Below are 115,343 nucleotides of genomic sequence, written 5' to 3'. Positions count from 1 at the left end.
CAATGTCGACCCATCTGTAGTGATCAATGTTTGACCAGCGTAATTCTTTAGATTAGGAAAATCCTTTACATTCAATGTATATTTTCCATCTGTATCCAATTTGATCGTAGATTCACCATCATAATTTTCAACAATTTGCGGATTGACACCTTCAGCATTGAAGTCTGCTGTATCCATGTGAGAGATAAAACCGACAGTCCGCGTTTCTTTGTCAAGATTGCTTGGCAAAGTCGCAATCACATAACCGTTTTTTTCATTATAAGTAATATCCTGCATGCCGATTTTTTCTAATTCTTTCATCAGCTCATGAGCAAAAGCTACCTGTGTTTGAGTTGTGGGTGTTGTGGTGCTTGTCGCATCAGAACGAGTTTCTGTCTTAACATAATCTAAAAAACGCGGTAATAAATTTTCGTACATCTTACTCTCTCCTTTAATGCTATTTATTTAAATGAAAAAGGATTTGTGGACGTCTCAGACACAAGGAAATCAACATTCCAGTCCTCTTCATTTTTCCATTGGTTAAATAGAGCCACCATTCTTTCTTTACAGAGGGACTCAATATAATGTCCAGGATCAATCACTAACATTCCCGTCTCCTGCATGTCGTGAGCAGTATGGTAATAAACATCTCCAGTAATATAAACGTCTGCTTTCGCAGCTAAGGCATCACTATAAAATTTTTCTCCGCTCCCGCCGCATATAGCAACTCGTTTAATTGTTTTCTTTAAAATATGTGGGTAAATTACCCGTAAGCCTTCTAAATCAAAAGTTTTTTTCACTTTTACAATAAAATCTTCGGTCGGCATCGCTTCTTTTAATTCCCCAACACGACCGATTCCATAATTTTCAGCAAGATTATCAAGCTGATAAATATCATAAGCAGGTTCCTCATATGGATGATATCTCAGCATTGCTGAAACAACTTCTGCTTGCTTTGTCTCGGGAAAAATCACTTCAATTTTACTTTCCTGCACTTGTTCCGGCACGTTTGCTGACCCGATCGTTGGATCTGCCTCACTATTAGGTGTGAATCTGCCTGTACCATTTACTGTAAAGGATGTGGCTTGATAGTTTCCTTGCTCACCGGCACCCGCATCCGCTAATACTTGACGCATCTTTTTTGCATCTGTTTGCGGGACGTACACAGCCAGTTTCTTCATCCTGACAGTGTGAGTGTGAATCAGATAGTCTGTATTAAAAACAGCTAGCAGTTCACAAAACCAGTCATTCAATCCATTATGAATGATATCCATATTGGTGTGAGCCGCATAAACAGCGATATCGTGCTTAATCAAGTCCGCGTACATATTGTTTTGAACATCATCAGTGGTTAATCGTGAAATTGGACGAAAAATCGGTGGATGTTTAACAATTAACAGATCAATTTTTTTAGCAATCGCTTCTTCGACAACAGAGGGACGAACATCCAAACTCATCATGATTCGTGAAACTTCTTTGTTTAAAGTACCGATATGCAAACCGACAGGGTCGCCGTCTTCGGCTAACCATTCGGGGCAATATTGCTTAAAACGTTGGATAAATTCATTTCCTTGCATCTGCAAGTACCTCCTTAATCCATTCAATCTCTTGGGCGACTTCTTGAATTTTTTTTGCGACATCCTGATCACTTTGGTGTAAGCTTGCTAAAATTTTTTCACTCTTATCTAATTTATGCTGCCATTTTCCCACAAAAACAGCATTCTTTTTCTTTACTAATATTGGACCAAAAAAAAGTTCTTTTGCTGAATATTCAGGTTTCTCTGAAAGTTTTTCTGCCACGATTATTTCATAAATCTTATTGTTTTCTTCAATGATCGCTTCATCAATGATCGTGTAGCTTTCGTTAATCAGCCATTTTCGTAACTGGCGTTCTCCTACATTTGGTTGTAAAATCAGTCGTTCTTTCCCTGATAAACGATTTTTTTCTTTACCTCGTTGTAAAATATCACGAATCAATACACCGCCCATACCACAAATAGTAATAGCAGAAATGTCATCATCTAACTCTACAGCATCAAGTCCATTTGCTAATCGAACATCGAGTGTTTGTTCTAAACCATTCTTGGCAACTTGCTTTTTTGCAGACTCGTAAGGTCCAATAACAACTTCACCGGCAATCCCATATGAGATTTTCTTCTGCAACATTAAAACCACTGGCAAGTATGCATGGTCCGATCCGATGTCTGCTAGACGAGCCGCCTGTGGCACAAATTCTGCAGCTTTCTGTAAACGAAGGGATAAATCTTTGGCATTCATTTTTTCACATCCTAAAATTGATTATAACACTCCTTAAAAAAAGCGCCCTTAAAAAAGAGCTAAATGATAGCGCTTTTTAATAGGACGTTTCTCTTTTTCTAAGAAAATTTTCTTTTTTTATCCATTTCGGCGATTTTCTCCAACCACCCAAATTTCTTTACTTAAGTATCGAATACGTTCCATGATTCTTTTGGCCTTCAACGGTTCTTCATCTCCCCTTTGTGTAACAGACAAATGTTGTTCCAATTGATCCATATTAAAGTTAGAGGAAAAAAAGGTCGGTAATTGTTCTTGCATTCGATGTTGCAAGATCACCCCTAGCACTTCATCTCTGATCCAAGCACTCATGGAATCAGCACCAATATCATCAATCATCAAGATTGGTGCTCGTTTTACCCCATCTAATTTAGGCCCCACTTTATCATTCGATATTGCTTGCTTCATTTCACCAGCAAAGGTCGGAAAATGTAAAAGTGTCGTTTCAAACCCTTTGACGGCTAATTCATGGGCAACGGCTCCTAACAGATACGTTTTCCCGACACCAAAATCACCAACTAGAAACAAGGCTTTATGAAACATTTTGGAACTAGCTTCGTATTGATTAATAAAGTCCAACGAAGCCTCTAATGCTTCACTTCGGCCAGAAGTAACTTCAAATGTTCGGATAGAGGCTTTTCGAATATCTTTTGGCATATCTAAAGAATTCACGCGATTTCGAATCTCTTCCTCACGTTTTAAACGCAGCAACTCATCGGTTGGAACATAGGTCACATCAATAAAATGAAAGTTTAGACTCAATTGCGGCTCATAACCTGGCGCGATCATAGTAGGATCAGAAGATAAGTATTTTTTCTTTTCTTGTACAAATTCATATAATTTCGCAAAAGATTTCTCGATGTCTTCTTGTGCTAACTTCTCTTTGTGCTCTTCAATGAATTGACGCACATCTGGATCAGCTAAAACTTCCTCCATCATTTGACGATAACGGCCATCGACTCCCCGGCTTTTAATGATGCGATTCAATTCTTTTCCTACATCTTCCATCAATCGTCACCTTCTTTACTTAAATATTCTGCTAACTTACGGTTCAATTCTGCTTCTTTCTCTGGTGATAATTTTGACTCCTTCGGCGGTTGTTTGATATGCTCCGGCAGAGACTCTTTTCGACCCGAGCCACGTTTTTGATACGTTGAACGATTTGTTTGTGGTTTTCGAACTAATTTTTGATTATTCTCTCTTACATGAGTTATCGCTGCCTCTGGAGTAGTAATTTTTTTCTGCGCCCAATCATTAGCAATCGCATTTAAATAGTTCGCATTGATAACCGCTTGGTTTTGAATCACCAATATATAATTGATAATGATATTGATTACACTTTTAGGGAGTAAGTTACGTCCAATCAGTTCTTCCAAAAGTCTGACCTCTGTATTCGTCTCAAATCCGCCTTTTTCACGCTTAATTGCACGTAAGAAAGTAACAGGTGCAATTTTTTTGCTTTGTGCAATAATTTCTAATTCTTGCGGAGAAAAACTGCCAGTTACCATTAAACCGTCTGTAATTATTTCTTTAGACGAAGAGGAAACGTTTGGTCTTTTTTCTTTGTTGATCAACTGACGTAAATAATTAAAATTCAAACCGGCTTTTTCACCAGCAGCCGCTTTGGCTATAAATTCAGCTAAATCTAGTTCATTCACTCCATACAGTGTTTGGAATGTTTGGATTTTTTCTCGCTCATCAACACTCAAAATCAAATTGAATCGTTTCAACTGTTGACTAAATAAGGTCCAATCAAAATCCGTATGAATAGAGAAATCTTCTTGCGTCTGTTCCAAAATCTCTGATTGACTACTAAAAGATTTCTCATCCAGTCGATAGACCTCACGAAAACGTTTCGTAATGTTTTTGGCTTTTTTTCTATTAAACAGCTTAGGTTTAAAACGTTCAACTAAGCGCTCAAAACGACGTCGCCCAATTTTTTCCATCAATAAATAAGCCATCAAAGGATCTTGAAAAAATTTTTCTGGATTAAGTGGCAAACGCAATTGATAGATCAAGCTCATACCAAGCTCATCATCTATTTTTTCATAGGTTTCTAATAAACCGATACCTTCAAGATGTTCCCGTGCTTTCACTAAATTCATCAAACCAGTATCTACTGCCGCCAACAAATCCGTATGCATCAAGCTAGGGCTTGTGCCTTCAATTGTGACATCACTCGTCAAAGTCAGATACAAACTTAACGCTGTACTTCCGATGATCGGTTGATATAAATATAGTAAAGCATCTTGTTTACTTTGGTCAAATTGTGGCTCACCATAGACCATATAAAAGGTGCTGGGTTTTAGTTCTTCTGCCACTAAAAATGCCCCCTACTCTTCATCCGTTGACTTGGCTTTGTCAACGATCTCCTGTAATTCTTTCAAGAACACGGACATATCTTTGAACTGCCGATAAACACTCGCAAAACGAATATAGGCGATTTCATCAACTTCCATCAAGTCTTCCATGACAAATTCTCCCACTTGACTTGTCGGAACTTCATTTTCTCCCATACTGCGTACACGATTTTCTACGTGATCCACGATTTGTTCCATTTGCTCCATTGCCACTGGACGCTTTTCAGCAGAACGAATAAGCCCGCGTAAAATTTTATCACGGTTAAATTCTTCACGATCTCCGTTGCGTTTTACAACTAATAAAGGGGCTGCTTCGATGCGTTCAAAAGTTGTAAAACGGAACCCGCAGCTTTCGCATTCTCTTCGACGGCGAATCGCTCGCCCGTCATCGGTTTGTCGGCTATCAATTACTCGAGAATTATTATGATTACATCTTGGACAACGCATAATTTCACCTACACTTTCTTAATATTGAATAAGATCACTGACTAAACATGAAATCTATTTTGTTATATAGAATAGTTTTTTAAAAACAAAAATTTGTCGAAAGAAAAATTTTTTTTTTTATATAACAAGAGTTTACCATAACCAGCTCGCTAAAAAAAGCGTCGTAATACTACGACGCTGAAATCTTTAAGAAACAAATTTTTTATCCTGTAACCAATTAAGAACTTGTTGACGCGTTGTTTCTTGTGAACGGCAATTATCAATAACGATATCCGCCCGCATTTTCTTTTCTTCTAAAGAGAGCTGGCTATTGATACGTTCCAAAGCACCATCTTTTGACAAAGCATTTCTTGCCATCAAACGCTTTAATTGAATTTCTGGTGTAACATAAACCACTGCTACTTTATCCATCATCGCTTCATAATTTCCCTCGTATAACAATGGAACATCTACAATGACTAAGTCGCTCTTTTTTTTAGCGACTTCAACTTGTCGTTCAATCTCACTTCGAATAAATGGTTCTAGTGTTTCATTTAACAATGCTCTCTTTTGTTCATTCTGAAAAATAATATCGCCCAGTTTTTTTCGGTTTAATTGACCGTCTTTTTCAATAATCGCTGAACCAAATACCTTTTCCAAAACCTTCAATCCTTCAGTTCCAGGTTCCACTACTTTTCGCGCAACGATATCCCCATCTACAACAGCAAAGCCTTCCGCTTTGAAAAAATCCACAACTGTTGACTTTCCACTAGCAATACCACCTGTGATACCTAACACAAAACTCATCCCTACACCTTCTTTAGTTTCTGACAATGAGGACAAAGATGTGTCCCTCTTTGAGCAACTTTGATCTTAATAATCGGTGTTCCACATCTTGAACAAGGTGTACCTGTCTGTCCATATACATGCAGTTCCTGTTGAAAATGACCGGCTTCCCCTAATGCGTTCAAGTAGGTTCGAATTGTCGTACCACCAGCTTCTTTAGCTTTGGTTATTACTTCGATGATTGCCTTTCGCAAATTTTGAACAGTCTTAGCATTCAAAGTACTGGCTGGCTGTTCTGGATGAATTTGGGCTAACCACAAAACTTCATCAACATAGATGTTTCCTAATCCGGCCACAACTTTTTGATTTAATAGTAGTGGTTTAATCATCGTCGTCGATTTTTTCAACTGTTGTTTGAAATCCGCTAGATCAAAATCTTCATCAGTTGGTTCTGGACCTAATTGCATCAGACCTTTATAATCCTTCGCAGTTCCCTTTTTCAATAAGGCCATGCGGCCAAATTTTCGTACATCATGATAAACCAGTTCTGAGCCATCCGTAAAAATAAACCGTACATGACTATGTTTATCTAAAACAGTAGGTTGATCAAAATACTCATATTTCCCTTCCATCCGTAGATGCGAGACCATTTCGTAATGAGTAAATTGGAAAATCAAATACTTTCCACGTCGTTCAACGGCTTCAATGGATTCGCCAATTAATTGCTGCTGAAAAATTTCAATTTCAGGAAATTCGATAATTCGTGGCCAATAAACATCTATTTTAGCAATAGTTTTCCCGTTAACTAAAGATACTAATCCTTTTCTGACTGTCTCAACTTCGGGCAATTCTGGCATAACTTCCCACCTCTAAATCTTCTTATTAATATAACTATAAGCTTAATATCCTTTTTAGTAAAAGGACAATACTAACTTTCTAAGACAAGAGACCGTTCCAAAGTTTCTGGTTCAGTCTCTCAAGTATATATTTAGTACAATAGTCATACAAAATAAAGTAATTCAACTTTTGATCTCATTTATTTTGCTTCATACCAAGTTTTACCCCAGCTGCTATCTGTTAATAATGGTACATCTAGTTGCACTGTATTCTCCATTACTTCCTTGACCAATTTATCTAATTGTTCTAATTCATTTTGAGGTGCTTCAAACACAAGCTCATCGTGTACTTGCAATAGCATAGTAGCTTGAAGTTTTTCTTCTTCCAAGCGTTTTGCCATTTCAATCATTGCTAATTTCAAAATATCTGCCGCGCTTCCTTGGATTGGTGTGTTGATGGCAGTCCGTTCAGCAAATGAACGCAGATTAAAATTACGGGCATTGATATCCGGTAAATAACGACGGCGATTATATAAAGTAGCGGCATACCCCTTGTCCTTTGCTTCCCGAACACTTTCCTCCATATAACGTTTCACATCTGGATAATTTTCAAAATAAGTATCAATATATTCTTGTGCTGCTTTACGAGTGATTCCTAAGTTTTGTGATAACCCATAATCAGAAATACCATACACGATCCCAAAGTTGACAGCCTTGGCATTTCGTCGCATGTTCGGTGTTACTTCATCTTCAGAAACATTGAAGACTCGCATCGCAGTACTGGTATGAATATCCATGCCATCACGAAACGCTTGTTTCAAGTGCTCATCACCAGAAATATGTGCTAGTACACGCAACTCAATTTGAGAATAATCGGAAGAATAAATCAACCAATTTTCATCTCTCGGAACAAAAGCTTCACGAATTTTCCGCCCTTCTTCTAAACGAATCGGAATATTTTGCAGGTTTGGATCAACTGAACTCAATCGTCCCGTTTGAGTTAGTGTCTGAATATAGCGGGTATGAATCTTATTGTCGCCTTGAATGACTTTCAATAACCCTTCTACATAAGTTGATTGAATTTTAGCGATTTGACGATAGTTTAAAATATGTTCGACGATTGGTGCTTGCTCCTGTAATTGTTCTAAAACGTCCACCGCAGTTGAATACCCAGTCTTCGTTTTTTTGATTACTGGCAGATGCATTTTTTCAAACAAGATCACACCTAGTTGTTTAGGCGAATTAATGTTGAATTCTTCACCAGCTTCCTGATAGATCTTTTGTTCAATATCCTGCAGTCGTTTTGAAAATTCTCCCCGCATCGCTTGTAGTCGCGTTGCATCAACTGTAATTCCTGAAATTTCCATTTCTGCTAGTATTCTAGAAAGCGGCAGCTCCATTTGATAGAATAGTTTGTCTTGTTTCTTTTCTTCCAGTTCCTTTTCTAGTTTACTGTTCAAGAAATGGATAGCTTTGACTTTACGAGCCAAATGCCCAAAGAATACTTCATCATCATCAGGAAGTCCCTTTTTAGCACCTTTACCATAAATTTGTTCATCTGTTTGAATTTCTGTGTAGCCATAATACTGTGCTACTCCTGCGATATCATTGCTATTGTCGTTAGTATCTAACAAATAGGCCGCCAATAGAACATCAAAATTAATGCCCTCTGTTTTTGTACTATAACGATTCAATGCAACATATGTTCGTTTGGCATCGTACACTTTTTTTCCATTCGCCATCTCTAGCCAGTTCTTAAAAGGAATACTTTCAAACAGAGCCAGTTCATTAGTTACGTAGATGTTATCGTTGGTTCCCCAAGCTACACCAACAATGTCTGACAGATGATAGTTATCTTCCATCATCTCAACATATAAAGCAGAATCCGCGCAGAACATCTCTTCTGTAAATTCATTCACTACTTTAAATTTGATTTCTTCTAACTCAACTTCTTCTTCTTCAACATTCAATTTGCTTAAGAAACCTTTAAAGTCCATTTCTTTAAAGAAAGGAATCAACTTGTCCAAATCTTTTCCGCTATACTCCAACTCATCAATCGAAATATCAACAGGCGTATCCAGTTTAATCGTAGCTAATTCTTTTGAAAGGAATGCTTGATCTTTATCATTGATCAAATTCTCCTTCATTTTGCTTTTCTTCAATTCATCAATATTTTCGTAAACACCCTCAACGCTGCCAAATTGTTTCAATAATTTGATTGCTGTTTTCTCCCCAACTTTCGTCACACCAGGATAATTATCCGATGTATCGCCAGCCAAGCCTTTCATATCAATGATTTGGTTTGGGGTCAATCCATCATATTTTTCTGCCACATGTTCGGGCGTGTAAGATTCTATTTCACTGACACCTTTTACTGTAATATCCACCTTAATCTTATCTGTTGCTAATTGCGTTAGGTCGCGATCACCTGATAATACAACTACTTCGAACCCATCATCAGCAGCACGGTGGGCTAAGGTTCCAATGATATCGTCGGCCTCGTAATTGTCCAATTCATAGTGTTTTACACCTAAACCTGCCAGAAGTTCACGCAAGTATGGCATCTGCTCGCGAAATTCACCGGGTGTTTTTGAGCGTCCGCCTTTATACTCCGAATACATTGCTGTTCGGAAAGTCGTGTTTCCGGCATCAAAGGCCACTAAAACATGAGTCGGTTTTTCTCGATCCATCACGTTTTCAAACATATTGTTAAAAGCATAGATCGCATTAGTATGCAATCCGTTCTTATTTTTGAAACGCTCCAAAGAATTATGCAGGGCAAAAAAAGCACGGAAGGCTACACTGTTTCCGTCTACTAATAATAATTTATTCTTACTCATAACTTCGACTCCTAATTCCTATTAAGGTTTTTATTTTTTACATAATGCAAATTTGATTTGTAATACTTTTTTTTAATGTTGTTGCCCTATCAAATAATTTTTAATCGAGCTAGTACAAAACTCTTACTAATTAACGATGTGCTTCACGTTTCATTTTAACAAAGTGTGCAATGAATTGAAAAGAATGGCGCTGATTTTTCTAACATTTTCATCTTTATAATCTATCCAAAAAAAAATAGAGACGAATCCTCGTCTCTATTTGCTACTTCCAAAAATTCGTAAAAATGAGATGAATAAGTTGATGAAGTCTAAGTAAAGCTGCAGAGCCATAAAAACAGCCACACCATTTCCTACCTCACCATTCGTTCCAAGATATATCTTACGAATCATCTGGTTATCGTAAGCCGTAATACCCGACATAATTACTACCATTAAAATCGAAATGAAGAAGTCCACTGCACTACTGTGTAAAACAAATACATTCAACAACATTGCAATAATAATCCCTAGCAAACAACTTAAAGCAGCACGTCCGATTCCTGATAAGTCACGTTTCGTAAATGAACCTACAAGAGACATTACCAAAAATGTCGCTGAAGCCGTCACAAAAGCTTGAGTTACTGTTCCCAAGTCATACATTGCTAAGGTAACTGCCAATGTTAAGCCGTTTAATGCGGAATATACGATAAAACCACTGATTGCCAACGTTGGATTCTTTTGGGCTTTTATACCGAGAAAAATGACAAGCGCAATTTCAGCGATCCAGATACCCCAAAAACCTAATGGAAAGTTATTGATAAAATTTGCAACTTGGTAAGCCCATGGACCTAAAGCCATGTAAGAGATTACAGCGCTAATCCCGATTCCTAGAGCAAGGAAGGCGTAGATCTTACCGTAAAAGCGATTCAAGCCATAAACACGTGTTTCTTGATTATTCATTTAGATCATCTCCTATTTGTGCTTGTGGCGGTTTCACCATTACCACAGCATCCAAGATGCGTTTCTCTTCATTATCTGCAGATTCCACCGCTTCAACAGAGATTGTTACGACATCTTTCATTTTATCTACTTTGATTACTTCAAACTCAAAGGTCAATGTTTCATAGTGAAAAACCGGATCAATAAAATTGATCGAGAAATTCACAACATGAGAACCCGGTCCTGGTAAATGTTTTGAAATCGCACTTGTGATGATCCCCATTAACATAATCGAAGGTACAAGCGGTTGTTCATACTCAGTTTCTTTCGCGTAGTCGTGTTGGATGTACAAAGGATTTGCATCGTTTGTCAATCCTAAGTATAAAAGAATCTGATTATCCTCGATCGATTCCGTTAACGATAACGAGTCACCTTCCTCAATTTCATCAATCGTTTTGCCTATTTTCCGAGCCTTCATATTATACAAATTCATTCCCTCCGTAATATGTTTCTACTCATTATTTTATCAGAAAGCAACTAAAACACAAGTTTGTACATACTTTAGTATAAAGTTTTCTAAAGTAGAAATTTAGTCATCCCATTTTTCGGAATGCTCCTTCTTTGAACCGTTTTTTAAAGGAAGGACCCTGACAAAAGATTGTCTGAACCCTTCCTTTTTAAAATTATAATACGTTTCGTGTTGTGTTGCTTAAGAGATTTTCATAAGCGCGTTCAAATTTTTGAACATCACCGGCTCCCATAAAAATCACTACTGCATTTTCATGATCTAATAGGGGCGACATGTTTTCTTCCTTAATCACTTGTCCACCTTTTTGAATTTTATCTCCTAAGTCTTCAATTTTTACATCGCCAGCTGTTTCACGGGCAGAAGAAAAAATATCGCATAAATATACTTTATCAGCACGATCTAAAGCTTCAGCAAACTCATCCATCAGTGCGATCGTCCGCGTAAAAGTGTGTGGCTGAAAGACTGCAATCAATTCTTTTTCAGGATACTTTTGACGTGCAGCATCGATAGTTGCTTTGATTTCAGCTGGATGATGTGCATAGTCATCAACGATAATCATGTCGGCAACTTTCTTTTCAGTAAAGCGGCGTTTTACTCCAGAAAAAGTCAACATTTCCTCTTTGACCTTATCCATATCTAATCCTTCAAAGTAAGCCACTGCTATTACGGATAAAGCATTTAAAATATTGTGTTTTCCAAATGACGGAACTGCAAATCGTCCGATAAATTTTTCATTGTGATACACATCGAAAGCCGAACCGTTCGTCGTACGAACAATATTGCGCGCCTGAATATCATCATTTTCTGATAATCCGTAGTAATAAATTGGTACATCGGCTTTTAGTTTGCGTAAATAATCATCGTCACCATAAGCAAAGATTCCCTTCTTAACTTGTGAAGCCAACGTTTGAAACGCTTCAAATACATCATCAATGCTTTTGAAGTAATCAGGATGATCAAAGTCAATATTTGTCATAATTGAATAATCTGGTGCATAAGCCAAGAAGTGACGTTGATACTCACATGCTTCAAATGCAAAAAACTGTGCGTTCGGTACACCATGACCAGTTCCATCGCCAATCAAATAGCTCGTAGGCGCTAACCCATTTAATACATGCGCTAATAACCCTGTCGTACTTGTTTTACCATGAGAACCAGTTACTGCAATGCTTGTATATGGTTGGATAAATTTACCAATGAAATCATGGTAGCGAATAATTTCCAAACCCATTTCCTTTGCCTGAGCAATTTCTTCATGCGTATCTGGAAAGGCATTTCCTTGAATGATCGTCATTCCTGATTTAATGTTTTCTTTGCTGAATGGCAGAATGCTAATGCCCGCCTTTTCTAAATCACGTTGTGTGAAAAAATATTTTTCAACGTCAGAACCTTGTACATCGTAGCCTTTTTCATGTAAGACCAAAGCTAATGAACTCATGCCTGATCCTTTAATTCCAACAAAATGATAAAGTGTGTCTTTATTATTCATTTAATCCTCTTCCTTATATGTACAAAATTGTTTGCGGTTCACATTATCATATAAAACTGTAAAAATAGCAATCTTTTATTCTCTTTAAACTATTAGCTCTTTTTTACGATTCAATCGTCTTCAAAAATTTTAGCTTCCCTTGGCACCTTCCACATACATAACGAACCGTATCGATCTTTCGACGGCGCTTGACTTCCTGACGACAATTCTGGCATTGATAAACCTGAGAAGTAACTGTCACCAATGGCGGAGCATAACGAGACCCGCCTGTTTTTTTCAATAACTGTTTAAATTCCAGATCTTTATGCTGATATCCTCGACCTGCCAAATGCAAATGGTAATGACAAAGTTCGTGCTTAATAACTTTGATCAATTCTTCTTGACCGTATTTTTCAAAAACCAACTGATTAAAGTCTAAATCGTGACTTTTCAGATGATAACGCCCACCTGTCGTTTTCAATCGATGATTGAAACTCGCTTTATGACAAAATGGTAGTCGAAAGGATTCTTGCGAAATCCTTTCGACTAGTGCCTGTAATTCTTGATTAGTCATTTTGGTCACTTTGGACCATTGTCAAACTGATCCGACCTTTTTTAACATCAACACCCTCGACCCAAGCTGTTACTACATCACCAACAGATACGACGTCTGTCGGATGTTTAACATACTTATTACTTAATTTAGAAATATGAACTAAACCATCCTGTTTTACGCCGATGTCGACAAAAGCACCAAAATCAATCACATTACGGACAGTACCTTGTAATTCCATTCCAGGTTTCAAATCTTCCATTGACAATACATCTTGTCTTAGTAAAGGAGCAGGCATTTCATCACGCATATCGCGACCTGGCTGCAACAACGCTTGTAGAATATCCTTAATCGTTTCTTTGCCGATTCCAAGTTCTTGCTGTAATTGATTCAATTGCAAAGCTTTAATTTTCTCAGTAGCTTCCTGGGAACCTAGTGATTTCAAATCAACATCAGCGAGTGCCAAAATTTCTTTTGCACTCGCATAACTTTCTGGATGAATTGCAGTTGTATCTAAAATATTTTTCGCGTCAGGAATTCTTAAAAATCCAATTGCTTGTTCATAAGCTTTTGGTCCTAAGCGTGGAACTTTTTTTAATTGCGGACGTGAAGTAAATGCGCCGTTTTCTTCACGATAATTGACAATATTATGCGCAGTCGTTTTATTCAGCCCAGACGCATATTGTAATAATTGCGGACTAGCAGTGTTTACATTAACTCCAACTTGGTTAACCGCGGTTTCCACAACAAAGTCCAACCGTTCAGATAAACGCTTTTGTGATACATCGTGTTGATATTGACCCACACCGACAGCCTTTGGATCGATTTTTACTAATTCTGATAGCGGATCTTGCAATCGACGAGCAATGCTGACAGCACTACGTTCTTCGACTTGCAGTTCAGGAAATTCCGCTCGCGCAATATCGCTGGCCGAATAAACAGAAGCTCCTGCTTCATTAACAATTACATAAAAAACATCTTGTTGAATTTGTTTTAACTGTTCTACAACAAATAATTCAGATTCACGACTAGCCGTGCCATTTCCAATTGCTATCATTTCAACACCGTGTTTTTTTATCAATGTTTGTAAAGCTGAACCTGCAGCTTGTCGTTTGGCTTGTGGTGCTGGCTTGTGCGGATAAATAACTTCAATGGCTAAAACTTTTCCAGTTTCATCAACAACTGCCAATTTACATCCCGTCCGATAAGCCGGATCGAAACCTAATACGACTTTTCCCTTTAATGGCGGCTGCAACAGCAAATTACGCAAGTTTTCACCAAAAATATTGATGGCCTGTTCATCCGCATCTTCTGTTAATTCATTTCTAATTTCTCGTTCAATCGCCGGTCCTATAAAACGTTTATAACTATCCTTATACGCTTCACGTATAAATTCGACTGTAATTGCTCGATTATTGGACACTAATTGACGTTCTAGATAATCAAAGATTCGTTCCTCTTCTACTACGATCGAGACCTTTAGGATTTCTTCCTTTTCACCTCGATTAGATGCTAACACTCGATGTGAAACCATCTTATTGATTGGTTCGGCAAAATCGTAATACATCTCATAAACGCCTTTTTCATCTTTGTCAACAGCCTTAACTTTGCTTTGATAAACGCCTTTATTTTTAGTAAATGTACGGATCCATGTCCGAAAATCAGGATTATCACTGATTTGCTCAGCAACAATCTCATGCGCTCCTTGCAAAGCCTCCTCTGCATTCTCAACAGTTTCATTAAGGAATTCTCCAGCTTTAGCGTAAACATCGCCAGACTGCGGAAAACTCATCAAGTATTCAGCTAGAGGTTCTAATCCATTTTCTTTGGCAATCGTCGCTTTTGTGCGACGCTTTTGCTTATATGGACGATATAAATCTTCGACTTTTTGTACTTTGACTGCTTGCTGGATTTTTTTTGCCAATTCTTCAGTCAATTTTCCTTGTTCATCAATTAAGCGTAAAACTTCTTGTTTGCGCTTTTCTAAGTTTTCTAAATAATTATATCGTTCTTCGATTTCACGGATCTGTACTTCATCTAAAGTTCCGGTCATCTCTTTACGATAACGAGCAATAAACGGAACTGTATTTCCTTCTGTCAATAAATTTAAAACAACTTTGATCTGTTGCGGGCGATAATCCGTTAATTCTTTATTCAGTAGTTGAATGATTTCTTGGTTTAAACCTTCTGCCATTTTAATTCCTCATTTCATCCAAAATCTTATCTATTTTATCATACTTCCCACAAGATTGCTTATTTGGTTATACAAAAAAACCTCACGGTCAACTGATAGTGAAGGTTTTATCGGTCCATTGTTTTCCGTTGACGTAAAAAATTCGGCAATTCTGACAAAATCAATCCAATCAATGTCAACAAAATTCCAAAAGAAGTTTTTATAGTTAATGTCTCATTTAATACCAAGACTGACGCCAATGTTGTCAGCATAGGTATCGTATAAATATAAACAGTCGCACGAACTGCTCCAAGATTTTTCACTGAGAAATTCCATGTTACGAAGCACAAGGCTGATGCTCCAATTCCTAAGAAAAGTAAATTAGCAACATTTTCTACTTGTGCAAAGCGCGAGAAGTCAAATGAATCTAAAGTAAAAAATAAGACTGGTAACATAAACAACAAGCCATAGAAAAACACTCTTTGTGTCGTGGCGATTGTGCTATTTTCAAAACTACTGATTTTTTTTATAAGCAAAGAATAAGATGCCCAGCAAACAGTCGCAATCAATGCCAAGCCATCACCAATTGGATTGACATCTAATGTGCCAGAAAAACTAATTAAGGAGATTCCAATCATTGAACAAATGAAGCCTAAAACAAATACTCGCGGGATACTTCCCTGTTTTAAAATGAAACAACTAATTAACGCAGTCATAAATGGGCTGACGGAACCTATAACTCCGACATTCATCGCCAAAGTATATGTCAAAGCAACATTTTCTAAATAATAATACAGGAAAACACCAAATAATCCAGCGGCTATGTAATAGATTTCTTCTCGCCATCCTCTAAATGGTAATATTTTCCTAGAAACAACTGTTAATACGATAAACCCAAGTAAAAAACGGACAAATAAAATCTCAATCGGCAAGAAATTTTCCAGCAATATTTTAGTAGAGATAAACGTTAACGCCCAAATGACGACTGTTACACTTGCGGATAGATGCCCTTTCATAATATTTGACATAGCGTCCCCCTTGTTACTGTATTACTCACTAAATATCATAAGTGGGATTCAAAATGAATCCCACTATTTTCAAATCAAAAGTCAGGGCGCCATGGCCCTTTCTCATTTAGTATCTCGTAGTCACGAACAATACCCTCGTTATCAAAAACAACACCATGTAAAGTTCCACCAAAAACGGCGCCTCCATCAATTCCAATTTTTTCATCAGACTGCCAAATAGATGTCGTTTGCATGTCCCCGTACAGCATAGGGGTTATAGTATGTCCAAAAACAATTATCTTGCCAGTGTTATTTTTCCCTTCATGAAACGGTTCTCGGATCCATAAAAAATCTTGGACAGATGTCTCTTGCCATTCTTTCGTCAAATCCACACCAGCGTGAACAAAAAGATAATCACCCCATTCACAATAAAACGGGCGCTCCTCTAAAAATTTCAACAGCTTTTTATATCGGCTTCGGATCATCATTGTAATTTCAGTCGGGGAATATTCCTCAGTTGCCCCTTTATGCAACAAACTTTCAATCGTTTCTTTGCCGCCATTATATAGATAGCTAGGAAACCAATCTTCAGGATTTTCCATAAATTCTAGAAAATATTGTTCGTGATTGCCACGTAAATAGACAGCTTGATATTTTTCAACCAGTTCCATGCCCAATAACCAACATTCTTTACTTTTAGAACCACGATCATTTAAATCACCCATTAAAATCAACCGTTGTCTATCTGACTGAAATTCTTTCAAAACTTCTTGAAACATTTCATATTCACCGTGAACATCGCCAATCGCAAAAACTTGATCCATCCTGTTCTGCTCCTTTCACCTAAGGATCGCTATTTACCTGAAACTACAAAGTAATTTCCATCCGCATCGACAAAATTGAAAACATACTCTTCGCCAATTTGTGCCAAATCACCTAACTGGACATTAACCTTTTGCAAATTTTTATACAATTCCACAACATCATCACTACCAAAAATTAAAGCAGGTGATGGCTCCGTTGCCTCGTCATCATTTTTTTCAATAAATTCACGATCATAAATTACCAAGTGCGTTGTGCTATTTTTACTCATAGCCACTTCTGCAACTTGTGAACCATCCAATTCTTCAAAACTAATTTCCACAAAACCTAACGTTTGCCAAAAAGAACTGGCTTTTTTTACATCATTAGCATATAAAATTACTTTCAGTTGTTCATTAAACAATTCTTTCACTCCAAAAATAGAAATTTTCTAAATCTACACATATCCACTATAGCAAAGAGCTGCACATGACGCTAACCTAAATCAAAGGTTGTTTTCCTCACCATATACATTCAACAAAAATATTTGTACATTTTGTCCGCTATGAATAAGAGACTAATTCATAAAAAAATCTTTAGCAGAAGTAGAACTAGCAAAAAAAGTGTACCAAAAAAGGCTTGGTCGCGCTAGCCAAGCCTTACAAAAAATTAAGAATTCACTTCGATTGAAGCATTTTCGTCTTGTAGCACATCACGATCCAACTCATGGATTCGTTCACTGGTTACGACACCAGCTACCATACTGCCGCTAACATTAACTGCCGTACGAGCCATATCGATCATTGGCTCAACAGAAATAACCAAACCAACAATGGCTACTGGCAAATTCATTGCCCCAAGGACGATCAATGAAGCGAATGTCGCTCCACCACCGACACCAGCTACACCAAATGAACTGATTGTTACAATTGCAATCAACATCACGATAAACTTCAAATCAAAAACATTCACACCAACAGTTGGAGCAACAATTGTTGCCAACATGGCTGGGTAAACACCAGCACAGCCATTTTGACCAATCGAAATACCAAAACTTCCAGCAAAATTCGCCGTTGCTTCGTCAACCCCTAATGCTTTCGTTTGTGTTTCAATGTTCATCGGCAAAGTTCCTGCACTCGAACGAGACGTAAACGCAAAGCTCAACGCTGGGAAAGCTTTCTTGAAGAAATTAATCGGATTCACTTTGACGCCTAGAAGAATCAACGAATGTACTAAAAGTACCACAATCAGTGCGCTATAAGATGCCAAAATGAATTTACCTAAGTTGACAATTGCTTCAAAATCACTTGTTGCTAATACGTTTGTCATTAAAGCAAAAACACCGTATGGCGTTAGACGTAAAACCAGTGTTACGATACGCATAATAATTTTATAGAGACTATCGATCAAATTCGCAAAAAATTCTGCCTCTTTTGGTGCTTTGCGACGCACTCCTAAAAAAGCAATACCTACAAAAGCCGCAAAAATCACCACGCCAATCGTACTCGTTGGGCGTGTTCCCGCAAAGTCTGCAAAAACGTTAGTCGGAATAAATGATAGAATTTGTTGCGGAATTGAGAAATTCTGAACCATTGATTGGCGATCTGCCAATTCCTTAATTCGAGCAGTTTCCGCCGCACCTTTAGTGAATGTTGCGCCATCTAGGCCGAAGACCATAACAGCCAAAATTCCGATCAGAGCAGCAATCGCTGTAGTAGCTAATAAGGTAACTAGAACATTCGCACTAATTTTACCAAGCTTTTTGCTTGATTTCATTTTGGTAAAAGCACCAACGATCGAAATAAAGACCAAAGGCATAACGAGCATTTGTAATAAAGAAATATAACCATTACCAACGATCCCGATCCATTCCATCGCTTGAGAAATAATCTTGCTACCATTACCTAAAAATAGTTGTAAAATTCCGCCAAAAATAATACCTGCACCTAATCCCGCAAAAACGCGATTAGAAAATTTTACATGTCTTTTTTGCATTTGGTAGAAAGCCACAAGCAATGCAACAAACACTAAGATCACTAATACAGTGAGCAGAGTTGTCATTGTAATCCCCCTTAAAATAACTTTCTAAATGACAAGTCTGTCAAAGGAAGTAAAGGTTCCCGGTATTCGCTCTTCAACGATATACCCTAAAATATAGCTGCGCGATTCCTAAATTTTAGTGACCAGTAAATTATAACCTAGATAAAATATTCTGTCTTACAATTTGCACTGTTACATGGAAATTTTCATAGTTATAATCATGAAAAAGCCTCCACCTGAAAAGATATCTCGCTCAACAAGTGAGATACCTTTCAAAATGGAGGTGTTTTTAGATAGTATTGGAAGAAAAGTTAATTTTAACCCCTGGCTTATCTAAAGCAATCTCAGTGATTTCATAAACCATTCGTTCAATTAATCTCAAAATTGGACGAATCATTTCATTCGCCTCAGCCTCTGTCAAATCATTTTGTTGCCTGACTTGTCGGTCGATCACATGGATGACTTGTGACAATACCCCACCAATAATAAACTCTTCAAAAGGGAGTACGAACTCAATCCGTACACCCATAATACTATTTTCAGCTGGATATCCTGGATCCACTGCTTCCAGTGGACTGAAATTAATCAGCAATTTCTGTTTTACGACTTGGTCTTTCGGAGGAAGTCCGTAATTAAATGATTCTACGACTTCCTGATCGCGTTGTAATTCCATTTCGCACCTCCTTGTTGATAATAATCATTTTTTTAAATATTAGTTTAAATTATGCTAATTTACCAACTAGCACCCTTAACATAATTATAGCCTCCTGATCAGAAAATTTGTACCATTTCTTTTAAATTATTTATAAAATAAGTAGCCTTAATATTTTGTTTAAAGTAATCCAAGTCAAAGAAAACAGTTTGGATGTCGGCATTGTTCCCTGCCTCAATATCTAACTTTCGATCTCCAATGATTACAGTTTTTCTGGGATCTAAATGATAATTATCAATTAGATGATTAATTGCTGTTGGATCGGGCTTTCGTGGATAATTTGAATCACTGCCAATAATATCAACGATTAACGGGTCTAAATCATCTCTTCTCAATAATTTCCACGTCGAATCTACCGTACGATGAGTTAAAATGAAGTGCTTTCCACCCTTTTCTTTTAGTTTTTTTAAAGTTTCTTTAGTTTCTTTAAAAGGATATGAATCTTTATTTTTAACTGCCTCGTAGATATGATATTTTTGATCAAAATCTGGCACAGGTAATTGCCAATCGATAATCATTTTACTTATAGATTCTTCTTTTATTTTTCTGTAGACTACTTTTTCATCTTTTTCTATCTCAAACTCTTTGAAAGTTTTCATTAATGCCTTTAGCATAACTGGATAAGTATCATACAATGTACCATCAAAATCCCAAATATAATTCATACATACCTTCCTAAATTTACATAATAATTTTATAAAATTACTTTTTTAATAATTTCTAATTGTGAGTTAAACGTATACACCATTGGCGTTGCATTGGGAATGTCGATTTGATCAACTCGATCGATTGGAACAGCCTCAAGAAATTGCACTAAAGCACGTAGACTATTTCCATGTCCACAAACCAATACTGTTTTTTTGTCTTTTAATTTTGGCGCAAGGTGGTCCTTCCATAACGGCATGACACGTTGCAAAGTCATATGCAGACTTTCACCTTTAGGAATCAAACGAGAGTCAAGCTGATTATAGCGGCGATCGAAATGATTGTTTTTTGTTAGCGGCGGTACTTCATTAAACCCTCTTCGCCATCTTTTTACTTGGTCAGTACCAAAATGCTCTGCAATAATTGTCTTATTTTTTCCAACTAACGCCCCATAATGTCGTTCATTTAGACGCCAATTTTTATATTCTGGGACAAAACTTGCATCTGCTTCCTGCAAAATTATTTTGGCTGTTTTGATAGAGCGTTTAAGTACGGATTCATATGCAACATCCACTAATAAGCCAGCAGTCTTTATTTTTTTACCCGCATCTTTAGCCTGCTCCAGTCCCTTTTCTGTTAAATCTACATCCAACCATCCAGTCCAATAATTATAAAAATTAGCTTCACTTTCCCCATGGCGTACCAAAATCAGTTTCATGTTCTCACCTTCTCGTTGTAAGAATATCAGAAAAAGCCTAGTTTTAAAAACTAGACCTTTTTCACGAATTGCGTATGACAATTTTTACAAGTCACTTTGATTTTTCCGCGTCCTTTTGGAGCACGCAATTTTTGCTTGCATTCCGGACACTTAAAATAGCGATAAGTACCATTTTTACCTTTGAAGAAATCCTTCATTTGAGCAATCCATTGAATAAATTTTTGGTTTTCATTGCTTCTGGGATAGATTTTCTTCGAGCAAAACCGATAGATCACTAACGCAAAAGCCATTACTGCTACAATATTACCGATATAAAATGGAATCCAACGGTCAAATATCATCATTGCTGCCCAAACCACTAACAATACCTTATTGATCTGATCCACTCTGCCATAACGTCCGCGCATTAAGTACGCGTATTTTTGATAAAATTTCGTTAATCGCTGCATCCAAATACTTCCCAATGAAATTGCCCCTTTCTACGACTCTACTTGTTGAAAATCTTTGGTCCTTTACGCATATTTTTGCGATCATTTTTTGGCGTCTCCATTTTTTTTGAACGTCCACCGCCTTGTTTCTTTTTGATCAATTCTAACATTTTTTCCTTTTGATTCATTTTTTACACCGCCTTTATCAGTAATGTCACGGATTCGACATGATAAGTTTGCGGAAATAGATCGACTGGTTGAACTTTCATAGCATGATAGCCCAGATCTTCATATATCCTGAGATCTCTGGCTAAAGTAGCTGGATTGCAAGAAATGTAAATAATTTTTTTAGGATTCATAGCGGCTGACGCTTCGATAAACTTTTCATCTAGTCCTTTTCTTGGCGGATCAACAAAAATCACTGAGGGCTCAATTCCTTCACGCGCCCAACGAGGCATGATTTTCTCAGCTTTGCCAATTTCATAGTTCGCATTTTTAATACCATTAACCAGCGCATTTGCTTTAGCATCCTCAATTGCTTGTGGTATTACTTCTACTCCATAAACATGTTTTACTTTTTCAGCAAATGATAAACCAATTGTTCCAATTCCACAATAAGCATCTATAACAATGTCCTCTGAATTCAATTCAGCAAAATCAATTGCTGTTTGATACAATAATTCAGTTTGTTCCGTATTGACTTGATAAAATGACTGTGATGAAATTTGATAGGTTTTTCCTAACAACGTATCATTGATCGTTGTTTTGCCATACAATGTTTTTTCCTCTCGACCCATAATTACATTGGTCTTTTCCGGATTAATATTTTGGATTATAGAAACAACCTCTGGCAGTTCTGCTTTAATCAGTTCCGCGATTTCATTTCCTTTAAAGAAACGTTCTGTTCTCGTAACTAGAATCACCATCATTTCGTGGCTGTAGTGTCCGCGACGAATGACAATGTGACGAATGAATCCAGTGTTTTCTCGTTCATTGTAGACCTTGACCTTAAATCGCCGTAAAATATCTCTTACCGCAATAATTGCTTGATCAATTTCAGGATCTTGAATCAAATAATTCTCGATCGGTAATAAAATATGAGAATTTTTACGATAAAAACCAGTCATCAATTGATCATCAACTTTTTGGACAGGAATTTGCGCTTTATTACGATATTCAAACGGCGTTTTCATTCCCAAAGTTTTAGCCACTGGCAAATCGGGCAACTTCGCAATTGTTTTTAGAACTTTTTCAACTTGTTGTTGTTTGAATCTTAATTGATACTCATACGTCATATGGCTTAAAGGGGCAATCCCACTTCTTAAAAGATCTAAATCTTTGACTTCTTGTCGTTCAGGATTTTCGTTTAACCGTTCAATAACTTTTCCATATCCGAATTTTTTTCCGACTTTGACTGCTTTTATTGTCATTTTTTCTTCAGGCAGAGCGTTCTCTATAAATAGCGGATAACCATCAACATGAGCTACTCCTAACCCTTCATGTGATAAATCATCGATCGTGACGCTGTATGTTTGATTTTTTTCTACTGTGGTCATTTCATTCTCCTTCAAGGCTGATTTATCTATTCTAATGAATTCTAATTGAAAAAGCAAGGTAACACTAGAGTTATACCCTTAAAACTTCCATAAGAATGAATAACAATCAAGCCATTTACAGTCAGACAAGTCTTTGATTCACAAAAAACGCTTCTGTCATTCTCGACAGAAACGTCTAGTTTTTTAATCTTCAGAATCTTCATCCTGTATTTTCTCATATTCTTTAACAAACTCAATTCCAGCTTCACTCTTTTGATCATCTGGTCCTAAAATTGCATCATCATTGATTTCATCGGTATTTGCATAAAACTCAATATGCTGATGCAGATTCTCAAAACGCATCGGAGCATCGCCACCATATTCTCCATCTAAATTGATCATCATTTTTTTATCTGTATCAATTAAACTGGCATCTAAAAAACTTGTTTTAACATACAAAACTTTCGAATCATTAACATGTTTTCCGCCGTTTAAAACTAATGTAATCAATCGAACGATTTCAAAAAGATTGGCCGTTTTCACGACAATTAACGAGAACTTTCCATCATCCAATTTAGCATCTGGAGCAATAGTCTCGAAACCGCCAATGGAATTTGTTAAGCCTAAGAAAAACATTGAAGCATTGCCTTCGTACTCTCCGTCTTCATATACCAAACGCATTTTCGTAGGTTTGATTCTAGGTAACATCTCAGCACCTTTGGCCAAATAAGCCAAATAACCAAAAATACTTTTTAACTCAGAGGGAACCTCATAAGTCAACTCGGTTAATGATCCACCAGCGGCAATATTGATGAAATACGTATCTGCTGCTTTACCGATGTCCATTTTAACCGTTTGTTGTTTTTGAATAACTTCAGCAGCTGCTTTAACGCTATTACGTGGTACTTTCAAAGCACGCGCGTAATCATTTGTGGTACCTGCTGGAATAATCGCCATTTTCGGACGCTTTTTTAATCCGGCTATTCCATTGACAACTTCATTAATGGTTCCATCACCTCCTGCCGCAACAACTAGTTCAAAACCAGCTTTTGCGGCACGAGTTGCTTCATTTTTAGCAGAATCAGGTTCAGGAGTGGTAGCAAAGGCACTTGCTTCATAACCTGCTTTTTCTATGGCATCAAGGATATCTGCCAAATTATTGCGCATGATCTCTTTTCCAGATACTGGATTATAAATCAGTCGTGCTTTTCTCATGATCGAGCTCCCTCTAACGTTTCGCTAATTCCTCTTGAAGTAATTTATTTACGACACCAGGATTTGCTTTTCCTTTGGTTGCCTTCATAATTTGTCCAACTAAGAAACCAACTGCTCGATCTTTCCCATTCTTAAAGTCTTCAACAGACTGCTCATTATTATCAAGAACTTCGTTGATCATCGGTAATAATTGCGCTGGATCAGACAATTGAACGAGACCTTTTGCTTCAACGACCTCTTTTGCCTCTCCACCATTCTGAATCAATTCACGGAAGACTTTTTTTGCGATCTTAGAACTGATGGTACCATCAGCAATTAGTGTGATCATACCAGCCAAATTATTCGGAGTTAATTTTGTATCTGCTAATTCTAGTTTTTCACTATTCAAATATGCCGATACCTCACCCATCAACCAGTTAGATGCTTGTTTCGCATCTGCGCCTTCTTTCAAAGTTTCTTCAAAGAAATCAGACATTTCACGACTTAAAGTCAAGACCATTGAATCATATTCCGGCAAGCCTAAGTCATTCACATAACGTTCACGACGAGCCGCCGGCATTTCAGGCAATGATTCACGAACTTTTTCAATCCATACATCATCGATTTCAAAGCGAGGAATATCCGGTTCTGGGAAATAACGATAATCACTGGAGCCTTCCTTAACACGCATTAGAATTGTTTTGTTTGTTCCTTCGTCATAACGACGTGTTTCTTGCTGAATTGTTCCGCCAGAAAGCAGCACTTTTGTTTGGCGTTGAACTTCAAAGACAAGACCCTTTTTAACAAAACTGATAGAGTTCAAGTTTTTCAACTCTGTTTTAGTCCCAAATTCTTCTTGTCCATAAGGGCGTAGAGAAATGTTGGCATCACAACGCATCGACCCTTCCTCCATCTTCACATCACTTACACCTGTGAATTGGACAATCGAACGCAATGCTTCTAAATAAGCATTGGCTTCTTCCGGTGAACGCATATCTGCTTCAGACACGATCTCAATCAATGGCGTACCTTGACGGTTTAAATCGACATATGAATAGCCGCCGATACCATGCATGTTTTTACCCGCATCTTCTTCTAGATGAACTCGTTCGATTCGGATTTTTTTCTTCTTGCCATTTACATCAATTTCGATCCAGCCATCATGACCAATTGGTTCATCAAATTGCGAAATTTGATAAGCTTTTGGATTATCTGGATAGAAATAATTTTTGCGATCAAAATGCATATTTTTTGAGATTTCACAGTTTAAAGCAAGAGCTGCTTTCATCCCGAACTCAATCGCTGTTTTGTTCATAACCGGTAATACGCCAGGATAACCCCAGTCGATAATATTTGTATTGGTATTTGCTTCTGCACCAAAGTGAGCGGGCGCAGGCGAAAAGATTTTAGAGTTTGTTTTTAATTCCACATGGACTTCAAGCCCGATGACAGTCTCTAAATTCATTATTTGTCCCCCCCTAAAATCACTGGTTTTTGCTTATGAAAATCAGTTGCCTGTTCAAAAGCATATGCTGCTTTATACATAGTTGATTCATCGAAATGTTTTCCAATAAGTTGCAAGCCGACTGGCAATCCCTCTGAAAAACCAGCTGGTACTGACATACCTGGTAAACCGGCCAAATTGACTGGAATCGTTAAGATATCATTTAGATACATTGTGATTGGGTCATCAATATTCTCACCAATACCGAATGCAACAGTTGGTGATGTCGGCCCAATAATTAAATCGTAATCGGCAAAAACTTTATCAAAATCTTGTTTGATCAGGGTACGTACTTGTCCAGCTTTTTTGAAGTACGCATCATAGTATCCTGCGGAAAGTGAGAATGTTCCCAACATGATACGGCGTTTTACTTCATCGCCAAAACCTTCTGTACGTGTATTTACGTATACATCTTCCAAGTTTTGCACATCTTCCGAACGGAACCCATAGCGAATTCCATCAAAACGTTGTAAGTTTGAACTTGCCTCAGAAGAAGCGATAATGTAGTACACCTCAACCCCATATTTTGAATGCGGTAAGCTGACTTCTTCAACTGTAGCCCCCAACGCTTTAAATGTATCAACCGCTTTAATGATAGCCGCTTTCACGCCTGGCTGAATACCTTCTGCCATAAATTCTTTCGGTAAGGCGATTTTCATCCCTTTAATATCGCCAGTCAACCCAGCAGCAAAGTCAGGTACAGATACGCCTGCAGAAGTTCCATCTTTAGGGTCGTAGCCACTAATCGCATTCAATGTTAAAGCATTATCTTTAACCGTACGAGTAAATGGTCCAATTTGGTCCAAAGATGAAGCAAAAGCAATTAAACCAAAACGAGACACACGTCCATAGGTTGGTTTCAATCCCACAACACCATTGAACGCGGCGGGTTGACGAATGCTCCCCCCCGTGTCGCTCCCTAAAGAAACGGATACTTCACCTGCCGCCACTGCTGCTGCAGAACCACCTGAAGAGCCGCCAGGAACTTTTGTTTGATCCCATGCATTTTTTGTTTTCTTAAAATATGAAGTTTCGCTTGAACTTCCCATTGCAAACTCATCCATGTTTAGTTTTCCAACCGGAATCAAATCTGAACTATAGACTTTTTCCATAACTGTTGCATCATAAATTGGATCAAAATTTGACAAAATTTTAGACGCTGCAGTTGTCAAAATACCTTTTGTTACAATATTATCTTTAATCCCAATTGGAATACCTGCCAACACATTCTCTTCTGTGATTCCTTTTGCATCGATAGCTTTTGCAATTTCCATCGCTTTTTCTTCATTTAAAGTAATGAAAGCATCAATATCTTTTTCTGTTTCTTTGATACGATCAAAAGTCTCGACAGTTAAATCAGTCGCTGTAATCTCCTTCGATACTAACAGACTGTGTAATTGTTCAATTGATTTATCATATAATTTTTCCATTATGCACCAGCCTCTCCGTTGTCAATGATTGCCGGAACTTTAATAAATCCGTCTTCGTGTTCCGGAACATTTTTCATTAACTCATCACGTGACCAGCCTTCAACAGCATTATCCTCACGCATTACGTTGATTGTCTCTAATACATTAGAAGTAAATGGCACACCTTCTGTATCAACTTCCCCAAGTTGTTCGACCATGTCTATTATTTTTCCTAATTGATCCGTAAAACCGGTCAATTCATCATCTGAAAAAGAAAGCTTCGCAAGTTTTGCGACATGTTTCACTTGTTCTTCATTAATTGCCATAATATCCCTCTTTCTTTTGTCAATTTTCAATCATTTTATCATATCTCTGTTAGAATTCACGTTTTTTTCTTGAAATTTTTCGAAAAATTGTTCAATTCAACAAATTGGAAAATAAAAGAATTCCGCTAGACTTGACGCTTTTTTATAATACTCGTTCGTTAATGGAATCGTCAACAACCTTCTAAACAAAATTGTTTAGTCTGTATGACTTTCTTCGATTGCTTGGATCATCTGCTTTTCATCCCAGACTTCAACGCCTAAATTCTGTGCTTTGGTTAGCTTACTTCCTGCCTCTTCACCAGCAACTACAATATCAGTTTTTTTAGAGACACTGCCTGTAACTTTCCCACCAAGATTTTGAATCTTTTCCTTCGCTTCTTCACGAGTGTAGTCAATAAGCTTACCTGTCAACACAACCGTTTTATCTTTAAATGGCGACTCGACTTCCGCTAGTTGACTTGCACGGATACCTTTGTATTCTAAGTTCACACCACGATCAGCAAGTTCCCGCATCAGTTCATGAACTTCTTCATTTTCGAAATAGGTTACAACACTGTCAGCGATTGTTTCACCAATCGTATTCAAGCTGATAATTTCTTCTTTGGTACCTTTACTCATTGCTTCCAGACTGCCAAAGTGTTCGGCTAAGATTCCCGCGGCTTTGGCACCGACATGTCGAATCCCCAGACCAAATATCAAACGTTCTACCGAATTTTCACGGCTAGCATCGATGGCCTGCAAAATATTTTCTGCCGATTTATCTTTGATTTTATCTAAAGTCAGAAGCTGATCTTTATCTAAGGCATACAAATCAGCCACATCCGATACCAATTCTTTATCAAACATTTGCGCCAGTACACGAGGACCTAATCCTTCGATATTCATGGCATTTCGAGAAACAAAATGACTTAGCCCCTCTTTGATTTGTGCAGGACATTTTGGATTGATACAACGCAACGCTACTTCCTCATCTAAATGAACTAATTCGCTGCCGCAAATAGGACAGTTTGTAGGGACTGGATAAGGTTGACTATTTGTTGGCCGTTTTTCCAAAATAACTTGAGCCACTTCTGGAATAATATCTCCAGCTTTGTATACTAAAATCGTATCCTTCAAACGGATATCTTTTTTTTCAATGTAATCACTATTATGAAGACTTGCACGACCAACTGTCGTTCCAGCTAAACGGACTGGTTCCATAATTGCAGTTGGTGTCAATACACCAGTGCGACCAATTGTCCAGTCAATATCTAATAACGTCGTCTGCGCTTCTTCAGGCGGAAACTTATAGGCGGTTGCCCACCGTGGAGCTTTCACCGTGAAACCCAATTCGTCCTGTAAATCAAATTCATTTACCTTAATCACGATACCATCGATTTCGTAAGACAATTGATCTCTTGTTTCGTGGAAGCTTTCAATATATTCCCAAACTTCTTCAATCGTTTCACAGACACGATGCTCAGGATTTGTCCGAAAACCAAGGCGCGACATTTCGTTCAATGCATGGTCTTGTGTCGTGGAATCTAAAGGACCAAAATCTGCTAATGTATATAAAAAAGTGCTCAAATTTCGTTGTGCCGCAATCCGAGTATCTAATTGACGCAAACTTCCGGCCGCAGCGTTCCTCGGATTGGCGAAAACTTCTTTGCCATCTTCTTCCCGCTGACGATTCAATTTAACGAATGATGCTTTAGGCATATAGCATTCGCCGCGAACTTCGATCGATAAAGGCTCTTTCAACCGCAAAGGGATTGACTTGACCGTTTTTAAATTTTCCGTGATGTTTTCGCCGACAGTTCCATCTCCACGAGTAGCACCTTGAACAAAAACGCCCTCTTCATATTTCAATGAGATTGATAGTCCGTCGATTTTTAGTTCTACACAGTATGAGACTGGGTGTCCGACAGTTTTTTTTACCCGTTCATCAAAAGCGATTAATTCTTCTTTGCTAAAAACATCATTCAAACTATATAAAGGAATTTCATGAGTTACTTTTTCAAATCCTTCTAAAACTTTCCCCCCCACTCGTTGAGTAGGCGATTCGGGTGTGATCAGATCTGGGTACTCAGTCTCGATCTCAACTAATTCTTGATATTTTTTATCGTAAACAAAATCTTCCACCGAAGGCTGATCTTGTACGTAGTATTCGTACGCATATTGATTCAGTTCATCGCGGAGCTCTGCTGAACGCTTTTCTGCCGTCTGAAAAGTCATTGGATCCAAGAAGATTCCTCCTAAAATTGTTTATATTTTTTGAATTGGCGCAAAAGCTGCCAATAACCGTTTGACTCCTTGTTGTGGAAAGGCAATATCTAACTCAACATCTTTCGCATTGCCGCTGACTTTTACCACTGTTCCCGTGCCCCATTTTTTATGTTGGACTTTATCACCAGGGTTCCAATTCTCATTTTCTCCACCAGATGCAGTCTTATTCATCACTGGCTCTCGAGTCGCATGCTGATATTTCGGTTTCATCGCAGTTGGGTTAGACGCAAAGGAATTATTGAACGCCACTTTGGGTTGCGGCTGCATTCCTACTGAATTCAATAAGCTGTCATCAATCTCTGCTACAAAGCGGGAAGGCTGATTATATTGAGTCTTTCCATACAACGTCCGAGAAAAGGCGTTCGTCAAATACAAAGTTTCTTCCGCGCGAGTAATTCCGACATAGGCTAAGCGACGTTCTTCTTCCAATTCAGCTTCTTCCATCAATGAACGAGAAAGCGGGAAGATTTTTTCTTCCATACCAATTAGGAAAACAATTGGAAATTCTAATCCCTTAGCCGCGTGAAGAGTCATCAAGGTAACTTGCGCACTCTCTTCTTGATAATCATCTAAATCTGATACCAAGGCTAAATCATTCAAAAATATCGCCAATTTTTCTTCTGGCGCATCTGCTTCGTCCTGAGCTTCATTCCGTTTATCAAATTCTTGTGTAACAGTACGGAATTCTTCCAAATTTTCTAAACGTGATTCAGCTTCCAAAGTACGCTGATTTTTCAACTCATCCAAATAGCCAGTACGCTCTAATACTTGGTCTACTAGATCTGTTACCGGAAGATAAACTGCCATTTCTTGAAATTGCGCAATCATCGTACCGAACTCACCAATCATTCGACCAGCTTTACCAGAGATATTAGCCAAGTCAACATTCTGTGAAGCCTCTACCATTGACCAATCATGCAGCGTTGCAAAATTTCTTAATTTTTCGACTGAGGCTGCTCCAATCCCGCGTTTTGGTGTATTGATAACACGCTCAAAGCTGACACCATCACGTGGATTATTGATGATATTCAAGTAAGCAATAATATCTTTGATTTCCTTACGGTCGTAGAATTTATGACCGCCAACCATCGTATAAGGAACATTCGACTTTACTAACGTATCTTCAATCACACGAGATTGCGCATTCGTTCGATAAAGAACAGCGAAATCGTTATAGCTACGATTATTTGTTTGAATCTCATCTTTGATCTTACCGACGATGAATTGTGCTTCATCACGTTCGCTATCTGCTCGATAATAAGTGATCTGCTCTCCAGCTTGATTATCGGTCCATAGATTTTTGTCTCGACGATTACTGTTATTTTGGATAACTTGATTCGCAGCATCCAAAATACTTTTAGTCGAACGATAATTTTGCTCTAATAGGATGACTGTAGCATCAGTATAGTCTTTTTCAAAATCTAAAATATTCTGCATATCTGCGCCGCGCCAGCCATAAATACTTTGATCGGCATCACCAACTACACATAAGTTTTGGAAACGCGCAGCCAACATGTTTACTAAGGTATATTGAGCATGGTTTGTATCTTGATATTCATCGACGTGTAAATAATGAAATTTATTTTGATAATAAGTAAGAACCTCTTCATTTTCTTCAAATAAGCGAATTGTATTCATGATTAAATCATCAAAATCCATACTTTGATTATTTCTCAAAGCTTTTTGATAAGCATCGTAACAGCGTGCCACGATTTCCTCAAAAAAAGAACCTTGTCGTTCAGCATAAGTTTCCGGCGTCAACAATTCATTTTTTGCATTACTAATGGTTCCTAAAATCGAACGAGGATCATACTTTTTCGGATCAATGTTCAATTCCTTTAAGATACGTTTCATCAATGTTAACTGATCAGAACCATCCAAAATTGTAAAATTCCGGTCATATCCAATCGCGTCAACATCTCGTCGTAAAATCCGCACACACATCGAGTGAAAAGTCGAAACCCAAACACTCTCACCGCCCTGACCTAGAATACTATTAACACGCTCCTTCATTTCTCGAGCCGCTTTATTCGTGAAAGTTATTGCTAAAATATTCCATGGATTTACATTTTTTTCTTCTATTAAATAAGCAATACGGTGTGTCAAGACTCGTGTCTTTCCACTTCCAGCTCCCGCCATAATTAATAACGGTCCTTCAGTATGAAGTACCGCTTCTTTTTGTTTAGGGTTAAGTCCTGCTAACAACTCCTGTTTGTTTGGCATGCAAAACGTCCTTTCTATATTCAATCTTTTTCATTATAGCATCTCAGAAAGTTTAGCGACACTAGCAACATTTTAAAAAAGCGAATTCATTGATTCATCCTTGTATTTTTGAAAAATTCGCGCTAAATTTAATATTGGTATGGAGGAGAAACATGAAGAACGAACATGAAATCAAACGTTTAGACAGCACAAAAGTGATTTTTATTTTTAAAGGAATTCTGATTGGAACAATTGCTGGTTTCATCGTCAGCCTATTTCGTCTGCTAATCGAAAAAATGATGACCTACATAGCAACTCTCTATGTATGGTTTCAAAGCAATCCTTTGTGGTTAATTCCTTGGTCCCTAGTAATGCTGACCTTGTCAGTTATTGTCGGAGGCTTAATGAAATCAGAACCAAATATCAAGGGGAGCGGAATCCCTCAAGTTGAAGGCACTTTACAAGGCGACATCAAACTAAACTGGTTTTCAATTCTTTGGAAAAAATTTATCGGCGGGGTATTGTCAGTTGGATCAGGACTATTTCTTGGTCGAGAAGGCCCGTCCATTCAATTAGGTGCAATGGTAGGTCAAGGTTTCAGCGAATGTACCCGTGCTTCTACCTCTGAAAAGAAAATTTTTATTTCTAGTGGTGCGGCTGCAGGATTGGGAGCTGCTTTCAATGCGCCGATTGCTGGTCTTTTATTTGTCATTGAAGAAGTGCATCATCACTTTTCTCCTTTGATTTGGTTGACTTCATTGACCGCGGCACTAACGGCCAATTTGGTTTCACTAAACTTTTTTGGTTTAAAACCCGTTTTATTTATTGCGAAGGTTCCTTCCTTACCCTTAAAATATTATGGCTTATTAATTCTATTAGGAATCATTTTGGGGTTTTTAGGATATATCTACCAACTTGTCCTTTTATCCTTGCCGCGAATCTATAAAAAAACTCATTTACCAGACTACCTTTATGGAATCGTCCCATTCTTATTGATTATTCCTATCGCCTTCTTTTTTCCGCATTATTTAGGAGGAGGAAATCAAATCGTTTTATTGATTGGTAAAAATGTTTTTCCTTTGACCGTATTATTTTTATTGTTCTTTCTGCGTTTTATTTTTTCAATGATTTCGTATGGTGCAAATCTTCCTGGAGGAATTTTTTTACCCATATTAACATTAGGTGCCTTGATTGGTGGGATTTATGGAACTATATTACATCAATGGTTGGGATTAGATGCTATGTTAATTCGTGATTTTGTAATCTTTGCGATGGCTGGATATTTCACTGCCATTGGTAAAGCGCCCTTAACTGCTATTATTCTAGTCACAGAAATGGTTGGCAACATTACACATCTAATGCCATTGGCTGTTTGCTCACTAACGGCTTATGTCATCAATGACTTGTTAGGAGGTAACCCAATATATGAATCGTTGCTTGAACGCTTACTTAAAGGTCATTTGCCCAGTATTACGGGAAGCAAGACGATTATTGAGATCCCTGTCACAGCCGAAAGTACATTGGATGGTACGATGGTACGAGACTTTAACTGGCCTAAAGAAATGCTGTTGATTTCAATTAGACGTGGATCTACAGAAATACTAACACATGGCGACACAGTCATGAAGATCGGTGACTTATTAATGATTTTAACGGATGAAGGATATACACAAAAAATAAAACGACAAATACACGAGCGACCAAATGCAGCAATCGCTAAAATACAAGATAAAGCAATACGAGGCTGAGCTAAGCTCAACCTCGTATTTTTCTTGCTAGTTTTTCATTTACGTAGACAGAAACTTGCCCATCATTAACTGGAAATATCCCTTGTCCGTTTTCATCCAAGATGATCTTTGCTTCGTTGTTCCTTGTTAAATCTACAAATGTTTCTCCCACGTGAATCGCGCTGATAGTCATCTCTTTTTCTCCACCCTCAGCATTGGTCATAATAATTGCTGCGCCAGACTCAGCGGCATCAAACTCACCTGTCAAGGTCCAGCCAATCACATCCGGATCATCCAAATAATCTGCCTGATTACCGAAGTCCAACACTTCTCGCAATTTGATCAAGGCATTCAAACTTTCTCCCACAGCCTCAGCATTTTCAGTCCCATAAAGATCTCCCCAGAAAACGACGGGGGTTCCTTCGTTTCTTAACAAGATTAGACTGTAAGCGTGTAATTTGAACCAACCTTCTATCCAAGACTCTAAACTTTGTCCCTGCTGTGTATCATGATTATCAACAAATGTTACAGCCCAGTCTGGCCGCGTTTGAATTAATGTACCATCAAAGATCTGACGCATATCAAATTCACCCATTGTAGACGCCGCCTGAAATAAGTTGAAATGTAAGGGAACATCGAAGAGTGAAATCAAATTGCCAGACGAATCCAAATACGCTTGCAATTTTTCTAACTCATCAGACCAGTATTCACCGACAACAAAGAGTTCTTCGCCTTTTTCCTCTCGACGATGTAATATCCAATCGACAAATAAATCGAAACGAATATGCTTGACGGCATCCAATCGATAGCCGTCAACATCAGTCAATTCTTGGTACCATTTCCCCCATCTGTCCAGTTGTTCGATTGTTTCTGAATTCTCCATATCTAAGTTACAGCCCATCAAATAGTCAAAATTGCCATTTTCATCGTCAACTTTTGGTTCCCAGCCTTTGTCCGCAAAATTAAATATTGCATGGTCTTTTTCACGAGCATCGTAATCAACACCAGAGAAATTTTTCCAAGTCCATTGATAATCATTGTAAACCCCTTGTCGACCAGGAAAAGTAAATTTTGTCCATGCCTCTATCTCTTCTTCCCCGGAACTTGGCTTAGTTCGATCATCAAACTGATAAGAAACTGCCGAAACTATCTCAGTCTCATCTGCGCCCATAAAATGATCGAAGACAATATCTGCATAAATTTTTAGCCCAGCTTTTTTCAATGCAGTAATACTGCTTAAATAGTCTTCTTTAGTTCCATACTTTGTAGAAACACTGCCCTTTTGATCGAATTCACCAAGATCATAAAGATCATAAGTCCCATAACCTACATCATTCATGCCTTCTGATCCTTTATAAGCTGGCGGCATCCAGACAGCATTCACGCCAAAATGGCGTAATTCTTCTGCTTTCTCAGCCAATGTTTGCCAATGTTTGCCGACAGCAGGAAGATACCATTCAAATCCTTGTAAAATTGTTTGTTTGCCCATAGCCTTCACCTCTACTTCCATCATACAAAAAATGATTGCTCCTTCATAATAAGACGAATCATCTCCGACTAAATAAACGTTTTTGACTGTTAATGAACGTTTATGGTTGATTTATAAAAATAAATGTGGTAACATTTCAAATGAAGGAGGATTGAAAATGCTTACAGAAGAACGACACAAAAAAATCATCAATTGGCTAGAACGTGATGGACTGGTAAAATCACAGGATTTAGTTCACTGGTTAGATGCATCTGAATCAACCGTCCGTCGTGATTTACAAGAATTAGAAGACTTAGACTTATTGGAACGAGTTCATGGTGGTGCTAAACGTCCACAACATTTAGAGCAAGAACCTGGTATGACTGAAAAATCATCCAAAAACGTTCAGCAAAAGAAATTAGTGGCTAAATATGCCGTTGATTGCATAGCTGAAGGTGATGTAATTTATTTAGATGCCGGCACAACAACTTCTGAGATGATTTCCTTTCTGAAGGATCATACAGTTACAGTAGTAACGAACTCTGTTGGACTCGCTGCTCGTTTAGTCGAATTACAAATTGCTACAATTGTACTGGGTGGGCGTATAAAACTAGCTACTGATGCAGTTGTTGGTTCACAAGCCTTGGAACAATTAAAGCAATATCGCTTTAATAAAGCATTCATGGGTATGAATGGTGTACACACAGACAGCGGCTACTCTACTCCTGACCCAGAGGAGGCCATTCTAAAAAGAGCGGCGATCCAACAAGCAGAAGAAGCTTTCGTACTTGTTGATCACAGTAAATTTAACCAAACTAGTTTTGTCAGTGTCGCTCCATTGTCAGCAGCTTCGATCCTCACAGATACCTGTCCTTTGGTTATTCATGATCAAATCACAGAACAAACTACTCTAAAGGAGGTTTCTGTATGATTTATACAGTGACACTAAACCCATCGATCGACTATATCGTTCATGTTGATCAATTAATGATTGGCGATGTCAATCGAATGAAAAGTGATTTAAAATTACCCGGAGGCAAAGGAATAAATGTCTCGCGTATTTTAAAGCGCATCAATAATGATTCAACTGCTCTAGGATTTCTTGGCGGTTTTACTGGTGGCTTTATCAAAGAATGGATAGAACGAGAAACCATTAAGAGCAACTTTACAGTTATTGCGGATGACACAAGAATCAACATTAAATTGAAAGCAAACGAAGAAACTGAAATCAATGGTCAAGGACCCACTGTTTCAGTTGATGAAATGAATGATCTAAAAAAAATTTTAGGCAATTTGACTTCTAATGACATCGTTATCTTGTCTGGCAGTAAACCTGCCAGTGTACCAACTGGTTTTTATCAAGAGTTAATTGAGATCATCGAACGTCAAGGAGCATCGTTCGTTATTGATACCACCGGTGCTGATTTGATGAACGCTTTAGAGAAGAACCCATTATTGGTTAAACCGAATAATCATGAGTTAGCAGATTTATATCAAACATCTTTCAATTCAGTTGAAGATATCTATCCATTTGGTCAACGTTTGCTAGATGAAGGCGCGCAACATGCGTTAGTTTCGATGGCCGGTGATGGCGCTTTGCTTTTTACTAGAAATGGTATTTATCGTTCGAATGTCTTACAACACCCAGTTAAAAATTCTGTCGGTGCTGGCGATTCAATGATCGCTGGTTTTGTCGGTAATTTTACTAAAACTCACGATCCTGTCGAAGCGTTTAAGTGGGGGGTTGCTTGCGGAAGTGCTACTACTTTTTCAGATGATTTAGCAACAGCAGCTTTTATTCAAGAACTATTACCAGAAGTACAGATTACAAAGGTTAAGTAACTTTTATCTTTACTTCTGTTGAAGATATGTATGAATTTAGAATTTGGAGGAATTATAATGGATATTAAGGATTTATTGATCAAAGATGCTATGATCATGGATTTGCAGGCTACCAATAAAAAGGCAGCAATCGATGAGATGGTTCAAAAAATGTATGACGCCGGTCGAATTTCAGATATCAATGTTTATAAACAAGGTATCTTAAAACGCGAAGCTCAAACTTCAACTGGTTTAGGTGATGGTATCGCGATGCCGCATGCTAAGAATAGTGCTGTTAAAGAGGCTACTGTTCTATTTGCCAAAAGTAAAAATGGAGTTGATTATGAGTCATTAGATGGACAGCCAACTTACCTGTTCTTTATGATTGCTGCTCCTGAAGGTGCCAATGATACTCACCTTCAAGCTCTAGCTGCATTATCAAGACTTTTGATTAATCCTGATTTTGTAGAAAAATTGAAAACAGCAGAAACACCTAGCGAAGTACAAGCAACCTTTGATGAAGCGGAAAGAGCTAAAGAAGCGGAAGAAAAAGCAGAAGCTCAGATTGAATCGAAGGAAAAGATCAAAGACACTAATCGTCGATATATCGTAGCCGTAACGGCTTGCCCTACTGGTATCGCCCACACATATATGGCTGAAGATGCTTTGAAGAAAAAGGCCAAAGAAATGGGCGTAGATATAAAAGTTGAAACCAATGGTTCTGAAGGAATTAAGCATCGCCTAACAGATGATGAAATCGCTCGTGCAGATGGCGTTATCATAGCTGCTGATAAAAAAGTTGAGATGAATCGCTTCAATGGAAAAGAATTAGTTAATCGCCCTGTAAGCGATGGCATTCGCAAACCAGAAGAATTGATCAACTTGGCATTAAGCGGCAAAGCCCCTGTTTATCATGGAAATGGTGAAGATGCTTCGGCTGATGAAGAAAAAAGTGATAATGGCACTTTAGGTCAACGTATCTATAAAGATTTAATGAATGGTGTTTCCCATATGTTGCCATTTGTTATCGGTGGCGGTATCATGATCGCATTGTCATTCATGATTGACCAATTCATGGGGGTTCCTCAATCAGAGCTTGCTAATCTGGGGAATTATAATCAAGCTGCCAGCTGGTTCAACCAAATTGGCGGAGCCGCATTCGGTTTCATGCTTCCAGTACTCGCTGGTTTTATTGCATCAAGTATTGCTGATCGTCCTGGTTTGATTGCCGGATTTGCTGCTGGTGCTTTAGCAAATACAGGTGGTGCTGGTTTCTTAGGTGCATTAATTGGTGGATTTCTTGCTGGATATGTCATAATCTTCTTGAAGAAACTGTTCAAAAACCTACCTAAATCACTTGAAGGAATTAAAGCGATTCTTTTTTATCCCTTCTTTGGTTTAATGATCACCGGCTTCTTGATGCTATTAGTTAACGTCCCGATGAAGGCTATCAATGATGGTTTAAACGGCTTTCTAACTGGTCTTAGTGGATCAAATGCTATTTTATTGGGCGCTTTGCTTGGCGGAATGATGGCCATTGACTTAGGTGGACCTATCAATAAAGCCGCTTATGTATTCGGTACTGCAACCCTTGCTTCAAGCGTTGCTCAAGGTGGTTCTATCGTGATGGCTGCTGTTATGGCAGGCGGAATGGTTCCTCCATTAGCAATTTTCGTTGCGACTCGTTTATTCAAAAATAAATTTGAAAAGAGTCAAGTTGATGCTGGTTTGACTAACATAGTCATGGGACTTTCCTTCGTTACAGAAGGTGCAATCCCGTTTGCTGCTGCTGACCCAATCCGTGTTATTCCAAGTTTCGTTGTTGGTTCGGCATTAGCTGGTGGATTAGTCGGTGCTGTCGGCATCAAGCTGCTTGCTCCTCACGGCGGTATCTTCGTAGTTCTACTTTTGAGTCATCCGCTACTATATCTTTTGTTTATCGCCATTGGCGCAATCGTTTCGGGTGTAATCTACGGTTTAGTAAAAAAACCTGCCACTAAATAAAGTAACCCATCCACCCGTGAAAACGGGTGGCTTTTTAACACCTCTAGAAGAGGTCCCCGCTCACACACTCCATAAATGGAGCTTTCTAAAAGATCGCCAACCGCTCGTCGCTCGCTACTTTATTTCTTTTTCTTACTCTTGAACGGATCAACGTATTCTCGTTTACTTATACTATCTCGAATACGATCATCTGATTCCTGTTCTCGTATATATTTTGCGATTGTTTTCTGATTCAAACCCACTGTACTTACGTAATACCCTTTTGACCAGAAACTTTTATTCCCATATTTATAGACTAAGTTTCCATGCTGTTCATGGATCAGTGTCGCGCTTCTCTCTTTTAAAAATCCCATGAAGTAGGAAATGCTTATTTTGGGTGGAATTCTTACTAACATATGAATATGATCTGGCATTGCATGAGCTTCGATGATTTCTACTTCTTTCATTTCACAGAGCTTGCGCAAAATCCTTCCGATATCCTTTCTCAATTCTCCATAGATTACTTTCCTTCTATATTTTGGAGTGAACACGATGTGGTACTTACAATTCCATCTTGTATGTGATAAACTTTTGTCGTCATTTGATGACATGAAAAAACTCCTTTCGATAAAATGAGCGGTTGGTAGCCACTTATTAGTATATCGAAAGGAGTTTTTAACGCTAAAGCTTTTTCGTCCACGCGTAGAAACGCGCGGTTTTTTTGTTTCACTCGCTACCGCGAGCGAAACTGACTGAAGTCGTTAACAAAAAACACTCTCGAATTGAGAGTGTTTCAGACTGTAGACAAAGTCCACTTTATGGATGCTGTCTACAGTCTTTTCTTTTATAATAGATTTATGAAACCGAATACAAGGAGTGGTATTTATGATGTCTAAAAAAAATACGAACGGCAGAAATCAATTCGCGATGCTCACGATTGATGACCTGGTCCCTCAAGACCACCTCGTTCGAAAGATTGACGCCTCGCTTGATTTTGAATTTATTTATCCAATCGTCGAAGCCACTTACTCCGATTTAGGTAGGCCAAGTATTGATCCGGTGATTCTGATCAAATTAGTGTTTATCCAATATTTATTCGGCATCCGTTCCATGCGACAAACCATCAAGGAAGTCGACACCAATGTCGCTTATCGCTGGTTTTTAGGTTATTCTTTCGAAGAGAAAATCCCCCATTTTTCAACCTTTGGAAAAAATTACGTACGCCGGTTTAGAGAAACGACACTGTTTGAGGATATTTTTGCTTATATTTTGGAACAAGCAATTAAAGCCGGTTTTGTAACAGAAGATAATTTGTATCTTGATTCGACTCACATCAAAGCCAATGCCAATAAACATAGGTTTACGAAAGAAATGACGCATGATGAAGCGAAAGCCTATCAGGATGAACTAGAAGATGAAATCAATCGCCAACGAATCGAAGCCGGAAAACGCCCTTTTACTTTGGACTTAGAAAAGGAAGTGAAGCTGAAAGAAAGAAAAATAAGTAAGGCTGACCCGGAAAGCGGCTACTACGTCAAAGGCGAACGAGAAAAACAATTTGCTTATTCTGCCCATACCTCATGCGACGACAACGGATTTGTTCTCAGCACAATCGTGACTCCAGGAAATATTCATGACAGTCAAGTCGCGTTTCAACTCGTCAAACAATCGAAGAGACTTTTTCCAGAAATCAAACGAGTGGTTGCGGATGCCGGCTATAAGACACCAAAGTTTGTTCACTTTTTGACTCATTTGAACCTTCGGCCTTGTTTGCCTTATTCAAGGTCCAAAGGGAAAAAGGACCTGTTATTAAAAAATAAGTTTCTCTACGACGAGTATTTTGATTGTTATATTTGTCCGCAGGATCAAATGCTCAATTTTTCAACGGTTACTCGAGAAGGCTACCGAGAATACAAATCTAATCCAAAAGAATGTGTCCACTGTCCTTTACTAAAACAATGTACCAAAAGTAAGAATCATCAACGAGTCATCACAAGACATGTTTGGGGAGCTTTGATGGATGAGATAGAGCATCTTCGTCTGACAGACTTGAATAAAGCCATTTACAGAAAACGAAAAGAAACGATTGAACGAATATTTGCGGATGCAAAAGAAAAGCATGGAATGCGTTGGACCAAGTATCGAGGCTTGGAAAAAGTTGCGACGCATACGATGCTAGTGTTTGCTGCAATGAATTTAAAGAAATTGGCCACTTGGTTATGGAAAGGCAAAGAGCCTTTATTTTTTTGTTCTGAATTTCGTAAGAAATCAGATAAAAAGACGGCCTAAACTCAAATCAAGAGTTTGGGACGTCTTTTGTCTACAGTCTGAACACTCTCGAATTGAGAGTGTTTTTTTATTACATCCAGCGATCTTTTCTACGCGCACGAACTGGTTGAGGTTTTGGTTTAATCGTAAATAGAATCATACCAATAAAGAACACTGCAATTGACAAAGGAATCTCAAGTGAAGCAAGCGGCAAGCCAAAAATTATCCCAACGATCAGTAAACAACTACCCATAATCTTGATATATCTTCGATCCATAATTAACCTCTCCTTTTTTAGTAAAAAACTACCTTTCACTCAGTCTATCATTACAAAATCACTTGAACCTTCATTTTGCTCACTCTATAGTTGCTTTTTTACGACAAGAACGCTAAACTCGTATCCTTCTATATTTCAAGTATGTCTAACTGATTCTTAGCTGATACCTTTTTTTGGTCAATAAATGATACGATCAAATGCTTCGCTTCTTTTTCCAATGAGAAAGTAAGGGAATCATTTTTGCGACTAACTTGATGAATCGTCATATCTCTTAGCGCAAATTTTAAATCTTCCAAAGGGAAATCCAAAAAAGCTTTCTTAGGAATAAATAATTGTAATACAGCAGTATAATCCTTGTAGCGCATATCTTGAATCTCGAATTCAATTGAATCACGAATGTAGTATTCAAAAGCTGCTAAGCCTTTATCAAGCGTAAGCTCAGGATACAAAATATGATAATTCATCATTCGCTCGCTTTCGTCATCGATCCAAGGAAAGTAGGCTAACGCATTCAAGCCACCTTTCATTCGATTAACACGATATTGGTTTGTTAAAAAGTTATAGGTACGAGTCACAAAATAGGAAGCCTCACTCTTTTCGGTTGGCTGAAATTGTTCGTTCTGATATTGAACGGTTTGGACCACAGTATCTTCAAAGGCAAACTCAATATATGGTTGCTTCAACAATCCCACACCATTTGTATAAGATAATTGTGCAATTCCTAATTGATCACGAAATAGCTGTTGAAAATTCAGGTTTGCCTTCTCCTTCCACTGAAAAGGATCCTTATACAACTCAAAAAAAACACCTGAACCAAGCTCGGCAACTTCTTCTACCTGCTGGATTTCTAACAATAATTGTTTAGCAAAAAGTTTTTTGTATGGTTCTCCTAAGAATAGCCACCAACAAGCCGTCAAACAAACCCCTTTATAAAAAACATCGTATCCAGGAAAGGCATTACAATCCACTACTGCATCACCATTAAGACCTTTCATTTTTGGTAAAGCATTTGTTTCTTCAGCCGTTTCAAATGAGCGACGCTTAGATAACTCACTCGTATTATGATACAAATATTCCTCATAGGAACGTATATACGAGAAAAAGCCATGTTCGATTAAGCGAGATTTTAAATAATCTAAATACACATTTTCCCAATAGTAAAAATTCTTCTCTTTAAAAATACACTTCTCGAATAGTGTGTCTCCCAATAGATGAACTGTCATTTCCTCTTCTTCATTCTTTAATTGTAACCAGCAATCTTCTTTTGTACCGAATTTAGCGATAATCCTCTGTAAGTAATCGTGATCAAATGGCTGTTCTTTCCCATTAATCAACATACTGTCTGGTTCCAGCAATAGACGACTCATGATTAGCCAGTCCTTGATTTTCGATTGGATATCATCTTGCTTTAAATCATAAAGTTGACTGACACTGTAGATCTTCTGATTATTTCCCATTGCCTTCCCCCTTCCTAATTGCCTTATTATAATTATATCTTAAAGATTTAAAAAACCCTATAAAATTGATTACTAAGTTTAAAAAAATTGTATACTATAATAAATTGTGTTAAAACTAAAATGGAGGTGTTCAGATGGGGCTAAAATTTGAAAAAACCGATGATTTAGATAAGTTGTTTGAATCATTTGCAGTTGATCCAGACAAAAAAGTGCAGAAGGATGAGGATATCCAGAAGTTCTTAAAACCAAAAACAGAACAAAATAGCAAAAAAAAGGATCAGGCTTAAGCCTGGTCCTTTTCGATTGCAGCTTCAATTGCTTGCCATGCTTCTTCTTTTCCTTTTTTTGTCTCAGAAGAGAAAAGAATGAAAGTATCATTCGGGTCAAAGTCTAATTTTTTTTTGATAGCACTCGTATGTTTATTCCATTTTCCGCGAGGTATCTTATCTGCCTTCGTGGCCACAACGATTACAGGGATACCATAATACTTCAAAAATTCATACATCTGGATATCCTCTTTACTAGGATCGTGGCGTGCATCGACTAACGAAACAACTGAACGCAATTGCTTGCGACTAGTAATATATGTTTCGATCATTTCGCCCCATTTTGCCCGTTCTGTTTTAGAAACTTTCGCGTATCCATATCCGGGTACATCCACAAAATGCAACGCATTTTCGATTAAATAAAAATTTAGTGTTTGAGTCTTTCCTGGCTTTCCAGAGGTTCTAGCCAAATTTTTACGATCAATTAAAGTATTAATAAAGGAAGATTTACCCACATTTGAACGTCCTGCCAAAGCGATTTCTGGCAGATCAGTTTCAGGATATTGTTTTGGTGAGACCGCACTGATAACGATCTCTGCATTATGCACTTTCATTCTTTCACGCCTTTCAAAAAGAGGTTATAACAGAAGTAGGGCAACTTCAAGAAATTTCGGATTACTTCCGAAGAAACTACCTCTGTCACACCATTTGTTCGGAAAAGGAGCTGTGACAAGACTTTTGTCACAGCTCCTTACTTGCTAACCTGCTTTTTTCTTATCGCTATGATACTCAATAATGGGTTTCCCAGATCCTTCTACAGAATCTTTTGTTACGATTACTTTTTCGATTGATTCATCTGAAGGAATGTCAAACATAACATCCATCATAACGTCTTCGATGATTGATCGTAAGCCACGTGCGCCTGTATTACGAGTAATTGCTTTATCAGCAATCGCATTTAATGCATCCGCATCGAATGATAAATCAGTATCATCATAAGAAAGTAATTTTTGGTATTGCTTAACTAACGCATTTTTAGGTTCAGTTAAAATACGAACCAAATCTTCTGTTGTTAATTTTTCTAAAGCTGTCGTAACTGGTAAACGTCCAATAAACTCTGGGATCAACCCAAACTTCAATAAGTCTTCTGGAATAATCTGTTGCATAATACTTGCATCTTCATCGATTTTCTTATTATTCTTACCAAAGCCAATCGTTTTTTCACCTAAACGATTTTTAACGATTGTTTCGATTCCATCGAATGCGCCGCCAACGATAAATAAAATATTTGTTGTATCAATTTGGATAAATTCTTGATGAGGGTGCTTACGTCCTCCTTGCGGTGGCACACTGGCAACTGTTCCTTCAAGAATCTTAAGCAAGGCTTGTTGCACACCCTCGCCTGAAACGTCACGAGTGATTGAAACATTCTCGCTCTTACGCGTGATTTTATCGATTTCGTCAATGTAGATAATACCCTTTTCCGCTCGTTCAACATTATAATCTGCGGATTGTAATAACTTCAATAGAATATTTTCGACATCTTCACCAACATACCCCGCTTCAGTCAGACTAGTCGCATCAGCAATCGCAAATGGTACATTTAGAGTTCTGGCCAACGTTTGCGCCAAAAATGTTTTCCCTGAACCGGTTGGTCCTATTAAACAAATATTACTCTTTTGCAACTCAACTTCATCTATTCCATCATTTTCAGTATTTACTCGTTTATAATGATTGTATACCGCAACCGACAATGCCTTTTTAGCTTGATCTTGACCAATAACATATTGATTCAAAACATCTAGTAATTCTTTTGGTTTTGGCACATCAATAAATTCACGAATAGCTTCTTCATGGAATTCTTCGTCTATAATTTCTTTACAAAGGTCAATACACTCATTACAGATGTAAACTCCGGGACCCGCAACGACTTTTTTTACTTCCTCTTGGGTCTTCCCGCAAAATGAACAGCGGACTGTTTCACCTGCGCCTGTGCTCTCATACATGGCTGTCACCTCTTGATTATTTCTCTACAAATGTTTCCACGATTGCAGTCTTTATCTATAATAACATAAAGCCTTGAAAAGACAAAGAAACCAGTGGTAAATAAAAAGGAAATCTAAAGAAAAAAGTTCTCGATTTCTCGAGAACCTTTTTCTATTTAGCATACCAAGCTAATCCTTCATATCTCCAGCCTTGCTTAACTAAATTATTTTTTTCATTAGTATTCAATGTATAATGATGTGATCCAGCTTTGGCATTTGGATTATATAATCGGTGCAATGCATTTGATCCTCCAGAATACCAAGAGATTCCTTCATAACGCCACCCTTTTGAAACTAAATTATTTTTCTCATTAGCATTAAGTGTATAATGATGATCTCCTGCATTTGGGTTATATAAGCGATAGACTGGATTTCCAGATGTCGGACCATTCCATCCTATCCCTTCGTATCTCCACCCTTTTGAAACTAAATTATTTTTCTCCGCCACATTTTGTGTATAGAAATGTTCTCCGCTATTAGGATTATACACACGGTACATTTGCACACTGTTTGCTGGCGGTGTTGTAGCCGGATTACTAAAAGTAGAAGTATAATCCGCATTGATGTCAAAGTTTCCGTTGATGCCTGGGAACGATAATTGCGAAGACCATTGCCAAGCGCCATACTGAGTATAAAAATTAGTAGTCGAAAGATTGTACGGATATGCTGCTACCCAAATATTTTTATTTCCAATAGTGGCAGCATTTATTCGTCCGGTAGTCAACCAATTCAAGCCTATATAATGACGAACATTTCCGTAACCCAAAGTTTTCAATCGATTTTCGAAAGCTCTAGAATTATTCGTATGGTTCCCTTTACCAAGAATCTGAGGTTCCTCAATATCGTTTACCATAACAGTACTGTTACTTAAACCGAATTTTTTTGCAGCAGCAGCAAAATAATTTGCTTCTGCAACAGCTTGTGCATCGCTAGTAAACCAGCTGTAGTGATATGCAGAAACTTTCATCCCAGCAGCCATAGCGTTGTTGATTTGGGACTGCGCATTAGGATTTGTGTAGCTCGTCGCTTCAGTCAATTTGATGACGACACCTGTGACACCATATTCTCTCATTTTTTGGAAACTCGCAACGGAGATATTTCCATTATGAGAAGAAATATCGACAAAGCTCTTGCTTGGTGTATTCGTATTACTCGCTGAAACAGAAGGTAGCGCTGCAAATAATTGAATTGTTGGATAGAGATCTGAACGTCCTTTTGGTAAAGACATTGTTCCTTCAGCAGTCTCCATTTGTGACTGAGGTATTGTTGCCTCATCTTCTGCTTCGACACTCTCTGTTATCTCGGCTTCGTTATTCTCAGTAGATTGCTCAGTAGCTTCAGTGCTATCCGTTGAATCAACTGTTCCAGTCGTCTCGACTGTCTGTTCATTACTTGCTATTTGATTTTCCTCAGCTAAAGCTGTAGATGATAAATTCAGACATAAAACAGTTAAAAAACATAGTCCTAAAATTTTCTTCTTCATTTTCTCCTCCTTAAGATATAAAAACTGCTTGATTACAAAAAATAAAAAAACGAGAACGACCTCATTTCATTAATAATTCAATATTACCAAATTTAAGCGTTATTTTGAAGTTATTCATTATAAATATCTATAAAAAAGTGGAAAACTAAGTTGCCAAGCTTCATCAACGGCAATCAAATCCGACTAGTTAGTTGAACAAAATAAAAAAGTATGCAGTACAAAAGCTTGTACCGCATACCAATATTTCCTTATTTTTTGTATTGATTACCTAAAAATAGATCTATTTTTCTACAGCTGTCCCAGTAACAAGTTCAACTGCTTTTTTCATCTTGATGTCATGCTCTAACATATCTTCTGTCAGGACACGGCTAATTTGTTCTTCTGGCATTTGATACATCTCAGCCAAATCTTTAATTTCTTTAGCAATATCTTCTTCAGAAGCTTCGATTTTCTCTGCTTCAACGATAGCTTCCATTACTAAGTTCGTTTTAACTCGCCCTTCAGCTTCACCTTCAAATTGTGTATGAAGATCTTCTTCAGTAGAACCAGTTAATTGGTAATACATTTCTGGAGAGATTCCTTGACGTTGCATATTGTTTAAGAACTCATCCATTGAACGATGAACTTCATCGTGCACCATTACATGTGGAAGTTCAACGATTTCAGCATTTTCAACAGCTTGCTTGATTGCTGCTTCGTCTTTAGCTTCTTTTGCAGCTTCTTCTTTTTGTTTTGTCAATTCATCACGATATTTTGCTGTTAATTCGTCTAAAGAATTTACTTCTTCGTCAACATCTTTAGCAAAATCGTCGTCTAACTCAGGTAATTCTTTTGCTTTAATTTCATGAATCGTTACTTTGAAGATCGCTTCTTTACCAGCTAAATCTTCCGCTTGATAGTCTTCTGGGAAGGTTACAGTTACATCTAGACTTTCGCCAGCTTTATGTCCAACTAATTGTTCTTCAAAACCAGGAATAAATGAACCAGAACCTAATTCAAGAGAATAGTTTTCACCTTTTCCACCTTCAAAAGCTTCTTCTCCAACAAAACCTTCAAAATCAATTACAGTAGTGTCGCCATTTTCAGCCGCTTCATCTTCTTTAATTACTAATTCTGCTTGAGCTTCTTGTTCTGATTTCAAACGTGCATCTACATCAGCGTCTGAAACTTCAACATCTTGTTTAGGAACTTCTAATTCTTTATAATCGCCTAATTTAACTTCAGGTTTCACAGTAACCTCTGCTTTGATAACCCAAGCTTCGCCTTTTTCCATGCTGTCTACGTCAATTTTGGGTTGAGAGACTGGATCAATGCCTGCTTCTTTAACAGCAGCTTCATAAGCTGTTGGTAATACATCGTTTAATGCGTCTTCATACAATGCTTCTTCACCGTACATACGGTTAAATACTTGGCGAGATACCTTTCCTTTGCGGAAGCCAGGTACATTAAGATTTTTTTTCACTTTGTTGAATGCATTTGTTAACCCTTTTTGAATCTCAGTTTGTTCAATTGAGAATGTTAACACACCATCATTGGTGCCCGTTTTTTCAAAATTTACAGTCACGTTTGTTCCCTCCGAATACTAATATACTTGCATTTTGCATACCATTAAATATTACACTACTGATTGTGAAATGTAAATATAAAGCTTTTGCTCTCGGTATTTTTTAATGATAATCGAACATCAGTTGTTTTATTTCCCCACGGATCATTTCAACCCTCTCATCAAGGGAAGCAGAATACTCTGAATACTCCGCCAAATAACTAGCAACCCAAGCCTCCGGTTTCATAAAAGAACTTTGTAATGGATATAAAAATGCCATTTCTACATTAACCTCTTCTAATAAATTCGCTAACAATGTCGGATTTTCATTACCTAGACATTCAGTCAAACGAGTTCCAATAGCACTTTGCAAAGATTCATCAACCCCAGATTTAGCCGGTGACAATTCTACAATTTCGTTTTGGATGCTCAGATACCGAGTCTTTTCAGTAACACCCATCCGTGCCATACTCTCAAATAGATAACTGCGAACCAATGGTGCAACTTGAGAATCCACCATAAAACTTTTAGCCAATGCTTTTAACTGCCTTTCAGGTAACTGCTTGATTTTCCGAACAAGTATTAGCTGTTCCATTGCCAGCAAGGATGGAAGCTGGTTTAATTCGTTCTCCAGCTGCTTGATTTTTGCCAGCTGTTGCCTTTGATAAAAAGATTCTTGCTCCTCAATACGCATTAGCCAAAGATTTTTCTGTTCTTCAGTTAAATACTTGTATTTTTGTGCTCGCCATAAGAATTCACGGGCAGCGAAGAATCTTTGAGAGTATAATTGAATCTGCAAATACAAATCAATAGTCTCCGCTGTTTCGAGATAACTGTCAGCTCTTTCTTCTGAATACTCAAGTGCCTCTGGAAAATAACCTTGTTCTAATGCCAAACTCGCAATTAATCGGTTAAGTTTAGAGGATGGATTTACTTGATAAGCAAGTTTGTAGTTCTCTAACGCTTGCGAATAGTCCCCTGCTGAAAAAGCTTCTTCTGCGAGCGTTAAGTAGTAGTGATCATTGTTAGGGAATTCAATTGGATTCATTCTTATACTAAGCCCTCTCTAGCTGCTAATAAATTTAGTGTCACAACACTCGTGTCAGAGAAATAATCCCCAATGTGCTGCTTATTCGGTGTAAAAATGGTGATAAGATAACCTATCATAAAAAACGATCCCCGTAAAATAAAACGGCAAGCTCCTTCTCGGATCAGAACCGTTTGCCAACTCAGTTCCTCTTCTTTAAAACAGACTACACGAATCCCAAAAGCCATCTTTCCAATCGTTTGTCCATGGTTCATTTTTGTCATCAAAATAAAATATGCTAGGTAGATCAACAATGTCAAAAATCCATAAACACTTACTAACTCAGAACTCTTGGTTAACCCAATAAGATTCGCAGGTAGACCCAATAAGATTCCAGTGATAGCCGAAATGCAGATTAGATCCAACAAATACGCAAAAAATCGAATCCAAAAACCCGAAAAAAAATAGTCTGGGTAATGATGAAAATCCGGTTTACGTATTTTCTTTTCAAGCAATTGCGTCACAGGTCCTACTGCTGGTTTTTGACTAATCTCCTCAGTCATTATTACTCACCTCCATAAAGATACATCGCTTTTGGAGCCTGGGGAGTGCCGATACTTTCAACGATATTTCTAACCAACTCATCTTGAGAAGGTTTAATACCTTGAAATTCGGCTAAGCTATTGCCTAACCATGTGTTCATAAAATTAGTCGACCCAGTAGTATATGAAACAACTTTAGCATCGCTCAACCCTTTGTCCTTTCGTAGAGCCTTTAATGCTTGATCTGGATAACCAATTGCATCTACTAAACCATTTTCTAAAGCCTGAGCGCCATCATAAATTCTTCCATCAGCTAGTTTACGAACTTGCGCCTCATCCATATTACGTCCATCCGCTACCGTTTTGACGAAGCGACCGTACATACTATCCACGAAAGCTTGTAAAACTTCTTTATCCTCTTTGGTTTGAGGCCTAGAAGAAGAACCGATATCTTTTAGTGCACCACTCTTAATGGTTGCATCGGTGATACCCAATTTTTCCATCAATCCAGAATAATTCATACTAGACATAATAACCCCGATTGAACCTGTCATTGTGTCTTCTGTAGCAAATATCCGGTCAGAATTTGCGGCTATGTAGTAACCGCCGCTAGCGGCCTGACTCTCCATTGAAGCATAAATCGGAATCTTTCTATCGTTTTGAAGTTCTTTCAACGCACGTGTAATTTCCGCTGTTTCATAAACAGCTCCTCCTGGAGAGTTTATCTCTAATAGAATCCCTTTGATTGTTGAATCATTCTGAATCTTAGCTAATTGTTTCATAAATGATTCATGATTATAGCCGCTAGTTGAAAATAGACCGCTTGTACCATCATCAATAATAGTTCCTTCTACTACCAATTTAGCAATTTTATCGTCGCTTGATCCAGCCTCCTCAATTTTTTCTTGCGGTTCATTCGTTCCATACAATAGCTCGTTAACCTGACTAAGTTCCCTTTGATTCTCGTTTTTACGGCTAATTGTTGATGAGATTATCGAAAAGATCAACAATATCACTGCAATACCGACTGCAACCCAACGTCTTTTATTCATTTTCTGCCTCCTAATATAAGTTACGAATAATTAATACTTTTTCTACTGGACCTTCAGCTTTCATTTTGTTTGCTTTTTCAAGCAGAGAATACCCTCCGAAAAATTCATGGGTTAAAGGGTCTTCAATCTTAAACATTTTCGCATCCTCTATACTTAAAGCATCAGGATTGATTTCTTGGATACTGTCCCAGCCTGTATCTAAAAATATTTTGGTATTATCACTAATTTCAGGATTATTAGTAAGCTGTGTCAAAAATTCACGTAATTCTCCAACTGTTAGGTTTTCTGGTTGATTCATTTTATTTTCCCCTCTCGTCTATTTTTTGTGAAAAATGTCTTCACAAAAAAATTTCATTATTCATAAGTAAACAGACTTTACAAAGAACAAATGCTTCCCTTCAGAGCCGCTCACTGCATAATACTTCTCTATTTTACCTTATTCTTCTCACAGATGAAATGCAGAAGCTGTTTTGTTACTATGTTCCTCATTTTCACAGATATCATATATACCAATTAAGTAAAAATAAAAAAAATTTGACTATATACATCGTTTATATTATATTAGTCATTGTTTCCGATTTTAAAAAAAGAAAATCTTAGATGTACCATTAAGATAGCGCCAGACCTTTTAGAGGTGACGAGGAAGAAACTAATCGAAAAAATTCGGCGGGTGGTTTCAGGGCTGCTGTACTCTACAGATCATTACAAAAACTTTATAAAAGAACAAAAAAATGGTCATACAGCTCGGAAACATATAATGAATAGGAAAGTAGGAAAGCATTATGTGTGGAATCGTAGGAATTGTAGGAAATGAGCGGGCAACAAGTATTTTGGTAAATGGATTGGAGAAATTGGAATATCGCGGCTATGACTCAGCAGGTATTTTCGTTGCAGATCAAAATGAAGACTTTTTGATTAAATCTCAAGGTCGGATTAAAGAATTAGCAGAGAAAATTGACCCTAAGGTTCATGGATCAATTGGCATTGGTCATACTCGTTGGGCAACGCACGGCGAGCCGAGTGAAGAAAATGCACATCCACATACTTCGCAAAGTAAACGTTTTGTTTTAGTTCACAACGGTGTAATTGAAAACTATGATGAGTTGAAAGAAAAATATTTGGCAAACGACATTTTTTACGGTGAAACTGATACAGAAATAGCCGTTCACTTGATCGAATATTTCTCGAAGCAAGGTCTTTCAACAAAAGACGCTTTTCGTAAGTCTCTAAAGGAAATTCATGGTTCATATGCTTTTGGTCTAATTGACAAAAATGAACGTGAAACAATTTATGTCGGAAAAAACAAAAGCCCATTATTAATTGGGTTAGGCGATGGATTCAATGTCGTCTGCAGTGACGTGATGGCAATGCTAGAACAAACCAATCAATTCGTTGAAATCAATGATGGTGAGATGGTAATAGTAACTAAAAATCGAATTGAAATTGAAGACGAAACAGGAAGCGAGATTCAACGTGCACCTTACGAAGCAAAAATCGATCTTTCTGATATGGAAAAAGGAACCTATCCTTACTATATGCTAAAAGAAATTGACGAACAACCTGCTACGATGCGCCGGATCATCAGTGAATACACTGATGAAACAGGAACCGTCGTGATCGAAAATGAGTTGTTGCAAAGTTTATTGAATAGTGACCGTATTTATATTGTTGCATGCGGCACAAGCAACAATGCTGGGTGGGCAAGCAAACAAATCATTGAAGGCTTAGCTAACATCCCTGTCGAAATTCATTTATCCAGTGAATTCGGTTATAACATGCCTTTACTTTCAGAAAGACCTTTCTTTATTTATTTGACTCAAAGTGGTGAAACAGCGGATAGTCGCCAGGTATTAGTTAAAACAAATGAATTGGGTTACCCATCCCTAACTGTGACAAACGTTGCTGGTTCAACTTTGTCACGCGAGGCGAGTTTTACAATGTTATTGCATGCTGGTCCAGAAATCGCCGTAGCTTCCACTAAGGCATATACAGCGCAAATTGCAGCCTTAACTGTTTTGGCAAAAGCTGTTGGTGAAGCTAAAAACATAACCGCTGCAAGAGATTTTGATTTAACAAAAGAATTAGGGATCGCGGCGAATGCGATGGATGTAATGATTGCGGAAAAAGCAATGATCGAGGAAATTGCTGAAGAATATTTAGCCACAACTCGCAATGCCTTCTATATCGGACGATCTGAAGATTATTATGTCTCCATGGAAGTAGCTTTAAAACTAAAAGAAATTTCTTACATTCAAGCTGAAGGTTTTGCGGCTGGCGAACTGAAACATGGAACGATTGCGCTTGTTGAGGATGGTACTCCTGTTATCGGCATCATTACAGAAGCAGTAACAGCCCCTCACACTCGTGGAAATCTACGTGAGGTAGAAAGCCGTGGCGCTCACACGCTGGTGATTACCTCTGAGGAATTAAGCAAAGACGGTGATCAAATTATTTTACCAAGCGTTCACCAGTTCTTGCGTCCGCTTGTCTCTGTAATTCCAGGACAATTAATCGCTTATTACGCAACTCTCTTACGTGGCTACGATGTTGATAAACCTCGTAATTTAGCAAAATCAGTCACAGTAGAATAAATAGAAGGATTCGACTTTGGAGATCAAATCAATAGTTAGTTCCTGTACCGACTGGAAAAATCTGGTCGGTATTTTTATACAAAGAAACAGCCGACCTTTTTTAAGATCGGCTGTTTTACATTAATCTAACCCAATTTCTTCTCGAACAACTGCTGCAATTTTTTCAACATAATAGTCAACTTTTTCATTCGTTGGTGCTTCAGCCATCACACGCAGCAGTGGTTCAGTCCCTGAAGGTCGAACCAAGATACGTCCTTGACCATTCATTTCTGCTTCTGCCTCATCAATAGCTTGTTTAATGGCAGGTACATCCATCGCACCATATTTATCGCTAACACGAATATTAACTAATTTTTGTGGATAAATCGTTACCTCACCAGCCAGTTCAGAAAGCTTCTTGCCTGTCTGCTTCATAATATTCAATAATTGAACACCCGTTAACATCCCATCACCTGTTGTATTGTAGTCTAAGAACAATACATGACCTGATTGTTCACCACCAAGGTTGTAATCATTTTTACGCATTTCTTCCACAACATAGCGGTCACCAACTTGCGTAATCACATCTTCCAAACCAATATCTTCAATCGCTTTATGAAATCCTAAGTTACTCATCACAGTAGTTACTACCGTATCTTTTTTCAAACGTTTGCGTTCAGCCAAATATTTTGCACAAATGAACATAATGCGATCACCGTCAACAATATTTCCTAACTCATCAACTGCGATAACGCGGTCGCCATCACCATCAAAGGCTAAACCGGCATCAGCGCCTTTTTCAACAACCATTTTTGCTAATTCTTCCGGATGAGTAGAGCCAACACCTGCATTAATATTTAGACCATTCGGTGACGTTCCCATTGTGTAAAAATCTGTTTCTAAATCTGCAAATAGACGATTTACACTGGTAGACGTTGCCCCATTAGCTGCATCAACACAAACAGTAAGACCTGATAGATCCCCCGAGATCGTTTGTACAAGAAATTGTGAATATTTCAGTAGACCTTCATGGAATTCATCTAACGTTCCCAGTCCTTCTGCTGAAGGACGAGGAAGCGTGTCCTCTTCAGCATCAATCAAAGCTTCAATTTCAGCCTCTTGTTCATCAACTAATTTGAATCCATCTCCACCAAAAAACTTGATGCCATTATCTTCTGCAGGATTATGAGATGCAGAAATCATTACCCCAGCAGAAGCTTTTTGCAATCTTGTTAAATAAGCGACACCAGGCGTTGAAATAACGCCAAGTTGAAACACTTCAATTCCTACAGATAGCAAACCAGAAATTAAAGCTGTTTCTAATAATTCTCCTGAGATACGGGTATCACGTCCGACTAGTACGCGCGGGCGTTCCTCGCTTTCATGATGTTGACTTAAGACATAACCGCCGCAACGGCCTAATTTAAATGCTAGTTCAGGCGTTAGCTCCTTATTCGCGATTCCCCGTACTCCATCTGTTCCAAAATATTTACCCATTAAATTATATTTCCCTTCTTCATCTAGTTAGCTGATTGATTTGTCGATTTCTCTTCACTGCTTGTTGAATGCGTAGCACTTGTTTCAGAAGAATTCAAGGCTCTACTTGAGTTATCTGCAACTTCAGTTGTCGACGAACTAGAATGGTTTGTACTACTAGTTTCTGATTCTTGAGACTTCTTAAATATCGGTGTTACTTGTGCACTCACCGTTTTAGGATTCACTTGATAATCCCCAGATACTGGTACATCAATGAACTTTTTGACAGTCCCTTGAATTTGACTCACATCGACTGGAATGCCGATACTGTCTATTTGATCAATTACTGACTGAACACCGGTAATTGTTGCCTTAGTACGATTCAAATCGATTTTGACACTTTCCACTGTTGAAGGTAGTTCCCCTTCTTGGATGGGGTAAAGTGACACTTCCTTACTTGGTGTTTGAATTTCAAAGTTAACAGTTACATTCTGTGGATCTGATTGAATCGGTAGCGCCTCACCACTAGCATTCAACGCTTGAACAGGCGCTTGAATACTATCCTGATCTGCGGTTAATTTGCTACTATCTATCGAAGCAACAACGCGATCAATTTCTTTCATTGTATTTTCGCCAGTAGTGATTTCTACTTTTTCGGGCTGTGTAGAAATCTCACCAACTTTCAATCCGTTACTGCTTGTTGTACTACTTAAAATCGGTGAAACATCAAATTTCTTTTTCACTTTTTTCTCGATTGTTACCGAAATTTGCTCTGGTTCGATCGTAGCAAAAAGCGAACTAGATAAATTCTTAGTTTTTAAACGAACCTCATGTGTTCCAGAGGTTAAATTCGTTAAATCTGCTACAACGCTAAAATCACGTGTATCCGGATCAATTTCCTTATTTAATTGAATTCGATTTGCTCCACTTAATTTAACAGAGACATTCGATGAAAAACCATGAACAAAATATTGATCCGAATCATAAAGAACATTGATTGGAACATTTTGAATAGACTCCTCATAACTAGTTTCAGAAGAAATCAGGCGACTAAAATTTTGACTATTAACATTAAAAAATAGGATCAAACTAAATACTAAAGAAATCAGCATGTAAGGCATATTGCTCTTTTTAAATTTGATTCTCATTTTTGGCCTCCTTTTGTCAAACCTTCCAAAAAGGTTTGCAGAAGACTCTTTTTGCCAATATTCTTTTCATCTGGCAACAATTCTCTACGCATTACGGCCAAATACTCTTCTTGAGATAAATCATGTAAAAAGTCATTATTCAGCGTAATACTGACACCACCTGTTTCCTCAGAGACAATAAAAGTCACGGCGTCACTGACTTCACTAATACCGACAGCCGCCCTATGACGTGTTCCAAATTCCTTTGGAATCAGCATACTGTCTGAAAGCGGCAGATACGCTGAGGCTACTGCAATTTTTCCGTTCTTAACGATAACTGCTCCATCATGCAATGGTGTATTTGGTATAAAAATGTTGATCAATAACTCTCCAGTGATATCCGCGTCCAGATCAATTCCGGTTTCAATATATTCCTCTAGTCCTGTGAAACGCTGAATTGTCACTAATGCCCCGATTTTCCTTTTTGACATGTATTGAATCGCTTTGTCAAAGGCTAGGATCATTCGTTCATCATCCCGTTCTTCTTTCTTCGTTGTTTTAAAGAATGAACTGCGACCTAAATGCTCTAGTCCGCGACGAACCTCTGGTTGAAAGATAACGATTGCAGCAATTACACCATAAGTGATGATTTGGTTCATCAACCATGATAAAGTGTGCAAGCCAATCAGTTCAGCCACAATTCGAATCCCAATAAAAATTGCTACTCCTTTAATTAATTGGACCGCTTTTGTTCCGCGAACGAGTTCAAACAAACGATAAATCAAAAACCAGACAACAAATATATCTAAAAGGTTGACGATGATATCCCAAGTTGAAAGATTCTCAGAAAAAAAGCTAAGCCAATATTCCGGTTTGAATAATTCAATTAGACGATTAGGCATAGATAACCTCTCTTTCTATCCAAAATTCTTTACAATTATACCACAGTGGTACAGGTCTAGCATAAAAATTAAGAAGGAAAAGGAGCCTTAAAAAAACTAAGACTCCATACGTTTAATAGTCATTTGATTTCTCATAAAAAAATTTTTGCTATGGAAATTTTCTATAACTACTATTTTATGTTAAAGCTAACAAAAATGCCTTATTCAAAGCTATTTACTCCGTTTTTCGACGCGCGCTGCTCTGCGCGTAGCGCGTCGTGCTTCCGCTTCTGGATCGGATTTACGCTCTTTTTTCACTGCTATTTCAGTTGCCATTTCTTCTGTATTTGCCTTTTTCCCTTCCAATTTCGCACGAATCTTTTCTTCCTGTCCCGCTATACGCGCGTAATTATAAAAACGTGCTTGCGCATCAGTTACTGTTTTTTGGTATAGGCGCTGCGCATCATCTGGTTGGATATTTTCTAATGCCGAGAAACGTGTTTGTTGTTTCATGAAACTAATCATATCATCAAAATTTGGTTTCTTATAATCCAATGTCATCGGATTTTTACCTCTGTCACGTTGAACTGGATTGTAACGATATAATGACCAATAGCCAGAGTTAACCGCATCTTTGGCTTCTTGCAACGTTTTGCTCATTCCTCCGCGCAGTCCATGGTTGATACATGGGGTATAAGCGATCACTAATGATGGCCCTGGGAATTTCTCCGCTTCATCCAATGCTTTAATTGTTTGCATTTGATTTGCCCCTGATGCAATTTGCGCTACATAAACATTACCATAAGTCATCGCCATCATTCCTAAATCTTTCTTAGATTGATACTTGCCACCTGCGGAAAATTTTGCAATAGCTGAAGCTGGAGTAGCTTTAGATGTTTGTCCACCTGTATTTGAATACACTTCATTATCCATAACTAAGATATTCACATCCGCACCGCTTGCTAAGATATGATCGATTCCCCCAAAACCAATGTCATATGCCCAGCCATCTCCACCAAACATCCATTGGCTAATTTTGACGAATAGATCACGATCATCATAGATTTCCGCTAACCTTGGGTCATTTAGCCCTTCTGCTTCAAGAGCTGCAATTAATTTAGTTGCTCTTTGCTGCGTTCCGTCTGACTCAAACATATGATCCATCCAGTCTTCCATCAACGCACGCAAGTCATCAGAAACACTATCTAAAACATCATTCACTTTATCAGCTAGTTCTTTACGACGTGTTTGATTAGCTAGAAACATGCCATAACCGTACTCTGCATTGTCCTCAAATAACGAGTTTGACCAGGCAGGACCTTGTCCATTTTCGTTCGTTGTATACGGGCTAACAGGTGCTGCTGCACCCCAAATCGAAGAACATCCAGTCGCATTAGCAATCATCATACGATCACCAAACATTTGAGTCATTAGTTTCACGTAGGGTGTTTCTCCGCAACCGGCGCATGCTCCTGAGAACTCTAGCAAAGGCTGGTTGAATTGCGAACCTAGAACAGAATTTGTTTTTACTGGATTCGCTTTTTGTTTTAAAGTCATAGAAAACGCCCAGTTGATAGCCTGTTCTTTTTCTTCCTCATACGGTTTCATCACTAGTGCTTTTTCTTTAGCTGGGCAGGCTTCCACACACAATCCGCAACCAGTACAATCCTCAGCTGAAACTTGAATACGATATTTCAAGCCATCAGCTCCGCGCATTTCACGAACGATATATCCTTCTGGCGCCTCCTCCATCTCTTCCTCATCTGCTAAGAATGGGCGGATTGCTGCATGAGGACAAACGAATGAACATTCATTACACATAGTACATTTGTCACTAATCCAATGAGGAACTTCCAATGCTACACCGCGTTTTTCGAACTTCGTCGTACCTGTAGGGATTGTTCCATCAGTCATTCCATTTGCTACAAGATCGTTAACAGTCAGATCATTACCACGTTGCGAATTTATCGGCTCCACGATTTGCTCCACATATTGAGATACGGGAGACTTCTGAACTTTCACGGGTACGTCAATATTTTTCCAATTTTCAGGAATCTGTACTTGATGTAATAATTCGACCGTCTGATCAATCGCCGCGATATTCTTTTCGACAATTTCCAATGATTTACGACGATAACTTTTATCTGCTTCCATTTTTAGAATACTCAGCACATCATTAAACGGGATAATACCAGTTAAACTGAAAAATGCAGTTTGCATAACCGTATTGATGCGGGAACCAAGCCCAACCTTCATCGCCAGTTTTGCAGCATTAATAGTATAAAATTTGATGTTATTTTCGGCGATATAACGTTTCATTTTCGCAGGTAACAGCTTATCCATTTGGGTGTCATTCCACATAGTATTCATTAGGAATATCCCCCCTGGTTTTAAGCCTTTCAATAAATCATAAGTATGGATATAAGCTGGTGTGTGGCATGCAATAAAATCAGCACTCTCAACAAGATAAGTGGATCGAATTGGCGTGTCACCAAAACGCAGATGTGAAACTGTTAGTCCACCAGATTTTTTGGAATCATAACTAAAGTAACCTTGCGCGTACTTATCCGTGTGGTCGCCAATGATTTTGATAGCAGATTTATTCGCTCCAACTGTTCCATCAGACCCAAATCCCCAGAATTTCGCTTGGAAAGTATTCGGATTAGTTAGGTCAATAATTTCTTTTGTTTCCAACGACATATTGGTTACATCATCTACAATACCAATTGTAAACCGTTTCTTGGACTCCTGTTTATCTTTTATCAGTTCATCAAAAACAGCGATAATCTGATCAGGAGTCACGTCTTTTGATCCTAAACCAAAACGTCCACCGATTATTTTAGGTCGAACTTCAGCTTCATACAGTACCCCTTGAACATCCAGTAAAAGCGGTTCACCATCTGCACCAGGCTCCTTTGAACGATCTAATACAGCAATCGATTTAATTGTATCAGGAAGTTTCTCTAGAAAATTACTGGTTGGAAACGGACGATATAAGTGAATATTTAGAAAACCAACTTTTCGCCCGTTTGCATTTAAATAATCGACTGTTTGTTCAATTGTTTGTGCGACAGACCCCATCGCTACAATAACTTCTTCCGCATCATCTACTCCATAATAGGTGACTAAGTCATAATTGGTGCCACGAAGTTTGTTAATCTCGAACATATATTTCTGCACAATACCGGGTAACTCATCGTAATAACGATTAATCGTTTCCCGTTGTTGAAAATGAACATCAGGATTTTGGTTAGTTCCACTGATTGTTGGGTGATTCGGATTCATACTTCGTTTGCGAAAGGCTTTTAACTTCTCATGATCGATTAATGGAGCTAATTCTTCATAGTCCAATACTTCTACTTTTTGAATTTCGTGACTCGTACGGAAACCGTCGAAAAAGTTCATAAAAGGAAGACTACCTTCTATAGCTGCTAAATGAGCTACTGCAGACAAGTCCATTACTTCTTGAACACTACTTTCTTGCAACATCGCAAAACCAGTTTGTCGAGCAGCCATCACATCTCCATGATCACCAAAAATATTTAATGCATTTGTTGTAACTGCACGACTAGCAACATGAAAGACGCCAGGTAATAATTCACCTGCAATTTTATACATGTTTGGGATCATTAATAATAATCCTTGCGACGCGGTATATGTGGTAGTCAGAGCTCCCGTTTTCAATGCACCGTGAACTACACCAGCGGCTCCTGCCTCTGATTGCATCTCCGTGATCGTTACAGGTTGCCCGAATATATTTTTCTTTCCCTGTGAAGCCCATTGGTCTACGAGCTCGGCCATAGTAGAGCTAGGAGTAATTGGGTAAATTGCGGCTAACTCAGTGAATGCGTACGAAATATAAGCTGCTGCTGTATTTCCATCCATTGTTTTTTTCTTACGCATGTTTCTCCTCCTTATAATAAGAGCCTTCATCTTTTCGTTTTCAGAAAAGTATTTCAGGTTCTAGCGCTTGATAGTATTCAATTTATCCATGATAAAATGTGTCTTCAACCTGAACCATAATGAAATCGAAATAGCAAGCTTGTATTCTTTATAACAACGGCTTCATTATAAACTAACCACTCTTAATTTCAAACAAGTGTTTTGGTCTTTTTAACTTATTTATATGAAAAGAGTTTGTTTTCTTAGAAAACTTTTGTACACTAGCAATAGAAAGGACGTGTTCTCTCATGGATATTTCTATTATAAAGGGAAATCTAGTTAATGATTTTAATGGTATCAAAATTGGTTCTGATGCGGCGCCAAAACGTTTGATTGAGTTTATCAACCTTCGTTGTCCCTACTGTAAACAATGGTTTGAAGAGTCTTATGATACTTTAAATCAAGCAGTCGCTGAAGGGAAAATCCAACGCATTATCAAATTATTAGATAAAGATAAGATTAGTTTGCAACGCGGCAATGTAATGCATGAGTATATTGATGCAGATCCACAAAAGGCCTTGATTCAAATCCAACAAGCTTTTGAAACGCAAGAGACTTGGCAGAACTTTGAACTTGAGGCAGTTGCTGAGTATGCAGAAAATTCGTTACACTTTACTCAACAAGCAAATCAAAGCCTACAGGGAGAGATTCGTAACGAGGCAGAACAAGCTAATATCAAGTTTGTGCCGACAATTGTATTAGATGAGCATATTTTTGATGAATCAATTGATGAAATTACATTAAGAGCTTATATCAATGAATAAATAAAAAAACAGTTAAATTAAACCGACCTCCAAAAGCTAGACAAATAAGCTAGCTTCTGGAAGTCGGTTCAGTTTTAAACAGTTTTTTTTCGTAGATTATCTGCAAAATCATTGATTTTTCGAATTCGATGATTGATACCCGACTTAGAAATCGCGCCAGAAGGAATCATCTCACCTAGTTCTTTTAAGCTGATTTCAGGATTTTGAATCCTCAATTCTGCAATCTCTTGCAATTTTTCCGGTAAAGACTGCAAGCCAACAGTTGCCTCTATGAAATGAATATTATCAATTTGCTTCGAAGCAGCATCAATCGTTTTATTCATATTAGCTGTCTCGCAGTTAACCAAACGATTAACAGAATTACGCATGTCTCGTACGATTCGCACATCTTCAAATTTCAACATAGAGTTCGTTGCACCAATCAGTGTCAAAAAGTCAGCAATTTTCTCTGCACCTTTTAAATAGGTAATGTAACCGTTACGTCTTTCCAATGTTCGCGCATTAAGATTAAATTGATTCAATAAATCACAAATATCTTGATTATGTTCCTCATAAATTGAAGATATCTCTAAATGATATCGACTCGTTTCAGGATTATTGACCGAGCCGGAAGCTAAAAATGCTCCGCGTAGATATGCTCGTTTTTTTGCATCTGATTTTTTAATTTCGTTAGAGATATGTGATTGGAACATCATTCCATCCATAATATCTAAATCAAGCAATATCTTTTGTGTTTCTTGTTTCAGCCGAACAATATAAACGTTGTTTTTCTTTAATTTCATTTTCCGACGTACCAACAACTCGCTGCGCACACCATAATGTTCCTTCAATAAAGTAAAAATCCGACGAGCAATCGCCGCATTTTCCGTTTGAACATTTAAAACAAATTGATGATTACTCAAGCTAAGTGAGCCGTTCATACGTATCAAAGCGGCTAACTCAGCTTGCGCGAGATTCTTTTGCACTGCCAGACCCGTTAGTTCTTTTTTTACTTCTGCTGCAAAAGACATGACGAGCCCTCCTTTTTCGTAATAAAGAATTGTCTTTTCAAGAGAAAGTTACTTTTATCTTAGATAACTAAATTTTCGCTCCAAAAACAATTCTGAATAATTCGTCTACAACTTTATCGCCATCATGGAAGACCCCACCATCACGCAGTTTCAAAAAATCAGTAGAAACAACTCGGCAGCCCTCATCTCTTAAACCATTGAAATCATGTGTTACTTGTACTAAATATTCATCATAGATTTCAGGATCCATATAACCTTCAGGAACCTTTTCTGTATTGACCAAAACGGTATCAATAAAGTTACTTCCAAGATGTTTGTGCAGAACGCGAATATGATCTGCATCGCTGAAATGTTCTGTTTCACCTTTTTGAGTCATGATGTTACAGATATAAACCACTTCCGCATTAGTCGTACGAACTGCTTCACCTAATTCCTCAATCACCAGATTAGGTAGAATACTTGTAAACAAAGAACCTGGTCCTAAAACAACCATGTCCGCTTCATGGATAGCAGTAACAACTTTTCGAGCCGCATGCACTGCTTTATCTCCATTTTTTTCTGTAACATAAACTTTTTCAATTGTCTTACGATCGATAGCGATTTTAGATTCTCCTACTGCACTTGTCCCATCGTCAAAATCTGCATGTAAAACTAATGGTGTTTCTGAAGATGGATAAATATGTCCATCAACATGCAGCATCATTGATAACAATTGTATTGCTTCATAGGTGCTATTACGCATTTCTGATAGAGCAGCGATCAAAAGATTCCCAATAGTGTGATTCGCTAAAAACTTATCGTCCTCATGAAAACGATATTGAAATAGATCTTCATAGAGCTTTGGCATATCAGACAACGAGGCTAACACATTTCGTAAATCTCCCGGCGGAGCCATATCTACAGAGTCGCGTAATTCTCCGCTGCTGCCGCCATCATCGGCTACAGTAACAACCGCAGTAATATCTGCACTTTGATTACGCAAGCTTTTTAGAATGACTGGCAGTCCAGTGCCGCCACCGATTACAACAATTTTCGGTTTGCGGATACGGTATGTCTTCATTTTCATGAACGATTCACCGTCTCTTTCCGTTTATCTTTGTCACGATGTGTAATATTCACTTTATAATCTGCGTCTTTAATAGCTTTGCCTACCCGTTCTGTCAAAGCAACTGAACGATGTTGACCACCCGTACAACCGATAGCAATCGTCAGTGAACTTTTCCCCTCCTTAATATAACCTGGCAAAATGTCCATAATTAACCGCACAAAGTTCGCATAAAAGCTTTCTGTTTCAGGAAATGACATCACATAATCATAAACAGGCTTATCTAATCCAGTTTGCGGGCGCAACTCCGGAATATAGTGAGGGTTAGGTAAAAATCGAACATCCATTACGACGTCTGCATCAATTGGCAAGCCATACTTAAATCCAAAGGAAACAACTTCAACGTGAAAACCTAAATCATCTTTTTGTTTAAATGATTGATTAATTTTTTCCCTTAATTGCCGGGGCGTTAAATCTGTTGTATCAATCATCAACGTTGCTCGATTCTTTAAATCTTCTAAAATTGCACGTTCTTTTCGTATGCCTTCCGTAATCATACCATCCATCGCAAGCGGATGCGCACGACGTGTTTCTTTATACCGTGAAACAAGTTCCCCATCAGAACAGTCTAAAAAAAGAATGCTTGTATCAATGAAACCTGTATTTTCAATCTCTATTAACATTTTTTGAATATCTTCGAAGAATGAGCGAGATCGTAAGTCAACGACTAATGCGATTCTAGTTACCTTTCCAGACTCACGAATCAGTTCCCAAAATTTTGGGATTAGTCCTGGAGGCATATTATCCACACAAAAATAGCCCATATCTTCAAAACTTTGAATAGCAACGGTTTTTCCAGCACCGCTCATACCAGTAATGACAACTAAATGCAAACTTTCAGTCATTTGTGTCACTCCTTTCTCAATTTAAGGAAATTATCTTTAATAAATAATGTTTAGTTTCAAGCTGTGTACTACTCTACTATTTAAATACTCACCGTACAAAACAGAAATAGCTAACTCTAAATAGCCCTAAGTAGTAACCTTTTATTAGTATTGACTATAAGATAATTTTTTATTAAATAAAAAGATACCAAAGAAGCTGAGTTTTAGCCTCCTTCGCTATCTCTAAAAATTATAACACTCCAGGCGTGTCTTTGCTACTTATTTGTAATTCTTTACCTTTTCCTAATAGACCATACGCAAACTTAGATAGATATCTGCAAAAAAAAAGACCCTCCTACTTGGAAGATCTATTTTTCACTGCTAATTCAATTGTTCGATCAACTAAAATTGATTGTGCATCAATTACTGGATAAACTACATCTTCCGTCAATTCTTGGACTAAAGATAGTTCTGTACAACCTAGAATAGCGTTTTGACAACCATATTTTTCAAAGACATCTGAAAGAATCTCCAAGTATAATTCACTATTGATAAAATCATTTTCTTTCACGTCATGATAAATCAAATGATTGATTTTATCTTGTAAATCTGACTTAGGAATAAGAACCTCAAATCCTTTTGTCTCCAGCTCGCTTTGATATACTTTGGCAGAAATTGTTCCAGCAGTAGCTAAAATAGCAATCTTTTCCCCTGGCTGATGATATTTTGTCACTTCATTAACTGCTTCGCGCGGCATGTGTAACAGCGGAATTTCTGTTGCTCCTTGCAGCTGCTCAAAAAAATAGTGGGCAGTATTACAAGTCAACACAATAAAGTCTGGTTTCAGTAAATTTTGTTTTTCAATATCATCTAATAAAAATGGTAACGGATTGGCTGCCTCGTGATCTAATATATATGCTGTTCGATCAGGAACGGTCGCATGATTGAACATCACATAATTCAAATATTCTTGATCATTATGAGCTTTCGTTCGTTGATTCAAGATTCGGATAAAGCTTTCTGTCGCCATTGTTCCCATGCCACCAAGGATACTAAAGAAATTCTCCATACTTATCCTTCTTTCTCTTTAAAGAATAAATCAAAACGACCTTTATACTTGCTGAACATGTATTTCATTAGAACCCAACGCATTAAAGACATATCTTCCTTGTAAAAGACTGTCGTTCCCCAATGATTGTTTTTGATCATTTCTAATGCTCTTTCTTTTTCTGCATTGTTTCGAGCAAATTTTTCGAAAACGCCCTTTGGTACACCCATCCATAACATAGAAGTTGCTGATTCAGCTTTTCCATAGATCGTTTCATGGAATGGTTTCTCAAAAACACGATCTTCCGTCACGTATTGAGCTAGGTTAAATCCATTCAAAGTAACGAAGAAACTGCTGCGCCCTTGACGTAAATTGATTTCAAATAATTTATATTCACCATCACGCGGGTCATACTTCATATCAAAATTTGCAAATCCTGTATAATCAATTTTTTCTAAAAAAGCTTTGATTGTTTGATAAATTTTTTCATTGTACTCAGGCATAATAGCTACATAGTTTCCAATTGCTTCAGGAGATGGGTCTTCTAGCAGTGGATGACCTAAACACATCATACGAACTTGATGATTCTGATCAACATAGGCGTTCAAAACGCGCATGTTGCTGTCGTCGCCTGGAATAAAGTCTTGCGCAATCATTTCACTAGTATAACCAGCTTGGTAGATACGTTCGACGATTATATCAAACTCATCTCGTGTATCCAAAATAAAGGCCTTTTTACGCCCCTCAAAATCAACAGATAACCACTCTACACTATTCGCAGGTTTTAATGCTACTGGAAAATCAAATGGCAAATCTTGTTTCAATTTACCAGCTTCCAATATGTCCTTCGTAATAATAAACGTATTTGGGTATGGCAAATCATATTTTTCGCAAATTTCATAGAAACTAACTTTGCTGATTAAATTTTGCAATAAATCAAAATCGATGTACGGACAGATAAACCATTCTGAAAGTTCCTCTTTATGTTGTGAGACTAATTCGGCATATCCGTCTCCACAAGCAATTAACAGATATTTTGTATTAGGGTCGTTGTAGGTATTTTTTCCTAATTCGCGCATCTGTTCGATAAATACTGGATCTTTGTCAAATCCAGGAACAACGTGAACATTAACAATCTTACTGTATTTCGTTGGTGCCAACTGCAATCCAGCATAAGCCTCCGAAACAATTCCATAGGCTTCGTGAAAAGAACGTGACATACCATAGACATTAATATCGCTCCCTAATAAAATAGGGACAAATTTTTGTTTTTCATTCATATTATTCTACACCTTCTCATTCTAAATCCTTGATAATCATACCATAAAGAAAAATGCAAGCAAAGGACAATCCTTCACTTGCAATAAGCTTTATCGGTTATTTATTTTTTAGGACACGTTTCAAATAATGTCCGGTATAACTCTCGGTTACTTCGGCAATTTCTTCTGGTGTACCTGTAGCTAAAATGGTTCCGCCGCCGTCTCCGCCTTCTGGTCCGAGATCAATAACGTAGTCAGCCGATTTGATTACGTCTAAGTTATGCTCAATAACCAAAACGGTATTTCCAGCGTCAACAAATCGCTCAAGAACTTTCAATAAACGAGCAATATCGTCTGTATGCAACCCCGTAGTCGGTTCGTCTAAGATATAGAAATTCTTACCATTAGAATTCTTATGCAATTCACTAGCAAGTTTCATCCGTTGTGCTTCGCCGCCAGAAAGCGTTGTTGCAGGTTGTCCCATTGTGACATACCCCAAGCCAACATCCACGATTGTTTGAAGTTTTCGATGAATTTTAGGAATATGTTTGAAAAACTCAACAGCATCTTCTACTGTCATCTCTAAAATATCAGCAATATTCTTTCCTTTATAGTGAACTTCCAATGTTTCAGAATTGTATCGTTTACCGTGACAGACTTCACACGGCACATAAACATCCGGTAAGAAGTGCATCTCTATCTTAATAATTCCATCTCCACGGCAGGCTTCACAACGTCCGCCTTTTACGTTAAAACTAAAACGCCCTTTTTTATATCCGCGAATTTTCGCCTCATTCGTTTGTGCAAATAAATCACGTATATCGTCAAAAACACTTGTATAAGTAGCAGGATTACTTCGTGGCGTCCGGCCAATAGGACTCTGATCAATATCGACTAATTTTTCAATATTATTGTAACCTGTAATCTTTTTAAACTTACCAGGTTTGTTTGAATTTCGATTCAATTTTTGGGCTAACGCCTTTTTTAGGATTTGATTTACTAAAGTTGATTTTCCTGATCCAGAAACACCTGTTACAGCGACAAATTTTCCTAATGGAAACTCAGCATCAATACTTTTTAGATTATTTTCAGCAGCACCTGTAACCTTGATTTTCTTCCCATTCCCCTTACGACGTTCTTTCGGTACTGCGATTTCTCGTTTTCCCGATAGATACTGCCCAGTCAAAGATTTCGGATTCTTTTCGACCTGCTTCGGCGTTCCTGCAGCAACAATCTCACCACCTTGGTCTCCAGCTCCGGGGCCAACATCAATTAGATAGTCTGCTGCACGCATCGTATCTTCATCATGCTCTACTACGATCAGTGTATTTCCTAAATCGCGCATTCTTTTCAATGATTCAATCAGACGATCATTATCACGCTGATGCAATCCAATCGAAGGTTCGTCTAAAATATAAAGAACTCCAGACAAATTTGATCCAATCTGAGTCGCTAATCGAATGCGCTGTGCCTCACCTCCAGATAAGGTCCCAGAAGCTCGGCTTAAAGTCAAATAGTCCAAACCGACATTTCGTAAAAAGCTCAAACGATCCTTGATTTCTTTCAGAATCGGTTTAGCAATAATTTTTTCTTGTTCACTTAACGCGACCGTCTCAAAAAAATCTAGCGCGCTATTAATTGAATCTTCACTAACTTGTCCGATATTTATATCATTGATTTGAACTGACAACGCTTGAGGATTCAAACGGTACCCATGACACGTTTGACAGGTCAATTCTGTCATATACAAACGCATTTGATCGCGAGTGAAATCACTGTTAGTTTCTGCATAACGACGATTGATATTATTGACAATCCCTTCGAAAGGAACTTCAACGTCACGAACACCGCCAAAATCATTTTCATAATGGAAATGAAAATTTTCACCCTTCGAACCATTTAGAATAATGTCTTGATGTTCTTCGGGTAGCTCTTCAAAAGGTGTATCCATATCAATTCCGAAACTCAGACAGGCTTGTTCCAGCATTTGAGGATAATATTGGGAACTGATTGGATTCCAAGGAATTAATGCCCCTTCTCGCAATGTCTTACCTTGATCTGGAATCACTAAGTCCATATCAACTTCCAATTTCACACCTAATCCATCACAATCCGGGCAAGCACCAAATGGCGCATTAAATGAAAATAATCGAGGTTCAAGTTCTCCAACTGTGAAACCACAATAAGGACATGCATAATGCTCACTAAACAACATTTCTTTTTCACCGATCACATCAACAATCGCATATCCTTCCGCTAACCGTAAAGCGGCCTCAAAAGAATCAAATAAACGCGAACGGATTCCCTCTTTAACAACGATGCGATCAACAATAATTTCAATGTCATGTTTTTTGTTTTTCGTTAATTCAGGTGCTTCTGTTACATCGTACAATTCTCCATCAACGCGCATGCGGACATAACCTTCACGTTGAATCATTTCAAAGATTTTTTTGTGTTGCCCTTTTTTCTTAGCAATCACTGGTGCTAGAATTTGAATTTTTGTTCGTTCGGGTAATTCTAAAACTTTATCAACCATTTGTTCAACGGACTGTGAAGTGATCTCAATATGATCGTTTGGACAGATTGGATGGCCCACTCGTGCATACAACAACCGCAAATAATCATTGATTTCCGTCACTGTCCCCACTGTTGATCGAGGATTTTTACTCGTCGTTTTTTGATCGATCGAAATCGCTGGACTTAACCCATCGATGCTATCGACATCGGGTTTATCCATTTGACCTAAGAATTGCCGTGCATATGCAGACAGACTTTCCACATAACGACGCTGCCCCTCCGCATACAAAGTATCGAAGGCCAGCGAACTCTTACCAGAACCGGATAACCCAGTAACAACCACCATTTTGTCACGGGGAATCGTAACATCTACGTTTTTCAAATTATGAGCTCGCGCTCCATGAATTACTATCTTGTCATTCGCCATTTATGTCTCCTATTTCTTTTTACTGTTAATCAATTACCTAAAAATCACAACACTAATTAATTCGAACTAAATTACTCTGCTGCTTTTAGTTCTAAGATAGTATCGCGTAATGTCGCAGCGGTTTCGAAATCCAATGTTTTCGCAGCTTCACGCATCTCGTCTTCCATCTTAGCAATAAGCTCTTTCTTCTCTTCTTTAGAAAGCTCTTCATAAGAAGTAGTTTCATAAGCTCCAGTATCTTCAGCCACTTTACTGATTGAGATCAGATCACGGATTTCTTTAATAATCGTGGTAGGTACAAGACCGTGTTCTTCATTATATTGCTGTTGAATACCGCGTCTCCGAGCAGTCTCGTCCATTGCTCGCTGCATAGAATCCGTCACTTTATCAGCATACATGATAACTTTACCTTCAGAGTTTCGTGCAGCTCGACCGATTGTTTGGACGAGTGAGCGCTCACTCCGCAAGAAACCTTCTTTATCGGCATCTAAGATCGCAACTAGCGAAACTTCTGGGACATCGATTCCTTCTCGCAGCAAATTGATTCCGACCAGAACATCAAACTTACCCAAGCGCAAATCTCGGATGATCTCTGTTCGTTCTAGTGTTTTGATATCACTATGCAAGTACTTAACTTTAATCCCTAACTCTTTGAAGTAATCAGTCAAGTCTTCCGACATTTTCTTCGTTAAGGTCGTGACAAACACACGCTCATTTCGTTCAGAACGCTCATTAATCTCACCGACCAAATCATCTATTTGTCCCATAATAGGTCGAACATCAACGATTGGATCCAGCAAACCTGTTGGCCGAATAATTTGTTCGATTACTCTATTTGTTTTCTCGTGCTCATAAGGTCCAGGTGTTGCTGAAGCATAGATGATCTGATTGACACGTTCTTCAAATTCTTCCAATTTCAATGGGCGATTATCTAAAGCCGACGGTAAACGGAAACCATAATCAACAAGCATCTGCTTACGAGCACGGTCACCATTGTACATACCGCGAACCTGCGGCATCGTTACGTGAGATTCATCAATCACCATCAAAAAATCATCCGGAAAGAAATCAATCAGCGTATAAGGCGGTTCCCCTTCTTTACGACCATCCATATGGCGCGAATAGTTTTCAATCCCTGATGTATACCCCATCTCGCGCAACATCTCAATATCATAGTTGGTTCGTTGTTCCAAACGCTGCGCTTCTAACAATTTATTATCATTACGAAGAATTTCAAGCCGCTCCTCGAGTTCTTTCTGGATATTGCTGATAGCAACTTCCATATGGTCCTCGTTGGTTAAGAAGTGAGTAGCTGGAAAGATTGCTACATGTTCTGTTTCGCCTGTAATTTCTCCGGTTAAAGCATCAACCTCACGAATCCGCTCAATTTCATCACCAAAAAACTCGACACGCAAAGCGCGTTCATCTCGTGACGCGGGGAAAATTTCCACTACATCACCACGAACACGAAAACGTCCACGTTGAAAATCAATATCGTTTCTTTCAAATTGAATGTCAATCAGATTACGTAATAACTGGTTACGATCCATTTCCATCCCTACTCGTAAGGATAGTACTTGTTCCATGTATTCCTTCGGTGAACCCAATCCGAAGATACATGAGACAGAAGCGACAACAATAACATCGTTTCTTTCAAGCAACGAACTAGTTGCTGAATGTCGCAGTTTGTCAATCTCATCATTAATACTCGAATCCTTTTCGATATACGTATCACTAGAAGGCACATAAGCTTCAGGTTGATAGTAATCATAGTAGCTAACAAAATACTCCACCGCATTGTTAGGAAAGAATTCTTTAAACTCACCATATAATTGCCCCGCTAACGTTTTATTATGGGCAATTATCAAGGTTGGCTTATTGACTTCTTTGATGACATTGGAAATTGTATAAGTTTTCCCTGTACCGGTAGCTCCTAAAAGTATTTGCGCTTTTTTTCCATCGACGATTCCTTCGGCAAGCTGTTGAATGGCCTCAGGCTGATCACCAGCAGGCTGATATTTTGAATGAAGGTCGAACTCATTGTCCGTTACTCTTTCAATCACACAAAAATCCCCCTTTTATAATTGAATATACAAAGATTTTCCATTCCAAAATTATAGCATACCGAACATATTTTCGCCATTTTTTATTCTTAGCATCAAAACTTCTTAAAAACATCTATGTTAGGTTTCGTTACATACCATGTTACAAAAATTTTGCTTTTTTTCGATTGAACAATGAAGCTACTTGTATTTTATCCTTAGGCTAACATATAATAAACAAATGATAAGTAATTAGGAGGATTAGTATGAGAAAAAACAAATTATTCCCACTCGTTGTTTTCTTAATGGCAAGTCTCTTCACACTTGGCTTTGCGAGCAAGACTCACGCCGCGGAAAAAACATATAAGATAGGAACGGATCTGACTTTCGCTCCATTTGAATTTCAAAATTCAGACGGTGAGTATGTCGGAATTGATGTGGATTTGCTTAATCAGATCGCGAAGGATCAGGACTTTAAAATTGATTTACGTCCTTTAGGATTTGACAGCTCCATTCAAGGTGTTCAATCAGATCAGCTAGACGGGATGATTGCTGGGATGAGCATTACGGACGAACGTAAAAAGACGTTTGATTTTTCTGAACCCTATTTTGACAGTGGAATTCAAATGGCAGTAAAAAACGATAACAAGAATATCAAAGACTACAAAGACCTAAAAGGTAAAACAGTCGCCGCAAAAATCGGTACTGAAAGTGCTACTTTCTTAGATAAGAACAAAGATAAGTACGGTTATGAAATCAAACAATACGAAGCCGCTGACGCTATGTATAACGCATTAACCAACGGGAATGTTGAAGCAATTTTTGACGACTATCCCGTTTTAGGTTACGCCGTTACAAACGGTCAACCCTTCAAGCTAGTCGGTGATCCAGAAAAAGGCAGTTCTTATGGCTTCGCAGTTAAAAAGGGCGAAAATAAAGAATTATTGAAGAAATTCAATCAAGGTCTTAAAGCTTTAAAGAAAAACGGCACTTACGAGAAAATCGTTAGTGAATATATTTCTACTGGTTCTGGAGACAGCTCTGTCTCAGAGGAAATGAAAAAAATTGAACCTAAAAAGGATGTTTACGTCGTAGCTAGTGATTCAGCCTTTGCGCCTTTTGAATATAAAGACAGCGATGGCAAATATAAAGGAATCGACGTTGATCTATTACAGCGAGCGGCTGAATTACAAGGCTTTAAACTGGATATGAAATACATCGGTTTTTCTTCTGCGATGCAGGCATTGGAATCTGGTCAAGCAGACGGCATGATCGCAGGAATGACAATTACAGATGAACGAAGAGCAAATTATGATTTTTCTGATCCTTACTTCCAAAGTGGAATTCAATTGGCGGTTGCCAAAGACAATAAAGATATCAAAGCATACAAAGATTTAAAAGGAAAAACAGTTGGGGCAAAAGTTGGTACTGAAAGCGCCGATTTCCTTGAGTCGCATAAAAAGGAATATGGCTATACGATCAAAAGTTTTGACGCAGCCGATCAATTATACGATGCATTGAAAGTCGGCTCAATCGACGCTATGATGGATGACTATCCTGTTATCGGTTATGCCGTAAATCAAGGACAAGATTTGAAAACACCGATCAAACGTGAAGTTGGTGGAGAATATGGTTTTGCTGTAAAAAAAGGACAAAACGCTGAACTTCGTGAGATGTTTACTGAAGGCTTAAAAGAAATGAAACGTACTGGTGAGTACGACAAAATCATCAATAAGTACATTAGCTCAGGCAAAGAAGAAAAGAAAGATGCTGTTGATGAATCAACGATCACTGGTTTATTGAAAAATAACTATAAATCATTATTAGACGGCTTATGGAAAACGATTGTGTTAGCGTTAGTGTCGTTTGCTTTAGCATTAGTCTTAGGAGTAATTTTCGGATTGTTCCGTGTTTCTCCAGTTCGTGGGTTACGTACCCTTGCTGGTGTCTATATTGATATTATTCGTGGGATTCCAATGATGGTGCTGGCCTTCTTCATTTTCTTCGGTCTACCAGGTATTACGGGAATCAAGATACCTGATTTTGCAGCAGGTATCATCACGCTGACTTTGAATGCTAGTGCTTATATTGCTGAAATCGTACGCGGCGGTATCAATGCTGTTCCAGTTGGTCAAATGGAAGCCTCGCGAAGCTTAGGTTTATCATATAACCGTACGATGCAGAAAATTATTTTGCCACAAGCTGTGAAGATCATGATTCCTTCTTTCATCAACCAATTCGTTATCAGTTTGAAAGATACAACAATCATATCAGCAATCGGTGTAGTAGAATTACTGCAAACAGGTAAAATCATTGTGGCACGAACCACACAAAGTTCTTATGTCTACTTGATCATCGCGATCATGTACTTAATCTTGATCACGATCTTGACTAAGTTAGCGAACCGTTTAGATAAGAAGGTGAAATAGATGGAAAATAAGATGGATAAAAAAATTGTCGTAAATCATTTGGTAAAAAAATTTGGTGACAACACTGTTTTGAATGACTTGAATATTACGATCAGTGAAGGTGAAGTTGTTTGTATCATCGGCCCTTCTGGTTCAGGAAAAAGTACTTTTTTACGCTGTATGAACCATCTGGAAGAACCAACTTCTGGGGAAATCATTATTGATGGACAAGATTTGACAGATAAACACACGGACATCAACTTAGTGAGGCAACATATCGGTATGGTATTTCAACATTTCAATTTGTTCCCTCACCTTACCGTTTTAGAAAACATTACCTTGGCTCCTCTTGATCTGAAAGGTGAATCAAAAGAAGCGGCTAACAAGCGCGGCGTTGAATTGCTGACACAGGTAGGGTTGGCTGAGAAGAAAAATGATTATCCTGATAGCCTTTCCGGCGGTCAAAAACAACGTGTGGCGATTGCTCGTGCGTTAGCAATGAATCCTGATGTCATGTTATTCGATGAACCAACTTCTGCTCTCGATCCTGAAATGGTCGGAGATGTTCTTAAAGTTATGAAGGACTTAGCGCTACAAGGAATGACCATGGTGATCGTTACTCACGAAATGGGCTTCGCCAAAGAAGTGGCAGACCGTGTAATTTTTACCGATGGCGGAAAAATTTTGGAAGACGGTACACCAGAACAAGTCTTTAATAACCCGCACAATCCAAGAACGCAAGACTTCTTAAATAAAGTATTGAATATCTAACACGAAACCCGTGAAATCATTTTAGATTTCACGGGTTTTTCTGAATGTTAATAGTGTTCTGTAAACTTCCTCTTTTGTTGCGGGGGAGTGACTTCGAATGATGCCATCCTCCGGTGAAAAAGCGAGATTTACGACTTGCTGTAGTTCATCTGCTGATGGAAAAATGGACAGATCTTCATAGGTGATCGGCAGCTCCAATTTTGTATACAAGATTCGATATTGCGCAAGCTCGTCTTCTCGTCCTTCAATTCGCAATTGTTGTAAGGTCGTTAAAGCAATCATTTGCCCATGGCTCCCTTTGATCTCTCCGCCCCATACGCTGACCATCGCATTATGCAGAGCATGAGCAATGCTCAGTCCTCCAGATTCAAAACCAATTCCGCTCAATAAAGTATTGGCCTCTACGACAGCTTCAAAAGCTGGTGTAATTTCCTGTGCTTTGTTAGCCTCCACTGCTGCTTCCGCAAATTCTAATAGAACTTCCCGACATTTTTCTGCAATTGCTTCTGCGGCTATCGTTGGCACAGCCCCTAACGTGTTTACACCAGAATTTTCACGAACAGTTCTTGCTTCAATCGAGGTCGACAACCCATCAGCGATTCCAGCAATTAATAATTGAACCGGACTTTTGATCAAGATCTCCGTATCTACTAGTACGAGGTCGGGACTTTGAGGATAATAGTTATATTTTTCAAAATATCCGTCCTTATATTGTACAGAAATCCGTGAGGTCGGCGCATCTGTTGTGGCCGATGTTGGAATAACGATACATCGGCTATTTGTCTCAAAAGCCAGCCCTTTGCCTAAATCAATCGCTCGGCCACCTCCTAAAGCAATTACATAATCAAAATTTCCAACACTTCTTTTCTCTTCAACTAGCCACACATCAACTTTTCCACCCTGATCAATCAAATCTTTTTGCAACCGCTCACCAATCATCTGAAAAATGAAACTATCAGTTACTAACAATCCTTTTTGACCGAAAGCTAGGATATCGTTTAAATGATTTCGTAAAACATCTTTTCCCTGACAATATGTCATTGGACTGACAAAAATTTTTTCCATATTTGCTCCTTCTAACCATTTTAAATGATCATAGCAATCAAATAGACTTGTGGCAAGGCACCGAAAGAAAAAGCACGCAGCGGGATTTTCCACTGCGTGCTTCTTAAAGCTGAACTATGCTTCGATTTCAGTGACGATACCTGAACCAACGGTACGTCCGCCTTCACGAATAGAGAAAGTTGTTCCTTTTTCTACAGCGATCGGATGGATCAATTCAACGTCGATCGTTACGTTATCGCCAGGCATTACCATTTCGGTTCCCTCTGGCAACACGATATTACCGGTAACGTCTGTCGTACGGAAGTAGAATTGTGGACGATAGTTGTTGAAGAATGGCGTATGACGACCGCCTTCTTCTTTCGTCAATACATAAACTTCTGCACTGAATTTTGTATGTGGTGTAATTGAACCTGGCTTAGCTAAAACTTGGCCACGTTCGATTTCATCACGTGTAATCCCACGTAATAGAACCCCAACGTTATCGCCGGCTTCTCCATAATCCAATGTCTTACGGAACATTTCAAGTCCAGTTACGATTGCTTTTTGAACTTCAGGTTTGATCCCGATGATTTCAATTTCGTCTCCGACTTTGACTTCCCCACGATCGATCCGACCTGATGCTACAGTACCACGTCCTGTGATTGAAAAGACATCTTCTACTGGTAACAAGAATGGTTTGTCATTGTCACGTTCCGGTGTTGGGATATATTCATCAACTGTGTCCATCAAGTCCATGATTACTTGTTCTTGTTCAGGATCGCCTTCTAATGCTTTCAAAGCAGAACCTTTAAGAACAGGAATGTCATCACCAGGGAAACCATATTCAGAAAGCAACTCGCGAACTTCCATTTCAACTAAATCGATCAATTCTTCATCATCAACTAAGTCGACTTTGTTTAAGAAGACGATCAAATGCTTAACACCTACTTGGCGTGATAACAAAATGTGTTCACGCGTTTGCGGCATTGGTCCATCAGTAGCAGATACTACTAAGATCGCACCATCCATTTGAGCCGCACCGGTAATCATATTCTTCACATAGTCCGCGTGCCCTGGAGCATCAATATGGGCATAGTGGCGTTTTTCAGTTTCATATTCAACGTGTGCGGTATTGATAGTTATTCCGCGTTCACGTTCTTCTGGTGCAGCATCGATACTAGCATAGTCTTGAGGGTTTGCTAGACCTTTCTTGCCTAATACCGTTGTGATTGCTGCCGTTAATGTCGTTTTACCGTGATCGACGTGACCGATGGTACCAATATTAACGTGTGGTTTACTTCTATCGTAATGTTCTTTTGCCATAATAAACAAACCTCCTAAAAAGTGTAAAAATTCTTACGGATACAGTGTAAAACATTTTTGGTTAAATGAAAAAGATTTACACTTTTACTTTTAGTAAGTAACTATCCGAAATTATAATACATCAGAATTGGTCAAACTCCAAATAATTTGTCTCTTACTTACTGGACGATAAAATTCATTTGAGTGATAATAGTAAAAAGGTTCTTTAAATTTCATTTAAATGGATTAGAAAGACGAATAAGGAGTTGATCAAATGCTTTTTGAAGAAAAGATCCAGCAGTTTCCACGTGAGTTGAGAAAAGCATGGAATGTTGGTTTTGTATTTATGTATAATGGAAAAACTTTTCATCATTTTCCAGCACGCCAATGGACAGATAAACAGATCAAAGAATATTTTCAGGAAAATTACGATAGCTCTTCAATCATTATCGAGCATTCCGATTTGAAGTTGAAAGAATTACAGATTGAAAACTTTCCGAACTGGATCGTTGTGATTCCTTATTAAGCAAAAAAAGTGCTCGACAGTTAGGTCCTGTCGGGCACTTCTTGGTTACACTAATAAATTGTACAACGTTTTGTTTTGACTCAATTCAATATAGGTTGAATCGAATTCCTTCAAACGTTTCAATAATTCTGGCAGTGTTTCTGGCTTCTTCAACAACACGCCAATCACTACTGGTCCAGTTCCACGATTGCTCTTCTTGGTGTATTCAAAACGAGTAATATCGTCTCCTTCACCTAAAACTTCTGATACAAATTCTTTTAGAGCGCCCGGACGTTGCGGGAAGTTCACCACAAAGTAATGTTTCAGCCCTTCGTAAATCAAAGAGCGTTCCTCAATCTCGGCCATTCGATTAATGTCATTGTTTCCGCCACTAATGATACAAATTACAGTCTTACCTTTGATATTGTCTTTCATTAGATCCAATGCGGCAACGCTCAATGCGCCAGCGGGTTCAACCACGATCGCTTGTTTACCGTATAAATCTAGAATTGTTGAACAGATCAAACCTTCATCGACAGACATTAATTCATCTACATACTCTTTGCTATGCGAATAGGTAATCTCACCAACTCGTTGAACTGCCGCACCGTCAACAAATTTATCAATCTCAAGTAATTTGGTTGGTTGCTCTTCTTCAAAAGCCGCTTGCATCGAAGCCGCGCCTTTAGGTTCGACTCCAATTATTTTAGTAGTCGGCGAAGTATTTTTCACATAAGATGAGACACCGCTGATTAATCCGCCGCCGCCGATGGCTGAAATTACGTAATCTGGTTTGTAGCCTTCGCTTTCTGCATCAGTCATCATTTCTAAGGCTAAGGTTCCTTGTCCTGCAATGATATTTTTGTCATTGAAAGGATCAATAAAGGTCATGCCGTTTTCTTCACAGTATTTCCTCGCGGCAGCAGCAGAAGCATCAAAGGTATCGCCAACTAAATGAATATCCGCAAACTCACCACCGAAGAATTTTACTTGGGAAACTTTTTGTTGTGGTGTAGTAGTTGGCATAAAGATCGCTGCCTTCGCTTTCAATTCATGACAGGTATATGCAACTCCCTGTGCATGATTTCCGGCACTCGCACAAACCACACCTTTTTTTAATTCTGTCTCTGAAAGTTTCTTGATAGCATAATAGGCTCCGCGTAGTTTAAATGAGCGAACTTTCTGCAAATCTTCCCGTTTTAATAAAATGGTCGCCTGATATTTTTCAGACAAATAACGATCATATTGCAACGGCGTATGATTTACAGAGTCCTTCAGTAATTGATAAGCACTGCGAACCTCGGTATCTTTGATCAAGTCCATCGCTGCACCTCCACTAGTCTTTGCGACTTACAAATGGCATCATTTTACGTAATTCGCCGCCGACTTCTTCAATTTGATGGCCGGCACTTTCGGCGCGCATCTTCTTGAATTCAGGGAAGCCATTTTTATTATCATCGATAAAGCCTTTGGCAAATTTACCATTTTGGATATCCGTCAAGACTTCCTTCATGCCCGCTTTGGCTGTTTCAGTGATCACACGAGGGCCAGAAACATAGTCGCCGTATTCAGCGGTGTTAGAGATTGAGTCACGCATTTTCGCAAATCCGCCTTCATAAATCAAGTCAACAATTAATTTCATTTCGTGACAAACTTCAAAATAAGCTAATTCAGGTTGGTAACCTGCTTCAACTAACGTTTCAAAGCCAGCTTCGATCATACTTGTCAAACCGCCGCAAAGTACTGCTTGTTCACCAAATAAATCTGTTTCTGTTTCTTCTTTGAAGGTTGTTTCCAAGACACCTACTCGTGTAGCGCCGATTCCCTTAGCATAAGACAACGCCAACTCTTGAGCAGTTCCTGTTGCGTCTTGATAAACGGCAAATAGGGCAGGTACCGCGAAACCTTCAGTAAAGGTGCGACGAACTAAATGACCTGGGCCTTTAGGAGCAACTAAGAATACATCCACGTTTTTTGGTGGGTTGATAACATCAAAATGAATGTTAAATCCGTGAGCGAATACCAAAGCATCGCCTTCTTTTAAGTTTGGTGCGATTTCGTTTTCATATAAAGTACCTTGGATTTCATCTGGAGCTAAAATCATGACTACTTCGGCTTTCTTAGTCGCTTCTCCTACAGGGAGCACTTCAAACCCGTCTTCGCGAGCAGCCTCAGCGGATTTTCCTTCTCGAATACCGATCACAACTTGGTGACCTGTATCTCTAAGATTTTGCGCATGAGCGTGTCCTTGAGAACCATAGCCCACTACCGCGATTGTTTTTCCTTCTAAAGCATCCTTCGCTACTGCATCATCATAATAAACTTTAACCATAATTTTTCCTCCAATTTTTTAAACTATATTAATAGCAAAATCATATGTTAATTTTGCGTTTAACCTCTACTAAATCCGGTTACACCGGTTCGTGCTAATTGTTTGATCCCATAAGGCCTGAGTACATCGATACATGCATTGACCTTTTCTGTCGATCCAGCAACTTGTACCACAATCGTTTTTAAGCCCACATCCACCACATCGGCGCGAAATGGATCGATCATTGCCTGAATCTCAGAACGAATCGCTGCTGGTGCGCTGACTTTGATCAAGGCCAGCTCTCTTTCTAAATGAGGTTCATCTGTCACATCAGAAACTTTGACGACATCGATTTGTTTATTTAGTTGTTTAGTAACTTGTTCGACATCGGCTAAAGTTTCGGCCTGAATAATAATCGTCATACGCGACTCGCCGTCCCTCTCCGTTCGTCCGACAGAAACACTATCCATGTTCACTTGCCGGCGATTCAAGACACTCGTGATTCGGCTGAGTACCCCCGCTTGGTCATGCACCATTGCTGTAATCATCCGTCTCATTTAATCAACTCCCAACATCTGATCATTCGGCATTCCAGCCGGAATCATTGGTAATACGTGTTCTCGATTGCAGATCATGACCTCGATCAACATCGGTCCCGATGTAGCAAAAGCTTCCTGCAACTCTTTTTCCAAAGTAGCTGGATCGGTGATTTTCTTGTTGCCGATTCCATAAGCCTCAGCCATTTTCATAAAATCAGGCTGCTCGTGAAAAACAGATTGCGAGCGACGTTCATTAAAGAATTTCTCCTGCCATTGCCGAACCATACCTAATGACTGATTATTCATCAAAACAAACTTGATATCCAAATTGTTTTGGTTCAAGATCGCCAATTCTTGATTGGTCATCTGGAAGCCGCCATCTCCAACAAAGACAACAACTGACTCATCCGGTTTCCCGAACTTTACTCCAACTCCGGCCGGTATTCCATAGCCCATTGTTCCAAGTCCGCCGCTAGTAATCAATTGTTTCGGAAATTTGAAAGGATAATACTGCGCCGCCCACATCTGATGTTGACCTACATCTGTCACGACATATGACTTTCCTTCTGTTATCTTTCCGATGATCTCAACTACTTCTTGTGGCTTGATGATTTTTTCATGCCGCTCATATTTCAATGGATATTTTTGCTTGCGTTCTTCGCAAAGCTCTCGCCATTCTTGACAATCAGGTGAGGCAATCTCAATTGACAACATTTGTTGTAAGGCGATTTTAGCATCACCAACGATTGGAACATCGGTCTTAATGATTTTGCCGATCTCTACTGGATCTACGTCGATATGCGCCACCTTCGCATGAGGCGCAAAGGCTTCCGGCGAACAAGCCAACCGATCATCAAAGCGGCTGCCGACATTGATCAATAGATCCGTTTCCATCATCGCCATATTCGCTGCAAAAGTACCATGCATCCCGCCCATTCCGAGAAAATTCGGATCATCATGAGGCAAAAGACCTAATCCTAACAACGTACTAACCGTTGGTAATTGGTATTTTTTAACGAATTGGCGTAATTCTTCTACTCCATCCGCAGCAACAACTCCGCCACCGATTAAAAGAATTGGTTTCTTAGCTTTTTTCAATAAGCCCATCAAACGTTCGATTTGTAATGCTGATGGCGTTGTTGTCGGTTGATAGCTTTCTAAATGAACCGGCTTATCAATTCTTGGATTTGCTTTCAACGTCGTAATATCTTTCGGCAAATCGATCAAAACTGGACCTTTTCGACCTGTCGTGGCAATATGAAATGCTTCATTAACGATACGCGGAAGCTCCTCAATGTCGCGAACTTGATAATTATTTTTTGTAATCGGTACGGTGATCCCTAACATATCAGCCTCTTGGAAAGCATCCTTTCCGATCCCGGGTGTCGTTACTTGACCAGTAATTACAATTAGCGGAACAGAATCAATCATCGCGTCCGCAATTCCAGTCACGACATTCGTCGCACCTGGGCCACTAGTGACAATCACAACTCCAGGTTTTCCTGTAGCTTTTGCATACCCTTCTGCAGCATGGACTGCTCCTTGTTCATGACGTGTAAGAATGTTCGGAATAGATTCATCATAAAGTGAGTCATACAGTGGTAAGACAGAACCACCAGGATACCCAAAAATCAATTCAACTCCTTGATTTTCCAAACATTTAATTAATAAATCTGCTCCGCTATATAGGTGTTCAGCTTCCACTTTTTGCTTCATTTCTTCCACCCCTATTCCCCCTATTCTTCAGGCAATTTCATGACCCCGCCAGTATGTGCAGACGTGACCATTGCTGAGTAACGTGCCAACCAGCCTTTTTTGACTTTCGGCTGAAATTTCGTTAAGTTTTCTCGCCGCTTCATTAATTCATCTGCCGACACATTGACGTTTAATGTACGATTCGTCAAATCGATCGTAATCTCGTCACCATCATTAACCAAGGCGATTGGTCCGCCCGCCGCCGCTTCTGGTGAAACGTGTCCAACAGCGATTCCCCGCGTGGCACCAGAGAAACGTCCATCCGTGATTAACGCAACATCCTTACCTAAACCGCGACCTACGATACTGGATGTAGGTGCTAGCATTTCCGGCATTCCCGGTCCGCCCTTTGGCCCTTCATAGCGAATCACTACGACGTGTCCTTTTGTAACGGTATGATTATCAATGGCTTCTACTGCTTCATCATGAGAAGCGAAACAAATCGCTTTCCCTTTAAAAACTTTGATACTTGGATCAACACCACCGACTTTGATTACACTGCCCTCCGGTGCGATATTTCCATACAGAATTGAGAGACCGCCGACTGGACTGTAAGGATCGCTCTTCGGATGAATCACTTCTTCATTCATGATTTTAGCTAAGGCGACATTCTCACGTAGCGTCTTACTCGTTACTGTTATCCGATCAGCGTGGATCGCTCCATCAATTGAAACTAACTCATTGATGATTGCTGGTACCCCGCCCGCTTCATGAACATCATGCATGGAATAGCTAGAAGAAGGAGCAATTTTTGAAAGATAAGGCACTCTTTTCGCAATTTCATTGATGTCCGACTGATTGTAGTCAATCTCCGCTTCATTCGCAATCGCTAATGTGTGAAGAACAGTATTCGTTGATCCGCCCATCGCCATGTCTAATGCGAATGCATCATCGATGGCTTCCTTTGTAACGATATCCCGCGGCTTGATCTGTTTTTTTACCAGTTCCATCAAATGTTTCGCTGATTCTCGAACCAGTTCACGCCGTTCATCAGAGACTGCCAAAACTGTCCCGTTCCCAGGTAATGCCAACCCTAAGATTTCTAATAAACAGTTCATAGAGTTTGCAGTGAACATTCCAGCACATGAACCACAGGTTGGACAGGCATTTTGTTCCATAAACAAAAAATCTTCTTTAGACATTTGCCCTTCTTTAAAGGAGCCAACTGCTTCAAACATAGAAGAAAGAGTCGTTTGGTGACCACGTGGGTCAATCCCAGCCTTCATCGGACCGCCTGAACAAAAGATCGAAGGAACATTCGTTCTGACAGCTGCCATGATCATCCCCGGTGTAATTTTGTCACAGTTGGGAATATAAAATACTCCGTCAAACCAATGAGCATTGATAACCGTTTCTGCTGCATCAGCAATCAATTCACGACTGGGTAATGAATAGCGCATCCCAATGTGCCCCATCGCGATTCCATCGTCCACGCCAATTGTATTGAATTCGAAAGGAATTCCTCCTGCTTCACGAATCGCTTCTTTTGCCACATCAGCTAGTTCTCGTAGGTGGACATGTCCTGGTACAATATCAATATAAGAATTACAAATAGCAATAAATGGCTTATCCATATCATGGATATTTTTTACTTGGCCAGTAGCATATAACAAGCTTCTGGCAGGTGCTGCGTCAATTCCTTTTTTAATCTGATCACTTCTCATAGTCACATCTCCCTACATTCAAAAAAAGAGCATCCCATCAATAAATGGGATGCTCTTGCAAGAATCCCATTTCTAACGCAAATAGGACTCAAACTAACGGTTGTTGCTTCTCCGCGTTCTAAGTCCTGGACTCAATAATTAATAAGACGATACCATCAAAATTATTGTATTTACTCTTGCGCATAGAAATCGGCTCCTTGTTTTTTCTAATAATTTCTTAATCATTTTTTTATACTATACATTTCATAAGATTAAAAGTCAATGAATTTTCAGAATATTTTCTAACTTAGTGATTTTTTGGTTTTTTTCTTATAGGAATAGGATTGCTTAAAATTTGGTTTACTGAACTGATGATCCACTGTTTGGAGAAGGCTAAGTTTTAATAAATGAATTTAATACAGATTTAATGAAAAGAAAAGCCCGACAATGATTGTCGAGCTTATCCAGCGAATTGGCTGTTATAAAGGTTCGCATAAAAATCGCCTTTTTCCATCAAACTGCGGTGGCTTCCCTGCTCAATAATCGAGCCGTCTCTCATCACCAAGATTAAATCAGCATTTTTAATGGTAGATAGACGGTGAGCGATCACAAAACTAGTTCGTTCAGCTGTTAATTGATCCATTGCCTGTTGGATCATGCCCTCTGTACGTGTATCTACACTGGAAGTCGCTTCGTCTAAAATCAACAACTGCGGATTGGCTAAAATCGCTCGAGCGATCGTCAACAACTGTTGTTGGCCTTGAGAAATCTGACTGCCGTCTGAGGAAATAATCGTATCGTAACCGTTCGGAAGCGTCCGAATAAAATGATGACACTGTGCATCCTTTGCTGCTTGAACAATTTCTTGTCTAGTAGCATCTGGATTACCATAAGCGATGTTTTCCGCCACAGTTCCTTCAAATAGCCACGTATCTTGCAAGACCATTCCGAATTTCTGGCGAATTGATGCACGTGAAAAATGGCTGATATTTTTGCCGTCAACTTCGATTTGTCCGCCAGTCAATTCGTAGAAACGCATCAACAAGTTGATCATCGTTGTTTTCCCCGCACCTGTTGGACCTACAATTGCTACCATTTGCTTTGGCTTCACTTTAAAGTTTACATCTTCCATCAAAAGACGTTCTGGTGTATAACCAAAAGCAACGTGTTTAAAGGTTACCTCGCCTCGGAGTTCTTCCGGAACAGAGACGCTCATCATTTCTTCTTTTTCTTCATCTTGATCTAGAATTTCAAAAATTCGTTCTAGGGCAGCAAATGCACTCTGCAAACTATTGATCACATATGAAACTTGAGTGATAGGTTCAGAAACTTGGTTCACATATTGTAGATAAGCTTGAACTAAACCAATTGATAATTGACCATTGATTACCATGATCCCGCCGACGACTGCGCTAGTCACAAAGCCCAGCTGATTAATCAAACGAATCAGCGGGTTGATAGCAAAGCTGACAAATTGCGCTTTTTTAAAGGCTTGAAATTGGGCTTCATTCAATTCATCTAGCTCTTCCGCTGTTTCTTTTTGCCGATTATAGGCTTTAATCAAAAGGTTTCCTGAATAGTTTTCCTCTGCCTTCGTTCCAACGGCCCCTAGAGCTGCTTGGTTTTCAGAAAAATATTCTTGGTTTTTGTGTGCTAAATAATTAGTCAAAACGAGACTGATCAGCAGAATAACCACGATCCCTAATGTCAACAATGGACTCAAGTAAATCATCAAGCCCAAACCAATGACGATCGACAAGAACGCTGAGATCATTTGCATCAAGCCCACTTGTAAAACTTCCGAAACTTTATCTAAGTCGAGGGTCGCTCTAGTTAAAACATCCCCAGTTTTGTATTGATCAAAAAACTTCATCGGTAAGCGATTCAATTTGTCTGTCAAGGTCTTTCTCAACCGCAAAGTCAATGTTTCAGCAACACTCGCCATTGTGTATTCCTGCAACAATGAAAACAACGAGACACCGCCCCAAGTTAACAAAAGCAAAAGTATTGGATGAAGCAACGCAGCAGATAGATTTTCAAAAGTTACTTGTCCTGTTCGGATCAATGTAATGATCGCATCCAACCCCCAACCTAAAATCAAAGGAGTGACCGCCATCAATGTAGCGAAACATACAGCAGAAGTAATAATCACGATGAAACGTTTTTTCTGTTCCATCAGTAATTTGAATAGCCGAATTCCGGTCTTTTTAAAATCTTTTGGTTTTTCTGAAACTAATTTTTTTTCATCAACTTGCTTGATGCTCATGCTTCTTCCCCTCCATTCCTTGAGATTTGGCAAATTCTTGATAGACATGACAGGTTTTAAGTAATTGATCATGTGTACCTCTACCAACGATTTTTCCTTCTTCCAACACAATGATTTGATCAGCGTCCTTGATCGTAGAAAGTCGTTGGGCAACAATTACGATCGCTGCGTCTGTCAGGTAGTTTTTTAATGCTTTCCGCAGCTTAGCATCGGTTTGGTAATCTAAAGCCGAAAAACTGTCATCAAAGAAATACAGATCCGCTGGTTTGATCAACGCCCTTGCAATACTCAATCGTTGCTTCTGACCACCAGAGAAGTTATTGCCCTTTTGTGCAACAACAGCGTCATACTGACCATCCAAGTTGTTAATAAACTCTTCAGCCTGTGCTACCATAGCGGCTTCTTTTATTTCCTCTTCCGTTGCTTGAGGATTCCCGAAGAGAAAATTATCTTTGACTGTTCCACTGAACAAGAATGCTTTTTGAGGTACGTAACTAATACGGCCTCTTAGTGTTTCCTGAGTGACATTTTGAATTGGCTCGCCTAGTAAGCGAATCTCGCCTTTGGTCGTGTCTCTTAAACGTAAAAGAGCCTTAGCGATCGTACTTTTTCCTGAGCCAGTTCCCCCGACGATCGCTGTAACTCCTTTAGGTATTTCAAAATGGATATCTGATAAAACAGCCTCTTCAGCTCCGCTGTATGCAAAATCTACATGATCAAAAACAGCAATCAGAGCCTCCTCTTTTAATTCGAAGGAAACTTTTGAGCCATCAACGATTTCTTCTTTTTTGTCTAATACTTCACCGATCCGTTCTAATGATGCCAAGCCCTTTGGAATCATCACGATTACCATCGCTGCCATCGTTAAGAACCATAAACTTAAAACCGTGTACTCGCTGATTGCTGTCAGGCTCCCAATCGGTACATTGCCTTGAACCACAAGTACTCCTCCGAAAGCCAATACAGCGGTCATTCCCAGTCCCATCACTAAATTGACTGTCGGGTTCAACACAGCGAATAATTTATTGACTCGGATCATTACTTCCGAGTAGTTGCTAAATGTTTTATCTGTCCGCTTCTTTTCAAAGCCAGTTTTATTAAATGCCCGAATAACTCGGACACCCGTATAAAACTCTCTTAAAATCTGCATCATCTTGTCCATTCGTTGCTGCATTACATCAGCTAACGGAATGGCCTTTTTGATCACTAATAGTGATACAACTGAAAACAAGACAATTGTTGCGATCGGAATCCAAACAAATCGCCAAGAAATGGCTCCTGTTAAAATGATCGAGGCCAGACAGATTAACGGTGCCGGTATGATCATCTGAAAGACCATCATCATGATCTGCTGAATATTTGTAATATCGCTGGTAGTTCGAGCAAGTAACGTTGGTGTTCCGAACTCGTCCATATCAGCCATAGAAAGCTGCTGCGTTTTATCGACTAATTGTTTCCGTAAGAAATAGCCGAAGCGCCCAGCCAAAATTGCTGAATAATAACTGGCGATGATTGAGACGATCCCGGTTAGCACAGCTATTCCCAGCATGAGGGCACCATTTCGCCAAATCGCTCCTTGATCTCGAGTTAAAATACCTTCATCAATAATTTCAGCAACATAGTAAGGAATCATCAGTGTTCCAACAGCTTGCACAATCATTAAGATGAAGGTGCCTAAGAACATCTTTTGATATTCTTTGAAAAAGATTTTGAATAGTTTCATCTTTTTTTCCCTCCTTCTCCTATGTTAGAATAAAGTGTAACGTAACGTTACAGTCAAGCAGAAAATGGTGATTTTTATGAAAAAACTTTTAACGATCAGTGAGATGGCAAAGTACGCTGGTATCAGTAGACGAACGTTGATTTATTATGACCAAATTGACCTTTTCAAACCAACAAAAATCGGTGAAAATGGCTATCGCTATTATGGCATTGATCAATATTTTGAGTTGGATGTCATTCTGTTGTTGAAAAATCTCGATGTTTCCTTAGAAGATATTCATGTTTTTTTGAAGAACCGAAACGTGGATTATGTATTGGACGGTTTTATGCGGCAAAGACAAAAAGTCGATGAAGAAATTAATAAATTGAAGAGCATTCGTGGTTCGTTAGATAGTTATATTGAACGCTACACTACGTTAAAGAACTTTGACTTGGAATCGATCACCCTTTCCCATCGTGAAGCAGAGTCCTTTGTAATTTCCGAAACGATCGAGAATTTTGATGGCATTGACTCCGTTCAAATTTACGGTCGATTCTATTCTTCAGTGGATAGCAGCGACTTGTTCAGCGGCTACCCCATCGGTTTCTTAGTAGATGGCTCTGCATTCTATCAAGAAAATTTTCATGCAGCTCCCTATCGCGCTTTAGTAAAGATTCCAGAGGATCGCTTACACCTCTATGACAAGCAGCGAGTAGTTCAGCGGCCAGCAGGCAATTATGTTTCCGGCTTTATGAAGGATGAAATCCATCATATCAATACTTTCAATAATCGCTTCAGAAATTATTTGAAAGAAAACGACTTACAATTGAATGGTGATATTTGGGAACTACTGTGGCAGGATGAAACAACGTCAGAACATCCAGAGGATCAGGTCTTTGAAGTGCTGATACCTGTAAGACCAAAGGAAAAGTGCTAGATGATTGTTGAGACCATTAAGCCAAGTAACCTTGACAGTTGAATAATAGTGATGATAAGATTGAAAAGAATTTAAGGAAAGGAGAGAGTATGATGATTAAGACTAACAAGACTAACCAAATACAATTGATTGATCTGTTTGATTCGTTTTATTCGGACAGAGTGTCTTTTTCGATTGACTCTCTGTATTCGTAAATAAGACCTATTTGATGAACTGTCAATCATATCGATTGGCAGTTTTTTTGTGTGCCTGATTGTTCATGAAAAAATTACGGAGGTGTTTCCTATGAGTGGAAAAAGAAAGAAATCAGAGAACTATAAAATTAATTAGAGGAATAATTTATTCCTCTACGAGAGGATTAAATATGTTAACAATTAAAGGAAAATACAATACAGCAACAGTCTATACAGATATCTTGACTGACAGTACTGTTGGCCAAATTATGACGCTTTGCAATCAGAAGTTCACGCAAGATGCTAAAATTCGGATCATGCCGGATACTCACAGCGGATCGAGCTGCGTCATCGGAACAACGATGACAATAAAGGATCAGGTCGTCCCTAACCTTGTCGGCGTAGACATCGGCTGCGGGTTATCGGTAACTAAGATCAGAAAAAGCGTCAAATTGAATTTTGATAAACTGGATCGAACGATTCGTAATCGGATTCCCAGCGGGCACCATTCTCACAGCAAGCCTCAATATGCTTTTCCCTTAGAAAAAATTCAGGCGCCGATTCATCGCGGCTGGGCACTACGAAGTTTGGGAACATTAGGCGGCGGGAATCATTTCATCGAAGTCAACGAAGGCAGTGATGGGTTTTATTTGGTCATCCACAGTGGCAGCCGCGTTTTAGGCAAAGAGATCGCCGAATACCATCAGGAAATCGCTTATCAAAAACTGACACAAATGCGGCAAGATTTGAAACTGCAAGCAAAAGCAGCGAATGATCCTGATGAAAAAGCAGATTTGATTCAGCAACGGGATGAAATAAAGATTCCCTATGATTTATCTTATGTATCCGATCAAGATTTGGAAAATTACCTATCAGATATGCAGATCGCACAACAATACGCTGCACTCAATCGGCAAAGTATGGCACGGACGATTTTAAAAGCCATGAAATGGGAAAAACAGGTCATTGAAAGCTTTGACAGTCCCCATAATTATATTGACTTGGAACACATGATTTTGCGAAAAGGTGCGGCTTCCGCCAGAAAAAACGAAAACATGATCGTCCCCTTAAATATGAAGGATGGTTCCATTATCGGTGTTGGAAAAGGCAACGACGAGTGGAATCAATCCGGGCCCCATGGAGCTGGCCGGATGATGAGTCGCTCGCAAGCTAGAGCCTCGATCAGTCTCGAAAATTATCAGCATATGATGCGCCATGTTTGGTCGACCTCTATATCTAAAAAAACGCTGGACGAAGCGCCCAAAGCATATAAATCAAAGAAACAGATACTGACTGATCTGCATGAAACAATGGAAGTAAAAGAAATCGTTCGACCATTGTATAATTTTAAAGGCTGATTAACCAGCCTCTAAATCGATAGAAAATCAAAAATATTTTCCGATAAAAATTGACTAGCCTTTTCAAAGTTGCTAAACTTTAGATGAACGCGGAGGTAATCGGAAATACCGGATAAGCGAAATTTTTTTTACGATGAATTGTCATCGCAAAAAAGGATTCGCTTATCCTTTTTTGTTTGGCTACTGTCATCTAGGAGGTTTCATATGCCAAATACTCGACACGTCACTCCCATTATCCGCAAAGAATTCGCCCGCTTTGCTATACCTGCCGTAATCGGTATGGTGGTCTCGTCGCTCTACAATATCGTTGATGGTATTTTCGTTGGGCAAGGCGTTGGCGAATTGGGATTAGGCGCCATCAATATCGTCTATCCTTTTATCATGCTGGAAATTGCTATCACGATGCTGATCGCTATCGGAGGCGCCAACCAGTTTTCCAAAAATCGTGGTCGCGGTGATAAGTCCAAAGCAAACAATATTTTCCTGCAAAGTATGGTCCTGCTTGTGACTATTGGGTTAATTTTGAACATTCTTGTATTGACCTTTACCACGACCACCTGCCGTTTGCTCGGTGCCAATGACCAGCTCCTTCCTTATGCAAAAGAATACATTTGGTGGATCGCTTTATTCGGGATCATCTATATGCCAGGATTGGGACTAAGTATTTTCGTTCGTAACGATAATGCTCCCCGACGAGAACTCTTTGGTACGATCAGCGGTACCGTGGTCAATGTCGTCTTAGATTATCTGTTTATCATGGTGTTTGGAATGGGAATGGCTGGCGCTGCGATTGCCACGGGGATTGGTCAAACGATCTCATTCTTGATCTTCTGTACTCATTTCCTGCAAGATAAACGAACGTTAAAAATTACAAAACCATATTGGAACCTAACAGACATCAAGCAGCTAATGACCAGCGGACTACCTACTTTCTTAATGGAATTCAGTCAATCCGCCGTCTCGTTTAGCTTTAACTTAGTATTACTAAGTCGGATTGGCGCTACTGGCGTCTCCTATTACAGCATCGTGATGTACATTTGTTCTATCTTCAACATGGTTCTGATCGGTCTCACTCAGGGGGCACAGCCGATCATGAGTTACAACTATGGTAAGAAAAACCATAGTGAGGTTGAACAGATTCATAAGCTGGCTACTCATACAGCGTTAGTCTGTACAACTATTATCTATATCGGGATCTTTTTCTTCGGTGGGGCTTTAGCAAAAATTTTCGTATCCAATAACCCAGAATTGACCGCTATGGCTGCTAAAATGATGCGTTACTATTTCTTGGCCTTTTTCCCGATCGGCATTACCCTGATCAATATTCTCTATTTCCAAATTACCGAAAAAAATACGCAAGCGATTCTGCTATCGATCCTGCGTTGCGTTGGTTTCATTCAAATCTTTTTGCTGATTCTACCGTTCATTTTCGGTGAAGTCGGTATTTATCTCTCATTCTTTGCTGGCGAAGTGCTCCACTTTCTGCTGTCAGAGAAGATGTTTAGAACAGAACTTAAACTTCCTATCAGTAAAACCAGTAGTTCAAATAATATTTAAAAGAGACATCTGCTATCAGAAGATCAAGATAGCGGATGTTTCTTCTATCATATTTTTGGTAATAACGTTTAATTAATAACAGGTTCTGATCACTTATTAATCACTAACTTAAACGCCTATTCCACGATATCAAGTAATGTTTTCCAAAAAAGCTTAGCCAGAAAAATTGCAAAAAAAGACTCAACAGATTTCTGCTGAGTCTTCATTAGGGCGAACGATGGGAATCGAACCCACGAGTGCCGGAGCCACAATCCGGTGCGTTAACCACTTCGCCACGATCGCCATGTTACTATTCAATTCAAAAGAAAGAACTAAGATGAATAACATCTTAGTTCAATACCGGCGGCCGGGGTCGAACCGGCACGCCCGTGAGGGCACTGGATTTTGAGTTTTACCGCTCTTACCAGTACTATCCCATTAAACAAAGAAAAATAAGACTATACCCATTTATAACCGATTTAAACAAGTTATGGGTTAGCCATTTAAGATATTATTTGGAGACTCTATTTACCTGTACACTTATACACGTCAATTATACCATCTAGTTCTATCCTTGTCCACCACTTTTTAGCTAGAACCCCTACCATTTTAGTTAGATGATTGCCACCACCGTATCTTCTTTGCTAAGTTTGATTAGATGATTTATTCTCAACATACATAAATGACCCAAACTGCGTTTTACTATAGACAGATGATAGCAAAATCCTAGGGTGTCTAACTATTGAATCCATGTAGAACCTAAAACTTAGATTTTCGCAACTTTCTTTGATGTAGGCAAAGCAACTCGTAAAAGTCATCAAATAGAAAGACATTCTTCTCATTCTTTCCGTTCTACCCAGCCTCTGGAAAAGAAGTACTGACCTTTTTGCCCATGAATCTAACTACCTGCGTTACAAGTAGAAGATTTACTTCTCTCCTCTTAGTCATTCTACTTTTCACATCAGATAGTAACTCCAGCCATCTTCTGACAATTAAAAGCCTAAACCTACATATACTAGTAGATATAGTTTTATATCACGAATATTAAGCACCTAAACAATAAATAAATAACAACATTAACGACAAAATTACTCAATCCTTATTTTTATAAATTTTGGATGCCATATACCAAATAACATAGATACTTCCAACACCTATCAAAAAATTAATGATAAAACTATCAATACCAAATATTTTTTCAAAAATACTATTCATACAATCTCCTACGAAAAAGCTGGCTATTGTCCATAACCCAATATTTATACTTTTTTCGTTTTTAAACCAATAATTGATCTGATCATTATACTTTCTTAACATGATAGACATACTCCTTATAAAAATTAAAATTCACACTATTATACCTATTAATTAAAATATTATTTCAAACTGGTCAAACGTTATCTCTACGTATATCATCAAATTGGTTAGTCTCAAATCACTTTATCCGCTTCTAACATACCCATAGGACAGTAATGATAACTCCTAGCTAACAATATTTTATTTGCTTCTTTTTTCATTTTTTCTCGCTAAATTCACAAACCCTAAAGTTAACCAGCAAAATGTAAATGTAATGTACAGCCATTTATGCCATGCAAAATAACTATACAAGGTCAAGATTGCGACAAAAAAATACAAACAATAGCCATACTTATAATAATATTTCTCCATAGTCTCCCTCCTCATAAATATTATTCAATCTTATTAAAACATACTCAAAGAAAAAACAATGGTACTAAAGTACCAATTTAAAATCCATAAAAAATAGTTTTGAAGTAAAAAAGTAAACAAACTTTTACTTTATCATTTTAATTAGATGATTGCCACTTTCGTATCTTCTTTGCTCAGTTTAACTAGATGATTTATTTCCAACATACATAAATAACCTAAACTGCATTTTACTATAGACAGATAGTAGGAAAATCATAAGGTATCTAACACTTGAATCAGTGTAGAACCCCCACCCTAGATTGTTGGAATTTTCTTCTCTTTCCAGTAGCCAGTATAACTCATAAAATTCATCAGACAGAAAGACATTTTCTTCATTACTTCTTTTCATTTCGGCTTCTGACACAGCATTAGATAGGCTTCTTTCCATGAATCAGATAGTTTTCGGTAGTGACAGAAGAATGACTTCTTTTCTTCTATCCATTCTGCTTTCTCCATTAGAGAGCAACCTTCACCTTGTTCTTTCTGTCCTACAAACTTGAAACCCTGATTTTTTATCCTTAGATACACTCTTGGGGTACGTTTGCTTCTTGGTGGGTTTTCTTGCCAAATCGGATAGCTTTTTTCTATATCCATCACCCTATTTTTACACCTTCTGTGAGCTGAAGATGAAAATTACTTCTGGCACCCATCATTTTTCCATCTCCAGCCACATTACTTTTTTCTCCCAATCAGCCTCTTTAGGCTACGGACACTGCACCGCAGAGGAGCTTATTATGGGTCAGCCATCAAGGATATTTTTTTGGGACTTTATTTACCTGTGCACTTCTACTCGTCTCTTTAAATGCCTCAGATAGAGCTAGCAACATAACTGAAAAAGCGAATGTTGATAACAAACTAATGATAATGGTCTTGAATCCTTTAAAATTATGATGGATATAAATTGAAGATAAATTCCAGACAATAAAAGGAGCAAGCCAGTAAATCCCCCATGAAATGCTTGTTCGTAAATTAAGTTTTAAAACACCAAGAATTAGCAAGGCGTACCCTCCATAATAAAGAAGACTTAACCACTCAAAAGAAGTATGGAAGATCATCGATAATAAGTAATTAAATAGCGCCAGTAAAACAAGAGTAAATACGATACGACCGACAACGTTTAGTTTCTTATACCACTTTGCAAAAGTATTCATTTTGTCATCTCCTTAGGTTTAAACAGTTTATCTTTAACTGTGAGAACTACAGCTAAACAAATACTAATGCCACTTATCCAAGTATAAAGATTTCTAGGAATGGTAATTGGCTCTGTATCGGGAGTAAGAAATAGCTGTAGTAGAATGACAAAAAAGAACAAATAAGCCATGGTAAATACTACTTTATCAAGAAAATACCCAAAGTAATTAGAGAATGATTTAATATAAGTCATTTCAAAGGTCACTCCATTCCTATGAATTTATGAAAGTAAGTCTCTGCCCACCAACCATAAAGAACTGAACTCAAAAGAACTATAGTCAAAATAACTAATCTTAAATTAAAACTTAGATTTCCTATACCAGAAAATAAAATCATAAATAGAAAGGTAAAAAAAATAAAAAATGTTCCCATGAAGTGGGTGAATATATACCATTTCGCCAGCCATTGCTGTTTTTTATGAAGTGCTTTGTACAAACAGATACCGATTATTCCGAAACGCCATAAGATTGCTGTACTGTTGGGTTCTGTTTTCATTTCAAACCTCCGTTCAACCAATTATGAGTAAGTAACATTTTCCATGTATTCTGCATTTTCTTCTATTGCTCGTTTTACTGTGCATTGTTTTAGCTAGAACCCCTATCATTTTAATTAGATGAGTACTACCACCGTCTCTTCTTTGATCAGTTTAATTAGATGATTTATTAAACGCACAGATGAATAACCTAAACCTCGTTTCACAACAGCTAGAATGTATCGTGAATTAGCTATTTTAAAGTCAGCTTAGGTTTAAATAAATCATAATCTCCGAGGCATTTGTGACAACTCAGAATAACTATAGAATTGAGATTTATCTGAGTAATCCGCTTTGTACAGCCCATTCAACCCAGCTTTTTGTCCAATAACTCCTAGTTCTATCATGAGATGCTCTTCTGTAGATGGAAAATGGATTCTCCCCTTTAAAGCCATACTACGGATATAATTAACTAGTCTGTTGACCAACGCTTCTGGATTCTCTACGGAATCTAATTTTTTATACACTTGTAATAACACGTCAGTAATATCCAATAATTCTGACGTGTTATCTTCACGTTTACTTAAAAGATTGTATAGTTTATGAATATACTCTTTTGCTAATTCTCTGTTATCCATGTACCATTCTTCTTCTTTCCTATGTTATTTTTTAGATTAAGTATATCCCAAAAATTTATTTTAGTCTAATACGAACCTTTACTATTTTAATTAGATGGTTACCATTCTTGTATCTTCCTTGCTCAATTTAATTTGATGAATCCTTTCAAACACAGATGAATAGCTCAAACTGACTTTCACTATATGTAGATGATTGGAAAACTATAGGGTATCTAATGCTTGAATCAGTGTAGAACCCCCCATCCTAGATTGTTGGAATTTTCTGCTCTTTCCAGTAGCTGATGCAACTCGTAAAAGTACAGTGAAAGAAAGACATCTCCTTTATTGTTTCTTTCCACTTCGACTTCTGAAACAGCATTAGATAGGCTTCTTTCCATGCATAAGATAGTTTTCGGTAGTGACAGAAAAATGACTTCTTTTCTTTTATCCATTCTGCTTTCTTCATCAGAGAAGAACCCTCACTACTCTCTTTTTGTACATCAAACTTGAAACCCAGCCTTTTATCTTCAGATAGGCACTTGGGGTACGTCTGCCTCTTTGAGGGGCTTCTTGCCAAATCAGCTAGTTTTCTTTCGATATCTGCTACCCTATTTTTTCACCTTCTTTGAGATGAAGATGAAATTTACTTCTGACACCTGTCATTTTTTCATCTCCAGCAACATGATTTTTCACCGCCACCCACATCACTTTTTTCTTCAAATCAGCTTCTTTGCTAGGCAATGGAAAAAATATTCGTGTGGCTATGGTCATTTGTGCCATCTACCACAGCCATCACTAGTGAGGCCATCAAACACTTCGAGATGAATTTTAGCAATAACCACAGAGACCGATTGGTATGACTATTTTTCTGTGCAACCATGCTTCTTGCCTTTCCCCACCCCTCTTTCAGCTATCAAATACAGATAAGTTTCTTCTATTGCAAATACCGTTTCCCCACCCACTGATAACTAAGCAACCTAAATTCAGCCTACTCCCCATCAGCTAAGCTGATTGAACCAAGATAAGCTGAAAGTAGCACCCAGCTAAGCTGATTTCAAGAGAGATACGGAATCTCTTCCTGCAATTCTTGCTCAAATGCTTAAGATCTTTTCTATTATCCATCTGACTATCAAGCTTGCATACAGATAACTATTCTAGCCAACTAAAGCCAGCAGTATCACAGGAAGAAAAGCATTAGATAAGTAACTTGGTACTTTTATCCCCCTAAAGCCCAACCCTCCAGTAAATATATTGGCAACATGAACTTTTATCTCTAGATTTTAACAGCAGAGATAAAGGGTCTCTAACCAGTATAAGGAAAGGAGCTGACCAAAAAATGAACACCCAAAGAAGTCCAACTGGCAAATAAGGCAAGACCCAAAATCCCTATAGCTAGATGAAATTGAGTCAAGCGACTTTAATGGCTCGTAAATGACTTCTTAAATAATACCAGTTAGATAGGGATTTCACCAAAAAAAACTTTTCAAATTCGTGGTATAGACTGGGTTGCCTAGGAGTAACTATCAGGCAATAATATAGATGTAGTAGCTACTCAAAAAATATCAAACTGTCCCACACTTTTGGCGCAAAAAGTCACTGGGACAGAGAAAGAATAAAGAAAAACAACTCTAGCCATTGGTACAACCGATTTTTTCATGAATCAAAGACCAAATCCATTGGTACACTTGGCTTTCAGCTATTTTGACCAGTGATCAGTATATTACTGGGGGTCGTAGTATGAGGCTTGGCAGATTCGTTTTAGCCATTTTGTCGGCATTTCTCCCAATGGGGGTACTGTAGAGCCCAAAAAGGACGTAAGGCGGATTTTCCTCCGAGGAAAGAGAAAGACATTCGCTCTTTCTTGCGGACACTAAGAAGCGTCCTACGGAAGTCAAGGGGCATTTCTCCATCGGCGGTGGCTGTCTCAGCCTTTGCCTGTGGGGTACCCAAAACCAAGACCCCAGTACTGGACTGAACACTGTACATTTCCTTGTCGCTCCTACTCCTGCAAAGGATTGTGGCAACTATTAAGGAAGAAATCGAGTGGCTCAAGGGATTCAGGCTCTTTAGGCATAGAGATTGGCTTGTACCATGAAGCTAGAGAAATAAACTAAGAAAAGAGGAATATATTATGCCAAAAACTACAAGCAAACAAGCAACACCTAGACACAGAAACTGGATATTTATTGTCTATCCAGATTCAGCACCTGAGAATTGGAGAGATATTGTAACAGATATTGGTGCATCATGGGGGCATAGCCCTTTGCACGATAAAGATGAAAATGAATATGGCGGAGCTAAAAAGCCTCACTACCATTGCCTTATCAAATTTAATAGCCTAAAGTCTCACAGACAAATGCTAAGCATAACTGGTAAACTCCATGCACCAAATCCGCAACCTTGTGAGTCTATTGTAGGAAAAGTAAGGTATTGGCTCCATCTGGATAACCCTGAAAAGTATCAATATGAGCAAGAAGACATAAAAGCCTTTAACGGCTTAGATATTAAAGAGATACTAAGACCAAGTAAGACAGAACAAACTGCCATGATGAGAGAAGCAAGAGCGTTCATCAGAGAAAATAATATCAAAGAGTTAAAAGACTTTATGGACTATGCAGATAAAGAAAAACCCGAATGGGGCTACGTCATCAATAAATACCACTGTGGTATCAGAGACTATATCAACAGTAGCAGATATAGTTCTAAGCACCAGCAAAATGAAGAATACGAAGGTCTACGCTTGATTCGGACTTTTATTAAAGAGAATGGTATCACAGAGATAGCTAACGTGTATGACTTCTTAGATGAAACTGCACCTCAATGGGGGTACTTAATGGATACGAAGTATCTTGAAATCAAGAACTACCTAGAAAGTACGATACGTAGAAATAAGCACAAAGTGCAGTTACATTCTCTTGATACCCCTAAACAAACGAACATCATACCTTTAGTGCCAAAAGGAATAGACTTGGATCTGTGGGAACTCACGATTAAAGAGTACCAAGACTCTTGTCTCTAAGTTTTCAGCACTGTTGTCCGTTTTAAGTTTTTACTAGCAATCAAACGCTTGATAAATATACTGACAGCAAGACAAATGTAATTTTAGTAGATTAGGGCTAATTTAATGTAAGGAGGAAATCAACCTAGTATGAAAAAATAGGTATTTCCTCCTTTTCGCTTTCAATCACCTTTGATAAGTTGTACCACTAATAAAATTCTAAAATTTTCAAGAAACAGCAAATAAATCTAAGTGAGTTTTGATTTCTTACTATCTAACTTGTTCTTATCAGATAACAGACCATAAGTGGCATAAGCAGGAATTATTATAGCTAAGAACATTTTAATAACAAACTTAAGAAATTTCATATGATTCACCATCCTTTATGTGTTAATCATATTTTACCATAACACTTATTAATAACCTAGCTATCACAGATAGTGGGGTATTTTTGTAGATACTTAAAGAATGAATTCAATCAATAAGACTATTAAACTTTCCAAGTATGACAAATAAAATCAGATAAATCAAATAACTAGAAAACCAAAGGTATTTTTCATAGCTCAAGGTTAGATACTAAATACACACCACCCAGTGAGTAAGATTCTTAAATCTACCATGTATAGCAGATTTACCAAGTTTGAAAGGTATAAATCATAGCTGGTAGTTGTACAAGACCAAAGGCAAGTTGCTTATCTCGGGTACCAGCAATGAGACAGCTTCTGACCACCACTACCACCGCAATCCATTGGTACAACCGACTTTCCACCTTTAAAGAGACCAAATCCCTTGGTACACTTGGCTTTCATCTATTCTGAACATTGAACAGCTTGTTACTGGGGGTCGTAGTATCTGCTTATTACGCTTCTCTAATGCCATTAGCCATGCTTGGGGTACTTACTGATTACTTATCCCAATAAACAGACATTTAGCAGCCTTTAATGTAAAAAAACATTTGCTTTTCACTATCTTCCATGGGAAAATTATTTCTGTGAGGAAAGGAGGAACCAAGGAGAGAACAACGATTAAAAAACTTACTTTTACAAAAAAGCGCTCTATTCAGCTTATCATTGCTACTTTAGCAGTCTTAGGAATCCTACTAACTATGAGTTTTCATTCCCAGAACAGAGTGAAAAGCTCTCTTAACTCTTTCAATGAACGCTGGAAAGAAATTGAATCAGAGGGTAACCTAGATTTGAGTTTATTGAATCCTAAAAATAACAAGTATATCCCATTAACAACCGGTAAGAAGATGGATAAAGAGAATAAAACAAATTTTCTCCCCTCTAGATTTGAAAAGCAAAATCAAATTAAGAGAATCAGCCATGATGAACAACTCTTATCCGATTTAGGAAATGAATACAGTAAAGCGGGTAATATTGGAGATACTTCAAAAGAATTTTCGATTGAGGATGAGCAGAAACGGTTAGATAAAATGTACGCCTATTTTGATGGTCTGACTACTGAGGGGAAAAATCAATTTAAGCCTGTAAAAGATAGCTTAGATAGGGCTAAAAAATCATTGGAAATAATTAGTGACTACAACAAATCCTACTATATCCCAATTGAAAAATCAGACCTACTACCTACTGCCTATAAATTTCCATTAAACACAGATGTCGCAAATCAATACTATAAAAAAATTTCTGATGAATTAGATTACAGCTATGATAGCTATAATCCAAATGCAGATACAGAAGAAAATACTACATCTGATATTCGAGAAACTGATTGGGATAACGGCGCTTATGGTATTCTATCTTGGGGAGAATCACTATACAGATATTATCTTGATTTAGAAGGAAGACCAGAAGCAGTGGCATCATTTAAAAACAACCTAAATCTAGGTGATACAGTTGTATCAGATGCTTTTTCCGATATGATTGAGGGACAGTATTCTAAAAAAGAAATGGAAAAACAAGATCCAAATGATATGTCAAAAGAAGAATTAAGTAGAAACCTAATCTATTCATTAGCTTCTAGTGGATACTATGAGCGTGCGACACAAGATGATGATAAAGCTACTACTAGTGTTATTACCCCGTCTTTATGGGTACTTCAAAAGAACGACAAGATAGTACTAAAAGCTTCATTCAATGAATTAAGTACTGCTAATGATGTAGAGACAGCTTCTGGAACATATTCCATGACTGATATGAATACTAAAGAATCTTTTAATATTACCATTAAGAACAATGATGATGGCTCTTATCATGTAACAGGACAAACTCCTGTAGGTGAAATCAATCATGATTATTCACCACTATCAAATAAAAGTACCAAGAAAGATGATAGTTCTACAAGTGAAGAAATTCTGCCATCAGCTAATGTTAGTAAAGAAACTATGGATAATACAACTATTGAAAGCTATTGCAATCTATTTGGAGGCAGATTTGTAACAAATACTGCTGATGATTATACAGCTAGCTGTTTCAGTAGATACCCTTATAGCTGGAGATTTGAAGAAGGTACTAAGGTACTGCTCTCTGCTGAATTCCTTGGTGTTGCTGATAGCACTGCAGATGGAACAGTACAGTTTAATATGAAAGATAAAGAGTCAGGTAAAGAATTTCTCTTAAATGTAACCCCAAATAGCGATTGGGACGGTTACAAACTCCAATCAGACACACCAATAGGTAAAATTGATGATACTTATGTTGCTGTCGATAGTAATAAAAATAATAAAAAACACGAGTCAAATAACAGTAGCTCTGACACCGAAGGGAATAAACAAGAAACAGACCCTAAAGGTGAAAAATCATTACAGGGGTATACTGGTGAAGATGCAACTAATCCATTTGACTGATACGAAACTAAATACCTTTTTCCTCACACTCAGGAGTCCTTATCTTAAAAGGGCGAATAGTGGTGTGAATCCCCATAGTACAGCCTTTCCTTGCCTATCCGACCACCAAAAAACAGCCCAAATTTCCTCCTCAGCGTCCGCAAATGACTTGCCCTACACTTGACCTACCCCACACAGGAAAATCCCGCAAAACGCATTTTTCGTCCTTTTTGTAGTGCCACCTATCAATCCTTAGATAGCCAGTAGTACAAAGAGAAATGAATGAACTGACCAATCAAAAAGCACTAAGAATGGCTATATAGAGCTGTTCCTAGTGCTTTTTGATTTGAATGATAGCTGTATGAATCACTTGCATTTGTTTCTGTCAGTCATGGGGGTATCTTGCCTATCAGAATACTTAGAGACATTAAATAACAGTTAATCAGTGGTGAAATAAAAGTAAAAAGGAGTCCTTTTAAGATTTTGGCACCTCGGAAATCCTTTAATGACAAGGCTTGGCTTCTTTGTTCCAATAGAATAGGAGCTATTTTTCTAGTTCCTCCAAATATGACGAACAAAGGAGACCATCATCATGGCAAAAAGACAAACAACTAATGTACAACCAATCAAGGATTCAAACGTACTCAAACAGGTACAGGATACGCTTTTAGACAGCTTTAAAGCTGGACGTAGAAACTACACCATCTTTCAGCTTGGCAAAGTAACGCTTCTAAGAGTCAGTGACGTATTATCTCTCGAATATTCAGATGTATTCACAGCTGAGGGGGTACTGAAAGAACGTGCCTACATCAGAGACCAAAAGACAGGCAAGCCAAATACCTTGTACCTCAAACCAATAGAAAAAGATTTGTATCTCTACAAAGAATGGCTTGATGATAACGATATCAAGAGCCAATGGCTCTTCCCCTCTTCTTCCGATTGGAATTCACCAATTACACGCAAGCAATACTACAAAATCATGCAGAAGACTGGCGATCTCTTAGGCATTAATTACTTGGGGACTCATACCATGAGAAAGACAGGTGCGTACAGAGTCTACGAGCAGACCAACTACAATATCGGCTTTGTCATGAAACTACTGAATCACTCTGACCAAAAGTCCACCCTAAGTTATTTAGGACTAGACGAGGTACAAAAAGAAGAGCTTCTTGACACGATTAACTTCGGTTAAACCCATGAAAGATGGTGAAAAACAATGAAAATAGTTTCAAAACCAATTTATTTTTGTCATTAAAATTGTCCGACCTACTTACCACTTCTAGGGGTACTGCTCATCTTTCAATGTACCTAACTATCAATTTGAGCTACCTATTTGACAAGGTAGCTCTGTTTGGAATCGCTACAAACCGCTATTTGGAGGGCTTTCAAAGGGATTTCGTATCCCTTATAATTAGTATATAGAGAAAAAAGAGACTAGCAATGAAGAATAATTCCATGGAAAAATGATTTACATTCTCTTACTTCCTGAAAATAATTGTTTCAGATGATTTCATCTAACCACACAACAAAAGGAGAGAACACACTATGACAAATCCAACAATCACTAAACACGACTTAATCGCATTGGGCTACGGACACTGTACCGCAGAGGAGCTGATTAAGAAAGCCAAGGCTTTGATGGTTGAAAGAGGCTTTGATTACTACACCAACTCACGCCTAGGGCGTGTCCCAGTACAAGCCATTGAAGACATCTTAGGTATTACATTAACCATAGAACCACTAGAGGAGGAAAAATAATATGACAGTCAGAAAAGACAAAGAGAAAGGCACTTGGATAATTGATATTACAAACGGAAAAAACCCTATTACAGGCAAGCCTAATCGTATCATCAAACGAAATATCCCAACTCGCAAAGAAGCAATCGAGCTAGAGAACCACCTAAGAGTTACTCAGTTAGGTGATACCTCTTTTGCCTCACGTATCATGACAATGGACATGCTATATGAGTTAGTGGTAGAAACAGATAAAGAGGAACAACGAAAAGAAAGCTACATGGCAACACAAGAGTATAACTACAATAAGCACATCAAGGAGTATTTTGCAAAAGCAAAGATAGAAAAACTGACTCACAAAGAGCTAAAAACTTTCCGTTCTTCCCTTTCAGACAAGGGCTTGTCTAATAACACCGTCAATAAACTCATGATTCAGATGAAGAAATTACTTGATGTTGCAGTGAAACATGGGGTACTAAAAGAAAATCCATGCAAGCAATTGAAAAAATTACCAGTCAAGAAGAAAAAGATGGACTACTGGACACCAGCGGAATTTCAAGAGTTTATGACTCTTTTTACGTCAGAGGAGTACCCTTTTCAGCTCTTTTTCAAAGTAGCCTATCTGACGGGTATGCGCATGGGAGAACTCTTAGGACTGACATGGGAAGATATTGATTTAAGAGGTGACTCTTTGGAAGTCAGTAAGACACTGATCCATTTAACAGGTCGTATGGTCATTAACTCACCTAAGACAGTCGCAGGAAACCGCCAAATCACACTGAATCACAAATTAGCTGATGAACTGTATCAGTGGAAGAACAAGCAAAAAGAGCTTCTCTCACCTTTTGTATCAGATACAGAGAAACTCCAAGTCTTTCAATTTGTCCCTAGTCTCATGACTCGCTACATGGTCACTAAGAAGTACGATAAGGTAATAGAACGAAGTTCTACACTGAAAAGAATCAGAATCCACGACTTCAGACACTCCCATGTGGCTTTACTGATAAATAACGGTGAAGACCCTTATACCATCAAAGAACGCATAGGACACGCCTCTATATCAACTACCTTGGATATTTACGGACACCTCTACCCCAACAAGCAGAAAAGCATGTCAGATAAATTGGATTGTCTCATATAAGAGGCAATCCCTATCAATTGAGCTTAATGGTGCATTGACTAACAGTATAATTAGTTGTAAAATGTTAACTAGCTTATATTTAGGCACGCCTAAACTTTTATTTAATCAAGACTAAAAAGGAGGTAAGTGAACCTATGAGCAGAGATAAAACAAGAGAATTAGCTGAACTATTGGAAAAACAAGAACTACTAAAGAAAATTTTTCTATGCAGATTATTCCAAAAGTCTGAATAACTAGCTACACCAACATTCTTGGAGATTTTCGAGATATCTCCAAAAAATCTCTAAAAATCACCCTATCTATATCCATGGGGGTACTACAAATATGCCTATAGGCACAAAGAAAAACCCAAGCGCTAGATAGCGTTTGGGTGAATGCCGGTGGTGGGAGTCGAACCCACACATCCTTGCGGATACTGGATTTTGAGTTTTACCGCTCTTATTACTTTAAGTCAATCTGACAAAAATAAATAAGACTATACCCATTTATAACCGATTTAAACAAGTTATGGGTTAGCCATCTAGGATATTTTCGAGAGATTCTATTTACCTGTATACTTCTACACAATAAGTATACCATCTATTTCTATCCTTGTCCAGCATTTTCTAGCTAGATTTAAGTTAGATGATTGCCACCCTCGTATCTTCTTTACTCAGTTTGATTAGATGAATCATTTCAAACGCAGATGAATAGTTCAAACCGACTTTCACTATATGCAGATGGTTGGAAAATCACAGGGTATCTAACGATTCAATCAGTGTAGAGCCCCCATCCTAGATTGTTGGAATTTTCTGCTCTTTTCAGTAGCCAAAGCAACTCATAAAAGCGCAGTGAAAGAAAGACGTTTTCTTCATTGCTTCTTTTCATTTCGGCTTCTGACACAGCATTAGATAGGCTTTTTCCATGAATCAGATAGTTTTCGGTAGTGACAGAAAAATGACTTCTTTTCTTCTATCCATTCTGCTTTCTTCATTAGAGAGGAACCTCCACTATTCTCTTTTTGCACATCAAACTTGAAACCCAGCCTTTTATCCTCAGATAGACACTTGGGGTACGTTTGCTTCTTGGCGGGATTTCTTGCCAAATCAGCTAGTTTTCTTTCTATATCCACCACCCTATTTTTTCACCGTCCTTGAGATGAAGATGAAAATTACTTCTGACCCCTGTCATTTTTTCATCTCCAGCAACATGATTTTTCACCCCCACCCACATCACTTTTTTCTCCAAATCAGCTTCTTTGCTAGGCAATGAAAAAAATAATTGTGTGGCTATGGGCATTTAAGCCATCTGCCACAGCCACCACCAGCGGGGCAATCAGACAACCTCAAGATGAATTTTAGCATTGCCACCAGATAGCGATTGGTACTCCCTTTTTTCTAGGCAACCATGCTTCTTGCCTCTCGCCACTCTTCTTTCAGCTATCGAATGCAGATAAGTTTCTTCTATTGTAAATACCCCTTTTCCAACCACTGATAGATAAACAACCTAAATTCAACCTCACACCCACCAGCTAAGCTGAAATCAATACGAAGAAAAGCTGATGCCAATTAATGTTGGACATCAATCAAGCAGAACCACATTTTTTCAGTTGTTAGCTAGAAAATTGCTACTGATACTTAAAGCTACACCTAATTTGATATTCCCTAAAGCTGATACCAGAAAAACGACTACTGATAGCGAGGCTACTACTCAATTAGATCTATTCTGGGGATAGGTGCTTTTTGGTGAATGGTCGTATTACTTACCAACTAAGAAAACATGCCCTGATATGTACTGTTAAAACCTAGCAAGAATTCATTACTTTTCGCACCTCAAATGAATCCTTGATTTTTCAGCAGTCTATGGGGGATACAGGGGGCAAAAATACTTGGTAGTGGGGCAAGCTATTTAGATAGTAGGTTAGAATCAAAACTTAACTCTACTAGCTGAATTGGTTGGCACACTACCAAGTATTTTTGATTATTCTTTTGATACCTATCTATATTGGCAGGTAAATATCCTTTAGCTATCTTCTCAGTTAATTTCATGTATTTAGGACAGATTAGGTACTATTAATATAGGAGATAGTTTATGCCACCCTATACCCTATTTTCATTTACTACTAGATAGATTAGTAGGTATCAATTAGGTAGATGCTCTAATTGATTGACTCACTCTATTTGTCAAAGCAAGCGGTTAAGATGATTAAGTTTAGTGGTAGATAGATTAGTAGATGTCAATTAGGCAGATGCTCTAATTGATTGACTCACTCTACTTGTCAAAGCAAGCGGTTAAGATGATTAAGTTTAATCGTGATGAAATAGTCATGATTGCTGGTAAGACTAAAATACTACGTATTTTGTATGGCTATAGGTGTGATACCATTTCCACTACCCCAGTTGAATAAGATGGTTAAACTTGCCACTGGTAACAGATGCTACACGTTTGAGAGATAAAAACCTTAGCTAACAAGCTTATGTTGCTCTCATTCACTGGTACAGAATGAAATGTCGAAATAGGTGCTTCTTTTGTCCTCTGATACTATCGCTATTATCCCATCAAACGTTTAGTCACTGCATAGTGATACAGCGTGAATAACATTTTTCACTATGCATTCTCTTCTTAAAGCTCCTAGGGGTACTTCTATTTCCTCACTTGTACTATCTTTAATTTTACTACGCTTAGACATTTAATAACTGATTTCATATAAAAGAAATTGCCATCTGTTGACGAAAATGAGAAAATAGTATTTGTGAGGAAAGGAGGTAAAACAAGGAGGAATCGCCTAATATGGCAATGAAACGAACTGTGGTGCTTTTGGGAGTCACACTTTCCATGACACTACTAGTTGGGTGTTCTAAGAAATCAGAACCAACAAACAATACGACACAAACCACTACTAATACTAGTCAGTCAATGAGTAGTACAAATGAAGCAAACGCTAGTAATGAAAACACCAAGGAGACAGATACACACTCATTTGATGCTCTATCAAATGAAACTAAGATAGTACTCTACACTGATATTGTTGATGAGAGGGTGAAAGAATTTCCAGGACTTGACCAATTTGCGTTGTCTTATTACCAAGAAGACAATGACGTTTATATTCTTCTTAATGGTGGTGCTGGCAGAGTACAAACAGTCTTCCATCTGCTATCGTCTGATGAAGGAATACAACCTATACAAACAATTGGCTATGACACTGCTAATGGTCATGCTGATGCTTCTCTAGATGGGAATACAAAATTCGTCTCCAAAGACACGTTGTACCAAACTTATACAGACCGAAAAGCAGACTTTGACAAGGCTGTAGGTAGCGTGAAAGAAGACCGCAACATCTATCTAAACTTTGTTGATGGCTTACGCAAGACTGGCGCACCTATGGAAAGTGCTGACAGCAAACTAACGAATGAAGAACTTGTTGTTGCAGCATATATCAAAAATCATATGCAAGAAGACCAAGGAGATAATATCCCTATCTACATCACAAGAATGTTAGGTACTGCTATACTCAAATTCAACAAAACTGACAACGGATACTCCATTGACGGTGTTCAGCAAACAGTCTATGATAAAGCCCAAATTTCAGATGGTAAAATAACTTGCACCATATCCCCTTCTGATTTCAAATACAATAATGGGCAATCAACAGCTACTCTTTCAGTTGACAGTTTACAATCTGAGTTCCGAAGCTACAAAGGGATGATGACTCTTCTTACAAACTACATCAAGATATCTGAGGAATTAGACACCAGAAACAAGCAAGAAGGCATAAGTAAGCAAAAGAGTAACAGTCAGATTGATACTAAAAACCTGACAGAAGACCAAGTCAAAACATGGATGAGAAACTACTTAATCCAATATGAGAACATGGATTCTGACATGGTTAATAGTCGAGTAGTAATAGAGCTTTCTGTTGATGATGAAGGCTTTCTAATCGTTAATCCACGTTCTACAGGAGGAGAAAGTATCTCTTCTATCGGATGGTATCGTATTAATTCAAATGGTGAGTTGCAGAAGCAAAATATGGCTGATAATAGTTGGAAAACTGTTAGCACAACTTATTTAGATTCAGCACAAGGAGGTGAATAGCATGACTCAAGACAAGCAATTGGTCTGTGATTACTGCAATACACCACTTTCTGATGGAGCTAAATTCTGTCCCTCTTGTGGCAAAGCAATAGATTCAAATAATACCACAATAGACCAAACCTCTATTGCTCAAAATCTAAGACTACTCAAACCAACTGAAGCCAACTTCACCTATTTGAGAGAGTTTCTAACAAGTAACTTTGAATTGTCTCATACTTGTTATGGGGTACTTTTCATTCTGACATTGCTTTCAGCAAAACGAGGATTTCAGCTCTTTATAGTATTATCTCTTATAGCTTATGTTCTAGGTGTATTGAGTAAAGGACAAGAAATACAAGCAAATAAAAAACTGATTTCTTTATTTTCTCAGACCTATACTCAATCAGGAGTGGCGCTTCAGTCATTACAGGAAGAATCTAGTAAATTAGTTGGAAAATCTAGCAAATTAGTAGGAGAACTTGCAAAACCTATTGGCGCTGATAGTGCTGAAACAAATAGTACACCAGATTTGACAGATCAATCAAAGAAAAGTGTGAGTACGAATCTAAATACTCCTATTGCTAAGGGTAATTCATTCGGCATAGCAAGTATTCTGCTGATTGTCTCATGTCTACTATCACTTTATGGGGTACTTGGAGCAGATTTCTTTAAGATGATGAATAGTAGCCTCTATGATACTCTAGGACAACTAAGCCAATATAGCGGTTATGCGGATAGTGTTAACGAATATTTTAGTGGAGAATCTAGCAATTCTTCCGACATTATTCAGTATATTAGGTACGCACTAGTTGGCATACCTATCTTGACATTAATCTTTGGCATTATCTCTTCCAAAGGACTACAAATCATTGGAGTACTCCTTTCTTTCGTAGAATTAGCTTTCTTCATACTAGTAGGCGCTTATATCGGAGATAAAGCCAATAATCTATTGGGAGGATATTCTGATAGTTTTTCGCAAGCACTGTTTGAAAATCAAGACAAACTTATTGGACTACCAGCCTATGCTTTATTGATTGGTTCAATTGGCATGGTCATATTCTCCCTATCTAGACTAGTAACATCTAGAAACAAAGGAGGAATAAATTAACCATGACAAAGAAGAAAAAAGGAATACTAATCATATCAAGCATAATCGTCCTAATAGCGATAGGCATTTCAGCTTTCTACTTATTAAAGAAACCTACGCTTGAATCTGTACTAGATTCAAAGACCTCGTCTTGGGAAGCAACAGTGACTGATATCAAAGTAAACGGTTCTCTAAAAAAAGAACTAGAACAAGAATTAAACTTAGATATTGATGAAATAATTGATACAATTGAAGGCTACAAAAATACCATAGACTTCTATTCATATGCTAAAGGTGCGGTATCTATCTCAGTCGGTAAAGAAAAATATGCTATTCCTTTTGCTTTTAAAGCAAGAGACAACAAAGCTGAACTCAATGTTAGTAATTTACCTCTGTTATTTGGTTCAAATCCTACTTTCAGCCTTACCGCTTCTACAATAAGTACTGAAAAGATAGAGGGAGACTTAGAAGTTACATTTGACTCTTTAACAAAAGAACAAGCTAATATAAGCATTTCAATAGTTCTAACTAACAAATCAAGACCGAAAGAACCTACAAAAGATTCCGAATTAAAGAGCTTCTTAACACAGGACGGTGGAAAGTGGAACTTTTCTGCTTATTTAATGGCAGATAAAGTCGAAAATATGGCACCAAAAGAAGCATCCATTGAGTTTAAAAAAGATGGTACAGGTAATATGGAAAAATTTTTATCAGATAATACTTCTCAGCCATTCACCTATAAGATAGAAAAAAATACCATCAATATTACACTTAAAGATGATGAAACGGGTAAGAACGTAAACTTTAGTATTTTTGTGGATTCAGCTGAGGATAATAAGATAGATGCTGGATTTAAATTACTTCTAAATAAAGATGATGCTGAAACACTTTCTTCTGGGAATAGTGAAGAATTAGAAGCTAGACAAGATGCAACGAGAATAACACTAACAAAATAAAACCTTTTTCCTCACACTCAGGAGTCCTTATCTCAAAAGGACGCATAGGCTTGTGAATCCCCATGTACAGCCTTTCCTCAGCTATCCGACCACCAAAAATCAGCCAAAATTTCCTCCTCAGCGTCCGCAAATCACTTGCCCTACACTTGACCTACCCCTCACAGGAAAATCCCACAAAACGCATTTTTCGTCCTTTTTGTAGTGCCACCTATCAAGCCTTAGATAGCTAGTAGTCCAAAGAGAAATGAATAAAGCAACTAGTAAAAAAGCACTAAGAATGGCTATATACCGCTGTTCTTTGTGCTTTTTGGTTTGTATGCTAGTTAGATGAATAACTTGTATTTGCTTCTATCTTCTATGGGGTATCTTGCCTAGTAGAATACTTAGAGAAGTTAAATAACGGTGAGTCAGTGGTGAAATAAAAGTAAAAAGGAGTCCTTTTGAGATTTTGGCACCTCGAAAATCCTTTAATGACAAGGCTTGGCTTCTTTGTTGCAATAGAATAGGAGCTATTTTTCTAGTTCCTCCAAATATGACGAACAAAGGAGACCATTATCATGGCAAAAAGACAAACGACTAACGTCCAACCAATCAAGGATTCAAACGTACTCAAACAGGTACAGGATACTCTCTTAGATAGTTTCAAAGCTGGTCGTAGAAACTACACCATCTTTCAGCTTGGCAAGGTAACACTTCTAAGAGTCAGTGACGTTCTCTCACTAGAGTATTCAGACGTATTTACAGCTGATGGGGTACTGAAAGAACGTGCCTATATCAGAGACCAAAAGACAGGCAAGCCCAACACCTTGTACCTCAAACCAATAGAAAAAGAGTTGTATCTCTACAAAGAATGGCTTGATGATAACGCCATCAAGAGCCAATGGCTCTTCCCCTCTTCTTCCGATTGGAATTCACCAGTTACACGCAAGCAATACTACAAAATCATGCAGAAGACTGGCGATCTCTTGAGCATAAATTACTTAGGAACTCATACCATGAGAAAGACAGGTGCTTACAGAGTCTACGAACAGACCAACTACAACATTGGCTTTGTTATGAAACTACTAAATCATTCTGACCAAAAGTCTACTCTCAGCTATTTAGGGCTGGACGAGGTACAAAAAGAAGAGCTTCTTGACACGATTAACTTTGGATAGTTAATTTAAATTAGATTTAAATTAAAACTAAATAATATTTATCTAATTTTAAAAAAGGTTGATAATGCTTTTGAGCAGGGTTAAACCAATTTCAACTAAAGTTAGCTATTTTAAATGCCATAGGTAACTAGCAAAAATAGCCCTTTAAATCTATATCAATCCTTGATATGACGGGGTTTACAGCACTTTTGAAACTTGGTATTGTATACACATAACGAGGCGCCACGTTAAATAAAAAGTAAATGAGGAACCAAATATGTATGAAAAAGAAATCCAAAATAGTATCAAAAATGAACTAGATTTATTAGCTACTAAAGAAATTACCCTATACGAAAGTGCTCTATTTTCAGAGAACAGACAAGCTATCAAAACAGCCGTCTTTGAAAGAACAAAGAGACAGCTTTCAATCGTAATGAGCAACTACCAACAAGCACTTGAACAACTTTTATTTTCAGATGTGGTATCTGATGAGACTTATAAAAATATTGCTTTTGAAATAGATGATGTGGTCTCAGATGTAGCTAGAGATATTAAAAAGGACACAGAGAGTACGGAAGAACTAATGGAATATTTTAGTGGATTCAATCCTACCGATAGTTCTATTGTCTCTTCTGTCACAGATACCATGGTACTAGATGCTATTGGTTATGCTATGACGGAAATTCAGATTGCTTTTAATGAGCGTTTTGAAGATTTACATGAGCATTTCATGAACTTCAACACTGATTACGAAGCGAACATGGATTCTTTAGATAAAAGTACTGATTTAGCAACACCTGACTTATATCTATAAAACCTAGCCCCTTCCTACTTTCTAAAATCCTTAGAAAGGGGCTTGATTTCTGATTTATTACTGATATCACGAGAGTTATATCACTCTCAAATACACTATCCCAAAGGAGAATAAGAAAATGAATAATACTATAATTGAAGAACTGAATGGACTAATTCCGAGAGGAGTTACTCTTTATGAGAGTGCTGTTATTGCAAAAAATAGAGAGACTCTTAAAGAGGACATCTTAAAAAGAACAAAGAGACAAATTTCTATCGTAATGAGTAACTATCAACAGACACTTGAAGAATTCTTACTGTCAGATGCTGTATCTACTAATATTTATCAAGAAATCGTTTCTAAATCGGATGAGCTACTCTCAGAAATGGCTAATTACATTGACAAGGACACAGGGAACATCAAACAACTATTTGAGGACTTAAGATTAAATTCTAACCATGGTTCTATTATCTCCTCTGTCACAGATGAATTTATACTACAGGCTATCACGGAAATTATGCCTGAATATCAAGCTATTTTGGATGATTGCTTTGAAATTGATTGGAGAGATTTCATAGGAACCAAAAGTAACTATGAAGAAAATATGGCTACTTTAGATGATGAACTCAGTAATTTAAAAATACCTAGCTCAACCTACATTGAATTCTACTAGAACCTAGCCCCTTTCTACTTGCTAAAATCCGTAGAAAGGGGCTTGATTTCTGATTAGAAAGTGAAAATAATTTTTTCAGATGATTACATCTAGTTACTATCTGAAAAGGAGAATGATACTATGACAAATCCAACAATCACTAAACATGACTTAATCGCATTAGGCTACGGACACTGTACCGCAGAGGAGCTGATTAAGAAAGCCAAGGCTTTGATGGTAGAAAGAGGCTTTGACTACTACACCAACTCACGCCTTGGGCGTGTGCCTGTACAAGCCATTGAAGACATCTTAGGTATTACATTGACCATAGAGCCACTAGAGGAGGAAGAATAATATGACCGTCAGAAAAGACAAAGAGAAAGGTACTTGGGTAATTGATATTACAAACGGCAAAGACCCTGTCACAGGCAAGCCAAATCGTATCATCAAACGGAATATCGCTACTCGCAGAGAAGCAATCGAGCTAGAAAATCACCTAAGAGTTACTCAATTAGGTGATTCCTCTTTTGCCTCAAGTATCATGACAATGGATATGCTATATGAACTAGTGGTAGAAACAGACAAAGAGGAACAAAGAAAAGAAAGTTACATGGCGACACAAGAATATAACTACAATAGGCACATCAAGGAGTATTTTGCAAAAGCAAAGATAGAAAAACTGACGCATAAAGAGCTAAAAACTTTCCGTTCTTCCCTTTCAGACAAGGGCTTATCTAATAACACGGTCAATAAGCTCATGATTCAGATGAAGAAACTACTTGATGTTGCAGTGAAACATGGGGTACTAAAAGAAAATCCATGCAAGCAACTGAAAAAGTTACCAGTCAAGAAGAAAAAGATGGACTACTGGACACCAACAGAATTTCAAGATTTCATGACGCTTTTTACGCCAGAGGAGTACCCTTTTCAGCTCTTTTTCAAAGTAGCTTATCTCACTGGTATGCGTATGGGCGAACTCTTAGGGCTGACATGGGAGGATATTGATTTAAGAGGCGATTCTTTGGAAGTGAGTAAAACGCTGATCCATTTAACAGGACGTATGGTAATCAACTCACCTAAGACAGTTGCAGGAAACCGCCAAATTACACTGAATCACAAATTAGCTGATGAACTGTATCAGTGGAAAGACAGACAGAGAGAACTTCTTGCAGAATACGTAACAGAACCAGAGAAACTACAGGTCTTTCAATTTGTCCCTAGTCTCATGACTCGCTACATGGTCACTAAGAAGTACGATAAGGTAATAGAACGAAGTTCTACACTGAAAAGAATCAGAATCCACGATTTCAGACACTCCCATGTGGCTTTACTGATAAATAACGGTGAAGACCCTTATACCATCAAAGAACGCATAGGACACGCCTCAATTTCAACTACCTTGGATATTTACGGACACCTCTACCCCAACAAGCAGAAAAGCATGTCAGATAAATTGGATTGTCTCATATGAGAGGCAATCCTAGCTGAAACTGGATTCTTAGAGACTTTCAAGATATCTCCAAAAAATCTCTAAAAATTGCACTATCCATATCCATGGGTGTACTACAAATATGCCCATGGACACAAAGAAAAACCCAAGCGCTAGATAGCGTTTGGGTGAATGCCGGTGGTGGGAGTCGAACCCACACATCCTTGCGGATACTGGATTTTGAGTCCAGCGCGTCTGCCAATTCCGCCACGCCGGCATGTCAATAAATATTCTAGTACTAAGGCGGTAACCGGATTTGAACCGGTGATGAAGGTTTTGCAGACCTCTGCCTTACCACTTGGCTATACCGCCATTATACTATTGTTTTCCTCTCAGAACAAGTTTTTCAAGAAAATTTCTTGATAGC

At 38.2% G+C, this 115,343-nt stretch carries 95 protein-coding genes and 3 tRNA genes (1 of these 98 only partly in view); 27 read left to right on the top strand and 71 right to left on the bottom strand.

All coding sequences use genetic code 11. The features are described 5' to 3' along the window. From pepT to pcrA, 30 genes are all read right to left on the bottom strand, one after another. Window positions 1–417, bottom strand: the start of a protein-coding gene (gene pepT, locus IGI38_RS05165) for a peptidase T (protein ID WP_438727507.1). It extends 813 nt beyond the left edge of the window; 417 of the gene's 1,230 nt are visible here — the first part of the coding sequence; its start codon is at window positions 415–417; its stop codon lies beyond the left edge, outside the window. A gap of 23 nt (window positions 418–440) precedes the next feature. Beyond that, the gene (locus IGI38_RS05160) at window positions 441–1,562 is read right to left on the bottom strand and encodes a Nif3-like dinuclear metal center hexameric protein (RefSeq protein WP_438727503.1); all 1,122 of its coding nucleotides are present in this window, start codon (window positions 1,560–1,562) and stop codon (window positions 441–443) included. Beyond that, complete coding sequence (locus IGI38_RS05155) at window positions 1,543–2,256, bottom strand: tRNA (adenine(22)-N(1))-methyltransferase (RefSeq protein WP_438727499.1); 714 nt, start codon at window positions 2,254–2,256, stop codon at window positions 1,543–1,545. Before IGI38_RS05155 ends, IGI38_RS05160 begins: the two co-directional genes overlap by 20 nt. Before the next feature lie 117 nt (window positions 2,257–2,373). After that, the gene (gene dnaI / locus IGI38_RS05150; protein WP_438727496.1) at window positions 2,374–3,300 is read right to left on the bottom strand and encodes a primosomal protein DnaI; all 927 of its coding nucleotides are present in this window, start codon (window positions 3,298–3,300) and stop codon (window positions 2,374–2,376) included. Beyond that, on the bottom strand, window positions 3,300–4,613 hold the full coding sequence (locus IGI38_RS05145) for a DnaD domain protein (RefSeq protein WP_438727493.1): 1,314 nt from the start codon (window positions 4,611–4,613) through the stop codon (window positions 3,300–3,302). Before IGI38_RS05145 ends, dnaI begins: the two co-directional genes overlap by 1 nt. A 12-nt stretch (window positions 4,614–4,625) precedes the next feature. Continuing rightward, a complete protein-coding gene (nrdR, locus tag IGI38_RS05140) occupies window positions 4,626–5,099 on the bottom strand; it encodes a transcriptional regulator NrdR (RefSeq protein ID WP_438727490.1) in 474 nt (157 codons plus the stop codon). Between the two features lie 186 nt (window positions 5,100–5,285). Beyond that, entirely contained in the window at window positions 5,286–5,885 is a 600-nt protein-coding gene (coaE, locus tag IGI38_RS05135; RefSeq protein WP_438727487.1) for a dephospho-CoA kinase, read from the bottom strand. A 2-nt stretch (window positions 5,886–5,887) separates the two neighbouring features. After that, window positions 5,888–6,721, bottom strand: coding sequence for a DNA-formamidopyrimidine glycosylase (gene mutM / locus IGI38_RS05130; protein WP_438727484.1), 834 nt, complete (start codon window positions 6,719–6,721; stop codon window positions 5,888–5,890). 179 nt (window positions 6,722–6,900) lie between these two features. Continuing rightward, entirely contained in the window at window positions 6,901–9,540 is a 2,640-nt protein-coding gene (polA, locus tag IGI38_RS05125; RefSeq protein ID WP_438727481.1) for a DNA polymerase I, read from the bottom strand. 255 nt (window positions 9,541–9,795) lie between these two features. Then, window positions 9,796–10,479: a Bax inhibitor-1/YccA family protein gene (locus tag IGI38_RS05120; protein ID WP_438727478.1), complete on the bottom strand. Its 684-nt coding sequence runs from the start codon at window positions 10,477–10,479 to the stop codon at window positions 9,796–9,798. After that, a complete protein-coding gene (locus IGI38_RS05115; protein WP_438727475.1) occupies window positions 10,472–10,951 on the bottom strand; it encodes a MaoC family dehydratase in 480 nt (159 codons plus the stop codon). The genes IGI38_RS05120 and IGI38_RS05115 overlap by 8 nt, the downstream gene beginning before the upstream one ends. A 190-nt stretch (window positions 10,952–11,141) precedes the next feature. Then, complete coding sequence (gene murC / locus IGI38_RS05110) at window positions 11,142–12,476, bottom strand: UDP-N-acetylmuramate--L-alanine ligase (protein ID WP_438727473.1); 1,335 nt, start codon at window positions 12,474–12,476, stop codon at window positions 11,142–11,144. A gap of 103 nt (window positions 12,477–12,579) precedes the next feature. Beyond that, on the bottom strand, window positions 12,580–13,029 hold the full coding sequence (locus tag IGI38_RS05105; protein WP_438727470.1) for a SprT family protein: 450 nt from the start codon (window positions 13,027–13,029) through the stop codon (window positions 12,580–12,582). Continuing rightward, window positions 13,022–15,202 (bottom strand): Tex family protein, encoded by a 2,181-nt coding sequence (locus IGI38_RS05100; protein ID WP_438727467.1) that lies wholly within the window; start codon window positions 15,200–15,202, stop codon window positions 13,022–13,024. The genes IGI38_RS05105 and IGI38_RS05100 overlap by 8 nt, the downstream gene beginning before the upstream one ends. A 107-nt stretch (window positions 15,203–15,309) precedes the next feature. Beyond that, entirely contained in the window at window positions 15,310–16,209 is a 900-nt protein-coding gene (locus IGI38_RS05095) for a DMT family transporter (RefSeq protein WP_438727464.1), read from the bottom strand. Between the two features lie 74 nt (window positions 16,210–16,283). Further along, window positions 16,284–17,012: a metallophosphoesterase family protein gene (locus tag IGI38_RS05090; RefSeq protein WP_438727462.1), complete on the bottom strand. Its 729-nt coding sequence runs from the start codon at window positions 17,010–17,012 to the stop codon at window positions 16,284–16,286. 29 nt (window positions 17,013–17,041) lie between these two features. Continuing rightward, the gene (locus IGI38_RS05085; RefSeq protein ID WP_438727459.1) at window positions 17,042–17,413 is read right to left on the bottom strand and encodes a VOC family protein; all 372 of its coding nucleotides are present in this window, start codon (window positions 17,411–17,413) and stop codon (window positions 17,042–17,044) included. A gap of 245 nt (window positions 17,414–17,658) precedes the next feature. Beyond that, on the bottom strand, window positions 17,659–19,050 hold the full coding sequence (locus tag IGI38_RS05080; protein WP_438727456.1) for an L-cystine transporter: 1,392 nt from the start codon (window positions 19,048–19,050) through the stop codon (window positions 17,659–17,661). A 268-nt stretch (window positions 19,051–19,318) separates the two neighbouring features. Next, window positions 19,319–19,702, bottom strand: a complete 384-nt coding sequence (locus IGI38_RS05075; protein ID WP_438727453.1) for a DUF1149 family protein — start codon at window positions 19,700–19,702, stop codon at window positions 19,319–19,321. A gap of 98 nt (window positions 19,703–19,800) precedes the next feature. Beyond that, complete coding sequence (locus tag IGI38_RS05070) at window positions 19,801–20,406, bottom strand: HAD-IA family hydrolase (protein WP_438727450.1); 606 nt, start codon at window positions 20,404–20,406, stop codon at window positions 19,801–19,803. A 29-nt stretch (window positions 20,407–20,435) separates the two neighbouring features. Continuing rightward, on the bottom strand, window positions 20,436–21,104 hold the full coding sequence (locus tag IGI38_RS05065; protein WP_438727447.1) for a 2,3-bisphosphoglycerate-dependent phosphoglycerate mutase: 669 nt from the start codon (window positions 21,102–21,104) through the stop codon (window positions 20,436–20,438). A gap of 50 nt (window positions 21,105–21,154) precedes the next feature. Further along, window positions 21,155–21,568, bottom strand: coding sequence for a hypothetical protein (locus IGI38_RS05060; RefSeq protein ID WP_438727444.1), 414 nt, complete (start codon window positions 21,566–21,568; stop codon window positions 21,155–21,157). Window positions 21,569–21,591: 23 nt separating this feature from the next. After that, window positions 21,592–21,720, bottom strand: a complete 129-nt coding sequence (locus IGI38_RS05055) for a hypothetical protein (RefSeq protein WP_067625539.1) — start codon at window positions 21,718–21,720, stop codon at window positions 21,592–21,594. A 3-nt stretch (window positions 21,721–21,723) separates the two neighbouring features. After that, window positions 21,724–23,088, bottom strand: a complete 1,365-nt coding sequence (rlmD, locus tag IGI38_RS05050) for a 23S rRNA (uracil(1939)-C(5))-methyltransferase RlmD (protein WP_438727441.1) — start codon at window positions 23,086–23,088, stop codon at window positions 21,724–21,726. A gap of 183 nt (window positions 23,089–23,271) precedes the next feature. Further along, window positions 23,272–24,282, bottom strand: coding sequence for a diacylglycerol kinase (locus tag IGI38_RS05045; RefSeq protein ID WP_438727438.1), 1,011 nt, complete (start codon window positions 24,280–24,282; stop codon window positions 23,272–23,274). Window positions 24,283–24,295: 13 nt separating this feature from the next. Then, window positions 24,296–25,726 (bottom strand): Asp-tRNA(Asn)/Glu-tRNA(Gln) amidotransferase subunit GatB, encoded by a 1,431-nt coding sequence (gatB, locus tag IGI38_RS05040; RefSeq protein ID WP_438727435.1) that lies wholly within the window; start codon window positions 25,724–25,726, stop codon window positions 24,296–24,298. Then, window positions 25,726–27,195: an Asp-tRNA(Asn)/Glu-tRNA(Gln) amidotransferase subunit GatA gene (gene gatA / locus IGI38_RS05035; RefSeq protein WP_438727432.1), complete on the bottom strand. Its 1,470-nt coding sequence runs from the start codon at window positions 27,193–27,195 to the stop codon at window positions 25,726–25,728. The genes gatB and gatA overlap by 1 nt, the downstream gene beginning before the upstream one ends. Beyond that, window positions 27,195–27,500 carry an Asp-tRNA(Asn)/Glu-tRNA(Gln) amidotransferase subunit GatC gene (gene gatC / locus IGI38_RS05030; RefSeq protein ID WP_438727429.1) on the bottom strand — a complete coding sequence of 102 codons (306 nt, stop codon included), beginning with the start codon at window positions 27,498–27,500 and terminating at the stop codon, window positions 27,195–27,197. Before gatC ends, gatA begins: the two co-directional genes overlap by 1 nt. Before the next feature lie 195 nt (window positions 27,501–27,695). Next, window positions 27,696–29,714 carry an NAD-dependent DNA ligase LigA gene (gene ligA / locus IGI38_RS05025; protein ID WP_438730312.1) on the bottom strand — a complete coding sequence of 673 codons (2,019 nt, stop codon included), beginning with the start codon at window positions 29,712–29,714 and terminating at the stop codon, window positions 27,696–27,698. 30 nt (window positions 29,715–29,744) lie between these two features. Further along, entirely contained in the window at window positions 29,745–31,988 is a 2,244-nt protein-coding gene (gene pcrA, locus IGI38_RS05020; RefSeq protein ID WP_438727426.1) for a DNA helicase PcrA, read from the bottom strand. Window positions 31,989–32,140: 152 nt separating this feature from the next. Here pcrA and IGI38_RS05015 point away from each other — a divergent pair, with 152 nt between their 5' ends. Continuing rightward, the gene (locus IGI38_RS05015) at window positions 32,141–33,715 is read left to right on the top strand and encodes a ClC family H(+)/Cl(-) exchange transporter (RefSeq protein WP_438727423.1); all 1,575 of its coding nucleotides are present in this window, start codon (window positions 32,141–32,143) and stop codon (window positions 33,713–33,715) included. 7 nt (window positions 33,716–33,722) lie between these two features. On the opposite strand, the gene IGI38_RS05010 is transcribed toward IGI38_RS05015, so the two are convergent. Continuing rightward, window positions 33,723–35,183: an alpha-amylase gene (locus IGI38_RS05010; RefSeq protein ID WP_438730310.1), complete on the bottom strand. Its 1,461-nt coding sequence runs from the start codon at window positions 35,181–35,183 to the stop codon at window positions 33,723–33,725. A gap of 157 nt (window positions 35,184–35,340) precedes the next feature. On the opposite strand from IGI38_RS05010, the gene IGI38_RS05005 reads away from it, so the two are divergent. From IGI38_RS05005 to IGI38_RS04995, 3 genes are read left to right on the top strand one after another with little or no spacing between them, the layout of a single operon-like run. After that, window positions 35,341–36,093: a DeoR/GlpR family DNA-binding transcription regulator gene (locus IGI38_RS05005; protein WP_438727420.1), complete on the top strand. Its 753-nt coding sequence runs from the start codon at window positions 35,341–35,343 to the stop codon at window positions 36,091–36,093. Continuing rightward, complete coding sequence (gene pfkB / locus IGI38_RS05000; protein ID WP_438727417.1) at window positions 36,090–37,004, top strand: 1-phosphofructokinase; 915 nt, start codon at window positions 36,090–36,092, stop codon at window positions 37,002–37,004. Before IGI38_RS05005 ends, pfkB begins: the two co-directional genes overlap by 4 nt. Before the next feature lie 57 nt (window positions 37,005–37,061). Next, window positions 37,062–38,987, top strand: a complete 1,926-nt coding sequence (locus IGI38_RS04995) for a PTS fructose transporter subunit IIABC (protein ID WP_438727414.1) — start codon at window positions 37,062–37,064, stop codon at window positions 38,985–38,987. Window positions 38,988–39,106: 119 nt separating this feature from the next. Here the strand turns inward: IGI38_RS04995 and tnpA are convergent, their stop codons facing one another. Beyond that, window positions 39,107–39,577 (bottom strand): IS200/IS605 family transposase, encoded by a 471-nt coding sequence (gene tnpA / locus IGI38_RS04990; protein WP_438727411.1) that lies wholly within the window; start codon window positions 39,575–39,577, stop codon window positions 39,107–39,109. A gap of 274 nt (window positions 39,578–39,851) precedes the next feature. Here tnpA and IGI38_RS04985 point away from each other — a divergent pair, with 274 nt between their 5' ends. Beyond that, the gene (locus tag IGI38_RS04985; RefSeq protein ID WP_438725998.1) at window positions 39,852–41,255 is read left to right on the top strand and encodes an IS1182 family transposase; all 1,404 of its coding nucleotides are present in this window, start codon (window positions 39,852–39,854) and stop codon (window positions 41,253–41,255) included. A 70-nt stretch (window positions 41,256–41,325) separates the two neighbouring features. Here the strand turns inward: IGI38_RS04985 and IGI38_RS04980 are convergent, their stop codons facing one another. Both IGI38_RS04980 and IGI38_RS04975 read right to left on the bottom strand, forming a co-directional pair. Continuing rightward, on the bottom strand, window positions 41,326–41,511 hold the full coding sequence (locus IGI38_RS04980; RefSeq protein WP_438727408.1) for a hypothetical protein: 186 nt from the start codon (window positions 41,509–41,511) through the stop codon (window positions 41,326–41,328). A 128-nt stretch (window positions 41,512–41,639) separates the two neighbouring features. Then, window positions 41,640–42,968: a hypothetical protein gene (locus tag IGI38_RS04975; RefSeq protein WP_438727405.1), complete on the bottom strand. Its 1,329-nt coding sequence runs from the start codon at window positions 42,966–42,968 to the stop codon at window positions 41,640–41,642. 134 nt (window positions 42,969–43,102) lie between these two features. On the opposite strand from IGI38_RS04975, the gene IGI38_RS04970 reads away from it, so the two are divergent. Next, on the top strand, window positions 43,103–43,255 hold the full coding sequence (locus IGI38_RS04970; RefSeq protein WP_438727402.1) for an SPJ_0845 family protein: 153 nt from the start codon (window positions 43,103–43,105) through the stop codon (window positions 43,253–43,255). Here the strand turns inward: IGI38_RS04970 and yihA are convergent. The 8 genes from yihA to IGI38_RS04930 form a co-directional block, all read right to left on the bottom strand. Beyond that, window positions 43,252–43,848, bottom strand: coding sequence for a ribosome biogenesis GTP-binding protein YihA/YsxC (gene yihA / locus IGI38_RS04965; RefSeq protein WP_438727399.1), 597 nt, complete (start codon window positions 43,846–43,848; stop codon window positions 43,252–43,254). The two genes, IGI38_RS04970 and yihA, sit on opposite strands and share 4 nt — an antisense overlap. Window positions 43,849–43,992: 144 nt before the next feature. Next, window positions 43,993–45,240 carry an ATP-dependent Clp protease ATP-binding subunit ClpX gene (gene clpX / locus IGI38_RS04960; RefSeq protein ID WP_438727396.1) on the bottom strand — a complete coding sequence of 416 codons (1,248 nt, stop codon included), beginning with the start codon at window positions 45,238–45,240 and terminating at the stop codon, window positions 43,993–43,995. 151 nt (window positions 45,241–45,391) lie between these two features. Then, window positions 45,392–46,762, bottom strand: a complete 1,371-nt coding sequence (locus tag IGI38_RS04955) for a GH25 family lysozyme (protein WP_438727393.1) — start codon at window positions 46,760–46,762, stop codon at window positions 45,392–45,394. 280 nt (window positions 46,763–47,042) lie between these two features. Further along, window positions 47,043–48,326 (bottom strand): trigger factor, encoded by a 1,284-nt coding sequence (gene tig / locus IGI38_RS04950; RefSeq protein ID WP_438727390.1) that lies wholly within the window; start codon window positions 48,324–48,326, stop codon window positions 47,043–47,045. Window positions 48,327–48,429: 103 nt separating this feature from the next. After that, window positions 48,430–49,353 (bottom strand): tetratricopeptide repeat protein, encoded by a 924-nt coding sequence (locus IGI38_RS04945; protein ID WP_438727387.1) that lies wholly within the window; start codon window positions 49,351–49,353, stop codon window positions 48,430–48,432. Window positions 49,354–49,355: 2 nt separating this feature from the next. Further along, on the bottom strand, window positions 49,356–49,895 hold the full coding sequence (locus tag IGI38_RS04940; RefSeq protein ID WP_438727384.1) for an RDD family protein: 540 nt from the start codon (window positions 49,893–49,895) through the stop codon (window positions 49,356–49,358). A gap of 2 nt (window positions 49,896–49,897) precedes the next feature. Beyond that, window positions 49,898–50,926: a signal peptide peptidase SppA gene (sppA, locus tag IGI38_RS04935; RefSeq protein ID WP_438727381.1), complete on the bottom strand. Its 1,029-nt coding sequence runs from the start codon at window positions 50,924–50,926 to the stop codon at window positions 49,898–49,900. Window positions 50,927–50,936: 10 nt separating this feature from the next. Continuing rightward, window positions 50,937–51,224 carry a hypothetical protein gene (locus tag IGI38_RS04930; RefSeq protein WP_438727378.1) on the bottom strand — a complete coding sequence of 96 codons (288 nt, stop codon included), beginning with the start codon at window positions 51,222–51,224 and terminating at the stop codon, window positions 50,937–50,939. A 484-nt stretch (window positions 51,225–51,708) separates the two neighbouring features. On the opposite strand from IGI38_RS04930, the gene glmS reads away from it, so the two are divergent. Then, the gene (gene glmS, locus IGI38_RS04925; protein WP_438727375.1) at window positions 51,709–53,517 is read left to right on the top strand and encodes a glutamine--fructose-6-phosphate transaminase (isomerizing); all 1,809 of its coding nucleotides are present in this window, start codon (window positions 51,709–51,711) and stop codon (window positions 53,515–53,517) included. A 120-nt stretch (window positions 53,518–53,637) separates the two neighbouring features. Here the strand turns inward: glmS and glmM are convergent, their stop codons facing one another. From glmM to nifJ, 4 genes are all read right to left on the bottom strand, one after another. Beyond that, the gene (glmM, locus tag IGI38_RS04920; RefSeq protein ID WP_438727373.1) at window positions 53,638–54,993 is read right to left on the bottom strand and encodes a phosphoglucosamine mutase; all 1,356 of its coding nucleotides are present in this window, start codon (window positions 54,991–54,993) and stop codon (window positions 53,638–53,640) included. A gap of 23 nt (window positions 54,994–55,016) precedes the next feature. After that, entirely contained in the window at window positions 55,017–56,120 is a 1,104-nt protein-coding gene (locus IGI38_RS04915) for a CdaR family protein (RefSeq protein ID WP_438727371.1), read from the bottom strand. Continuing rightward, a complete protein-coding gene (gene cdaA / locus IGI38_RS04910) occupies window positions 56,117–57,001 on the bottom strand; it encodes a diadenylate cyclase CdaA (protein WP_438727369.1) in 885 nt (294 codons plus the stop codon). Before cdaA ends, IGI38_RS04915 begins: the two co-directional genes overlap by 4 nt. A gap of 210 nt (window positions 57,002–57,211) precedes the next feature. Further along, window positions 57,212–60,883 (bottom strand): pyruvate:ferredoxin (flavodoxin) oxidoreductase, encoded by a 3,672-nt coding sequence (gene nifJ / locus IGI38_RS04905; protein ID WP_438727367.1) that lies wholly within the window; start codon window positions 60,881–60,883, stop codon window positions 57,212–57,214. A gap of 287 nt (window positions 60,884–61,170) precedes the next feature. Here nifJ and IGI38_RS04900 point away from each other — a divergent pair, with 287 nt between their 5' ends. After that, entirely contained in the window at window positions 61,171–61,686 is a 516-nt protein-coding gene (locus IGI38_RS04900) for a thioredoxin domain-containing protein (RefSeq protein WP_438727365.1), read from the top strand. Window positions 61,687–61,760: 74 nt separating this feature from the next. Here IGI38_RS04900 and whiA read toward each other — a convergent pair whose 3' ends face one another. The 7 genes from whiA to uvrB all read right to left on the bottom strand — a co-directional run bounded on the left by whiA (window position 61,761) and on the right by uvrB (window position 71,939). Beyond that, window positions 61,761–62,696 (bottom strand): DNA-binding protein WhiA, encoded by a 936-nt coding sequence (whiA, locus tag IGI38_RS04895; protein ID WP_438727363.1) that lies wholly within the window; start codon window positions 62,694–62,696, stop codon window positions 61,761–61,763. Between the two features lie 67 nt (window positions 62,697–62,763). Further along, the gene (locus IGI38_RS04890) at window positions 62,764–63,762 is read right to left on the bottom strand and encodes a gluconeogenesis factor YvcK family protein (RefSeq protein WP_438727361.1); all 999 of its coding nucleotides are present in this window, start codon (window positions 63,760–63,762) and stop codon (window positions 62,764–62,766) included. Continuing rightward, on the bottom strand, window positions 63,759–64,646 hold the full coding sequence (rapZ, locus tag IGI38_RS04885; RefSeq protein ID WP_438727358.1) for an RNase adapter RapZ: 888 nt from the start codon (window positions 64,644–64,646) through the stop codon (window positions 63,759–63,761). Before rapZ ends, IGI38_RS04890 begins: the two co-directional genes overlap by 4 nt. A 334-nt stretch (window positions 64,647–64,980) precedes the next feature. Then, the gene (locus IGI38_RS04880; protein WP_438727355.1) at window positions 64,981–65,694 is read right to left on the bottom strand and encodes an amino acid racemase; all 714 of its coding nucleotides are present in this window, start codon (window positions 65,692–65,694) and stop codon (window positions 64,981–64,983) included. A 2-nt stretch (window positions 65,695–65,696) separates the two neighbouring features. Continuing rightward, entirely contained in the window at window positions 65,697–66,953 is a 1,257-nt protein-coding gene (locus IGI38_RS04875; protein ID WP_438727353.1) for a carboxylate--amine ligase, read from the bottom strand. A 97-nt stretch (window positions 66,954–67,050) separates the two neighbouring features. Beyond that, on the bottom strand, window positions 67,051–69,876 hold the full coding sequence (gene uvrA / locus IGI38_RS04870) for an excinuclease ABC subunit UvrA (protein ID WP_438727350.1): 2,826 nt from the start codon (window positions 69,874–69,876) through the stop codon (window positions 67,051–67,053). Window positions 69,877–69,947: 71 nt separating this feature from the next. Further along, complete coding sequence (gene uvrB, locus IGI38_RS04865; protein ID WP_438727347.1) at window positions 69,948–71,939, bottom strand: excinuclease ABC subunit UvrB; 1,992 nt, start codon at window positions 71,937–71,939, stop codon at window positions 69,948–69,950. A gap of 245 nt (window positions 71,940–72,184) precedes the next feature. Here uvrB and IGI38_RS04860 point away from each other — a divergent pair, with 245 nt between their 5' ends. Together IGI38_RS04860 and IGI38_RS04855 are read left to right on the top strand one after the other, a co-directional pair. Beyond that, window positions 72,185–74,347 (top strand): amino acid ABC transporter substrate-binding protein/permease, encoded by a 2,163-nt coding sequence (locus tag IGI38_RS04860; RefSeq protein WP_438727345.1) that lies wholly within the window; start codon window positions 72,185–72,187, stop codon window positions 74,345–74,347. A gap of 12 nt (window positions 74,348–74,359) precedes the next feature. Next, the gene (locus IGI38_RS04855; RefSeq protein WP_438730307.1) at window positions 74,360–75,097 is read left to right on the top strand and encodes an amino acid ABC transporter ATP-binding protein; all 738 of its coding nucleotides are present in this window, start codon (window positions 74,360–74,362) and stop codon (window positions 75,095–75,097) included. A 21-nt stretch (window positions 75,098–75,118) separates the two neighbouring features. Here the strand turns inward: IGI38_RS04855 and IGI38_RS04850 are convergent, their stop codons facing one another. Both IGI38_RS04850 and tuf read right to left on the bottom strand, forming a co-directional pair. After that, window positions 75,119–76,162 (bottom strand): glycerol dehydrogenase, encoded by a 1,044-nt coding sequence (locus IGI38_RS04850; protein WP_438727342.1) that lies wholly within the window; start codon window positions 76,160–76,162, stop codon window positions 75,119–75,121. Between the two features lie 114 nt (window positions 76,163–76,276). Continuing rightward, window positions 76,277–77,464 (bottom strand): elongation factor Tu, encoded by a 1,188-nt coding sequence (gene tuf, locus IGI38_RS04845; RefSeq protein ID WP_438727339.1) that lies wholly within the window; start codon window positions 77,462–77,464, stop codon window positions 76,277–76,279. A gap of 253 nt (window positions 77,465–77,717) precedes the next feature. Between tuf and IGI38_RS04840 the strand changes: the two genes are divergently transcribed. Then, window positions 77,718–77,969: a hypothetical protein gene (locus tag IGI38_RS04840; RefSeq protein ID WP_438727336.1), complete on the top strand. Its 252-nt coding sequence runs from the start codon at window positions 77,718–77,720 to the stop codon at window positions 77,967–77,969. 45 nt (window positions 77,970–78,014) lie between these two features. Here the strand turns inward: IGI38_RS04840 and ilvA are convergent, their stop codons facing one another. From ilvA to IGI38_RS04805, 7 genes are all read right to left on the bottom strand, one after another. Next, a complete protein-coding gene (ilvA, locus tag IGI38_RS04835; RefSeq protein ID WP_438727334.1) occupies window positions 78,015–79,271 on the bottom strand; it encodes a threonine ammonia-lyase IlvA in 1,257 nt (418 codons plus the stop codon). 13 nt (window positions 79,272–79,284) lie between these two features. Further along, the gene (gene ilvC / locus IGI38_RS04830) at window positions 79,285–80,280 is read right to left on the bottom strand and encodes a ketol-acid reductoisomerase (protein ID WP_438727332.1); all 996 of its coding nucleotides are present in this window, start codon (window positions 80,278–80,280) and stop codon (window positions 79,285–79,287) included. Window positions 80,281–80,339: 59 nt separating this feature from the next. Beyond that, window positions 80,340–80,816 carry an acetolactate synthase small subunit gene (gene ilvN / locus IGI38_RS04825; protein ID WP_088932739.1) on the bottom strand — a complete coding sequence of 159 codons (477 nt, stop codon included), beginning with the start codon at window positions 80,814–80,816 and terminating at the stop codon, window positions 80,340–80,342. Then, window positions 80,817–82,514 (bottom strand): biosynthetic-type acetolactate synthase large subunit, encoded by a 1,698-nt coding sequence (gene ilvB / locus IGI38_RS04820; protein WP_438730304.1) that lies wholly within the window; start codon window positions 82,512–82,514, stop codon window positions 80,817–80,819. Window positions 82,515–82,534: 20 nt separating this feature from the next. Beyond that, window positions 82,535–84,217, bottom strand: a complete 1,683-nt coding sequence (ilvD, locus tag IGI38_RS04815; RefSeq protein WP_438727328.1) for a dihydroxy-acid dehydratase — start codon at window positions 84,215–84,217, stop codon at window positions 82,535–82,537. A gap of 439 nt (window positions 84,218–84,656) precedes the next feature. Then, on the bottom strand, window positions 84,657–86,462 hold the full coding sequence (locus IGI38_RS04810; protein WP_438727325.1) for an ABC transporter ATP-binding protein: 1,806 nt from the start codon (window positions 86,460–86,462) through the stop codon (window positions 84,657–84,659). Then, window positions 86,443–88,185: an ABC transporter ATP-binding protein gene (locus tag IGI38_RS04805; protein WP_438727322.1), complete on the bottom strand. Its 1,743-nt coding sequence runs from the start codon at window positions 88,183–88,185 to the stop codon at window positions 86,443–86,445. The genes IGI38_RS04810 and IGI38_RS04805 overlap by 20 nt, the downstream gene beginning before the upstream one ends. Before the next feature lie 76 nt (window positions 88,186–88,261). Here IGI38_RS04805 and IGI38_RS04800 point away from each other — a divergent pair, with 76 nt between their 5' ends. The 3 genes from IGI38_RS04800 (at window position 88,262) to IGI38_RS04790 (ending at window position 92,189) form a co-directional block, all read left to right on the top strand. Continuing rightward, window positions 88,262–89,101, top strand: a complete 840-nt coding sequence (locus tag IGI38_RS04800; protein ID WP_438727320.1) for a MerR family DNA-binding transcriptional regulator — start codon at window positions 88,262–88,264, stop codon at window positions 89,099–89,101. A 364-nt stretch (window positions 89,102–89,465) separates the two neighbouring features. Then, on the top strand, window positions 89,466–90,632 hold the full coding sequence (locus tag IGI38_RS04795) for an RtcB family protein (protein WP_438727317.1): 1,167 nt from the start codon (window positions 89,466–89,468) through the stop codon (window positions 90,630–90,632). A 204-nt stretch (window positions 90,633–90,836) separates the two neighbouring features. Beyond that, window positions 90,837–92,189, top strand: a complete 1,353-nt coding sequence (locus IGI38_RS04790; protein ID WP_438727315.1) for an MATE family efflux transporter — start codon at window positions 90,837–90,839, stop codon at window positions 92,187–92,189. Window positions 92,190–92,398: 209 nt separating this feature from the next. Here IGI38_RS04790 and IGI38_RS04785 read toward each other — a convergent pair. From IGI38_RS04785 to IGI38_RS04755, 7 genes are all read right to left on the bottom strand, one after another. Further along, a tRNA-His gene (locus IGI38_RS04785) sits at window positions 92,399–92,471 on the bottom strand. A 789-nt stretch (window positions 92,472–93,260) separates the two neighbouring features. Then, the gene (locus IGI38_RS04780) at window positions 93,261–93,485 is read right to left on the bottom strand and encodes a hypothetical protein (protein ID WP_438727314.1); all 225 of its coding nucleotides are present in this window, start codon (window positions 93,483–93,485) and stop codon (window positions 93,261–93,263) included. A 735-nt stretch (window positions 93,486–94,220) separates the two neighbouring features. Then, entirely contained in the window at window positions 94,221–94,469 is a 249-nt protein-coding gene (locus IGI38_RS04775; RefSeq protein WP_438727312.1) for a hypothetical protein, read from the bottom strand. A gap of 152 nt (window positions 94,470–94,621) precedes the next feature. After that, window positions 94,622–95,026 (bottom strand): hypothetical protein, encoded by a 405-nt coding sequence (locus IGI38_RS04770; RefSeq protein ID WP_438727309.1) that lies wholly within the window; start codon window positions 95,024–95,026, stop codon window positions 94,622–94,624. A gap of 241 nt (window positions 95,027–95,267) precedes the next feature. After that, window positions 95,268–95,561 (bottom strand): hypothetical protein, encoded by a 294-nt coding sequence (locus IGI38_RS04765; protein WP_438727307.1) that lies wholly within the window; start codon window positions 95,559–95,561, stop codon window positions 95,268–95,270. Window positions 95,562–95,822: 261 nt separating this feature from the next. Beyond that, the gene (locus tag IGI38_RS04760; protein ID WP_438727304.1) at window positions 95,823–96,176 is read right to left on the bottom strand and encodes a bacteriocin immunity protein; all 354 of its coding nucleotides are present in this window, start codon (window positions 96,174–96,176) and stop codon (window positions 95,823–95,825) included. A gap of 582 nt (window positions 96,177–96,758) precedes the next feature. Then, window positions 96,759–96,926 (bottom strand): hypothetical protein, encoded by a 168-nt coding sequence (locus IGI38_RS04755; RefSeq protein WP_438727301.1) that lies wholly within the window; start codon window positions 96,924–96,926, stop codon window positions 96,759–96,761. A gap of 1,360 nt (window positions 96,927–98,286) precedes the next feature. Between IGI38_RS04755 and IGI38_RS04750 the strand changes: the two genes are divergently transcribed. The 13 genes from IGI38_RS04750 to IGI38_RS04690 all read left to right on the top strand — a co-directional run bounded on the left by IGI38_RS04750 (window position 98,287) and on the right by IGI38_RS04690 (window position 114,958). Next, window positions 98,287–99,174 carry a replication protein gene (locus IGI38_RS04750; protein ID WP_438727298.1) on the top strand — a complete coding sequence of 296 codons (888 nt, stop codon included), beginning with the start codon at window positions 98,287–98,289 and terminating at the stop codon, window positions 99,172–99,174. 970 nt (window positions 99,175–100,144) lie between these two features. Continuing rightward, window positions 100,145–101,959, top strand: a complete 1,815-nt coding sequence (locus IGI38_RS04745; protein WP_438727296.1) for a hypothetical protein — start codon at window positions 100,145–100,147, stop codon at window positions 101,957–101,959. Window positions 101,960–102,530: 571 nt separating this feature from the next. After that, on the top strand, window positions 102,531–103,130 hold the full coding sequence (locus IGI38_RS04740; protein WP_010828681.1) for a tyrosine-type recombinase/integrase: 600 nt from the start codon (window positions 102,531–102,533) through the stop codon (window positions 103,128–103,130). 353 nt (window positions 103,131–103,483) lie between these two features. Further along, window positions 103,484–103,696, top strand: a complete 213-nt coding sequence (locus IGI38_RS04735; RefSeq protein WP_010828680.1) for a DUF3173 domain-containing protein — start codon at window positions 103,484–103,486, stop codon at window positions 103,694–103,696. A 1-nt stretch (window position 103,697) separates the two neighbouring features. Beyond that, window positions 103,698–104,813: a tyrosine-type recombinase/integrase gene (locus IGI38_RS04730; protein ID WP_010828679.1), complete on the top strand. Its 1,116-nt coding sequence runs from the start codon at window positions 103,698–103,700 to the stop codon at window positions 104,811–104,813. Between the two features lie 2,769 nt (window positions 104,814–107,582). Beyond that, window positions 107,583–108,884 (top strand): hypothetical protein, encoded by a 1,302-nt coding sequence (locus IGI38_RS04725; protein ID WP_438727292.1) that lies wholly within the window; start codon window positions 107,583–107,585, stop codon window positions 108,882–108,884. A 1-nt stretch (window position 108,885) separates the two neighbouring features. Then, window positions 108,886–109,971, top strand: coding sequence for a zinc ribbon domain-containing protein (locus IGI38_RS04720; protein WP_438727289.1), 1,086 nt, complete (start codon window positions 108,886–108,888; stop codon window positions 109,969–109,971). Window positions 109,972–109,973: 2 nt separating this feature from the next. Further along, window positions 109,974–110,906 (top strand): hypothetical protein, encoded by a 933-nt coding sequence (locus tag IGI38_RS04715; protein ID WP_438727286.1) that lies wholly within the window; start codon window positions 109,974–109,976, stop codon window positions 110,904–110,906. Window positions 110,907–111,463: 557 nt separating this feature from the next. Further along, the gene (locus IGI38_RS04710) at window positions 111,464–112,063 is read left to right on the top strand and encodes a tyrosine-type recombinase/integrase (protein WP_263306735.1); all 600 of its coding nucleotides are present in this window, start codon (window positions 111,464–111,466) and stop codon (window positions 112,061–112,063) included. Window positions 112,064–112,319: 256 nt separating this feature from the next. Then, window positions 112,320–112,856 (top strand): hypothetical protein, encoded by a 537-nt coding sequence (locus IGI38_RS04705; protein WP_438727283.1) that lies wholly within the window; start codon window positions 112,320–112,322, stop codon window positions 112,854–112,856. A 118-nt stretch (window positions 112,857–112,974) separates the two neighbouring features. Next, on the top strand, window positions 112,975–113,508 hold the full coding sequence (locus IGI38_RS04700) for a hypothetical protein (RefSeq protein WP_438727280.1): 534 nt from the start codon (window positions 112,975–112,977) through the stop codon (window positions 113,506–113,508). A 120-nt stretch (window positions 113,509–113,628) separates the two neighbouring features. Next, window positions 113,629–113,841, top strand: a complete 213-nt coding sequence (locus IGI38_RS04695; RefSeq protein ID WP_010785460.1) for a DUF3173 domain-containing protein — start codon at window positions 113,629–113,631, stop codon at window positions 113,839–113,841. A gap of 1 nt (window position 113,842) precedes the next feature. Continuing rightward, window positions 113,843–114,958 (top strand): tyrosine-type recombinase/integrase, encoded by a 1,116-nt coding sequence (locus tag IGI38_RS04690; RefSeq protein WP_438727277.1) that lies wholly within the window; start codon window positions 113,843–113,845, stop codon window positions 114,956–114,958. 151 nt (window positions 114,959–115,109) lie between these two features. Here the strand turns inward: IGI38_RS04690 and IGI38_RS04685 are convergent. Together IGI38_RS04685 and IGI38_RS04680 are read right to left on the bottom strand one after the other, a co-directional pair. Then, window positions 115,110–115,193: transfer RNA gene (locus IGI38_RS04685), tRNA-Leu, on the bottom strand. A gap of 24 nt (window positions 115,194–115,217) precedes the next feature. Further along, a tRNA-Cys gene (locus IGI38_RS04680) sits at window positions 115,218–115,288 on the bottom strand. Window positions 115,289–115,343: the final 55 nt, after the last annotated feature.

The sequence above is a fragment of the Enterococcus sp. AZ128 genome (assembly GCF_051714485.1).
Classification (GTDB): Bacteria; Bacillota; Bacilli; order Lactobacillales; family Enterococcaceae; genus Enterococcus_A.
The sequence above is the reverse complement of the archived record's forward strand: the minus strand, read 5'-3'. Positions and strand labels throughout refer to the sequence as shown.

Coding starts and splice junctions, on each gene's coding strand:
- coaE (WP_438727487.1), bottom strand. CDS start 5,885: ATGAGTTTTGTGTTAGGTATCACAGGTGGTATTGCTAGTGGAAAGTCA.
- IGI38_RS04755 (WP_438727301.1), bottom strand. CDS start 96,926: ATGACCATAGCCACACGAATATTTTTTCCATTGCCTAGCAAAGAAGCT.
- gatC (WP_438727429.1), bottom strand. CDS start 27,500: ATGGCAATTAATGAAGAACAAGTGAAACATGTCGCAAAACTTGCGAAG.
- uvrA (WP_438727350.1), bottom strand. CDS start 69,876: ATGGCGAATGACAAGATAGTAATTCATGGAGCGCGAGCTCATAATTTG.
- IGI38_RS04790 (WP_438727315.1), top strand. CDS start 90,837: ATGCCAAATACTCGACACGTCACTCCCATTATCCGCAAAGAATTCGCC.
- polA (WP_438727481.1), bottom strand. CDS start 9,540: ATGAGTAAGAATAAATTATTATTAGTAGACGGAAACAGTGTAGCCTTC.
- pcrA (WP_438727426.1), bottom strand. CDS start 31,988: ATGCCAAACAAACAGGAGTTGTTAGCAGGACTTAACCCTAAACAAAAA.
- IGI38_RS04805 (WP_438727322.1), bottom strand. CDS start 88,185: ATGAAACTATTCAAAATCTTTTTCAAAGAATATCAAAAGATGTTCTTA.
- IGI38_RS05070 (WP_438727450.1), bottom strand. CDS start 20,406: ATGAATTATATTTGGGATTTTGATGGTACATTGTATGATACTTATCCA.
- IGI38_RS04915 (WP_438727371.1), bottom strand. CDS start 56,120: ATGAGAATCAAATTTAAAAAGAGCAATATGCCTTACATGCTGATTTCT.
- IGI38_RS04810 (WP_438727325.1), bottom strand. CDS start 86,462: ATGAGCATCAAGCAAGTTGATGAAAAAAAATTAGTTTCAGAAAAACCA.
- IGI38_RS04980 (WP_438727408.1), bottom strand. CDS start 41,511: ATGGATCGAAGATATATCAAGATTATGGGTAGTTGTTTACTGATCGTT.
- IGI38_RS04875 (WP_438727353.1), bottom strand. CDS start 66,953: ATGAATGAAAAACAAAAATTTGTCCCTATTTTATTAGGGAGCGATATT.
- ilvA (WP_438727334.1), bottom strand. CDS start 79,271: ATGGACTTGATCAAAGATACCGAGGTTCGCAGTGCTTATCAATTACTG.
- ligA (WP_438730312.1), bottom strand. CDS start 29,714: ATGACTTTTCAGACGGCAGAAAAGCGTTCAGCAGAGCTCCGCGATGAA.
- IGI38_RS04955 (WP_438727393.1), bottom strand. CDS start 46,762: ATGAAGAAGAAAATTTTAGGACTATGTTTTTTAACTGTTTTATGTCTG.
- glmM (WP_438727373.1), bottom strand. CDS start 54,993: ATGGGTAAATATTTTGGAACAGATGGAGTACGGGGAATCGCGAATAAG.
- nifJ (WP_438727367.1), bottom strand. CDS start 60,883: ATGCGTAAGAAAAAAACAATGGATGGAAATACAGCAGCAGCTTATATT.
- IGI38_RS05115 (WP_438727475.1), bottom strand. CDS start 10,951: ATGAATTTGTATAATATGAAGGCTCGGAAAATAGGCAAAACGATTGAT.
- IGI38_RS04840 (WP_438727336.1), top strand. CDS start 77,718: ATGCTTTTTGAAGAAAAGATCCAGCAGTTTCCACGTGAGTTGAGAAAA.
- IGI38_RS05055 (WP_067625539.1), bottom strand. CDS start 21,720: ATGAATCAAAAGGAAAAAATGTTAGAATTGATCAAAAAGAAACAAGGC.
- murC (WP_438727473.1), bottom strand. CDS start 12,476: ATGAATAATAAAGACACACTTTATCATTTTGTTGGAATTAAAGGATCA.
- IGI38_RS05080 (WP_438727456.1), bottom strand. CDS start 19,050: ATGACAACTCTGCTCACTGTATTAGTGATCTTAGTGTTTGTTGCATTG.
- IGI38_RS04860 (WP_438727345.1), top strand. CDS start 72,185: ATGAGAAAAAACAAATTATTCCCACTCGTTGTTTTCTTAATGGCAAGT.
- IGI38_RS04930 (WP_438727378.1), bottom strand. CDS start 51,224: ATGAATCAACCAGAAAACCTAACAGTTGGAGAATTACGTGAATTTTTG.
- IGI38_RS04800 (WP_438727320.1), top strand. CDS start 88,262: ATGAAAAAACTTTTAACGATCAGTGAGATGGCAAAGTACGCTGGTATC.
- tnpA (WP_438727411.1), bottom strand. CDS start 39,577: ATGTCATCAAATGACGACAAAAGTTTATCACATACAAGATGGAATTGT.
- IGI38_RS05090 (WP_438727462.1), bottom strand. CDS start 17,012: ATGGATCAAGTTTTTGCGATTGGCGATGTTCACGGTGAATATGAAATG.
- pfkB (WP_438727417.1), top strand. CDS start 36,090: ATGATTTATACAGTGACACTAAACCCATCGATCGACTATATCGTTCAT.
- clpX (WP_438727396.1), bottom strand. CDS start 45,240: ATGTATGAGAGCACAGGCGCAGGTGAAACAGTCCGCTGTTCATTTTGC.
- IGI38_RS05045 (WP_438727438.1), bottom strand. CDS start 24,282: ATGAGAAAAGCACGACTGATTTATAATCCAGTATCTGGAAAAGAGATC.
- IGI38_RS04780 (WP_438727314.1), bottom strand. CDS start 93,485: ATGTTAAGAAAGTATAATGATCAGATCAATTATTGGTTTAAAAACGAA.
- IGI38_RS04695 (WP_010785460.1), top strand. CDS start 113,629: ATGACAAATCCAACAATCACTAAACATGACTTAATCGCATTAGGCTAC.
- IGI38_RS04970 (WP_438727402.1), top strand. CDS start 43,103: ATGGGGCTAAAATTTGAAAAAACCGATGATTTAGATAAGTTGTTTGAA.
- IGI38_RS04750 (WP_438727298.1), top strand. CDS start 98,287: ATGCCAAAAACTACAAGCAAACAAGCAACACCTAGACACAGAAACTGG.
- yihA (WP_438727399.1), bottom strand. CDS start 43,848: ATGAAAGTGCATAATGCAGAGATCGTTATCAGTGCGGTCTCACCAAAA.
- IGI38_RS04765 (WP_438727307.1), bottom strand. CDS start 95,561: ATGAAAACAGAACCCAACAGTACAGCAATCTTATGGCGTTTCGGAATA.
- IGI38_RS04940 (WP_438727384.1), bottom strand. CDS start 49,895: ATGACTGAGGAGATTAGTCAAAAACCAGCAGTAGGACCTGTGACGCAA.
- IGI38_RS04890 (WP_438727361.1), bottom strand. CDS start 63,762: ATGAAAATGAAGACATACCGTATCCGCAAACCGAAAATTGTTGTAATC.
- IGI38_RS04855 (WP_438730307.1), top strand. CDS start 74,360: ATGGATAAAAAAATTGTCGTAAATCATTTGGTAAAAAAATTTGGTGAC.
- ilvN (WP_088932739.1), bottom strand. CDS start 80,816: ATGAGACGGATGATTACAGCAATGGTGCATGACCAAGCGGGGGTACTC.
- IGI38_RS04740 (WP_010828681.1), top strand. CDS start 102,531: ATGGCAAAAAGACAAACAACTAATGTACAACCAATCAAGGATTCAAAC.
- IGI38_RS04795 (WP_438727317.1), top strand. CDS start 89,466: ATGTTAACAATTAAAGGAAAATACAATACAGCAACAGTCTATACAGAT.
- IGI38_RS04985 (WP_438725998.1), top strand. CDS start 39,852: ATGATGTCTAAAAAAAATACGAACGGCAGAAATCAATTCGCGATGCTC.
- IGI38_RS04715 (WP_438727286.1), top strand. CDS start 109,974: ATGACAAAGAAGAAAAAAGGAATACTAATCATATCAAGCATAATCGTC.
- IGI38_RS04720 (WP_438727289.1), top strand. CDS start 108,886: ATGACTCAAGACAAGCAATTGGTCTGTGATTACTGCAATACACCACTT.
- rlmD (WP_438727441.1), bottom strand. CDS start 23,088: ATGACCACAGTAGAAAAAAATCAAACATACAGCGTCACGATCGATGAT.
- IGI38_RS04900 (WP_438727365.1), top strand. CDS start 61,171: ATGGATATTTCTATTATAAAGGGAAATCTAGTTAATGATTTTAATGGT.
- IGI38_RS05010 (WP_438730310.1), bottom strand. CDS start 35,183: ATGGGCAAACAAACAATTTTACAAGGATTTGAATGGTATCTTCCTGCT.
- IGI38_RS05015 (WP_438727423.1), top strand. CDS start 32,141: ATGAAGAACGAACATGAAATCAAACGTTTAGACAGCACAAAAGTGATT.
- IGI38_RS05005 (WP_438727420.1), top strand. CDS start 35,341: ATGCTTACAGAAGAACGACACAAAAAAATCATCAATTGGCTAGAACGT.
- IGI38_RS04945 (WP_438727387.1), bottom strand. CDS start 49,353: ATGAATCCAATTGAATTCCCTAACAATGATCACTACTACTTAACGCTC.
- IGI38_RS05100 (WP_438727467.1), bottom strand. CDS start 15,202: ATGGCAGAAGGTTTAAACCAAGAAATCATTCAACTACTGAATAAAGAA.
- IGI38_RS05155 (WP_438727499.1), bottom strand. CDS start 2,256: ATGAATGCCAAAGATTTATCCCTTCGTTTACAGAAAGCTGCAGAATTT.
- gatB (WP_438727435.1), bottom strand. CDS start 25,726: ATGAATTTAGAGACTGTCATCGGGCTTGAAGTCCATGTGGAATTAAAA.
- IGI38_RS04775 (WP_438727312.1), bottom strand. CDS start 94,469: ATGGATATAGAAAAAAGCTATCCGATTTGGCAAGAAAACCCACCAAGA.
- IGI38_RS04995 (WP_438727414.1), top strand. CDS start 37,062: ATGGATATTAAGGATTTATTGATCAAAGATGCTATGATCATGGATTTG.
- IGI38_RS04975 (WP_438727405.1), bottom strand. CDS start 42,968: ATGGGAAATAATCAGAAGATCTACAGTGTCAGTCAACTTTATGATTTA.
- mutM (WP_438727484.1), bottom strand. CDS start 6,721: ATGCCAGAATTGCCCGAAGTTGAGACAGTCAGAAAAGGATTAGTATCT.
- nrdR (WP_438727490.1), bottom strand. CDS start 5,099: ATGCGTTGTCCAAGATGTAATCATAATAATTCTCGAGTAATTGATAGC.
- ilvC (WP_438727332.1), bottom strand. CDS start 80,280: ATGGTTAAAGTTTATTATGATGATGCAGTAGCGAAGGATGCTTTAGAA.
- IGI38_RS04705 (WP_438727283.1), top strand. CDS start 112,320: ATGTATGAAAAAGAAATCCAAAATAGTATCAAAAATGAACTAGATTTA.
- IGI38_RS04850 (WP_438727342.1), bottom strand. CDS start 76,162: ATGGAAAAAATTTTTGTCAGTCCAATGACATATTGTCAGGGAAAAGAT.
- IGI38_RS04880 (WP_438727355.1), bottom strand. CDS start 65,694: ATGGAGAATTTCTTTAGTATCCTTGGTGGCATGGGAACAATGGCGACA.
- IGI38_RS05120 (WP_438727478.1), bottom strand. CDS start 10,479: ATGAATAATCAAGAAACACGTGTTTATGGCTTGAATCGCTTTTACGGT.
- IGI38_RS05075 (WP_438727453.1), bottom strand. CDS start 19,702: ATGGAATTACAACGCGATCAGGAAGTCGTAGAATCATTTAATTACGGA.
- glmS (WP_438727375.1), top strand. CDS start 51,709: ATGTGTGGAATCGTAGGAATTGTAGGAAATGAGCGGGCAACAAGTATT.
- IGI38_RS04700 (WP_438727280.1), top strand. CDS start 112,975: ATGAATAATACTATAATTGAAGAACTGAATGGACTAATTCCGAGAGGA.
- IGI38_RS04735 (WP_010828680.1), top strand. CDS start 103,484: ATGACAAATCCAACAATCACTAAACACGACTTAATCGCATTGGGCTAC.
- ilvB (WP_438730304.1), bottom strand. CDS start 82,514: ATGAAGCAAAAAGTGGAAGCTGAACACCTATATAGCGGAGCAGATTTA.
- IGI38_RS04770 (WP_438727309.1), bottom strand. CDS start 95,026: ATGAATACTTTTGCAAAGTGGTATAAGAAACTAAACGTTGTCGGTCGT.
- IGI38_RS04690 (WP_438727277.1), top strand. CDS start 113,843: ATGACCGTCAGAAAAGACAAAGAGAAAGGTACTTGGGTAATTGATATT.
- dnaI (WP_438727496.1), bottom strand. CDS start 3,300: ATGGAAGATGTAGGAAAAGAATTGAATCGCATCATTAAAAGCCGGGGA.
- IGI38_RS04760 (WP_438727304.1), bottom strand. CDS start 96,176: ATGGATAACAGAGAATTAGCAAAAGAGTATATTCATAAACTATACAAT.
- tuf (WP_438727339.1), bottom strand. CDS start 77,464: ATGGCAAAAGAACATTACGATAGAAGTAAACCACACGTTAATATTGGT.
- IGI38_RS04710 (WP_263306735.1), top strand. CDS start 111,464: ATGGCAAAAAGACAAACGACTAACGTCCAACCAATCAAGGATTCAAAC.
- IGI38_RS05095 (WP_438727464.1), bottom strand. CDS start 16,209: ATGTCAAATATTATGAAAGGGCATCTATCCGCAAGTGTAACAGTCGTC.
- whiA (WP_438727363.1), bottom strand. CDS start 62,696: ATGTCTTTTGCAGCAGAAGTAAAAAAAGAACTAACGGGTCTGGCAGTG.
- rapZ (WP_438727358.1), bottom strand. CDS start 64,646: ATGACTGAAAGTTTGCATTTAGTTGTCATTACTGGTATGAGCGGTGCT.
- IGI38_RS04725 (WP_438727292.1), top strand. CDS start 107,583: ATGGCAATGAAACGAACTGTGGTGCTTTTGGGAGTCACACTTTCCATG.
- cdaA (WP_438727369.1), bottom strand. CDS start 57,001: ATGCCTAATCGTCTAATTGAATTATTCAAACCGGAATATTGGCTTAGC.
- ilvD (WP_438727328.1), bottom strand. CDS start 84,217: ATGAGAAGTGATCAGATTAAAAAAGGAATTGACGCAGCACCTGCCAGA.
- IGI38_RS05105 (WP_438727470.1), bottom strand. CDS start 13,029: ATGACTAATCAAGAATTACAGGCACTAGTCGAAAGGATTTCGCAAGAA.
- IGI38_RS04730 (WP_010828679.1), top strand. CDS start 103,698: ATGACAGTCAGAAAAGACAAAGAGAAAGGCACTTGGATAATTGATATT.
- IGI38_RS05065 (WP_438727447.1), bottom strand. CDS start 21,104: ATGAAACTGATTTTGGTACGCCATGGGGAAAGTGAAGCTAATTTTTAT.
- sppA (WP_438727381.1), bottom strand. CDS start 50,926: ATGAATAAAAGACGTTGGGTTGCAGTCGGTATTGCAGTGATATTGTTG.
- gatA (WP_438727432.1), bottom strand. CDS start 27,195: ATGGAAAAATTATATGATAAATCAATTGAACAATTACACAGTCTGTTA.